118 protein-coding genes, 2 tRNA genes, 1 other RNA gene and 1 pseudogene are annotated in these 111,779 nt (G+C 58.1%); 69 read left to right on the top strand and 53 right to left on the bottom strand.

Annotated elements, in window-relative coordinates; translation table 11 throughout:
- From DYE40_RS09965 to DYE40_RS09980, 4 genes are all read right to left on the bottom strand, one after another.
- A partial coding sequence (locus tag DYE40_RS09965; protein ID WP_115308981.1) for an ATP-binding protein occupies positions 1–790 on the bottom strand: 790 nt, incomplete at its 3' end.
- Positions 787–1,719: a hypothetical protein gene (locus DYE40_RS12960; protein ID WP_244731579.1), complete on the bottom strand. Its 933-nt coding sequence runs from the start codon at positions 1,717–1,719 to the stop codon at positions 787–789. The genes DYE40_RS09965 and DYE40_RS12960, both read right to left, overlap by 4 nt.
- Entirely contained in the window at positions 1,716–2,003 is a 288-nt protein-coding gene (locus tag DYE40_RS09975; RefSeq protein WP_115307181.1) for a helix-turn-helix domain-containing protein, read from the bottom strand. Before DYE40_RS09975 ends, DYE40_RS12960 begins: the two co-directional genes overlap by 4 nt.
- A 64-nt stretch (positions 2,004–2,067) precedes the next feature.
- Positions 2,068–2,223: a helix-turn-helix domain-containing protein gene (locus tag DYE40_RS09980; protein ID WP_115308982.1), complete on the bottom strand. Its 156-nt coding sequence runs from the start codon at positions 2,221–2,223 to the stop codon at positions 2,068–2,070.
- 167 nt (positions 2,224–2,390) lie between these two features.
- Between DYE40_RS09980 and DYE40_RS09985 the strand changes: the two genes are divergently transcribed.
- Positions 2,391–2,579, top strand: coding sequence for a hypothetical protein (locus DYE40_RS09985; RefSeq protein WP_115307179.1), 189 nt, complete (start codon positions 2,391–2,393; stop codon positions 2,577–2,579).
- On the opposite strand, the gene DYE40_RS12365 is transcribed toward DYE40_RS09985, so the two are convergent.
- A complete protein-coding gene (locus DYE40_RS12365; protein WP_147286531.1) occupies positions 2,537–2,719 on the bottom strand; it encodes a hypothetical protein in 183 nt (60 codons plus the stop codon). The two genes, DYE40_RS09985 and DYE40_RS12365, sit on opposite strands and share 43 nt — an antisense overlap.
- A gap of 1 nt (position 2,720) precedes the next feature.
- Positions 2,721–2,942, bottom strand: a complete 222-nt coding sequence (locus DYE40_RS09990) for a transcriptional regulator (protein WP_115307178.1) — start codon at positions 2,940–2,942, stop codon at positions 2,721–2,723.
- A gap of 112 nt (positions 2,943–3,054) precedes the next feature.
- Here DYE40_RS09990 and DYE40_RS12965 point away from each other — a divergent pair, with 112 nt between their 5' ends.
- The 9 genes from DYE40_RS12965 (at position 3,055) to DYE40_RS10040 (ending at position 8,374) form a co-directional block, all read left to right on the top strand.
- On the top strand, positions 3,055–3,717 hold the full coding sequence (locus tag DYE40_RS12965) for a LexA family transcriptional regulator (protein WP_244731581.1): 663 nt from the start codon (positions 3,055–3,057) through the stop codon (positions 3,715–3,717).
- A 51-nt stretch (positions 3,718–3,768) separates the two neighbouring features.
- Entirely contained in the window at positions 3,769–4,689 is a 921-nt protein-coding gene (locus tag DYE40_RS10005; protein ID WP_147286530.1) for a hypothetical protein, read from the top strand.
- A 309-nt stretch (positions 4,690–4,998) separates the two neighbouring features.
- The gene (locus tag DYE40_RS10010; RefSeq protein WP_115307176.1) at positions 4,999–5,184 is read left to right on the top strand and encodes a ribbon-helix-helix domain-containing protein; all 186 of its coding nucleotides are present in this window, start codon (positions 4,999–5,001) and stop codon (positions 5,182–5,184) included.
- Positions 5,185–5,469: 285 nt separating this feature from the next.
- Complete coding sequence (locus DYE40_RS10015; RefSeq protein ID WP_115307175.1) at positions 5,470–5,652, top strand: ribbon-helix-helix domain-containing protein; 183 nt, start codon at positions 5,470–5,472, stop codon at positions 5,650–5,652.
- Between the two features lie 90 nt (positions 5,653–5,742).
- Positions 5,743–6,495, top strand: coding sequence for a hypothetical protein (locus DYE40_RS10020; protein ID WP_115307174.1), 753 nt, complete (start codon positions 5,743–5,745; stop codon positions 6,493–6,495).
- Entirely contained in the window at positions 6,492–6,980 is a 489-nt protein-coding gene (locus DYE40_RS10025) for a type II toxin-antitoxin system VapC family toxin (protein ID WP_115307173.1), read from the top strand. The genes DYE40_RS10020 and DYE40_RS10025 overlap by 4 nt, the downstream gene beginning before the upstream one ends.
- A gap of 270 nt (positions 6,981–7,250) precedes the next feature.
- The gene (locus DYE40_RS10030; RefSeq protein WP_115308913.1) at positions 7,251–7,643 is read left to right on the top strand and encodes a hypothetical protein; all 393 of its coding nucleotides are present in this window, start codon (positions 7,251–7,253) and stop codon (positions 7,641–7,643) included.
- Positions 7,640–7,873 carry a hypothetical protein gene (locus DYE40_RS10035; protein ID WP_115307171.1) on the top strand — a complete coding sequence of 78 codons (234 nt, stop codon included), beginning with the start codon at positions 7,640–7,642 and terminating at the stop codon, positions 7,871–7,873. The genes DYE40_RS10030 and DYE40_RS10035 overlap by 4 nt, the downstream gene beginning before the upstream one ends.
- A 231-nt stretch (positions 7,874–8,104) precedes the next feature.
- On the top strand, positions 8,105–8,374 hold the full coding sequence (locus DYE40_RS10040; protein WP_147286627.1) for a hypothetical protein: 270 nt from the start codon (positions 8,105–8,107) through the stop codon (positions 8,372–8,374).
- Between the two features lie 291 nt (positions 8,375–8,665).
- Here DYE40_RS10040 and DYE40_RS10045 read toward each other — a convergent pair.
- Both DYE40_RS10045 and DYE40_RS10050 read right to left on the bottom strand, forming a co-directional pair.
- Positions 8,666–9,230, bottom strand: a pseudogene (locus tag DYE40_RS10045) (KilA-N domain-containing protein); the annotation flags it as partial.
- A gap of 302 nt (positions 9,231–9,532) precedes the next feature.
- Positions 9,533–9,823 carry a hypothetical protein gene (locus DYE40_RS10050; RefSeq protein WP_115308984.1) on the bottom strand — a complete coding sequence of 97 codons (291 nt, stop codon included), beginning with the start codon at positions 9,821–9,823 and terminating at the stop codon, positions 9,533–9,535.
- Positions 9,824–9,897: 74 nt separating this feature from the next.
- On the opposite strand from DYE40_RS10050, the gene DYE40_RS12670 reads away from it, so the two are divergent.
- Complete coding sequence (locus DYE40_RS12670) at positions 9,898–10,059, top strand: hypothetical protein (RefSeq protein WP_172461263.1); 162 nt, start codon at positions 9,898–9,900, stop codon at positions 10,057–10,059.
- Positions 10,056–10,925, top strand: coding sequence for a phage recombination protein Bet (gene bet, locus DYE40_RS10055; RefSeq protein WP_115308910.1), 870 nt, complete (start codon positions 10,056–10,058; stop codon positions 10,923–10,925). Before DYE40_RS12670 ends, bet begins: the two co-directional genes overlap by 4 nt.
- Positions 10,926–11,055: 130 nt before the next feature.
- On the opposite strand, the gene DYE40_RS10060 is transcribed toward bet, so the two are convergent.
- A complete protein-coding gene (locus DYE40_RS10060; RefSeq protein WP_115308985.1) occupies positions 11,056–11,838 on the bottom strand; it encodes a KilA-N domain-containing protein in 783 nt (260 codons plus the stop codon).
- 256 nt (positions 11,839–12,094) lie between these two features.
- On the opposite strand from DYE40_RS10060, the gene DYE40_RS10065 reads away from it, so the two are divergent.
- From DYE40_RS10065 to DYE40_RS10090, 7 genes are all read left to right on the top strand, one after another.
- Positions 12,095–12,709 (top strand): lambda exonuclease family protein, encoded by a 615-nt coding sequence (locus tag DYE40_RS10065; RefSeq protein ID WP_115308909.1) that lies wholly within the window; start codon positions 12,095–12,097, stop codon positions 12,707–12,709.
- A 76-nt stretch (positions 12,710–12,785) separates the two neighbouring features.
- The gene (locus tag DYE40_RS10070; protein ID WP_115308908.1) at positions 12,786–13,508 is read left to right on the top strand and encodes a hypothetical protein; all 723 of its coding nucleotides are present in this window, start codon (positions 12,786–12,788) and stop codon (positions 13,506–13,508) included.
- A complete protein-coding gene (locus tag DYE40_RS10075; protein WP_115308907.1) occupies positions 13,474–13,719 on the top strand; it encodes a flagellar protein required for flagellar formation in 246 nt (81 codons plus the stop codon). Before DYE40_RS10070 ends, DYE40_RS10075 begins: the two co-directional genes overlap by 35 nt.
- A 3-nt stretch (positions 13,720–13,722) precedes the next feature.
- Positions 13,723–14,082, top strand: a complete 360-nt coding sequence (locus DYE40_RS10080; protein WP_115308906.1) for a hypothetical protein — start codon at positions 13,723–13,725, stop codon at positions 14,080–14,082.
- 16 nt (positions 14,083–14,098) lie between these two features.
- Entirely contained in the window at positions 14,099–14,275 is a 177-nt protein-coding gene (locus tag DYE40_RS12675; protein ID WP_172461249.1) for a hypothetical protein, read from the top strand.
- Positions 14,272–14,490 (top strand): hypothetical protein, encoded by a 219-nt coding sequence (locus DYE40_RS10085; protein ID WP_115308905.1) that lies wholly within the window; start codon positions 14,272–14,274, stop codon positions 14,488–14,490. The genes DYE40_RS12675 and DYE40_RS10085 overlap by 4 nt, the downstream gene beginning before the upstream one ends.
- Positions 14,487–14,678, top strand: coding sequence for a helix-turn-helix transcriptional regulator (locus DYE40_RS10090; protein ID WP_115308904.1), 192 nt, complete (start codon positions 14,487–14,489; stop codon positions 14,676–14,678). Before DYE40_RS10085 ends, DYE40_RS10090 begins: the two co-directional genes overlap by 4 nt.
- Before the next feature lie 92 nt (positions 14,679–14,770).
- Here the strand turns inward: DYE40_RS10090 and DYE40_RS10095 are convergent.
- Positions 14,771–14,846 (bottom strand) — tRNA-Thr (locus tag DYE40_RS10095).
- A 593-nt stretch (positions 14,847–15,439) separates the two neighbouring features.
- Between DYE40_RS10095 and earP the strand changes: the two genes are divergently transcribed.
- From earP to xth, 9 genes are all read left to right on the top strand, one after another.
- Positions 15,440–16,579: an elongation factor P maturation arginine rhamnosyltransferase EarP gene (earP, locus tag DYE40_RS10100; RefSeq protein ID WP_425311293.1), complete on the top strand. Its 1,140-nt coding sequence runs from the start codon at positions 15,440–15,442 to the stop codon at positions 16,577–16,579.
- A 43-nt stretch (positions 16,580–16,622) separates the two neighbouring features.
- On the top strand, positions 16,623–17,183 hold the full coding sequence (efp, locus tag DYE40_RS10105; protein WP_115308987.1) for an elongation factor P: 561 nt from the start codon (positions 16,623–16,625) through the stop codon (positions 17,181–17,183).
- A gap of 182 nt (positions 17,184–17,365) precedes the next feature.
- On the top strand, positions 17,366–20,134 hold the full coding sequence (secA, locus tag DYE40_RS10110) for a preprotein translocase subunit SecA (protein ID WP_115308988.1): 2,769 nt from the start codon (positions 17,366–17,368) through the stop codon (positions 20,132–20,134).
- A gap of 167 nt (positions 20,135–20,301) precedes the next feature.
- Positions 20,302–22,188, top strand: a complete 1,887-nt coding sequence (locus tag DYE40_RS10115) for a tetratricopeptide repeat protein (RefSeq protein ID WP_115308989.1) — start codon at positions 20,302–20,304, stop codon at positions 22,186–22,188.
- 113 nt (positions 22,189–22,301) lie between these two features.
- Positions 22,302–22,625: a hypothetical protein gene (locus tag DYE40_RS10120; RefSeq protein WP_115308990.1), complete on the top strand. Its 324-nt coding sequence runs from the start codon at positions 22,302–22,304 to the stop codon at positions 22,623–22,625.
- Between the two features lie 6 nt (positions 22,626–22,631).
- Positions 22,632–24,878, top strand: a complete 2,247-nt coding sequence (locus tag DYE40_RS10125; RefSeq protein ID WP_115308991.1) for a DNA internalization-related competence protein ComEC/Rec2 — start codon at positions 22,632–22,634, stop codon at positions 24,876–24,878.
- A 132-nt stretch (positions 24,879–25,010) separates the two neighbouring features.
- On the top strand, positions 25,011–26,462 hold the full coding sequence (locus DYE40_RS10130; protein ID WP_115308992.1) for an NAD-dependent succinate-semialdehyde dehydrogenase: 1,452 nt from the start codon (positions 25,011–25,013) through the stop codon (positions 26,460–26,462).
- 113 nt (positions 26,463–26,575) lie between these two features.
- A complete protein-coding gene (locus DYE40_RS10135) occupies positions 26,576–26,998 on the top strand; it encodes an ArsR/SmtB family transcription factor (protein WP_244733249.1) in 423 nt (140 codons plus the stop codon).
- The gene (gene xth, locus DYE40_RS10140) at positions 26,995–27,765 is read left to right on the top strand and encodes an exodeoxyribonuclease III (protein WP_115308993.1); all 771 of its coding nucleotides are present in this window, start codon (positions 26,995–26,997) and stop codon (positions 27,763–27,765) included. The genes DYE40_RS10135 and xth overlap by 4 nt, the downstream gene beginning before the upstream one ends.
- Before the next feature lie 48 nt (positions 27,766–27,813).
- Here the strand turns inward: xth and mobB are convergent, their stop codons facing one another.
- Positions 27,814–28,329 (bottom strand): molybdopterin-guanine dinucleotide biosynthesis protein B, encoded by a 516-nt coding sequence (gene mobB, locus DYE40_RS10145; protein ID WP_115308994.1) that lies wholly within the window; start codon positions 28,327–28,329, stop codon positions 27,814–27,816.
- Between the two features lie 130 nt (positions 28,330–28,459).
- Between mobB and DYE40_RS10150 the strand changes: the two genes are divergently transcribed.
- Together DYE40_RS10150 and DYE40_RS10155 are read left to right on the top strand one after the other, a co-directional pair.
- Positions 28,460–29,791, top strand: a complete 1,332-nt coding sequence (locus DYE40_RS10150; protein ID WP_115308995.1) for a phosphatase PAP2/dual specificity phosphatase family protein — start codon at positions 28,460–28,462, stop codon at positions 29,789–29,791.
- Between the two features lie 21 nt (positions 29,792–29,812).
- A complete protein-coding gene (locus tag DYE40_RS10155; protein ID WP_115308996.1) occupies positions 29,813–30,193 on the top strand; it encodes a hypothetical protein in 381 nt (126 codons plus the stop codon).
- A 508-nt stretch (positions 30,194–30,701) separates the two neighbouring features.
- Here the strand turns inward: DYE40_RS10155 and DYE40_RS10160 are convergent.
- Positions 30,702–31,724, bottom strand: a complete 1,023-nt coding sequence (locus tag DYE40_RS10160; protein ID WP_115308997.1) for an ABC transporter permease — start codon at positions 31,722–31,724, stop codon at positions 30,702–30,704.
- 380 nt (positions 31,725–32,104) lie between these two features.
- On the opposite strand from DYE40_RS10160, the gene DYE40_RS10170 reads away from it, so the two are divergent.
- Positions 32,105–32,380 (top strand): type B 50S ribosomal protein L31, encoded by a 276-nt coding sequence (locus DYE40_RS10170; protein ID WP_115308999.1) that lies wholly within the window; start codon positions 32,105–32,107, stop codon positions 32,378–32,380.
- Positions 32,380–32,505, top strand: coding sequence for a type B 50S ribosomal protein L36 (ykgO, locus tag DYE40_RS10175; protein WP_007342718.1), 126 nt, complete (start codon positions 32,380–32,382; stop codon positions 32,503–32,505). The genes DYE40_RS10170 and ykgO overlap by 1 nt, the downstream gene beginning before the upstream one ends.
- Before the next feature lie 47 nt (positions 32,506–32,552).
- Here ykgO and DYE40_RS10180 read toward each other — a convergent pair whose 3' ends face one another.
- Positions 32,553–33,146: a pseudouridine synthase gene (locus DYE40_RS10180; RefSeq protein WP_115309278.1), complete on the bottom strand. Its 594-nt coding sequence runs from the start codon at positions 33,144–33,146 to the stop codon at positions 32,553–32,555.
- Between the two features lie 227 nt (positions 33,147–33,373).
- On the opposite strand from DYE40_RS10180, the gene icd reads away from it, so the two are divergent.
- The 7 genes from icd to DYE40_RS10215 all read left to right on the top strand — a co-directional run bounded on the left by icd (position 33,374) and on the right by DYE40_RS10215 (position 39,607).
- On the top strand, positions 33,374–34,612 hold the full coding sequence (icd, locus tag DYE40_RS10185) for an NADP-dependent isocitrate dehydrogenase (RefSeq protein ID WP_115309000.1): 1,239 nt from the start codon (positions 33,374–33,376) through the stop codon (positions 34,610–34,612).
- Positions 34,613–34,754: 142 nt separating this feature from the next.
- Positions 34,755–35,117: a transfer-messenger RNA gene (gene ssrA, locus DYE40_RS10190) on the top strand.
- 298 nt (positions 35,118–35,415) lie between these two features.
- The gene (locus tag DYE40_RS10195; protein WP_115309001.1) at positions 35,416–36,597 is read left to right on the top strand and encodes a tyrosine-type recombinase/integrase; all 1,182 of its coding nucleotides are present in this window, start codon (positions 35,416–35,418) and stop codon (positions 36,595–36,597) included.
- A 183-nt stretch (positions 36,598–36,780) separates the two neighbouring features.
- Entirely contained in the window at positions 36,781–37,860 is a 1,080-nt protein-coding gene (locus DYE40_RS10200; RefSeq protein ID WP_115309002.1) for an ATP-binding protein, read from the top strand.
- 263 nt (positions 37,861–38,123) lie between these two features.
- On the top strand, positions 38,124–38,405 hold the full coding sequence (locus DYE40_RS10205; RefSeq protein WP_115309003.1) for a hypothetical protein: 282 nt from the start codon (positions 38,124–38,126) through the stop codon (positions 38,403–38,405).
- A gap of 606 nt (positions 38,406–39,011) precedes the next feature.
- A complete protein-coding gene (locus DYE40_RS10210; RefSeq protein WP_115309004.1) occupies positions 39,012–39,311 on the top strand; it encodes a type II toxin-antitoxin system RelE/ParE family toxin in 300 nt (99 codons plus the stop codon).
- Entirely contained in the window at positions 39,308–39,607 is a 300-nt protein-coding gene (locus tag DYE40_RS10215) for an addiction module antidote protein (protein WP_115309005.1), read from the top strand. The genes DYE40_RS10210 and DYE40_RS10215 overlap by 4 nt, the downstream gene beginning before the upstream one ends.
- Positions 39,608–39,710: 103 nt before the next feature.
- Here the strand turns inward: DYE40_RS10215 and DYE40_RS10220 are convergent, their stop codons facing one another.
- The 10 genes from DYE40_RS10220 to DYE40_RS10265 all read right to left on the bottom strand — a co-directional run bounded on the left by DYE40_RS10220 (position 39,711) and on the right by DYE40_RS10265 (position 51,675).
- Complete coding sequence (locus DYE40_RS10220; protein WP_115307381.1) at positions 39,711–40,364, bottom strand: IS1595 family transposase; 654 nt, start codon at positions 40,362–40,364, stop codon at positions 39,711–39,713.
- A 551-nt stretch (positions 40,365–40,915) separates the two neighbouring features.
- Positions 40,916–41,953 (bottom strand): lysozyme inhibitor LprI family protein, encoded by a 1,038-nt coding sequence (locus DYE40_RS10225; protein ID WP_115309006.1) that lies wholly within the window; start codon positions 41,951–41,953, stop codon positions 40,916–40,918.
- Positions 41,954–42,116: 163 nt separating this feature from the next.
- A complete protein-coding gene (locus DYE40_RS10230) occupies positions 42,117–43,448 on the bottom strand; it encodes a sodium/glutamate symporter (protein WP_115309007.1) in 1,332 nt (443 codons plus the stop codon).
- Positions 43,449–43,624: 176 nt separating this feature from the next.
- Positions 43,625–44,827 (bottom strand): heme biosynthesis HemY N-terminal domain-containing protein, encoded by a 1,203-nt coding sequence (locus DYE40_RS10235; protein ID WP_115309008.1) that lies wholly within the window; start codon positions 44,825–44,827, stop codon positions 43,625–43,627.
- Entirely contained in the window at positions 44,824–46,359 is a 1,536-nt protein-coding gene (locus DYE40_RS10240; protein ID WP_115309009.1) for a uroporphyrinogen-III C-methyltransferase, read from the bottom strand. The genes DYE40_RS10235 and DYE40_RS10240 overlap by 4 nt, the downstream gene beginning before the upstream one ends.
- A complete protein-coding gene (locus DYE40_RS10245) occupies positions 46,356–47,078 on the bottom strand; it encodes a uroporphyrinogen-III synthase (RefSeq protein WP_115309010.1) in 723 nt (240 codons plus the stop codon). Before DYE40_RS10245 ends, DYE40_RS10240 begins: the two co-directional genes overlap by 4 nt.
- 129 nt (positions 47,079–47,207) lie before the next feature.
- Positions 47,208–48,593: a Re/Si-specific NAD(P)(+) transhydrogenase subunit beta gene (gene pntB / locus DYE40_RS10250; protein ID WP_115309011.1), complete on the bottom strand. Its 1,386-nt coding sequence runs from the start codon at positions 48,591–48,593 to the stop codon at positions 47,208–47,210.
- 92 nt (positions 48,594–48,685) lie between these two features.
- Positions 48,686–49,312 carry a hypothetical protein gene (locus tag DYE40_RS10255; RefSeq protein WP_115309012.1) on the bottom strand — a complete coding sequence of 209 codons (627 nt, stop codon included), beginning with the start codon at positions 49,310–49,312 and terminating at the stop codon, positions 48,686–48,688.
- Positions 49,313–49,406: 94 nt separating this feature from the next.
- Entirely contained in the window at positions 49,407–50,057 is a 651-nt protein-coding gene (locus DYE40_RS10260) for a tellurite resistance TerB family protein (RefSeq protein ID WP_115309013.1), read from the bottom strand.
- Positions 50,058–50,133: 76 nt separating this feature from the next.
- Positions 50,134–51,675, bottom strand: coding sequence for a Re/Si-specific NAD(P)(+) transhydrogenase subunit alpha (locus tag DYE40_RS10265; protein WP_115309014.1), 1,542 nt, complete (start codon positions 51,673–51,675; stop codon positions 50,134–50,136).
- A gap of 278 nt (positions 51,676–51,953) precedes the next feature.
- On the opposite strand from DYE40_RS10265, the gene gloA reads away from it, so the two are divergent.
- Together gloA and DYE40_RS10275 are read left to right on the top strand one after the other, a co-directional pair.
- Complete coding sequence (gloA, locus tag DYE40_RS10270; protein WP_115309015.1) at positions 51,954–52,361, top strand: lactoylglutathione lyase; 408 nt, start codon at positions 51,954–51,956, stop codon at positions 52,359–52,361.
- A 117-nt stretch (positions 52,362–52,478) separates the two neighbouring features.
- Positions 52,479–52,766: a hypothetical protein gene (locus DYE40_RS10275; RefSeq protein WP_115309016.1), complete on the top strand. Its 288-nt coding sequence runs from the start codon at positions 52,479–52,481 to the stop codon at positions 52,764–52,766.
- Between the two features lie 358 nt (positions 52,767–53,124).
- On the opposite strand, the gene DYE40_RS10280 is transcribed toward DYE40_RS10275, so the two are convergent.
- The 14 genes from DYE40_RS10280 to DYE40_RS10345 all read right to left on the bottom strand — a co-directional run bounded on the left by DYE40_RS10280 (position 53,125) and on the right by DYE40_RS10345 (position 64,577).
- Positions 53,125–53,553 (bottom strand): TOBE domain-containing protein, encoded by a 429-nt coding sequence (locus tag DYE40_RS10280; RefSeq protein ID WP_115309017.1) that lies wholly within the window; start codon positions 53,551–53,553, stop codon positions 53,125–53,127.
- Positions 53,554–53,992: 439 nt separating this feature from the next.
- Complete coding sequence (gene mobA, locus DYE40_RS10285; protein WP_115309018.1) at positions 53,993–54,601, bottom strand: molybdenum cofactor guanylyltransferase; 609 nt, start codon at positions 54,599–54,601, stop codon at positions 53,993–53,995.
- 201 nt (positions 54,602–54,802) lie between these two features.
- The gene (locus DYE40_RS10290; protein ID WP_115309019.1) at positions 54,803–55,255 is read right to left on the bottom strand and encodes a methyltransferase family protein; all 453 of its coding nucleotides are present in this window, start codon (positions 55,253–55,255) and stop codon (positions 54,803–54,805) included.
- A gap of 115 nt (positions 55,256–55,370) precedes the next feature.
- Positions 55,371–55,892: a molybdenum cofactor biosynthesis protein B gene (gene moaB / locus DYE40_RS10295; RefSeq protein ID WP_115309020.1), complete on the bottom strand. Its 522-nt coding sequence runs from the start codon at positions 55,890–55,892 to the stop codon at positions 55,371–55,373.
- Between the two features lie 3 nt (positions 55,893–55,895).
- Positions 55,896–56,882 (bottom strand): GTP 3',8-cyclase MoaA, encoded by a 987-nt coding sequence (moaA, locus tag DYE40_RS10300; RefSeq protein ID WP_115309021.1) that lies wholly within the window; start codon positions 56,880–56,882, stop codon positions 55,896–55,898.
- 189 nt (positions 56,883–57,071) lie between these two features.
- Positions 57,072–57,422 (bottom strand): DUF1801 domain-containing protein, encoded by a 351-nt coding sequence (locus DYE40_RS10305; protein ID WP_115309022.1) that lies wholly within the window; start codon positions 57,420–57,422, stop codon positions 57,072–57,074.
- Positions 57,423–57,571: 149 nt separating this feature from the next.
- Positions 57,572–58,270, bottom strand: coding sequence for an aspartate/glutamate racemase family protein (locus DYE40_RS10310; RefSeq protein WP_115309279.1), 699 nt, complete (start codon positions 58,268–58,270; stop codon positions 57,572–57,574).
- Positions 58,271–58,648: 378 nt separating this feature from the next.
- The gene (locus DYE40_RS10315; protein WP_115309023.1) at positions 58,649–58,903 is read right to left on the bottom strand and encodes a hypothetical protein; all 255 of its coding nucleotides are present in this window, start codon (positions 58,901–58,903) and stop codon (positions 58,649–58,651) included.
- Between the two features lie 3 nt (positions 58,904–58,906).
- Positions 58,907–59,161 (bottom strand): hypothetical protein, encoded by a 255-nt coding sequence (locus DYE40_RS10320; RefSeq protein ID WP_115309024.1) that lies wholly within the window; start codon positions 59,159–59,161, stop codon positions 58,907–58,909.
- Between the two features lie 3 nt (positions 59,162–59,164).
- The gene (locus DYE40_RS10325) at positions 59,165–59,410 is read right to left on the bottom strand and encodes a hypothetical protein (protein WP_115309025.1); all 246 of its coding nucleotides are present in this window, start codon (positions 59,408–59,410) and stop codon (positions 59,165–59,167) included.
- On the bottom strand, positions 59,377–60,120 hold the full coding sequence (locus DYE40_RS10330; protein ID WP_172461273.1) for an alpha/beta fold hydrolase: 744 nt from the start codon (positions 60,118–60,120) through the stop codon (positions 59,377–59,379). Before DYE40_RS10330 ends, DYE40_RS10325 begins: the two co-directional genes overlap by 34 nt.
- A 326-nt stretch (positions 60,121–60,446) precedes the next feature.
- A complete protein-coding gene (locus tag DYE40_RS10335; protein WP_115309027.1) occupies positions 60,447–61,676 on the bottom strand; it encodes a molybdopterin molybdotransferase MoeA in 1,230 nt (409 codons plus the stop codon).
- Between the two features lie 122 nt (positions 61,677–61,798).
- Positions 61,799–63,172: a NarK family nitrate/nitrite MFS transporter gene (locus DYE40_RS10340; protein WP_115309028.1), complete on the bottom strand. Its 1,374-nt coding sequence runs from the start codon at positions 63,170–63,172 to the stop codon at positions 61,799–61,801.
- Positions 63,173–63,329: 157 nt separating this feature from the next.
- A complete protein-coding gene (locus DYE40_RS10345) occupies positions 63,330–64,577 on the bottom strand; it encodes an MFS transporter (RefSeq protein WP_115309029.1) in 1,248 nt (415 codons plus the stop codon).
- Positions 64,578–64,938: 361 nt separating this feature from the next.
- Here DYE40_RS10345 and moaC point away from each other — a divergent pair, with 361 nt between their 5' ends.
- From moaC to DYE40_RS12370, 14 genes are all read left to right on the top strand, one after another.
- Positions 64,939–65,412, top strand: a complete 474-nt coding sequence (gene moaC, locus DYE40_RS10350; protein ID WP_115309030.1) for a cyclic pyranopterin monophosphate synthase MoaC — start codon at positions 64,939–64,941, stop codon at positions 65,410–65,412.
- A complete protein-coding gene (moaD, locus tag DYE40_RS10355; protein WP_115309031.1) occupies positions 65,396–65,650 on the top strand; it encodes a molybdopterin converting factor subunit 1 in 255 nt (84 codons plus the stop codon). The genes moaC and moaD overlap by 17 nt, the downstream gene beginning before the upstream one ends.
- A gap of 2 nt (positions 65,651–65,652) precedes the next feature.
- Positions 65,653–66,087: a molybdenum cofactor biosynthesis protein MoaE gene (locus tag DYE40_RS10360; RefSeq protein ID WP_115309032.1), complete on the top strand. Its 435-nt coding sequence runs from the start codon at positions 65,653–65,655 to the stop codon at positions 66,085–66,087.
- 110 nt (positions 66,088–66,197) lie between these two features.
- Positions 66,198–66,623: a DUF7716 domain-containing protein gene (locus DYE40_RS10365; protein ID WP_115309033.1), complete on the top strand. Its 426-nt coding sequence runs from the start codon at positions 66,198–66,200 to the stop codon at positions 66,621–66,623.
- Positions 66,624–66,756: 133 nt separating this feature from the next.
- Positions 66,757–67,284: a PqiC family protein gene (locus DYE40_RS10370; protein ID WP_115309034.1), complete on the top strand. Its 528-nt coding sequence runs from the start codon at positions 66,757–66,759 to the stop codon at positions 67,282–67,284.
- 15 nt (positions 67,285–67,299) lie between these two features.
- Positions 67,300–68,637 carry a DUF3482 domain-containing protein gene (locus tag DYE40_RS10375; RefSeq protein WP_115309035.1) on the top strand — a complete coding sequence of 446 codons (1,338 nt, stop codon included), beginning with the start codon at positions 67,300–67,302 and terminating at the stop codon, positions 68,635–68,637.
- Positions 68,638–68,708: 71 nt separating this feature from the next.
- Positions 68,709–70,544 (top strand): excinuclease ABC subunit UvrC, encoded by a 1,836-nt coding sequence (gene uvrC / locus DYE40_RS10380; RefSeq protein ID WP_115309280.1) that lies wholly within the window; start codon positions 68,709–68,711, stop codon positions 70,542–70,544.
- A gap of 258 nt (positions 70,545–70,802) precedes the next feature.
- Positions 70,803–72,662, top strand: coding sequence for a dihydroxy-acid dehydratase (ilvD, locus tag DYE40_RS10385; protein ID WP_115309036.1), 1,860 nt, complete (start codon positions 70,803–70,805; stop codon positions 72,660–72,662).
- 193 nt (positions 72,663–72,855) lie between these two features.
- On the top strand, positions 72,856–74,070 hold the full coding sequence (locus DYE40_RS10390) for a pyridoxal phosphate-dependent aminotransferase (RefSeq protein WP_115309037.1): 1,215 nt from the start codon (positions 72,856–72,858) through the stop codon (positions 74,068–74,070).
- A 137-nt stretch (positions 74,071–74,207) separates the two neighbouring features.
- The gene (locus tag DYE40_RS10395; RefSeq protein ID WP_115309038.1) at positions 74,208–76,409 is read left to right on the top strand and encodes a TonB-dependent hemoglobin/transferrin/lactoferrin family receptor; all 2,202 of its coding nucleotides are present in this window, start codon (positions 74,208–74,210) and stop codon (positions 76,407–76,409) included.
- 140 nt (positions 76,410–76,549) lie between these two features.
- Positions 76,550–77,317, top strand: a complete 768-nt coding sequence (locus tag DYE40_RS10400; RefSeq protein WP_115309281.1) for a heme/hemin ABC transporter substrate-binding protein — start codon at positions 76,550–76,552, stop codon at positions 77,315–77,317.
- Positions 77,318–77,545: 228 nt separating this feature from the next.
- Positions 77,546–78,484 carry a FecCD family ABC transporter permease gene (locus tag DYE40_RS10405; RefSeq protein ID WP_115309039.1) on the top strand — a complete coding sequence of 313 codons (939 nt, stop codon included), beginning with the start codon at positions 77,546–77,548 and terminating at the stop codon, positions 78,482–78,484.
- Between the two features lie 18 nt (positions 78,485–78,502).
- Positions 78,503–79,234 carry an ABC transporter ATP-binding protein gene (locus DYE40_RS10410; protein ID WP_115309040.1) on the top strand — a complete coding sequence of 244 codons (732 nt, stop codon included), beginning with the start codon at positions 78,503–78,505 and terminating at the stop codon, positions 79,232–79,234.
- Between the two features lie 107 nt (positions 79,235–79,341).
- Positions 79,342–79,782 (top strand): hypothetical protein, encoded by a 441-nt coding sequence (locus tag DYE40_RS12370; RefSeq protein ID WP_147286630.1) that lies wholly within the window; start codon positions 79,342–79,344, stop codon positions 79,780–79,782.
- Between the two features lie 218 nt (positions 79,783–80,000).
- On the opposite strand, the gene coaBC is transcribed toward DYE40_RS12370, so the two are convergent.
- Positions 80,001–81,188: a bifunctional phosphopantothenoylcysteine decarboxylase/phosphopantothenate--cysteine ligase CoaBC gene (gene coaBC / locus DYE40_RS10415; protein ID WP_115309041.1), complete on the bottom strand. Its 1,188-nt coding sequence runs from the start codon at positions 81,186–81,188 to the stop codon at positions 80,001–80,003.
- A 60-nt stretch (positions 81,189–81,248) separates the two neighbouring features.
- On the opposite strand from coaBC, the gene DYE40_RS10420 reads away from it, so the two are divergent.
- The 4 genes from DYE40_RS10420 to DYE40_RS10435 all read left to right on the top strand — a co-directional run bounded on the left by DYE40_RS10420 (position 81,249) and on the right by DYE40_RS10435 (position 86,818).
- Positions 81,249–81,977, top strand: a complete 729-nt coding sequence (locus DYE40_RS10420) for an SDR family NAD(P)-dependent oxidoreductase (protein ID WP_115309042.1) — start codon at positions 81,249–81,251, stop codon at positions 81,975–81,977.
- Between the two features lie 136 nt (positions 81,978–82,113).
- Complete coding sequence (gene gyrA / locus DYE40_RS10425) at positions 82,114–84,876, top strand: DNA gyrase subunit A (RefSeq protein WP_115309043.1); 2,763 nt, start codon at positions 82,114–82,116, stop codon at positions 84,874–84,876.
- 295 nt (positions 84,877–85,171) lie between these two features.
- A complete protein-coding gene (locus tag DYE40_RS10430; protein ID WP_115309044.1) occupies positions 85,172–85,750 on the top strand; it encodes a DUF4240 domain-containing protein in 579 nt (192 codons plus the stop codon).
- A 288-nt stretch (positions 85,751–86,038) separates the two neighbouring features.
- On the top strand, positions 86,039–86,818 hold the full coding sequence (locus DYE40_RS10435) for a TrmH family RNA methyltransferase (protein WP_115309045.1): 780 nt from the start codon (positions 86,039–86,041) through the stop codon (positions 86,816–86,818).
- 383 nt (positions 86,819–87,201) lie between these two features.
- On the opposite strand, the gene DYE40_RS10440 is transcribed toward DYE40_RS10435, so the two are convergent.
- The 4 genes from DYE40_RS10440 to DYE40_RS10455 form a co-directional block, all read right to left on the bottom strand.
- Positions 87,202–87,287, bottom strand: a tRNA-Leu gene (locus tag DYE40_RS10440).
- A gap of 12 nt (positions 87,288–87,299) precedes the next feature.
- Positions 87,300–87,641: a preprotein translocase subunit SecG gene (secG, locus tag DYE40_RS10445; RefSeq protein ID WP_115309046.1), complete on the bottom strand. Its 342-nt coding sequence runs from the start codon at positions 87,639–87,641 to the stop codon at positions 87,300–87,302.
- Between the two features lie 4 nt (positions 87,642–87,645).
- Complete coding sequence (gene tpiA, locus DYE40_RS10450; protein WP_115309047.1) at positions 87,646–88,401, bottom strand: triose-phosphate isomerase; 756 nt, start codon at positions 88,399–88,401, stop codon at positions 87,646–87,648.
- 123 nt (positions 88,402–88,524) lie between these two features.
- Positions 88,525–89,394, bottom strand: coding sequence for a lipid A biosynthesis lauroyl acyltransferase (locus tag DYE40_RS10455; protein WP_115309048.1), 870 nt, complete (start codon positions 89,392–89,394; stop codon positions 88,525–88,527).
- 99 nt (positions 89,395–89,493) lie between these two features.
- Between DYE40_RS10455 and rbfA the strand changes: the two genes are divergently transcribed.
- From rbfA to DYE40_RS10480, 5 genes are all read left to right on the top strand, one after another.
- Positions 89,494–89,865 carry a 30S ribosome-binding factor RbfA gene (rbfA, locus tag DYE40_RS10460; protein ID WP_115309049.1) on the top strand — a complete coding sequence of 124 codons (372 nt, stop codon included), beginning with the start codon at positions 89,494–89,496 and terminating at the stop codon, positions 89,863–89,865.
- Positions 89,866–89,869: 4 nt separating this feature from the next.
- The gene (locus DYE40_RS10465) at positions 89,870–90,400 is read left to right on the top strand and encodes a hypothetical protein (protein WP_115309050.1); all 531 of its coding nucleotides are present in this window, start codon (positions 89,870–89,872) and stop codon (positions 90,398–90,400) included.
- 178 nt (positions 90,401–90,578) lie between these two features.
- On the top strand, positions 90,579–91,055 hold the full coding sequence (locus tag DYE40_RS10470) for a hypothetical protein (protein ID WP_115309051.1): 477 nt from the start codon (positions 90,579–90,581) through the stop codon (positions 91,053–91,055).
- On the top strand, positions 91,052–91,969 hold the full coding sequence (gene truB / locus DYE40_RS10475; RefSeq protein ID WP_115309052.1) for a tRNA pseudouridine(55) synthase TruB: 918 nt from the start codon (positions 91,052–91,054) through the stop codon (positions 91,967–91,969). The genes DYE40_RS10470 and truB overlap by 4 nt, the downstream gene beginning before the upstream one ends.
- 134 nt (positions 91,970–92,103) lie before the next feature.
- Entirely contained in the window at positions 92,104–92,760 is a 657-nt protein-coding gene (locus DYE40_RS10480; RefSeq protein ID WP_115309053.1) for a TetR/AcrR family transcriptional regulator, read from the top strand.
- A 128-nt stretch (positions 92,761–92,888) separates the two neighbouring features.
- Here the strand turns inward: DYE40_RS10480 and DYE40_RS10485 are convergent, their stop codons facing one another.
- The gene (locus DYE40_RS10485) at positions 92,889–93,728 is read right to left on the bottom strand and encodes a DUF4198 domain-containing protein (protein WP_115309282.1); all 840 of its coding nucleotides are present in this window, start codon (positions 93,726–93,728) and stop codon (positions 92,889–92,891) included.
- 438 nt (positions 93,729–94,166) lie between these two features.
- Between DYE40_RS10485 and DYE40_RS10490 the strand changes: the two genes are divergently transcribed.
- Both DYE40_RS10490 and DYE40_RS10495 read left to right on the top strand, forming a co-directional pair.
- Positions 94,167–94,598 (top strand): PACE efflux transporter, encoded by a 432-nt coding sequence (locus DYE40_RS10490; protein WP_115309054.1) that lies wholly within the window; start codon positions 94,167–94,169, stop codon positions 94,596–94,598.
- A 710-nt stretch (positions 94,599–95,308) separates the two neighbouring features.
- Positions 95,309–95,971 (top strand): hypothetical protein, encoded by a 663-nt coding sequence (locus tag DYE40_RS10495; RefSeq protein ID WP_115309055.1) that lies wholly within the window; start codon positions 95,309–95,311, stop codon positions 95,969–95,971.
- 355 nt (positions 95,972–96,326) lie between these two features.
- Here DYE40_RS10495 and DYE40_RS10500 read toward each other — a convergent pair whose 3' ends face one another.
- From DYE40_RS10500 to xseA, 8 genes are all read right to left on the bottom strand, one after another.
- Positions 96,327–96,515, bottom strand: coding sequence for a hypothetical protein (locus DYE40_RS10500; protein WP_115309056.1), 189 nt, complete (start codon positions 96,513–96,515; stop codon positions 96,327–96,329).
- A gap of 76 nt (positions 96,516–96,591) precedes the next feature.
- A complete protein-coding gene (locus DYE40_RS10505; protein ID WP_115309057.1) occupies positions 96,592–96,867 on the bottom strand; it encodes a hypothetical protein in 276 nt (91 codons plus the stop codon).
- A gap of 84 nt (positions 96,868–96,951) precedes the next feature.
- On the bottom strand, positions 96,952–97,119 hold the full coding sequence (locus DYE40_RS12680; protein ID WP_172461261.1) for a hypothetical protein: 168 nt from the start codon (positions 97,117–97,119) through the stop codon (positions 96,952–96,954).
- Between the two features lie 208 nt (positions 97,120–97,327).
- Entirely contained in the window at positions 97,328–97,654 is a 327-nt protein-coding gene (locus DYE40_RS12970; protein ID WP_245944108.1) for a hypothetical protein, read from the bottom strand.
- A complete protein-coding gene (locus DYE40_RS13155; RefSeq protein WP_280529785.1) occupies positions 97,641–97,775 on the bottom strand; it encodes a hypothetical protein in 135 nt (44 codons plus the stop codon). The genes DYE40_RS12970 and DYE40_RS13155 overlap by 14 nt, the downstream gene beginning before the upstream one ends.
- A 56-nt stretch (positions 97,776–97,831) precedes the next feature.
- Positions 97,832–98,140 carry a hypothetical protein gene (locus tag DYE40_RS10520; protein ID WP_115309059.1) on the bottom strand — a complete coding sequence of 103 codons (309 nt, stop codon included), beginning with the start codon at positions 98,138–98,140 and terminating at the stop codon, positions 97,832–97,834.
- A 185-nt stretch (positions 98,141–98,325) separates the two neighbouring features.
- Positions 98,326–101,124 carry a DNA polymerase I gene (polA, locus tag DYE40_RS10525; protein WP_115309060.1) on the bottom strand — a complete coding sequence of 933 codons (2,799 nt, stop codon included), beginning with the start codon at positions 101,122–101,124 and terminating at the stop codon, positions 98,326–98,328.
- A gap of 73 nt (positions 101,125–101,197) precedes the next feature.
- Entirely contained in the window at positions 101,198–102,550 is a 1,353-nt protein-coding gene (xseA, locus tag DYE40_RS10530) for an exodeoxyribonuclease VII large subunit (RefSeq protein WP_115309061.1), read from the bottom strand.
- A gap of 213 nt (positions 102,551–102,763) precedes the next feature.
- Between xseA and DYE40_RS12380 the strand changes: the two genes are divergently transcribed.
- The 3 genes from DYE40_RS12380 to DYE40_RS10540 all read left to right on the top strand — a co-directional run bounded on the left by DYE40_RS12380 (position 102,764) and on the right by DYE40_RS10540 (position 110,378).
- Complete coding sequence (locus DYE40_RS12380; RefSeq protein ID WP_147286632.1) at positions 102,764–102,976, top strand: hypothetical protein; 213 nt, start codon at positions 102,764–102,766, stop codon at positions 102,974–102,976.
- Positions 102,977–102,999: 23 nt separating this feature from the next.
- Complete coding sequence (locus DYE40_RS10535; RefSeq protein WP_115309062.1) at positions 103,000–104,601, top strand: NAD(P)-binding protein; 1,602 nt, start codon at positions 103,000–103,002, stop codon at positions 104,599–104,601.
- A gap of 548 nt (positions 104,602–105,149) precedes the next feature.
- The gene (locus DYE40_RS10540; protein ID WP_115309063.1) at positions 105,150–110,378 is read left to right on the top strand and encodes a RecQ family ATP-dependent DNA helicase; all 5,229 of its coding nucleotides are present in this window, start codon (positions 105,150–105,152) and stop codon (positions 110,376–110,378) included.
- Between the two features lie 462 nt (positions 110,379–110,840).
- On the opposite strand, the gene DYE40_RS10545 is transcribed toward DYE40_RS10540, so the two are convergent.
- A complete protein-coding gene (locus DYE40_RS10545) occupies positions 110,841–110,987 on the bottom strand; it encodes a hypothetical protein (RefSeq protein ID WP_244731312.1) in 147 nt (48 codons plus the stop codon).
- Positions 110,988–111,049: 62 nt separating this feature from the next.
- A complete protein-coding gene (locus DYE40_RS10550) occupies positions 111,050–111,640 on the bottom strand; it encodes a tyrosine-protein phosphatase (RefSeq protein ID WP_115309064.1) in 591 nt (196 codons plus the stop codon).
- Positions 111,641–111,779: the final 139 nt, after the last annotated feature.

Genomic DNA, 111,779 nt, shown 5'->3' on the forward strand with positions numbered 1-111,779 from the left:
GAAGACCAGCACTTCGCCGCCGTCCTCTTTCACACGAATCGGCAATCCGTGCGCCGACTGCTTCGCGCAGGCCGTTAAAATCGAGATTGGAAATCAGGATGGTCGGGCGGCAGTTCTGATAGCGTTCGTTGAACACGTCGAACAGGGCGCGGCTTTCGGCATCCGTGCCGCTTTGCACGCCCACCTCGTCGATCACCAGCAAATCATAGCCGCCGAATGCCGCGATAATCTGCGATTCGGTGTAGGCACTGCCGTAGCTTTTGGCTTCGCGTACCGTGCGGTTGAGTTCCGACACGCTGGCAAACCGCGCCATACCGCCGCAATTGCGGATAACGTGGCGGGCAACGGCGCAGGCAAGGTGGGTTTTTCCCGTTCCCCGGGATTGCCCAGCAGGGGCGAGATTGCGGCCGCTGTGGCCTTGTGAAAACTCGTGCGCATAGGCTTTGATGCGCTCGATGTTGTAGCGTTGCGGCCGGTTGTCCGCATCCACGCAGTAGCCTGCGACGGTGCGTTCGGCAAAGCGTTTGGGGATGCGTGCCATGCCGATACGCTGCTCGATGATCCTGCGCTGCTGCTCCGCCTGCCTTGCCGCAAGAGCCGCCTCTTCGGCCTGCCTGCGCTGCTGCTCCGCCTCTTTCGCACACTCGGGACAGCCCTGCGTGTAGCGGCGGTAAACGCGCTCGGTGTAGTCCGTGCCGTGCCTGTCGCAATGCTTTTGCGTTTCGCTGAGCGGGGTCAGCATGGCGGCCAGCGTATGGCTGCTTTTCATCATTTCGCCGACGGATTTCACAACACGTCCTTCGCTAAAAACGCCCCGCCGACGGTGTGGATGGGCGTGTCTTTGACGGAGTTTCCACGCACGGCCGGATTGCGGTGTTCGTGCAGCCACTGTGCACAAAAACCCACCCAGCCGCGTTCGCAACACAGCGTCAATGCCTGTTCCAGCGACAAACCCGCACGGTTTGCCTCCCGCTCCAAGCCATCCAGCGCGGTTTTCGTCAGCGTGGCCGAACGCTTGTCCCTGCGCACCGCCAGATAATCCCGCGCCAAATCCCCGTCTATGCCCCGATCGGCCAAGAGGTTCAGCGCATCCAGCTCACGCCGTGCGGCGGAAGGTTGGCGTTTGGCAGGCTTGGCAGGTCTCGGCGGTGCGGCAGGTTTTTCAGACGGCCTGTCTGCAAGACTTTCCGAAGGTCGGTTGGCAGACACACAACGCGCCTCGCGCGTAATATTTCTGTTGTAATCTACTGCTGTAGTCTTCTGGTAGTCTTCTGTTCTTATATACGAATGTTGATTTTGCATTTCGTCGGCTGTTGATTCCTCACTTCCCGAATGTTGCTTTTGCATTTCGGGGCTGTTGCTTTTGCATTTCGGGGCTGTTGATTCCCCACTTCCCGAATGTTGCAGCATCAGCGCATCAAAAGCGTCCAAATCCAATCGGTAGTAAATCCGGTGTTCGATACGTTTTTCCGTTTCAACCAACACCCCCCGCTCGCGCAGCTTGGCGCGCGCGGTGCGCTGCTCCTGCACGCTCAATCCCGTTTCCATTTCAATCTCTTCGGCGGTGCGGTAAATGCCCAAATCGCTCTCGCCTTTGTCGTTCCAGTAGAAGAAATGGGAAAACAGAATCGACGCATTCACGCCGCCCAGCGGCTTGGCAAGCTGCGGGAAATAGGCAATCGGCCTGCCGTGCAGCTTCAACATTTCAGACGGCCTCATAGCCCGCTCCTTCCGTTTTCCAGCGTCAGATGGTAAACATTCGTCAGATTTTGGCCGTGTCCGATTTTCCGTTTTTCAATCCGTAAAAAACCGTATTCCTCCAGCCAGCGGATATGGTTGATTACCGCCCTGCTCGAACACTCCGCCGCCTCGGCCACGGAAGCATAGGAAGGCCGGCATTCCCCCCTGTCATTGGCCTGATCGGCCAGCTTCAGCAACACCAGCTTGCGGATGGCATTGCCCACTTTCAGGCTCATGGCTTTCGCCGTTAAAGACATACTCATGCTTCAACTCCCATCGAATAGCGCACATAACGCGCCCCGTTGTTTTCTTCGCCCGCGCGGGCAATCACCACCCGCGCCCTTCCAATTCGGTAATCCGCGCGGCAAGCTGCGTAATGCCAAACTTCGCATAGGCTTCAAAACTCGTAACCGAGCCGCCCGCCTGCAAATATTCCAACAAACGCGCACACTGGCTGTTGCGCTTCAAAGGTTTCAAGGGCATAATTTCCTCCTCAATTTCATTGAGTGAAGTGATATAGTTCTTTCGTTCCCCCGACCCGTTCGGGGGCTTTTTTTGCCGTCTGTCCGTGCCGTCAAGCGTCTGTCCGCTTTGTCATTCATCCGTGTAGAATCGAAGTTCCACCAACAACCCTCCACGGAGAATTTGAAATGAATGAATCTGCTTACAATCAGGCCGTAGAAATCGCCAAAGCAGCCATACAGGCCAAGCCCGACATGTTTCTGAAAGGCTCGCAGCCCGTCTTCATCAAGCAAAGCGCGCAAACCATCGCCGACTTTATCGAACAAACCGCGCTTCACTTGGAAGCAGTGCGCGAACGCTTGGAAAAAGAGCGGTAATCCTCCAGCCACAGCAAAGCGTTTTCCAGCGACAAAAGCACATCAAACGGCGCAGCCTTGCTTTGGCGCGCCTTCTTCCACGCCAGCTTCTCCAAACGCTTGCGCTCTTTCTTTTTCAGCTTCAACCGCTTCGTCTCCATCTCACACCTCCTTCAATTCAGGCCAAATCTCGTGCCAGTCGTCAGGCCGCAGGTCTTTGCGCGAAACCAGCCCGCCCGTCGCCTGCTCGATTTTCGGGCAATATTTCGGCGGCATTTTTCTGTGTCCGTTTTTGACTTGCCATAAAAACGCGGGACTGACTCCCACTTTTTTTGACAACTCGGAGGCGGAAACTCCGCCGCTCAAATAATCAATTAATTTCATATAGCATTGCTTCTTATTTAATGCGAGATAGTATAGCAAAGATACGACAAGAATAGTAGCCTTGTTATTTTTAGCAATGCTTAAAATTGTTAAAAATGACAAGGAGACAAAAATGAATAGATTAGAACGGGTTAAAACCCTTATTGAAGAAAACTATAACGGTAATCAGACAGAATTTGCCCGCGCCATCGGCAAAGCGGCGGCACAGGTAAATCAATGGGTAAACGGATACCGCAATATCGGCGACGGTGCGGCAGCCAATATAGAAACCGCCCTAGACCTTCCGCGCGGCTGGCTCGACGGCGAAGCGGGGCACGCCTACCGCAGCGACACCCCCGTTGTCCGTGCGGGCTGGCTTTCCGTCCCCCGTCTGGCCGCCACCGGCGAAATGGGCGCGGGCATCGAAGCCGACGATCCCGATGCCGTGATTGATTTTGTCGTTGTTGCCCGCGCCTGGGCCAAACAGCAATTCGGCGGCAGCCTCGACAGCCTGCGCGTCATCAACGCCAAAGGCGACAGCATGGAAGACACCATCTCCGACGGCGACATCGTTTTTGCCGACAGCTCCGTCTGCTGCTACGAAGGCGACGGCATCTACGTCATCGCCACCGCCTCCGGCCTGCGCATCAAACGCCTGCAAGCACTCATCGGCGGCGGCCTCAACATCATTTCCGACAACAAAGCCTACCCCGTGGAAACCATCCCCCCCGAAAGCCTCGAACACATCCGCATCTGCGGCCGCGTCAAAGGCCGCTGGACGCTGGGTACGTTTTGAGCCGGCGAACAAACCCGTTAAAGTTTCTTTGGCTTAATCAGGAGAATTAATATGGCTGCATCAACCGCCGCAAACGAACATATTTACCAACTTCCCGCTTCACTTTATTTCCGCACAGATCGTCCGGTGCAAATCGGAGAATTGGTTACGTCTTTGCAGTCTTTGGAAAAAATAACTGCCAGAATGCCCAAGCTGCTGGGAACAATCGCAAATGTTCAGGTATTGCGCACCGAGCTGTTGGTAAACGAAATTCAGGCCGGCAGCATTTGGGAAGATTTCATCGTTTCCGTCGTATTCGGCAATGAAGAGGAGATGATAAAATTCAGCAAATATATGAACGGAGTTTTAAGGGAGCATCCTGTGGAAATTGGCAGCATACTAATCGGGGGGATGCTGGTTTTTGGCATTTATAAAGCGATTGCGTGGGCAAAGGGCGATTCGTCAAAAGATGCCAACCACATTGAAATAAAAAACAATACTATTATTCAGATTGGCGCGGAAACGGTTGAAAAGTCCCCGGAGCAATTTGTTGAAATAATCAAATCAACCGTGGGAGCGCACAAAAGCATAGCCAAAGAGGCTGTAAACGTGATTGCACCTGCCAAGAAAGAAAAAGGAAGCAGCATAAGTTTTGGAGGGAAAAACGAAGACTTGCCGACACTTGATGCGGGCTTAATCGAATCCGTACCCGGCTCGTTGAATATTGATCCGGAATCGTCATCGCGCGATTTCTACGATATTGATTTAAACATACGCAAATTAAACCGCGACGGCGATACAGGCTGGGAGGCACTTATGCCGCCGCATATTACCAGACGCTTGAAATTAACATTTGCAGATGGAATTTCCCATGAAGACATTGACGGGAAGTTCGAGTTTCGCGCCGATGTAAAAGTCTTCTACAAGCCGCAAGGGCGGAGCAGGACACTTACTCCGTATGAAATTATGCTGATTTCATTGGTTGAAAACTAAGCTCCCTGCTTTAGCCACAAAAAAGCCACGGAAAATCCGTGGTTTTTTTGCAAAAGTGCTTGCATATTATTCTAATGTGTATTAGAATTATCCCTGTTGTGAAGAGCAACAAAGGAAAAGCCCCCAAACCTGATAATTCGGGGGCGTTACACAGGAAGGATTACCCGATGAGTACCTTCATCAAAGTAATTTTTCTGGTGTTATTCTTGCTGATGTGGCAATCAGCTTGGTAACGTAGTACCAGACAGGGGGAGTTGCCGCTCCTCCTGCTTCCGCCTAATATACAAAACCTTTGCTGGAAAATCAATCATGGAAACGAAAAAATACGACCAAGCCGCCTACAACCGCAAAAGCCGCGAGAAACACGGCATACGCCAGAAGTCTTTTGCGCTCGACCCCGACACCATAGCCCTACTGGAGCGGCTGGCGGCAGAACGCGGCGAAACCCAAACCGCCGTATTCAAAGCAGCCTTGAATAAATTGGCAGAAGGTTGAGCCGCCGCAAAAGCGAAAAGCCCCGTAAATACGGGGCTTTCACGCAGAAAGTGCTTGCTTAAATTAGTAAGCTAGGCTATAATACATCCCATCGGTTGAACAAGAACCGATAGGACAAACGCCCAACCTGCAATCCTGCTTTAAGGGCACTTTCAGGAGAATGAAAAATGAAATGGCTCATTTTTATTCTTCTCATGGTTTTATCGGCTAACGCCTATTAACCTTTGAGAAGCGGCGGGGTGGTAACGACACCCTGCCGTTACTCAAAATCTTAAAGGAATCATCATGGCACTGTCAAGACACGAAATCCAAAAGAAATCCGACCAAAAGCGCGGTGTAAAAAACAAAGCCTTCAAAATGAAGCTGGAAGACATCGCGCTAATCGAGGAAACCGCCCAAAGGCTGGGCATCAGCCAAATCGACCTGGTTGTCCGCGCCGTGCGCGAATACGCCGAACGCAAGCCCTAGCCCGCAGGCCGCCTGAAAGTAAAAACAGTTGCGCCGGCATTTAAAAACAGGATAATTTCAGTAACTTTTTCATTTTTTTCAGGAGGCCGCATGAAGCCAAACATCGAAAGCGGGGTAATCGCCCTAAGCGTTTCAATGCCCGACGCAACACAGCGGCTTACCCCTGAAACCACCCCCGCCGCCGCAGTAGGCAAGCTGTTTGCCCAAATGGTGGAACTGCTCAAAAGCAAAGACATTGCGCCGCAGGAAATACTGTTTGCAGGCGTAACAGAGGGCTGCACGCAGCTTGCAGTCAGGGTGCCCGCAGGCAAAGAAACCGCGATTGCAGCCGCCTTAATGTCCAAAAGCGAAACAGATTTGGCCGGTATCAAAAAAACCCTTTCGCATTACGGCCTGTGCGCCAAAATACACACAGCGGACGGATTTGTCCGCAGCCTGATTCCCGAAACCAAGCCCGAAACCTACGAATACGAAGTCTTCCAAGAAGAAACATTCAGGGGCAAAGTCATCAACATCGGCGGCAAAGACGAAACCGTTCCCATGAAGCTGCTCACCGAAAACGGCGAAGTCAGCCTTACCATCGACAGCACCGACCTTGCCCGCCGTATCGGCGCACACCTGTTTGACTACATCGAATGCACCGGCAGCGGCCTGCTGAAACTCGATGCCCACAGCCTCAAATGGCAGCCCGTGGGCGGCAGATTCAAAATACACAGCTTTGAAGTCTTACCCGAAGCCGATTATGACGCATTTTTAGCAAAATTCCGCCTGATTGATTCCGAGTGGGGGCGCACCGCCGACCCAATCCAGAAAATCGAAGCCATAAGGAGCGGCAGCTTATGATCGTGCTGGACAACAACGCCTTGGTTTTCCTTTACCGCCCCGAGGGCGGGCAGGAAGACCACAGCATCAGGATGAAGCACCTGTTTGAATGCCAAAAAGAACAAGGCGGCATTTTCGGCATACCCGCCCCCGTGCTATCCGAGTTTCTCATCGGCGAACCAAGCCCCGCCAAACGGCAGGAATTTTTGCAACTGTTTGGCGCGAAAAGCCGGATTTTCAAAATACTGCCTTTCGATATGAAAAGCGCGGCCGTCTGCGCCATCATCTCCGACAGGCTCAAAAACCTGCCAAACGAAGAAAGCAAAGAACCGCGCCAAAAAATCAAAATCGACCGTCAGATTATCGCAATCGCCCTAAGCAACAGCGCACAGTCCGTTATCTCCCACGATAAAAACCTACTGAACACAGCAGCCAGGCTGGACTTGAAAGCCATGTCGGTTGAAGACATAGAACTGCCGCCCGAAATGCAGCCGGGCTTGTTTTAAATACCAAAAAGCCACACCCTGCTTTTTGGTATAAATCGCAGATACCGCAGGCCGTCTGAAAACAGGCGGCCTTTTGCCATCCGCCCAATCCCCGCCCCCCGCCCTTGCCCCGCCGCAAGGGCGGTTTTTTTGCGCCTGCCGAAAACTTTGTTATCAATAAAATCAATGCTATATTAACTCTGCTACATTAAATCTTATCTTTGCTATTGATGTATTCGCTAGCTTTGCTATACTACACCCATCAAAACAACCCACCCAAGGAAGCCCGTCATGAACACCGCAGACATCCAAAGCCGCGCCGACGGCTACCACCTTGCCCTGGAAGCCGCCTACTACCGCGCCCTTGATTTGGCCGAAGCCGCAGAAGACGAAGAAGAAAGAGCCAACGAAGCCGCGTATCAGCAGGCGCAATGGCACAGCCGCCACAGCCTGCCCGAACTGCTGGCCGCATGGGTGGAAGCCGACGACCTCTGCCAAGAAGACTACGAAAGCTGCGGCCAAAGCGATTTTGAAGCCTTCAACAAAGAAACCTTGGAGCTGATGGGCGGGCCGCCACTCGCCCTGCCCCTGCCGATACCCACATGGGCGGAGTATTGCGCCCTCAAAGCCGCCCCCCTCATGCGCGGCAGCGACCCCCGAATCCAAACAAGGAAAGCAGCATGAACATCAGCGACGAACGAATCCGCTTCCTCATCGCCCGCCCCTATGCCCAAAGAGCCGCCGCCGCCGAGCTGGCCGCCCACATGAGCGCAGGCCAAACCATCGACACCCTCTACCGCAAAGTCAGCACCGCCGCATGGAACGAAATCATGCAGGTGCTGGAACAACAGGCCGCCGAACAAATCGCCGAGCAAATCGACGAATACCAATGGGAACAAAACCACCCCGCATAACCCGAACAAACAAACCCCGACAATGCCGCGCCGTCAGTCGGACAGTGGGCGCGGCACGGCAAGTTCCGCCGCAGCAAACCCCGACCACGCGCGGCCTGCCTACCTCACAAGCAATCCTTGGCAGGCGCGGCGCGGGCGGTACGAAGAAACCGCCGTTTCAGACGGCCTCCCCGCGAACAGGTGCGGGGAGGCGGCCTGAAAAAACAAAGGAAAAAGGAAAAAGGAAAAAACATGAGCCTCGAAAAAATCACAGCATGGGCGGTATTCGCCGCCACCCTCGCCCTCTTGGCCATATCCGGCGGCTGCGAACACCCCGCCGTGCAAAGCATAGAGCGGCAGGAAATCAAGCCCGCCGTCTTTGCCCCCGACCCCGCAAAAGAAAACTACCTGCGCATGGCAGAAGAATTTGCCGCCGCCCAAGCGCGGCAGAAACAGCGCGAAGCCCAAACAGAGCAGGCCGACAAAAGCACCATACGGCCGCCCTACGAACCCGTTATGTAGCAAAAAAGCCGCCTGAAAACAGACGGCCGCACAGGGAAAAACCATGTTCACATCACAAACCGCGCACCGCAGACCCGTTTACCCTGGCCAAAGCCCGCTGCACCGTATCCAGCCAAAAATGCGGCTCCTGCGCCAGCGAAAAAGCACGGCCGGAAAAACGGCTGCCCACACCGCGCAGCGCATCGGAAAGCGGATAGAGAAACTCCGAGCAGTCCGCCAAATACTTGGCGCACACCCCGATAGCATGGATTTCATCGGCGGAAAACTGCTTTTCAGACGGCCTTTCAATCTTTTCCAGCACCTCGCCCGTCAAAGCATTGTCCAAAGTGAGCGCATGGACGTAGCGCACCGCATCGGGCAGAGATTCGCGCGGGATGTCTTCGATGGCCTCCACGCCGAAACGCTGATGCACCATATTGTAGGCCGTGGAGTAGTCCACCCGCCGCAGCCCCACCAAAGCGGACACCGCCTGCCGCAGCGCGGTACGTTCGTCGGATGTCGTGCGGGATTCGGCTTTCAGACGGCCTCCAAGAATCTGCTCGATTTGCTCGTCGCACCACACCGCAAAACGCGGGTCAAGCCAGCGGGCGAAGTGAATGGCGAGTTTCGGATGCAGCCATGTGCCGCGTGTGCTGCCCCCATTTTTTACAACAACTAATTGATTTTCTTCCACTAAGATTTTTGTCTTACTGGAAAGATGTTCTGCAAGTGCAGAGATATATTGTTGAGTTTGTTCGGTTTTTAAATAATCACGCGGCTGTTTGCCAAAATGTGCAGCAATTTGAGTAGCGTTGAGAAAACCGTTGTTGTTGAAAGAAACGGATACAGAGTTGAAAGAAAGGTTTTGAATAGACATTGCAATGTCTCCTAGTGAAAAGTTTTAGGAAAAATGCCCATTTGGGCGGGGGTGTCCTAACAAACTCACTAGCAGCTCGTCCGAGACCTTACGGTTACTCGCACCCCCATAACTTTCAGGCAGCCTGAAATACCAAGCAACCTTTATGGGGAGTGATGCACAAAATTGCAGCAATAAAAAACCGTGTTTGGCGACACGGAAGCCGCTGCTAGTTAAATTGTTTGTTAGGAGACTGCATTATTCCCCGCCCAATTTAAAAAAGCAACAAAAAAATCCGCACAAGACGGATTTGGTTGAAGAAGTTAATGAATTTTCATATTTATAACATCCTCAATAGGATAAATTTCCAAGAATTTTTGGACTTTTTCCAAAAGCTGCCCATGTGCTGCAATTTCAGGATATTTATCAACATAAGAGCATAACTCCGCAATAACCGTTTCAGCAGCCCGTTTTGCGACCTCTATTTGTTGATTATATTCTTCTATATTTTCAGTATGTTGCTTTTTAAGTGTTTTTATAAAAAGAAGTGTAGCAAAGCCCAGCTTGGCAAATTCATCAACCCGAATGCTTACCGTAATTAATTTTTCATCCATTGTAAATCTCCCAGTAAAAGAGATTTTGATGATACCTGTCCACCCAACCCGAATCAACCCGAAAGGAGCCCGCCATGCCCGCCTACTACCTGCGCCGCAACGGCAAAGAATGGGAAATCGGCGAAATCCGCTACACAGCCGCCGCCGACCGCCGCACCCGCCGCGTCATCAGCCTGCACAAAACCCAAGCCCAAGCGCAACAACGCTACGACCAACTCACAGGAGCAACAAAATGAGCATCGCCAACACCCAAGCCCTCGCCCTAGCCAAACAATTCGGCATACAAGGCGACCCCGCAGAACTCGTGCAAACCCTCAAAGCCACCGCCTTCAAAGGCAACGCCACCGACGCACAGTTCAACGCCCTCTTGATTGTCGCCACCCAATACAGCCTCAACCCCTTTACCAAAGAAATCTACGCCTTTCCCGACAAAAGCAACGGCATCACCCCCGTTGTCGGCGTAGACGGCTGGGCGCGCATCATCAACAGCAACAGCCAGTTTGACGGCATGGACTTCCAACAAGACAACGAAAGCTGCACCTGCCGCATCTACCGCAAAGACCGCAGCCACCCCATTGTCGTAACCGAATACCTCGACGAATGCCGCCGCAACACCCAGCCCTGGCAAAGCCACCCCAAACGCATGCTGCGCCACAAAGCCATGATACAGGCCGCCCGCCTCGCCTTCGGCTTCACCGGCATCTACGACGAAGACGAAGCCGAACGCATCAAAGACGCCAAAGACGGCATCCGCCCCGAAGCCGCCAGCCCCTTTGCCGGCGAACGCCAACACCCCCGCCGCGCCGAAATCACCGCCGCCGGCGAAGCCGCGGCCAACCAAGGCATAGAAGCCTACCGCGCATGGTTTGGCGGCATCGGCAAAGAAGAGCGGCACATCCTCGGCGCAGACGAACACAACCGCCTCAAAGCCATCGCCGACAACACCATCCAAGCCGAACCGGCCGCCGACCCCCGCCCCACACTCGACGCGCAGCAGTTTGACGAATTGGCCGGCCGCATCATCACCGGCGAAGCCGACTACACCGAAGCGCAGGCCTACGCCCTCACCGCCGAACAACAGGAACGCCTCGACAAACTGTGAAATTCAAACGGCCGCAAACGCAGGGTGTGCCGCCCAAGCGGCGCACGCGGCCTATGCCGCAAAACCGCGCCCCCAAACAAAAAAGCCGCCTGAAAACAGACGGCCATACAAGGAAAAACCCATGTTCACATCACAAACCGCGCACCGCAGACCCGTTTACCCGAGCCAAAGCCCGCTGCACCGTATCCAGCCAAAAGTGCGGCTCCTGCGCCAGCGAAAAAGCACGGCCGGAAAAACGGCTGCCCAAGCCGCGCAGCGAATCGGACAGCGGATAGAGAAACGCCGAGCAGTCGGCCAAATACTTGGCGCACACCCCGATCGCATGGATTTCATCGGCGGAAAACTGCTTTTCAGACGGCCTGTCAATCTTTTCCAACACCTCGCCCGTCAACGCATTATCCAGCGTCAGCGCGTGAACGTAGCGCACCGCATCAGGCAGGGTTTCGCGCGGCAAATCCTCGATTTTCTCCACGCCGAAACGCTGATGCACCATATTGTAGGCGGTGGAATAGTCCACCCGCCGCAGCCCCACCAGCGCGGACACCGCCTGCCGCAGCGCGGTACGTTCGTCGGAAGTAGTGCGGGATTCGGTTTTCAGACGGCCTGTAACCACCGCGTCGAAAGTGCGGATAACCAGCAGGAAGAATTTGGCGGAAATCCAAGTGGCGTAGGCGTAAACCAGTTCCTTACACACAAACGTGCCGAGACCTTGTTTTGATTGAATTATTTTACCTTCCGACTGCAATTCCTCATTTTTGAGGAAATCAATTAAATCAACAGTTTGAGCATTTCTAAGCCAGTTTGCAGGCTGAAAGCGTTTCTCGCCACCGCTGGCTTTATGCAGGTCGTTCAGATTGTAGAGGTTGTTGGAAGTTTGGCGAATTGCCACATTGGAAATACAGATTGAGTTCATTTGAACACCTTTTTGTTTAGGAATTAAAGAAATACCCAAAATGGGCGGGGGTTGTCCTACGCCAAAAAGTGCGCCGAGCCGTTACCGGTACTCGCAACCCCCAAAACAGTTTTGAAAAACCCGCCGCAAATGGAAAAGGCGTGTTTAGGGGAATGATGCAAAAGTAAATCCGACAACTGGTCGGCACAGCTTTTTGGTTAGGAACCCGCATCATACCCCACCCATTTACCCAAAATCAACCCGAAAGGAGCCCACCATGCAGCAGCACACCCCCGAATGGCACGCCGCCCGCCTCGGCAAACTCACCGCCAGCCGCATCCACGAAGCCACCACCAAATCCGCCCGCAGCTGCAGCGGCTACCTGGCCGCCCGCGAAAACTACAAAGCCGAACTGATTTGCGAACGCCTCACCGGCCGGCCCTACGGCGGCCTCAACACCCCCGCCATGCAGCACGGCACCGACACCGAGCCGCAAGCCCGCGCCGCCTACATGCTCGAAACCGGCAACGACGTAGCCGAAACCGGCTTCATCCCACACCCGGGCATCGCCATGAGCGGAGCCAGCCCCGACGGCCTGATTGGCGCAGACGGCCTGATTGAAATCAAATGTCCCAACACCGCCACCCACATAGATTTTTTACGCAGCGGCCGCCCCAAGCCCCAGTATTTGGCGCAAATGCAATGGCAAATGGCCTGCACCGGCCGGCAATGGTGCGACTTCGTCAGCTACGACCCCCGCCTGCCCGAGACCCTCGCCATCCGCATCAAACGCATAGAGCGCGATAACGACACCATCGCCCGCCTCGAAGCCGAAGCCGAGAAATTCCTAAACGAAACCGCAGCCGAAACCGAATACCTGCAAAACCTATAACCCCAATACAGCGCACGCGCCCACAAAAAAAGGCCGTCCGCATACCCCTTTACCAACCGCCAAAACAGGAGAACCCATGATTTCCACCTACGGCGCAAGCCGCGAACAGGCTGAACGCTTCGTTACCCTGTACCGCGCCAAAGCCCCCATCCGTGCCGCCGCCCACGAAGCCGGCATCAGCATCATCCAAGCCACCATGATTGCGCAGGCCTCCGGCATCCTGCGCCTCACCGAAGGCTTCATCGTCAACAGCAGAGGCGCGGAAATCGGCCGCATTGGAGAAAGCCTGTTTGCCCGCCACCTGCCCGAAGCCGTCAACACCAACCTATCGGTGCAATTCAACAATCCCGCCTACGACTTCATCCTCAACGGCGCGAAAATCGACGTAAAAAGCTCGGCAGGCTTCAACCGCACCCGCGACAAAGACAACATGCTCCTCTACCGCTTCCGCTGCCCCAACAAATTCGAAACCGACCTCTTCGTCTTCTTCGTCAAGCCCGAGGCCGAAGCCGATGAAACCGACGAAGACAGCTACACCCATTGCTTCATCATCCCCAGCCTCTTCCTGCTCAACCACAAACAGGTAGAAGTAAGCCGGAAAACCATCTTGGAAAAGCGCGGCGCGTGGTCGGAATTTCTGTTCCCCGTATCCGAACTGCGGGACAACATACTCATGCTTACCGCAAGCCCGCAACATCTCGCTGTGCCACCCGAACTGCGCGAAGCCGCCGAAGCCAACCAAGCCCTGAAAGACGAAACCAATCATGCAAAATCAAAGCGTAACCTCCCAACTGCGTGAAGAACTCTTCACCACCCTGCGCGGCCTCAAAGACGGCAGCGTCAACATCGAAACCGCCCACGCCGTCAGCAAAATCAGCAGCAACATCATCAGCACAGTCGTAGTCGAAATCCAGGCCGCCCAAACCGTCGGCGCAGACAAAATCAGCTCCATCAACGGACTGGATGCCCGACAGATACGCGGCGGCGTGGTTCACAAACTGAAAGGATAAAACATGACCCGCCAATACCGATTCGGCGACCGCGTACGCCACCCGCAACACGGCGAAGGCTTTGTTACCGCCGTCTACCCCGACGAAACCGAAGTCTGCTTTGAAGTCTACTTCGCCAACGACACCCTCGGCACATACACCGCAGCCGAACTGCACCCCGTCCCCCATCCCGACACCGAGAGGCTGAATTGGCTGACAAAAAACGACAGCGCCCTAACCGAAAGACTCTGCGACGAAGACGGCAGCCGCCTCGACACCCCGTTTGCCGTCATCCAAAAGCAGCAGGAACACTTTGAAGTATTGGCCGCAGCGGCAGACATCCGCCAAGCCATCGACACCGCTATGCGCCAAAAGGCCGTCTGAAACGAAAGGAATCAACATGACACCCGAACAAACCGAGCAAGAACGCACCGCATTTGAGCGCGTTTTCAACATGGAAGACTACCCACTGATTGACCTGTCAATGGATGGAGAAGACTACGTTTCATCCTTTACCCGCGCCCTGTTTAGAGGCTGGCTCGCCCGCGCCGAACAGAGCACAGGAGACAGCGCATGAACCCCATCCGCCAACGCGAAGAAGTCCGCCAAATGCGCGAACAAGCCGAACGCAGCGCAGAGCTTGCCGAGCGCATCCTAGAAAACGCCCTGCGCCAAAAAGCCGCAGCCGCAGCCTGCGAACAAAAAGCCCTGCGCTGCCTAATCATCAACACCGCCCTAGCCGCCCTGGTTATCGGCCTGTGGCTGGGCATGGCAATAGGAGATTTGACATGATCGAGCACCTAAATGCAGAACAGACGGCCGAACTACTCGGCATTGCCAAAAGCACCTTCTTGCGCAAATACGCCGTCCGTCCCGACTTCCCCGACCGCATCCGCATTTCGCGAAAAATCATGTTTTGGAAACGTGATGAAGTTGAAGCATGGCGCAACCGCCACCGAGAACAACGCCCAAAAATATGAAAACAGCCGCCTATATTTAGGCGGCTGCTTATTCGACATTGCACCAGCTTTGCACCATATAACTGATAACTTACTGAATACAAATAAATACTTGGTGCCGGCGGCAGGATTCGAACTCGCGACCCCCTGATTACAAGTCAGGTGCTCTACCAACTGAGCTACACCGGCTGAAAGAAGCGTGCATTATGCTTCCTTTTTCCCATAGCTGCAAGCGGTTTTGATAGAAAATCTATCAAGAATGCTTCATTTTGCTGTTTTTCCTAACCAAATATCTCAAAACTGTCCGACATCCGATTCCTGTTGCTCCGCATCGCAGGCATCGGCCGACACGGCTTACGGTTTCCGCCGCGCTTTGCCCGTTCCGGCAAGCCGGAAAAACGTATTCTCCGATTGTATTTTCAGACGGCCTCCCAGATTCCGGCAGACAGCCGGACGGCAAACCCGCAATAAAACAAGGCTTCGCGCAGTTGCCCACAAAAGCTGTGGATAAGTTTGTGGATTTTTTGTGGGCGGCCGCATATTTTGCCATACATTCGCGGTCTGTTTTACTTTGATGAAAAAACAGGCAATTATATAAATTCATAAAAATCAAATTGTTAAATAATCACATATCTTGTCAAGAGGCAGATTGGGAATTTCCGTACGGCACGCGGGCATTTTGCCCTACGTGTGGATAAAAGGATATTTTTCCTTCCGTTTGCGCTTGACAAAACAGCGCAAGAGCGTAAAACCCCAAGCCGATTGGACTTTACGGACTCCCACTGATGCCCCCCCGCCCCTCCTGCCATATTTTCTGCACGGTGATCGACAATTTCGGCGACATCGGCATCAGCTGGCGTTTGGCACGTATTCTGCAAAACGAATGCGGCTGGAACATTACTTTATGGCTGGACGACGAAGCGGCTCTGCGCTCCCTCTGCCCCGATCTGCCCGCCCTGCCCTGCCGTTACCGTGGCACGGATTTGCGGCTGTGGCACGAAGGGGAAGAAACAGCGCAATGGAACGAAACCGCCGACATTGTGATCGAAACTTTCGGCTGCAATCTGCCCGAATCCGTCAAAAAAAGCATAGGAAAACAGAAAGCATTATGGCTGAACTGGGAATACCTCAGCGCAGAGGAATGGGCGGCAGCCATGCACGGCAAGCCCTCGCCGCAGGCCGACGGCACGGAAAAATTCTTCTGGCTGATGGGTTTCGACGAACGCAGCGGCGGACTTTTACGCGAAAAAAATTATGAAGCACTCTGCCGCTGCGAACCGCAGCTTTTCCGACGGCAGCTCGGTTTGGCGGAAAAAACCGCGCCCGAATGGCTGCTGTTCGGCTACCGCAGCGAAATATGGGTAGACTGGCTGTACACATGGCAGGCGGCGGGCGAGCCGATGACCCTGCTTCTGGCCGGCGGACAGGTTACCGACAGCCTGAAACAGTCCGGCATCATTCCGCAACACAGCCTCAAATGCGACGGCGATGTTTTTCAGACGGCCTGTATCAGACTCGTCCGCCTGCCTTTCGTGCCGCAACACGATTTCGACCGCCTGCTGCATCTTTCAGACGGCCTCATCGTACGCGGCGAAGACAGCTTCGTGCGTGCCCAGTTTGCCGGCAAACCGTTTTTCTGGCACATCTACCCGCAGGACGAAATGGCGCATTTGGCCAAACTGGCGGCATTCTGGCAGCAGGTTTATCCGCTTTTCCCACCCGAAGCCGCCGCCGCCCACCGCGCATTGTCGGAAGAAATCAACGGCAAAGACCGTTTACCGGATGAAAAACGGCTGGCATACTGGCTTGCGTTGGGCAACCGCCTGCCCGCATGGAGCCGCGCCGCACAAATCTGGCAGCAGAAACTCTTTTCGCAGGAAACGGCGGCGGAAAAACTGGCAAACTTCGTCAAACACCGCTAGAATGCCGCGCTTTTATTTTCTAATTCACAGATTGGACAACAACATGAAAACCGCACAAGAACTGCGCGCAGGCAACGTATTTATGGTCGGCAACGATCCGATGGTGGTACAGAAAACCGAATACATCAAAGGCGGCCGCTCTTCGGCCAAAGTCAGCATGAAGCTGAAAAACCTGCTTACCGGCGCGGCTACCGAAACCATTTACAAGGCCGACGACAAATTCGACGTGGTGGTCTTGGCGCGAAAAAACTGTACATACAGCTATTTTGCCGACCCGATGTATGTGTTTATGGACGACGAATTCAACCAATACGAAATCGAAGCCGAAAACATCGGCGATTCGCTCAAATTCATCGTTGACGGCATGGAAGACGTGTGCGAAGTAACTTTCTACGAAGGCAACCCGATTTCGGTAGAGCTGCCCACCATCATCGTGCGCGAAGTCGAATATACCGAGCCTGCGGTAAAAGGCGATACCTCGGGCAAAGTAATGAAAACCGCGCGCCTGGTTGGCGGTACCGAAATCCAAGTCATGTCCTACATCGAAAACGGCGACAAAGTCGAAATCGACACCCGCACCGGCGAATTCCGCAAACGTGCCTGAATCACTTGCGAAAAAGATCAAACAGGCCGTCTGAAAATTTTTCAGACGGCCTTTTCCTTACACTTCGCCGGCATCCTCTCCCTCCGCTTTATCCCGCCTGATTATCGGTTTTCAGACGGCCTGTGTTAAAATGCGCGGTTATTGCCTTTGAAAAACCTACAAGGTTCAGGAATTTTCTTACCATGCTCACTCAATTAGCCAAAAAAGTCTTCGGCAGCCGCAATGACCGCCTGCTGAAACAGTATCGGAAAACCGTTGCGAAAATCAACGCGCTGGAAACGCAGATGCAGGAATTGGACGATGCCGCCTTGCAGGCGAAAACGGCCGAATTCAAGCAGCGTATCGCCGAAGGTGCGGATCTGGACAGCATCCTGCCCGAAGCGTTCGCCGTCTGCCGCGAGGCTTCGCGCCGCGTGCTGGGTATGCGCCATTTCGATGTACAGCTGATCGGCGGCATGGTGCTGCACTACGGGAAAATCGCCGAAATGCGTACGGGTGAAGGTAAAACGCTGGTGGCAACGCTGCCGGTCTACCTGAACGCACTCTCCGGCAAAGGCGTACACGTGGTAACCGTCAACGACTATCTGGCACAGCGCGATGCCGCCACTATGGAGCCGCTGTACAATTTCCTCGGCCTGCAAGTGGGCGTGATCATCAGCGATTTGGATCCCTACCAGCGGCAGAATGCCTATGCTGCAGACATTACCTACGGCACAAACAACGAATTCGGTTTCGACTACCTGCGCGACAATATGGTTACCTCGCAGGAGCAGAAAGTACAGCGCGATCTCAACTTCGCCGTAGTGGACGAAGTGGACTCCATCCTGATTGACGAAGCACGTACGCCGCTGATTATTTCGGGACAGGCCGACGACAACGTCAGCCTGTACCAAATCATGAACCAGGTTCCCGCACAGCTCTTCCGCCAGGAAAGCGAAGAAGGCGAAGGCGATTACTGGGTGGACGAAAAAAACCACAGCGTGATTTTGAGCGAAGCCGGACACGAACACGCAGAAGCCGTGTTGAACCGCATGGGTCTTTTGGAAGAAGGCGATTCGCTCTATTCCGTGTCCAATATCGCCCTGATGCACCACCTGATGGCCTCGCTGCGGGCGTACTCCCTGTTTCACAAAGACCAGCACTATGTGATTCAGGACGGCGAAATCGTAATCGTCGACGAATTTACCGGCCGCCTGATGTCCGGCCGCCGCTGGTCCGACGGCCTGCATCAGGCGGTGGAGGCCAAAGAAGGCGTGGAAATCAAACGCGAAAACCAAACACTGGCCTCCATTACCTTCCAAAACTACTTCCGCCTGTATACCAAACTATCAGGCATGACCGGCACCGCCGATACCGAAGCATTCGAGTTCCAAAGCATCTACAACTTGGAAACCGTCATCATCCCCACCAACCGCCCCGTCCAACGCAAAGACTACAACGACCAGATTTTCCGTTCGTCGGAAGAAAAATACGAAGCCGTCGTCAAAGACATCATCGAATGTTACAAACGCGGCCAGCCGGTGCTGGTCGGCACCACCAGCATCGAAAACTCCGAACTGGTTTCCACCCTGCTCGACCGCGAAGGCATCCCGCACAACGTACTGAATGCCAAAGAACACCAGCGCGAAGCCCTGATTGTGGCGCAGGCCGGCAAAATCGGCGCGATTACCGTCGCCACCAATATGGCCGGACGCGGTACCGACATCGTCCTCGGCGGCAACGTCAAACACCAGTCCGAAGCCGTCCTTGCCGACGAAAGCCTCAGCGAAGGAGAAAAAGCCGCCCGCATCGCCAAGCTGGAAAACGGCTGGCAGGAAGAACACGACAAAGTTATGGAAGCCGGCGGCCTGCACATCATCGGTACCGAACGCCACGAAAGCCGCCGCATCGACAACCAGCTCCGGGGACGCGCAGGCCGCCAGGGCGACCCAGGTTCCAGCCGTTTCTATCTTTCCTTTGAAGACCCGCTGCTGCGCCTTTTCGCTCTGGACCGCGCCGCCGCCATCCTCAACCGCCTTGCACCCGAACGCGGCGTGGCCATCGAAGCCGGTATGCTTACCCGCCAAATCGAAGGAGCGCAACGCAAAGTCGAAGGCCGCAACTTCGATATGCGCAAACAGGTTTTGGAATACGACGACGTAGCCAACGACCAGCGCAAAGTTATCTATTTCCAACGCAACGACATCCTGTCTTCGCAAGAAATCTCCGCAATGGCCCAAGAGTTTCTCGAAGAAACCATCGCCTCGGTAGTGGATACGCATATGCCGCCCGAAAGCATGGAAGAACAATGGGATCTGCCCACGCTCGAAGCACGGCTTGCCGCCGATTTCCGCATCCGTGCCGACATCCGCGGCTGGCTCAAAGACGACAACACCCTCGACAACCAAGACGTGAAAGAACGCCTGATTGCGCAGGCCTCGCAGGAATACGCCGGCAAAACCGAACTTGTCGGCCGCGAAGAAATGCAGGGTTTCGAGCGCAACGTCATGCTGCAGGTAATCGACGGTCAATGGCGCGACCACCTCGCCGCGATGGACTACCTGCGCCAGGGCATCCATCTGCGCGGTTATGCCCAGAAAAACCCCAAGCAGGAATACAAGCGCGAAGCCTTTGAAATGTTCCAAAACCTGTGGAACGGCATCAAATACCAAATCGCCTCCTTCCTCAGCTCCGTCCAAATCCAAATGGACGAAAATATTGCCGAAGAAAGCGAACCCGCCGAACTCTCCGATCTGCACGCCCATGCCGTCCACGCCGACGCGCCCGATATGGAAGAAATCCTGTCGCAGTCGCGCACCGATTTGGTGGCCGGAGCCTTCGATCCGAACGCAGATCAGGAAGACTACTCGCCCGAAGCACTCGCCGGACGCGGCATCGTCGTCCACCGCAACGAACCCTGCCCCTGCGGCAGCGGCCTGAAATACAAACAGTGCCACGGCAAACTTGCCTGACCCGTTTCACGCCGTAAACCGCGCCTTTTGACAGAACGCCCGTTCGCCGCCGAAGGCGCGGTTTTTTACCGCCGCAGCTTCCCCCGCTGTGTTAGAGTTGCTTTCCCCGTCTCCTTACAGGCCGTCTGAAAACCCTTTCCCGGCGGCCGATTGCACAAGGAAAAAATATGCCTGCCGGAAAACCCAAACTTACTGCTGCCGCCTGCGCCCTGATCCTGCTGTCCGTCCCCGTGCTGCACGCTGCGGGCAAAATCAAACAGCCTGTCGCCAAAGTCGCCCGCGTCGGCCATATCCGTATGGACGAAGCCGAAACCGCCCGCCGCGAAGCCGTCGTCCGCCATACCAACGACACCTTTACCCTGTTCAGCGCGGAACTTGCCCTGCAAAAAGGCGATCCCGGCACGGCATTGGGCACCTACATCGCCATGCTCGAACGCACCCGCGATCCCGAAGTGGCCGAACGCGCCATCGACATGGCCGTCGGCCTCGGTGCCTACCAATATGCCGAACAGGTTTACCAAAGCTGGCTCAAAATCGAACCCGCCCCCGGCCCCGCGCTGCAACGCATTACCTGGATGCGCGACATGGTGCGCGGCAACTATGCCAACGCCCGCGACGGCTTTGATGCCGCCCTCGCAGGTGCAGACGAGAGCCAGCGCAGCCGCATCTTCCTCCTCGTTGCCCAAATCGCCGCGCAAAACCCCGAAGTGGCGAAAATCATGGAAGACACCGTCCACAAACACGCCGCCGCCCATCAGGACAAACCCGATGCCGTCATCGCCGACGCCATCCTCAGCGCACTCAACGACAAACCCGATGCCGCCGTACGCGCCCTGCAACGCCTTGCGCAACTGGACAGCGAAATCCTGCCGCCCACCTACATCACCATGCGCCTCATCGGCCAGCGCAAGCCGGACACCATCAACCGCTTCTTCGCCGAAACCGACACCGAAAAGCTCTCCCCCGTCTGGCAGGAGCTGCAAATCGAAGCCCTGATTTACGCCGGCAAAAAAGAAGAGGCCGGCCGCCTGCTGCAACACCTGATCGACAAACGCCCCAGCGCCGACCTCTACATCCAGGCCGCCCTGCTTTCCTCCAACCGTAAAGCCCCCCTCGAAGAAACCGTAGGCTACCTGACCAAAGCCTACCAAACCGGCACACAGGAGCAGCAGAGCCGCGCCGCCGTCATCGCCGTTTTGCGCAACGCCGACAACAAAAACTTCGCCGCCGCCCGCAAATGGGTGGCAAAAATCCACGCCGCCGACTATGCCTTCGACAAAGCCGTCCTGACCGCCTCGCTCGATGCCGAAGAACACAAATGGCAGCAGGCAGCCGCCGAAGTGCGCCGCGCCCGCAAAATGACCGCCAAACAGGGACGCTTCTTCGACACCACCCACCTCGACCGCATCGAAACCCTCACCGCCGCACGCCTTCCCGCCCCGCAGCAGGCACTCGCCGCCCTTAACCGCCTCTACGAACGCGCCGTACGGCAAAAAGCCGATGCCGAAACCCTCGCCACCATCCTTTACCAGCGCGCCCTCGTATACAGCGACCGCCTGCACCAGCCCGAAAAAGCCGTTGCCGACCTGCGCCGCTGCCTCGAACTCGTCCCCGGCAACCCCAACACCCAAAACGCCCTCGGCTACACCCTCATCACGCTGTCCAAGCCGCAAATCAACGAAGGCTTCGTCCTTATCAGCGCGGCCTTCGAGCAAATGCCCGAAGATCCCGCCGTCAACGACAGCATGGGCTGGGCCTACTTCCTCAAAGGCGATGCCGAAGCCGCCCTGCCCTACCTGCAATACGCCTTCAAAGAACAGCCCGAAGCAGAAGTTGCCGCCCACCTGGGCGAAGTCCTGTGGACGCTGGGCAGGAAAGACGAAGCCAGCGCAATCCTCAAACAAGGGCAAAGCATCGACAGCGGCCACCGTGTCCTGCAAAACACCCTGCACCGCCTCGGCCTGACTCCGGCCAAACCCGCTGCCGAAACTGCCAAAGGCAAAGGCAAAGCCGAGCCTGTCCAGCAGGCCGCCAAGAAGAAAAAGGCCGTCTGAAAGCGCAGCTTCAACAAAGTTAAAACGCGGTTCCGGCGCAGCCGCCATCCTGTAACCCCAAAATGTTTTTTCAGACGGCCTGTCCGCATTCACCATCACCTCCGAAGCCGACTATGGGCATCCACCTTATCCCCCGCAAACGCAACGGCTGCCGTCTGTACGGTTTTCCGTATGGCAGCAGCCGTTTTGCCGCACGGGAAAATACGCCGCCCGAATACCGTTCCTGCCCTGCCCGCCGCCATCCCGCCCGGGCCGCAGGGCAAAAGCTGCGGCACAACGGCAGGCAGATTTCTTCCAAATACCCCATGCTGCCCCGCATCCCGCACCCGACCGCAGCAGGCTTCCCATCTGCGGCCGCAGTCCGCGCCGCCACCCGGCCTGCCGGCGGCACTTTCCGCCGCCGGAAACACGGCGGCCTGTCCGAATCGGAAGGCTGAGCCGCCATGCCGTTTTACCTGCTGCCCGCCTTTGCCTCCGGAGTCGTCCTCTCCTTCGCCCTGCCCGCCGTGCCGCCGCCCGCCCTTTGGACGGCGGCTTTCTGCTGCACGGCAGCGGTGTTTTGGCGGCACAGAAAAAGCGGGCTGTGGGCGGCCGTATTCCTTGCCGGCGCGTTGTGGGGCGTGTGGCGCACCGAAACCGCACTCGCACAACGCTGGCCGTCTGAAAAACAGGGCAGCACGGTTGCCATGACCGTACACGTGGCCGGACTGCCGCAGGACGACGGGCGGCGCGTACGCTTCCGGGCCGACGCGCTGGCCGCCGACGGACAACGCTACCGCATACAGCTTGCCGATTTCCGCCGCCGCGACTGGCCGGCAGGCAGCACCTGGCGGCTGAACGTGCGCCTGCGCTCCCCCGTAGGCGAAAGCAACCTGCGCGGCTTCAACCGCGAAGCGTGGGCATTGGCCAACAGCATCGACGCTTTGGGCACGGCGGGCGCGGAACGGCAGGTTGCGGCATGGCCGGGCGGTTTTACCAACGCTTTTTCAGACGGCCTGCTGCGTCTGCGCGAAAAAATCAGCGCAAACTGGCGGCATCTGCCACCCGAAACCGCCGACGGCGCGGCACTGATGCGCGCCCTGTCCGTGGGCGAACAGGACGCGCTGCGCGACGAATGGTGGCAGGCCTTCCGTCCGCTGGGGCTGAACCATCTCGTCAGCGTTTCCGGCCTGCACGTTACGATGGTTGCGCTGATGGCGGCATGGCTCGCCAAGCCGCTGCTGCTGCGGCTGCCTTTTACCCCGCGCCGCCCGAAAGCATGGCTGGCGGCAGCAGGTGCGGCGGCGGCTCTGTTTTACACCGGACTGGCCGGTTTCGCCGTGCCCACCGTGCGCTCGCTGCTGATGATTGTCGCCGTGTCGGCGGCATGGCTCGCCGGCGGCACGGCCTCCGCATGGCGCGGCTGGTGGTTTGCGCTCGCGCTGGTGCTGCTGTCCGATCCCGCCGCAGCGCTCTCGGCGGGAAGCTGGCTGTCGTTTGGCCTTGTTGCCGCACTGCTGTGGGCAGACGCATGGCGCACCGGCCGCCGCAAACCTGCCGCTGCCGCCCTGCGCGGCCAATGGGCGGCAACGCTGGCCACCGTCCCCTCGGCGGGCAGCCTGTTTTCCGTCCTCCCTCCCGCCGCACCCGTAGCCAACGCGCCGGCCATTCTCTGGTTTTCGTGGATACTCGTCCCCCTCGCGCTGGCCGCCTCGCTGCTGCCCGTTTACCCGCTGCAATACGCGGCAGCATGGCTGGGCGGGCAAACCCTGCACGTTTTGTCGTGGGCGGCGCGTTATGCTCCCGAATGGGGTGTGGCCGCCGCCCCGCCGCTGCTGCTGCCGCTTGCCGCAGCCGCATGCGGCATCCTCCTGCTGCCGCGCGGCGCGGGGCTGCGGCCGTGGGCCGTGCTGGTGCTGGCCGGTTTTGTGTTTTACCGCCCCGCCCCGCCCGAAACAGGCCGTCTGAAAACCACAGTCCTCGATGTCGGGCAAGGGCTGTCGGTGTATTTTCAGACGGCCTCCCACAGCCTGCTGTTCGACACAGGCACAGAAGGCGCGGCACAGATGCAGACCCTGCCCGCCCTGCGCGGCGCAGGCCTGCGGCGGCCGGACATACTGGTTTTGTCCCACCACGATACCGACCACGACGGCGGCGCGGCCCTCCTTACCGCCGCCCTCTCCCCCCGCGCCGTACTGGCCGGCCAGCCGGAGTTTTACCCGCAGGCGCGAAGCTGCCGCGCCGAACAGGCATGGCAATGGGACGGCGTACGCTTCGAGTTTCTCGACACCGGCGCGGGCGGAGCGGGCGACAACGGGCTAAGCTGCGTGCTGCGCGTTGTCGCCGGAGGCACGGCCGTGCTGGTCGGCGGCGATTTGGACGCGCGCGGCGAAGCCGAACTCATCCGCCGCTACGGCGGCAGCCTCTACTCGCAGGTGCTGGTGCTCGGCCACCACGGCAGCCGCAGCGCATCCTCCGGCGCATTCCTCAACACCGTATCGCCGCAATACGCCGTGGCCTCCGCCGGCTTCGGCAACCCCTACGGCCACCCCGCCCGCGAAGTGCAAACCCGCCTCTCCGCCCACGGCATCCGCCTCCTGCGCACCGACCGCCAGGGCGCGTGGCAGTTTGACACCGGCGGCACCGACATCCGCGTCCGTCCCGCCGCACCCAAACGGTTTTACTGGCAGCAAAAACCGTTTGCCGACTGACAAACAGGCCGTCTGAAAACCCGAATATGCGGCTTTTCAGACGGCCTGTCATGCGCCGCGCCCCCGCACAGACAAGCGCGGCAATCGCGCGTATAGTGCCGCCTTATCCCACCTTTTTGAAAGGAAACCGCCATGCAGCTTGCCGATCCCGCCCTTTTGCAGACCCGCTGCCTGATAAACGGGCAATGGCGTGATGCCGACAGCGGCCGCACCCTGCCCGTTACCAATCCCGCCACCGGCGACACCGTCGCCCGCGTGCCCGACATGGGCGAAGCGGAAACCCTATCCGCCGTTGCCGCCGCCTGCGCCGCGCAGAAAGCATGGGCGGCACGCCCCGCCGCCGAACGCAGCCGCATCCTGCGCCGCTGGTTTGACCTGATTACCGAACAGCGCAGCAGCCTCGCCGCCATCCTCACCGCCGAACAGGGCAAGCCGCTGGCCGAAGCGGAAGGCGAGATTGCCTACGGCGCGTCGTATATCGAATGGTATGCCGAAGAAGCCAAAAGGATTTACGGCGACACCGTCCCCGCGCTCCGCACCGACCAGCGGATTACCGTCATCCGCCAGCCCGTCGGCGTGTGTGCGGCCGTTACCCCTTGGAATTTCCCCAACGCCATGATTACCCGCAAGGCCGCCCCCGCGCTGGCGGCAGGCTGCGCCTTTATCGTGCGCCCCGCCTCGAAAACGCCCCTCTCCGCGCTGGCTTTGGGCGAGCTGGCGCAGCGGGCGGGCATTCCCGCCGGCGTGTTCAACGTCATCACCGGCTCCTCCCGCGCCATCGGCGGCATACTCACCGGCGATGCGCGGGTGCGCAAATTCAGCTTTACCGGCTCCACAGAAGTGGGGCGCACCCTGATGGCGCAATGCGCCGCCACCGTGAAAAAAGTGTCGCTCGAACTGGGCGGCAACGCCCCTTTCATCGTTTTCGACGATGCCGACATCGACGCGGCGGTGCAGGGAGCGGTGGCCGCCAAATTCCGCAATGCCGGCCAAACCTGCGTCTGCGCCAACCGCTTTTATATACAAAGCGGCGTGTATGACGAATTTGCCGCCAAATTCGCCGCCGCCGCAGGCCGTCTGAAAACCGGCAACGGCACCCGCCCCGACACCGACATCGGCCCGCTGATCGATGCCGATGCTGCCGCCAACGTGCGCCGCCTGCTCGACGACGCAGCCGCCAAAGGCGGCCGTATCCTCTGCGGCGGCGTTTCAGACGGCCTCTTCCTCACGCCCGCCGTCATCGCGGATGCCAACGCGCAAATGGCCGTGTCCCGTGAAGAAATCTTCGGCCCTCTCGCCCCGCTGTTCCGCTTCGACAGCGAAGCAGAAGCCGTAGGGCTGGCCAACGACACCGAATACGGCCTGGCCGCCTATTTTTACAGCCGCGACATCGGCCGCATCACCCGCGTGGCCGAAGCACTCGAATACGGCATGGCCGCCGTCAACACCGGCATACTCTCCAACGCCGCCGCCCCCTTCGGCGGAATGAAGCAGTCGGGCATAGGCCGCGAAGGCTCGCGCTACGGCCTGGACGAATATCTGGAAATGAAATACATCCTGACCGCCGGCATAGAGGCCGTCTGAACAACACACGGCGCAAAAAGGCCGTCTGAAAACGCCGCCCCGCACAGCCAAAACCCGTTTTCAGACGGCCTGGCACATTGCGCCCGCCCCCAATCCTCCATAGAATGCCGCGCATGAACACAAACCTCCAACGTCTCAACCCCGCACGCGGCGGAAACGGCCCGATGCGCAACGCCGAACACGTGGCCGCCATGCTCAAACTGATGGCGCACCCCAGCCGCCTGATGCTGCTTTGCCTGCTCTCCGAAGGCCCCTGCAACGTCAGCGATATGGCACACGCGCTGGGCATCAGCCAAACCGCCCTGTCCAACCACCTCGCCAAGCTGCGCGAAGGCAAACTCATCGATTTCACCCGCTACCACCGCGTACTCGAATACCACATTGCCTCGTCCGAAGCCCAAACCATCCTCGAAGTATTGAGCGGCTTCTGCCTCAACCGCAGCCCGGCTGCGCCCGATGCCGCGCAATGCCCCCTTGCCGCCGCAAACGGAAAATCCGGCGGCACAACCCGCCGGAGCAAAACGGACAAACCATGAAAATCGCCTCTTGGAACGTCAATTCCCTCAACGTGCGCCTGGCGCAGGTACAAAACTGGCTCGCCGAACACCAGCCCGACATCCTGGCCTTGCAGGAACTCAAGCTCGACCAAGACAAATTTCCCGCCGCCGCCCTCGCCATGATGGGCTGGAAAAGCGTGTGGAGCGGCCAGAAAACCTACAACGGCGTGGCCATCCTCAGCCGCAGCGAACCGCAGGACGTACGCACCGGCCTGCCCGCCCTGCCCGACGATCCGCAGCGGCGCGTGATTGCCGCCACCATCGGCGGCGTGCGCGTCGTCAATGTCTACTGCGTCAACGGCGAAGCCCCCGACAGCCCGAAATTCCAATATAAAAGACAATGGTTTGCCGCGCTTACCGAATTGGTGCGCGACGAACTTTCCCGTCATGAAAAGCTCATCCTGCTCGGCGACTTCAACATCGCCCCCGCCGATGCCGACTGCTACGACCCGGAAAAATGGCGCGGCAAAATCCTCTGCACCGACGAAGAGCGCGGCTGGTTCCAAACCCTGATTGATTCGGGGCTGGCCGACAGCCTGCGCCGCATCCGCCCCGAAGGCCCGCTCCCTACCTGGTTCGACTATCGCGGCGCAATGTTCCAACGCGGACTCGGCCTGCGCATCGACCACATCCTGATTACCCCCGCGCTTGCCGCCGTATTGGAAGACGCGGCGGTGGATTTGGACGCACGTGCGCAGGAACGCCCCAGCGACCATGCTCCGGTGTGGGCGCAATTCGCTTTGTAAACGCAGGCCGTCTGAAAACAGGGATTGCGCCGTATCCGATCCTGTTTTTCAGACGGCCTTTTGCCCTTTCGCATCCGCATACCATTGCGCCACAAAACGCGCGATTTGCGCCGCATCGTTGAGATCCAACACCGGACAGGCGCATTCGAATGTACAGTCGGCCGCCACCGCCAGCACATAGCCGTCGGTTTCCGGCAGCGGCCTGCCCGAATCCCGGCGGTGCAGCAGGATTTTCGGCAGCGGCTCGTGCTTGAAGCCCTCCACCAGCACCAAATCCGCCAGCGCGGGATCAAACTGCCGCAGCAAATAGTCAAACGGCGCGGCCTCCTGCGGCGTTTCGGTCATCAACGCCCAACGGTTGCCGCAGGCCATCATAACCTGCGCCGCACCCGCCTGCGTCATACGGTGGCTGTCTTTGCCGGGGCGGTCGGTCTGCGCGTTGTGGTGGCTGTGCTTGACCACCGCCGCCCGCAGCCCCAGGGCGCGAAGCTGCGGCAGCAGTTTTTCCAGCAGCGTGGTTTTGCCGCTGCCGCTGTATCCGGTAATACCGATCACGGGAAGCATCGTCTTCTCCTCAGGTAAAAAAAATGCCGCCATTATAGCTGCGGCTCACCTGCCGCCCGCGCCAAACCGCAAAAGGCCGTCTGAAAACCCGTTTTCAGACGGCCGCCACACCCGAAAGCCGCTCCCCGCCATGAAACCCGCACTCAAACCCTCATTATTCAAGCTGCTGGCCGTCGGTGCGCTGTTTTACAGCAGCTACGGCCTGTCCAACTTCCTTGCCTCGCGCCGCGCCTCCGTACCCGAAATCGCCTTCGACTGGGAACGCGGCATCCCGTTTTGGGCGTGGACGGTCATCCCCTACTGGTCGCTCAACCTGATGTATGCCGCAGCGTTTTTCCTCTGCCGCGACACGCGGGAACAAAACCGCTACATCCTGCGGCTGGTTGCGGCGCAGCTTGCCGCAACGGCCTGCTTCCTGCTTTTCCCCCTGCATTTTTCATGGCCGAAGCCGCCCTACGGCGGAATTTCCGGCTGGCTGTTTGACGCGCTTTTGGCCTTCGACCTGCCGTATAACCAAGCCCCCTCGCTGCACATCGCGCTTGCCCTCATCGTCGGCGCGTTTTACTGGCGGCGTTTCCCCAAAATCCGCCTGCCGCTCGTTTTGTGGCAGAGCCTGATTGCCCTGTCGGTGCTGACCACCTACCAGCACCATTTCATCGACGTCCCCACCGGCGCGTTATTGGGCGTTTTGGTGCTGTGGGCTTTGCCGCAGCAGGGACGCAGCCCGTTCAGACGGCCTCCCGAACGGCACGGGCATACGGACAGAGGCCGTCTGAAACTGGCACGCCGCTATCTGGCGGGCGCATTTGCCGCCGCCCTGCCCGCCCTGGCCGGCGGCGCATGGCTGTGGCTGCTGTGGCTGTCCGCCGCCCTGCTGGCCGTGGCCTTTGCCTACTTCGCCGCCAATCCCGCCGTGTTCCAAAAACGGCCAGACGGCACACTGTCTCCCGCCGCCGCCGCCCTGTTGCTGCCCTATCTCGCCGCCGTGCGCCTGAACGCCGCTTTCTGGCTGCGCGGCAAAGCCCGCACCGCCCAAGTGCGCGACGGCCTGTTTATCGGCAGCATACTCGGCGCAAAAGGGTTTCCCGCCGTATTGGATTTGTGCGCCGAATACCCCTGCCGCCACACCGCCGCCGAATACCGCTCCCTGCCGCTGCCCGATTTGCTCCTGCCCTCCGCAGAAATCTTGGCGCAGGCCGCCGCACAGGCCGAACAGATGCGTCGCACGCACGGGCGCGTCTTGGTCTGCTGCGCGTTGGGCTACGGGCGCAGCGCGGCGGTGGTGCTGGCCTGGCTCACGGCCTACGGCGGCTGCAAAAACGCTGCCGAAGCCGCAGCCGTATTGCAGCAAGTGCGGCCGCAGGCCGTGTTGGCGCAGAAGGTAATCGCAGCGGCCGACGCAGCCGCAGGCCGTCTGAAAACACAGCCGCGCCATGCGCCATCCGGTTTTCAGACGGCCTGAATCCGCATAAGGAAACAAAATATGAACGACGACCAAACCCAAGCCCTCGTTACCGCCCGCCTGCTCTCTGCCGCCCGTCCCGCCGCCGCCGCCAACGTGCTGCTGGCCGCACTGGCCGCGCAATACGGCGGACCCGGGGCTGCCATACAGCTCGTATTGGCCGCCGCCCTGCTTTACTGCCACATCCGCCTTGCGTTTGACCGCCGCGTGTTTGAAGACTTCGCCTGCGGCCGCTACACGCCCGAAGCCTTCGATGCCGCCCTGCGGCAAACCGGCCTGCGCCGCAGCTTTCCGGAGCGTACCGCCATGCCGCAGCGCAGCGCGGGCGCACTGGCTCTGTGGCGCAAAAGCCTGTATCTGACGGCGGCACAGGCGGCGGTTTTGCTGATACAGGCCGTCTGAAAAACAGATGCGGCAAACAGTAGGGTGTGTGGCGCAGCCACGCACGCGTTCCCGCCAAAATAAACATCAGGCCGTCTGAAAACAGACACTGCAAAGCAGGGTGTGTCGCCCAAAAGCGACGCACGCGGTTTTTGCCGCCTCCGCCCATCCGCCACCTCCGCAACCTCTTACCGACCCGAAAACCGCGTGCGTTGCGGAACAACACACCCTACACAGCGGCAGAGGCCGTCTGAAAACGGATGCGGCAAACAGTAGGGTGTGTGGCGCAGCCACGCACGCGTTCCCGCCAAAATAAACATCAGGCCGTCTGAAAACAGACACCGCAAAGCAGGGGGTGCCGCCCAAAGGCGACGCACGCGGTTTTTACCACCACTACTCACATCCACCTCCGCAAACCCTTACCGGCCCGAGAACCGCGTGCGTTGCGGAGCAACACACCCTACACAGCGGCAGAGGCCGTCTGAAAGCCGCATTGCGGTTTTCAGACGGCCTCTCTCTTTTCCTGTGTTCAGATCCGCGAACGCACGTCAAACGCCTGCCGCAGCCCTTCGCCTATCATCACCAGCAGCAGCAGCATCACGGTCAGCGTGCCCACGGCGGACAGCCCGATCCACCATGCGTCGAGATTGTCTTTGCCCTGCGCGAGCAGCTCGCCCAAACCGGCCCGGGCCGCGGGTACGCCGAGGCCGAGGAAGTCGAGGCTGGTCAGCGCAAGCACCGCGCCGGAGATGCGGAAGGGCAGAAACGCCAGTACGGGCGTAAGGCTGTTGGGCAGGATGTGCCGCCACATAACCGCGCCGCTGCCCACACCCATCGCCCGCGCGGCCAAAACATAATCGGCACGGCGGTTTTTCAGAAATTCGGCGCGCATATAGTCCGACAGCCCCATCCAGCCGAACAGCGACAGCAGCGCCAGCAGCAGCAAAAGTCCGGGGTTGAAAAACGACGACAGGATAATCAGCAGATACAGCTCGGGCATTCCGCTCCATATTTCGATCAGGCGTTGCAAAACCAGATCGGTTCTGCCGCCGTAATAGCCCTGCACCGCGCCGGCGGCAATGCCGATGACGGTGGTAACGGCGGTGAGCGCGAGGGCAAACAGCAGCGAATCGCGGAAACCGTATACCAGCCGCGCCAGCACGTCGCGGCCGCGGTCGTCGGTGCCCAGCAGATGCTTTGACGAGGGCGCGGCCGGGTCGGGTGCGGTGTCGGAGTCGTCCAGCGTGCCTGCGGCGTACGGGTTGGGCGGATATACGGCACGGCTGCCTTCGGAAGTGATGTTCCGCCGCACCAGCGGGTCGAGATAGTCGGCGGGCGTGTCGAAATCGCCGCCGAAATCACGGTCGTGATAAGTGGCCAGAAGCGGAAAATAATGCGCACCGCGATACTGTATCCACAACGGTTTGTCGTTGCTCCACAGCGGCGCGGCCAGCGCGGCGGCAAAAAGAAAGGCAAGCAGCAGAAAGCTGAAATAGCCGCGTTTGTGGCGTTTGAACGCCTGCCACGCGCTGCGGGCGGGAGTGTTTGGCATATCGGGTTTCGTCGGTTGGTCGGTATCGGGAGGCCGTCTGAAAAACGGATTGCCGGTTTTCAGACGGCCTGTTGCTCGGGCAGGCAGGCAGCGGCTTTCAGACGGACTGCAAAAGAATTTTGCCAAACGGCGCAAAAGGCTGCCGCCGATTCGTCGGACAAAGCCATGCCCGATACGGAATGCCGTACGCAGTTCGGCCTGTCGGAATGGTACGGGAAAGCCCTGATGCGCCCTTTGCTTTCCTTTCCCATATCGCAACAGGCCGCGAAAGATAGCAGCTTTCCGACAGCCCCGCCACGCGCAACGCAAAAAACGCTTGCCACAGCGTTTCGCCCTGTTTAAAATGTTACAACATAACAAACAAAGGAGCGTTATCCGATATGAAAGCAGGCATCCATCCCGAAAACTACCGCACCGTGCTGTTTTTCGACAGCGGCGCGGACGAAGGCTGGCTCATCCGCTCGTGCGCCGACACACACGGAAAAACCATGGTGTGGCGCGACGGCAACGAGTATCCCGTCTTCATGCTCGACACCTCGTCGGCTTCCCATCCCGTGTACACCGGCAAACGCCGCGAATTTTCCACCGAAGGCCGCGCCAGCCGCTTCCAACAGCGTTACGGCAGCCTGTTCGACACACTGAGAAAGGACAAATAATGCAGGTATTATCTTCACTGAAAACAGCCAAAACCCGCCACCGCGACTGCCAAATCGTCCGCCGGCGCGGCAAGGTTTATGTAATCTGCAAAAGCAACCCGCGCTTCAAAGCACGCCAGCGTTGATGCCGGCGCATTGCGTTCACAAGACAGAGGCCGTCTGAAAACCGTTTTCAGACGGCCTCTTTCCCGTTTTTGCCCGCCGCCCACGGCAAATGCGGCGCAAACCGCCATTCGCCCGGCCGCAGGGCGCAGTCAAACAGATTCAGACGGCCTATACCCACCCGCACCAGCCGCAAACAGGGATAGCCCGCCTTTGCCGTCATCCGCCGCACCTGACGGTTTTTCCCTTCCGAAATTCTGATTTCCAGCCAGAAATCCGGCACCGTTTTGCGCACCCGCACCGGCGGCACGCGCGGCCACAGCCTCTCCGTCTCTGCCGCAGACAAAAGACGGATTTGCGCCGGAGCCGCCGTAAAGTCCCCCAAATCCATCGGCCTGCCCAGCGCGGCCAGTTTTTCCCCTTCCGGACTGCCTTCAAGCTGCGCCCAATAGGTTTTTTCCAGCTTGAACTTCGGATGCGCAATCCGCGCCTGCAAACGCCCGTCATCGGTCAGCAGCAGCAGCCCCTCGCTGTCGGTATCCAGCCGCCCTGCCGGATAAAAACCCGGAGCGGCGATAAAGTCTTTCAAACTGCGGTGTTTGTCATGCGCACCAAACTGGCTGACCACGCCGCAGGGCTTGTTGAACACAATCAGATTATCCATTTTTTCCACGAAAAGCGTTTTCAGACGGCCTATTGTACCCGCCGCACCCGTTCCGATGTGGACGGCATCCGGCATTGCAGCGGCATTTACGGCCGACATCTCCCCACGGATAATGTCAACAGCTACTGGCAAAAATTTACCAAATCCCGCATAATCGCGCCGCCGCACGCCGGTTGCCAAACCGCCGTGCCTTTTACAAGAAAACGACCATCTTTACAGGAGACACCATGAGTCATATCAGAGTACCTGCCGCCGGCGCGAAAATCGTTCCCGGACAAGCCGTTCCCAACAACCCCGTCATCCCCTTTATCGAAGGCGACGGCATCGGCGCGGACATCACGCCGGTAATGAAAGACGTAATCGACGCAGCCGTGGAAAAAGCCTACGGCGGCACGAAAAAAATCCATTGGATGGAAGTCTATGCCGGCGAAAAAGCCACCAAAATCTACGGCGAAAACGTTTGGCTGCCCGAAGAAACCCTGGCCGCACTCAAAGAATACGCCGTCTCCATCAAAGGCCCGATGACCACACCCGTCGGCGGCGGCATCCGCTCGCTCAACGTCGCCCTGCGCCAAGACCTCGACCTCTACCAATGCGTGCGCCCCGTGCGCTACTTCAACGGCGTACCCTCCCCGCTCAAAGACCCGGGCAAAACCGATATGGTCATCTTCCGCGAAAACACCGAAGACATCTACGCCGGCATCGAATGGGAAGCCCAAAGCGACGAAGCCAAAAAAATCATCTCCTTCCTGCAAAACGAAATGGGCGTAAGCAAAATCCGCTTCCCCGAAACCTCCGGCATCGGCATCAAACCCGTATCCAAAGAAGGTACGCAACGCCTGGTACGCGCCGCCATCCGCTACGCCGTCGACAACGACAAACCCAGCGTAACCCTCGTACACAAAGGCAACATCATGAAGTTTACCGAAGGCGGCTTCCGCGACTGGGGCTACCAGGTAGCCAAAGAAGAATTCGGCGCACAGCCTATCGACGGCGGCCCGTGGTGTTCGTTCAAAAATCCCAAAACCGGCCGCGAAATCATCATAAAAGATGCGATTGCCGACGCTTTCCTGCAACAAATCCTGCTGCGTCCCGCCGAATACAGCGTTATCGCCACCCTGAATCTGAACGGCGACTACATCTCCGACGCACTGGCTGCCCAAGTCGGCGGCATCGGCATCGCCCCGGGTGCCAATATTTCCGACCAATACGCCGTCTTTGAGGCTACCCACGGCACCGCACCCAAATATGCCGGACAAGACAAAGTAAATCCCGGTTCGCTGATCCTGTCCGCCGAAATGATGCTGCGCCATCTCGGCTGGACGGAAGCTGCGGATTTGGTCATCAAATCCATGGAAAAAGCCATCGGCGACAAACAGGTAACATACGACTTCGCCCGCCTGATGGACGGAGCAAACGAAATCTCCTGCTCTGCCTTCGGCAAAGCCATGATCGAAAGAATGTAACCGCCCGGCAAACAAACAGCTTACACAGCTTACAGATGCCGTCTGAAAACCCTGTTTCCCGGATTTCGGACGGCATCTTGCAATCTTCGCGGCAACACATGGAAATTTCCGCCGAATCCTGTATAATCCGCCTTTCCTATCTGGGGGCGATCTTGGTTTCGACGGGGGTTGCGAAGCAGATGCGGGCATACCGGGGTCTCAGATTTCCCGTAAAACACTGAACGAAAATAGTCGCAAACGACGAATCTTACGCACTGGCCGCTTAAGGCCTGCCGTTGCAGCAGCTTGTCAGTGGGCTGCGCGGGGTAACCCGCAGCAACGTCATTTCACATTGACTGGTTTTCCGTCGGGTTACTTGGCGGAAAATAAGATTTAAGGTAACTGGCTTCCTGCGAGCCCGTCTGTCGGCGCAAAGGGAGCGAGATTCCAAGTAGGCAAGACTAAGTATGTAGAACGCTTTGTAGAGGACTTTCGGACGGGGGTTCAATTCCCCCCGCCTCCACCAAACTCACTATTCCAGAGTATGCAGGAATAACAAAAACCGCTAATCAGACAAGGATTTAGCGGTTTTTCATTGCCTGCCGTGCGCTGGAATATTCCCCAGTATCCGCGATTTATGGGGTAACATTTGGGGTAACATCCCTGCAAAACCCCGCAAAAACACCCCGAAAACGCCCCCGATTTTGTCCGTTTTTTTGTAGAAAATTACCCCATAAAATTCAAAAATGCTTGTAGAGCATTGCTCTACAAGAAGTTATTTGCCAATTCAAGTTACCCCAAAATTTTGAAAATGTTACCCCAAAATGCCGAAAACCACCGCCCCGCTTACTGATAGCCAATGCAAACGCCTTGCCATTCCCGAAAGCGGCACGGCGCAGCTTGCCGACGGCGGCGGGCTGTATCTGCAAGCGGGACGCGGCGGCAAGTCTTGGCGGCTGCGCTATTACTTCAACGGGCGGCGGGATGAAATGCGGCTTGGCATGTATCCCGCTGTAAGCCTACGGGAGGCGCGGGCGAAGCGTGAAGAGGTGCGCCGCTTGATTGGGCAGGGCATAGACCCGAAACGACACGCGCAGGCAGAGGGTAATCAGGCATCAGGCAGCTTTGAAGACACCGCCCGCCGCTGGCACGCCGACCAATGCGCAAAGCCTGACAAGTGGACGGCCGGCCATGCAAGGCGCGTTTTGCGCAGCTTGGAAATCCACGTTTTCCCCGCCATCGGGGCGCAGCCCGTAGACGCGATCGAGCCGCTGCGGGTATTGGAGACGCTGCAAAGGCTGGAAGCGGCGGGCAAGAACGACACCGCCCGCAAGGTGCTGGACGTAGTAAATCAGGTTTTCGGCTATGCGGTGCGGCTGCGGCTGATTCCGTCCAATCCCGCCGCAGATCTGCGGACGGAGATGGCAGAGACGCAACAGCGGAACTTTGCCCATCTGTCCGACACGGCGGATCTGCGGGAGATGCTGCGCGGCTTCGATACCTACACGGGCAGCCCGCAGGTGCGGACGCTGCTGCAGCTTTCCCCGCTGGTGTTTGCAAGGCCGTCCGAATTGCGTTTGATGAAATGGGCAGAGCTGGATTTGCCCGCCGCGATTTGGGAGAAGAGCGGGCAGGATATGAAAAACGGGCTGGATTTTGTCGTGCCTTTGAGCAGGCAGGCCGTGAGCCTGATTGAAGCCCTGCGGCCTTTTACAGGACATCATGATTTTGTGTTTGCCCGCAACGGCAGGGCGTTAAGCGAGGGGGCGATTAGAAAGGCTCTGGAACGCATGGGATACAAGGGCAGGCAGACGGCGCACGGCTTCCGCCATATTGCCAGCACGCGCCTGAATGAAATGGGCTTTAACCGCGATTGGATAGAACGCCAACTTGCCCACAAAGACCCGAACCAAACCCGCGCCGCCTACAACAAGGCGCAATATCTGCCGCAGCGGGCGCAGATGGTGCAAGCATGGGCGGATTATTTGGACGACCTGAAAAAATAGTGTTTCCAGCCACACAGACGCACGCAGGCGGCGTTTCTGCCGCTTGCCAATACCCTGCCGCACCAGTAAGGCAAAACGCGCAGAAATCGCCGTTTTTGCGGTTTATGCAGCTTTATCCATCTCTTGCATAATTATTCATTTTGCGGATAATGCCGCATACCACAGCACACGGCAGCGCACAAAATGAAAGACCCTTTGTACTACCACCGCCCCGAATATGCCGCCAAGCTGGTAAACAGCCTGAAAGACGGTATTACCCACGCTTTTACCCTGTTTGCTCCGCGCCGCATGGGCAAGACTCAATTCCTGCTACAAGACGCATCCCCCGAAGCGCAGCGGCAAGGCTTTAACGTTTTCTATTTTTCCTTTATGGACACCGCCGACCCCGCCGCCGATTTTCAGACGGCCTTATGCGGTTTTGCCCGCAGCATCCGCGCAGGCGGCAAAGCGGCGGACTTTATCGGCAGTATCAGCAAACTGGAAGCATTGGGCTTTGGTATCGAGCGGGAGGCCGCCGCCGAAACCCCGCCGCGCCTGTCCGAGCTAATCGGCCTTGCCGCCGCCGACAACCGCCCCAGCCTGCTGCTGCTGGACGAGATACAGGAACTTGCCCGCGCCAAAGATACCGGCAACCTGATTAAATCCTTTCGTACAGGCTTGGACATCCACAAAGACCGCATCAAAACCATCTTCACGGGAAGCAGCACCAACGGGCTGCGGGCAATGTTTAACGACAACAAAGCCCCCTTTTTCCATTTCGCCCACGCGCTGGATTTTCCGCTTTTGGGGCGGGAATTTACCGATTTTCTGGCAGACATCTACGCGCAAAGGACGGGCGGCAGTATCGACCGCGCCGCCCTGTATGCCCTGTTTGGACGACTGCACCACACGCCCATGTATCTGCGGGCGATTATCCAAGACATGATATTAAATCCAACATTAAGCCTTGAAGAAGCCGCAGCGCAGCGCATGGCCGACATAGGCGGCGGGCAGGCACAGGCGGGGCAATGGGAGAAAATGAAGCCGCTGGAACGCGCGATCATCCGCGATATTGCCGCAGGCGGCGCAAGCATCTACGGCGCGGCATCCCGCCGCCGTTATGCCGCCCTGCTTGGATTGGACAACATCGCCGCAAGCAGCGTGCAAAGCGCAGTCAAGCGCATGGAGCGGCGGGAATGGATAAGCAGGGACGCGCAAGGCCGCCTGATAGTCGGCAGCCCCCTGCTGCAAACTTGGATTGTTGAAAATATCGAGGTCGTCTGAAAATGGAAGACAAACCCTTACACCTGTCTGATTTGCCCGATTTGCGCGACTGGCTTTTTTCCCCCATCCGAAACCCGCAGAAATGCGGCTTTTTCTATGCGCGTCTGCATCCCTTGTTTTGCCTTTCCAATGGAAAACGGGGGCGGAGGGCTTTATGCCCGCCGGTTTCGTTATGCCGGTCTGTCAATCCGCCCTTTGTTTTCCGCCCCCGCGTTTGACAGCGCGAAAGCGGTTATTTAAACCATAACGGAAAGAGCAAAATCATGAAATCTTCAAACCAACCCCAAACATCCCCCGCACAAGACACAATCGCCATCCCCCGCGATTTGTATTTCAGCGTGATGGACGCGCTTTGCCGTCTTGGCAAATTCGCAGGCCATGCCTACACCATCGCCGAAAACCTCAAAGCAGCCGAAAACAACGGCGGCAAAGGCGCATGGCGCAACATCGTCATGCTTGCCGACCTTGCAGAGGAAGCGGACGGCGTATGCGGCGAAAAGCTGGCAGACACCATCTGTCTGGAAGCCGAGAAGCAGGGCAAATAATCCCCATTGCCGCCCCGCAGCGCGTGATACAGCGCGTTTTGCAGGGCGGGCAATACCTACCCAGCCAAACACCAGCAAATGCGCAGAAAACGCAGATTTGCCGCCTTTGCACCAATGTTTCCAAACAGGAAACGGTAAACCGCCATCGTTTCATGAAAAAAACGCTATACGCGCGAGAAAAATGCGTTTTTGGTGGGTAGGTGGGTATGCGGCTCTGAAAGCCCCGCCAATCGGGCATCTTTGCATACCCACAACAAATCTTAATGTGGGTATGATGTGGGTATGGTGGGTATGATTTTTAAATCAAGCACTTGGAAGCACCCCATACCCACCTACCCACTACATACCCAGTAAATTCCTGTAAGTGGGTATGCGTTTTTTATATAAAAATCATCAAGTAACAATGTAAATTCCCACCTACCCACATAAAATCGCGTTTTGTATTATATATACGCTTTGTTTTTCCCCTGCCCGCCGCCCCGAAAAAACAGCAAAGGCCGTCCAAACCATTGAAATACATGGTTTCAGACGGCCTTTTGACCTGAAAAACCGCAACATATCGCAAAAGTGTTTGACAATGTAGCCTTACAGCTACACAATACCCCCATGAGATACATCATCGAAACAACAGCGCATTTTGACGAATGGTTTGACGGCCTGCGCGATTTGCGGGCAAAAGCCAAAGTTATTACGCGCCTGGAACGGATTGAAGCGGGCAATCTTGGCGACCATAAAGCCATAGGCGGCGGCCTTTCCGAAATCCGCATAAACGAAGGCAAAGGCTACCGCCTGTATTACACCATACGCGGCAATACCGTTATTTTCATGCTGGCAGGGGGCAACAAATCCACCCAACAGGCCGATATTGCCCGCGCCCGCCAACTCAAAGAGGACTTGAACCCATGACAAAAACCATCCCATTCGATCCTGCCCGCTACCTGAAAAACGAAGAGGAAATAGCCGTTTATTTGGAAGTGGCCGCCGAAGAGGCGGCAGAGGCCGGAGACAACAGCATTTTGCTGCGAGCCATCAATACCGCCGCCAAAGCGCGGGGCATGATGGAAATAGCCAAACAGGCGGGCGTTTCCCGCGAAAGCCTGTACAAATCGCTAGCCCCCAATGCCAAACCCCGCTTTGATACCATTGTCAAAGTATTGGACGCGCTTGGCGTGCAAATCAAAATCAGCGCAAAAACCGCCTAGCCTATCCCGCCACCCGCAACACAAACGCCCGTTTTCAGGCAAAGCGAAAACACCCCTACCAAGCGTTTATGTGGTAACTTTTAGGGGCTGTACTAGATAAGCCCTAAATTTCACACCACCGACGCAGCACTTTAAGCTGCTCGGACGGTGTACCAAAGTTAAAACGAAACTCACATTCTTTCAAGAAAAGAGGGAAAGATTTACGGTCAATTCCGTTATATTTTCGCAGAACCCGTTTTGCCTGATTCCAAAAATTCTCAATGCCGTTGATATGGTTTTGTCTGTCGGCAAACAGCTTGCTGTGGTTGATGCGGTGGTGGGTAAAACCACTTACATCCAACACGTCATAGCTGCTTAAACAATCGGTATAAACAATGCTGTCAGGCATGATTTTTCTTGTGATAACAGGAAGTAAGGTTTCTATTTTGGCATTCTTAACAACCACGGTATAAACCTTCCCACCCCGTTTAAGAATACCAAATACCGCCACTTTTCCCGCTGCTCCGCGCCCCCGTTTGCCTTTACGATGCCCACCGAAATAGCTTTCATCTAATTCGACAGCGCCATCAAAAACAGCGTCAGCTTCCAATGAAAGATAGTAGCTGATGACTTCACGAATTTTGCGGTAAAACAGTGCTGCTGAATTGGGGTGGATGCCCAATAAATCGGCAGCAGAACGGGCGGTAACTTCGAGTACAAAAAATTGAAGGAGTTTTTTTTGGATACTCTTTTTTAGTTTACAATGGGTTATCTTCATTTTTGCAGTCTATCATGACTGCTTATCTAGTACAGCCCCAACTTTTAAGGTAACATTTGCAAATTGAGAAAAATTAAAATTATTTAAATCAATGCATTAGAAGAAAAGTACCGTAGACCCCGCATCCACCAAACTCACTATTCCAGAGTATGCAGGAATAACAAAAACCGCTAATCAGACAAGGATTTAGCGGTTTTTCATTGCCTGCCGTGCGCTGGAATATTTCTTTACATTAATACTGCCCTCTTTTTCTGTCCATTTTCTATGCTGGATTTTAATTAAGAAACTGTCCTAATTATTTAGAAAAACTTCTATTTTTATACTATGAGCCTAGAAAAAGGAAGGAGATTTGGCTGTGAAATATATTTCGTTATATTGACAATATTGTGATTGACGATACCGTTTGGGAAAAGAAAAAATATTGCCGTTTGATAGATTACAGATTCATACAGAAATAACAAAACCGCTAAATTCCAGAATAAGTTGGCGGTTTTGTTATTTTTAGCATAACTTACCTTATTTTTCAAATAGTTAAGATAAACTGACTGCTCTTATTCCGCCTCTCCGAATCCGCGCAAATAACCGATCCGCTCACGGGTTTGCTGTGCATCACATTGCAGACGCAGGTATTCGGCACGTGCTGAATCCTCTGCTTTGGAGGCAGCACGGCGGCAGGCAGCTGTTTTACGGCCTATCCATTCGCGCTGCTCGTCTTGCAGACCCTGTTGTACGGTGGGATCAAGACTGCGCCAGACGGAGTTGATTTCGCGTTCGGAGGCCTGTTGGTCGTTTCTGACGGAATCAAGTTCCGTTTCGGATACAGAAGATTTGGGCGGCTCTTCCTCACGCGGCAAAGGAGCAAGATTGGGGGCGGGAGCATTATTGTTCTGCGCTGCGGACGAAGCTGTGTTTTCTTCCGGAACGGAAGCAGCTTCTTCAATAATTTCGATTTGACCGCCGTTTTTTGCCTGTTTCAGCGCATCTTCGATGGAAACGGCTTTGCCCCCGATGAGCAGCAGGCTTTTTACGCCGTACGGCAGCAGTGTTCCGGACAGGGCGTTGGCGGCTGCATCGAGGCCGTTTTCGGAGTATTGGATCTCAAAACCGCCGTTTTCGCTTTTCACCGGCGTGTATTTCAGAGCTTGGGAGAATGTACCGTTGTTGTTGTAACTCAGGCTGCTGCCGAGAATGCGTTCGGAGATGACTTTGTCGAGAGGCTTGTCACCGTAAATCAAAGGCGCGTTGGTTTGGGCGGTTTTAAGCGTTGATTGCGGAACGGTAACCGTCAATTCGGCCTGACAATAAGGTTTGGTGCTGCTGTTGTCCTGCCGGGGGTTGTTAAGGAGGACGGTAAGATCGGAGGAGGCCGCAATCACTTTGTCGGCATCGACAAACTGGCGGATGTCGTTATCCGCAAAGGTTCTGGCCTGCCTTTTAACGGCTTGTTGCAGGCTGTTTTGAATATTTTGCAAAACTGCCGGATCGGCACAGGAGAGTTCGGCCGGTTTGGGATCTTCCTTTTTGCCGCAGGCAGCCAAAAAACAAACGATGGCGGCAGCACTAAGGACGGAAAAACGTTTGGCGGTCATGGGATTCCTTTGCAGACTGTGTCGGATATTGGTTGCAGACGGCCTGTTTTGATATTTTAAACAAAGATGAAACAGGGAGGCCGTCTGAAAAAGACGCGCCATCATAGCAAAAGCACCCGCACAGGTTAAGCCGCTGCGGGTGCTTTTGCTTAGGGTTTACAGTTTACTGTTTCAGGAAATCGACGAAGCCGGACAGAATCAGAGCATTGATAATGTCCACGAAGAACGCGCCTACCATCGGCACAATCAGGAAGGCTTTGTGCGAAGAGCCGAAACTTTGGGTAATAGACTGCATATTGGCCACCGCCGTAGGCGTTGCGCCGAGACCGAAACCGCAGTGTCCTGCCGCAAGCACAGATGCGTCGTAGTCGCGTCCCATCAGTACGTAAGTAACATAGGTTGCGTAGAGAATCATAACGACGGTTTGTACGGCGAGAATGACCACCATCGGGCCGGCCAAGCCGGCAAGCTGCCACAGTTTCAAGTCGAGCAGGGCAATGGCGAGAAACAACGACAGCGATGCGTTGCCGAATACGTCGACGGCACGGTCGAACATATTCATTTTAAAGCCCAACGTCAGCACGTTGCGCAGGATGACACCGGCAAACAATGCCCATACAAACTGCGGCATACCGACAATCGCCAGCAAGACGCGTGTACCAATACGGGCAACTGCGCCGTTTGCACCTTCTGTAAACGGCGTGAGGGCACTGACCATATACGGACGGAATACGTCGTACATGATGGCGGATACGGCCAGACAGGCGGCGAACATGGCCAGAGTTTCGATGGCGGAATTGGCGGTAATCAGACGGGTTTGTTCGGCATGTTCGAATACATCGTCTGTGCTTTTATCGGGGTCGTCATCGGACATATTCACGCTGATTTTTTCCTGCTCTTCTTCACTCAGCGGCTTGCGTCCCATTTTGTTGATAAGGCGGCGGGCAACCGGGCCGCCGATAATGCCGCCGGATACCAGGCCGAAGGTGGCTGCGGCCATACCGAGCGCGGTCGCGCCGACAAAGCCGTATTCTTTTTCAAAAATGCTGCCCCACGCACCGGCCGTACCGTGTCCGCCGGTCAGCGTAATCGAGCCGGCAATCAGACCAATCAGCGGATCTATGCCCATCATGGAGGCCAGTCCGACCCCGACGGTGTTTTGTACCAGAATAAATGCGCCCACCACCACGGTAAACACTATCAGCGGCATACCGCCGGCTTTGAGTCGGGAAAAGTCGGCACTCAAACCGATGGAAGTGAAGAAAACCAGCATGAATGCGGTTTGCAGCGATTTGTCGAACTGGAAGCTGACATGGAATACCATGTGCAGGACGGTCAATACCAAAGCGGCCAAGAGGCCGCCGGCTACAGGCTCGGGAATGTTGAAATCACGCAGAAATTTGATTTTTTTCACCATCAGTTTGCCGAACAGCAGAACGATGGTGGCGGCGATCAGGGTGTAGTAACCGTTGAACACCCATTCGGTAGTTTGCATGAAGCAGCTCCAATCTTTTGTGTTGTGTAAAATAAAAAATGCCGGGACGCGATATTAGGGCAAGCGTTCGGTTTTGTCAAAACTGTGTAAGAAAGTGCAAATCGCCCCGCAATATCAAAGGCCGTCTGAAAAAACGTTCGACTTTTCAGACGGCCTGCTGTGTTTTTTGTACGCCGTTATGCGTCCGTATCCTGATGCGCCAAAGCCAAAGCCTGCAAACGCTGGTTTTCCGCACCGGCGGCATTGCCGGTTTGGTCGAACACTTTGGCCAGCGCAAGACGTGCCTGCGGTGTGTCGCGTTCGGCAATCCCTGCTTCCAGATAACCCTGTGCTTTGCCCCAAAGCTGCTTGCCGTAGGCCAAAAGGCCGAGGCTGACGAGTAGGTCGGCATCTTTCGGACGTTCTTGCAGCCAGCCTTCTGCAGCATCTACGGCTTTCCGCTGCGCTTTGTCGTCAAGATAGACTACGCTTTGTACGAAAGGCGGCAGCAGGGCTGCCTGTCCGTTTTGCGGATAGTATTTCCCTACCCATGCGGCGGCAGCTTCATACAAGCCGAGATTTTCGTATTTTTCGGCCACGGCCGCACAAAGCACACCTGATTTCAGCGTGTCGGGAATCCGTTTCAAAACACGTTTGAGGCCGTCTGAATCCGTTGCTCCGGCCAACAGGCGGCGGTAGGCCCAGTCGCGGTATTGTGCGGCTTCGTTTTCGTTGGCCGCATGCTGTTTTTCCAGTTCGGCGGTTTTGTCGAGAACGGCTTCCGTATCGCCGTGGTCGAAAGCATAGCGCAACTGCAAACGCAGCAGGCGGGTCAGGCGCGGGCTGATTTTCGCGGCGGCATCGAGGTTGGCCTCGGCAGCGGGATAATCGCGGCGGTTGAGCGCGTCTTCGGCCAGCAGCAGATAGCGGGAAAGCTGGCGTTCGGCAGGCAGTTCGGAGATTTCTTCCAAATAGCGGCCGCGCAGCCCGGCATCGTTCATACGGTCGGCAGCGTGGGCGGCAATCATCAGGGCAAGAGCGCGGATTTCGCCTGCCTCTTTGTTTTTCAACACTTTCGCCGCTTCCTGCTCGGCTTTTTGGTAGCGGCCTTCAAAATAGGCCAGACCGGCCGCATTGAGGCTGCTGCCGGCTTTGCGGCTTCTGCGGGCGGTGCCGAAGCGTTGCAAACGGGCAGGAATGCCCGCCAGTCCGCCGAAAAACTGCACCAATATATAGAAAAGGACGACGACCAGAATCAGTGCGGGAACAAACAGCTTCAAATCCACCCGCGCCAGCGTGGCACCAATCTGAAAATAAACGTTGCCGCTGAACATGGTGGAGGCAACGGACAGACCGACGGCTGCGGCGAACAGAATCAGTATCCAAACCAGTGCCTTCATGCCGCACCGCCTTTCGCCTTGGCCGGCTCGGAGGCTTTGCGTTCGGCAGGCTTGCCGTCCGCCTTGCCGCTCTCGGCAGCTTTGGCTTTCGTTTCACCGGATTTGGCCGCTTCCGGCTCTTTGGCCTGTTCAGTTTGCTGTGCTTTGGGTGCGTCTTGTGTTTTTGCCGCAGACGCAGCCTGTTCCTCCGCTGCGGGCGGGGTTTGAACGGCGGGCACGGAAGCTGCGGTTTCAGACGGCATCACAACCGGAGCCGATGCCTGTGCCGGTGCGGAAGCAGGGGCTTCGGCGGATACGGCCGGTTTCGCGTCGGGCAGCGTAACGGTTTGCGTACCGCGCACGGTATCCTGATATTGGCGCACGGCGGCGAGGCTGGCTTTCAGTGCGTCGTTGGAAACCAGGCGCATATCCAGCGATTTGAGTTCGGACAATTCTTTGAGCCAGGCCTGTGTTGCTGGCGAGCCGGTATCGAAATACCGCCGCACCGCCGCTTCGGCCGCATTCAGATCGCTCAAATACACTTCGCTGTTGTGCTGCATCAGGGCGGTGCGGGCATCAATCAGACGCAGACGCAGGTTTTCGCGCACGAAATACGCCTGTTCGGGCGCAAGCAGCATGGCATCGCTGTTGTCGAGTTTGCGCACTTCCACCAGCGAACCCAGCCCGCGGACGGTTTTGCTCCATGAACGCTGCCACCACGAGGCGTTCGGATCATCCTGCGGCCCGGTTTCTTCCGCACCGGGCTGCAAGGTGCTTTCCAGCACCAGCGGCATACCGGCTACGGCGGTTTCCAACCTGTCCAAACGCAGAGAAGTGCCGGTAACATCGAGATACGGGCGGTTTTTCAATGCGGCCAAATCGCTGCTTACCGCCTGCTTGATGGGCAGCAGGTCGGCCTGCTCGAAGCGGTTCAGACGGCCTTCGATGTTTTCCAAAACAGTAACGGCCACCGGCACGTTGCCCGAAAGCAGTAGCTGCTGCGAAGCCATATTCAGCGTGGCTTCGGTTTCGTCCACCAGCCAGTCGGAGCGGCTGCGCAGCAGTTCGCGGTAGGCCTCGGCGGCGTTGTCGATCTGCTGTTTGTTTGCTCGCTGGCCTTCGGAAAGCTGCATCAGGGCGGCGGCCAGCTCGTTTTGGCGGCGGCCTGTCTCCTGCAATATTCTCGCATTTTCGCTCTCGCCCACTGCGGCTTGGTCGATTTTCTGGTTAAACGCCATTTCCTGCGTTTTCAACACGTTTTGTCCCTGTACGAACAAGAATCCGCCCGTACCCAAAGCCAAAAGCGAAAGCACCAGCGCACCGGCGGCAAGGCCTTTCCCGCCCGACTGGCTGATAATGACTGGTGCCGGCGCGGCCTGTGTTTCGGCGGCTTTCGGCTCGGAGGGTGCGGCAGCTTTCGTACTTTCTTTTTCCGACGCAGACACGTTTTCAGACGGCCTGTCTGTGTTCAGGCCGTCTGAAACGGCGGGAATCGGTTTTTCGCTGGGTTCGTTGCCGTTTTCTACGGCTTTATCGGTTTCTTGTCCGCTCATCGGCTCTGCTCCGTGTAACGTTGTAAGAGGTCGGCGGCAAGTTTTCCTACTACTGCCACCCGTTTCGCGCCCGCCGCATACAAGGCATCGGCCACGCGCTGATGATTTGTGAAGTATAGCAAGGATTGCAGCATTTGCGTAAACGCCGGCCCGGCCTGGGCGAACAGGCCGCGCACCGCTTCGGCGGAGGCAATCCATGCCGCATCTGGCCTGGCGGCGGCCACAGCCTGCCAGTCTATGCTTTGCGGCCGTCTGAAATACACTTCGGCGGCGTGTACGGCAAAACCGTGCTGCCGCAGCGCGTCCGCCAGAAATTCGCGCCCGCCGTGTCCGCGCACAATCAGAATGTCCGCCCCGCGCGGCAGGGTGTTCCATACCGCCATCCGCAGCACCGCTTCGCTGTCGTTGCCGCTGTCGGGCGACAACACGGGATGCGGGCAATACGCCTGCAAGGCCTGCCTGCTGCCCTGCCCCACGGTAATCTGCGCTTTGCGGCCGTCTGAAAAATCCAGATATGGCGCGGCGGCGGCAACGGCGGACGGGCTGACCCAAAACACGGCACAGGCCGTCTGAAAATGCTGCGGCAGCGCGGCCAATGCGGCGGAATCGCTTTCGATGGAGAACGGGCTGGCGGCCACACCCCGCCATCCTGCATCGGCGCAAATACGCATATCGGCAGCGGCCTGCCCGGGAGGACGGACGATAAGAAGGGTGTTCATAACAGATTGGAAAACCGGAAAACACAGAAACATCGCAGCAGGCAGCGGGAAACTTTCCACCCGCTGCCTGCCGGAACAACACGAATCCGATAGAAAAACAGTATTGCCGCACCTGTTTTTCAGACGGCCTTATTTTTTGAGTTCGGCCAGAATTTCATCTACCGTCTTTTTCGCATCGCCGAAGCACATAACGCTGTTTTCATTGAAAAACAGCGGATTCTGCACACCCGCATAGCCGGTGTTCATCGAACGTTTGAACACCACCACTTCTTTGGCTTTCCACACTTCCAACACCGGCATACCGGCAATCGGGCTGTTCGGATCGGTTTGCGCGGCTGGGTTGACCGTGTCGTTCGCACCGATAACCAGCACCACGTCGGTTTCCGGGAAATCGCCGTTGATTTCGTCCATTTCCAGCACGATGTCGTAGGGTACTTTCGCCTCGGCAAGCAGTACGTTCATGTGGCCGGGCAGACGGCCGGCGACGGGGTGGATGCCGAAGCGCACTTCGGTGCCGTTTTTACGCAGCAGTTCGGTAATTTCGGCTACAGGATATTGCGCCTGCGCCACCGCCATGCCGTAGCCCGGGGTGATGATGACGCTGTGCGCTTCTTTGAGCATTTCGGCCACTTGCGCGGGCGAAGCCTCGCGGTATTCGCCGATTTCGCCGCCGTCCGCAGCGGCTGTGCTGCCGTCCGTGCCGAAGCCGCCGGCAATTACCGAAATAAACGAGCGGTTCATCGCCTTGCACATGATGTAAGACAAAATCGCACCGCTGCTGCCGACCAGCGCACCGGTAACAATCAGCAAATCATTGGAGAGCATAAAGCCCGCCGCCGCCGCCGCCCAACCGGAATAGGAGTTGAGCATGGACACTACCACCGGCATATCCGCGCCGCCGATGGAGGCGACCAAATGCCAGCCGAAAGCCAGCGCAACCAGCGTCATCAGCATCAGGGCAAACCAGCTTCCGTCAACCGATACAAAAACCAGCATCAGCAGAAACGATACGGCAAGCGAAGCCAGATTCAATTTGTGTTTGTGCGGCAGTTGCAGCGGGGCGCTGCTGATTTTGCCGTTGAGCTTGCCGAAAGCCACAATCGATCCGGTAAACGTTACCGCCCCGATAAACACGCCCAAAAACACTTCGACCAAGTGTATGGTATGCATTTCAGACGGCACATTACCCGGCTCGATAAAGCTGTTGAAACCCACCAAAACAGCAGCCAGGCCGACAAAGCTGTGCAGCAGCGCAATCAGCTCGGGCATTTCGGTCATTTCCACTTTTTTTGCCTTGTAGATGCCGATGATGCCGCCGGCCAGCATGGCAAGAATGATCCAGCCGATTGCCTGCGTATTTTCGGCAAACACCGTTACAAACAGCGCAACCGCCATGCCGGTAATGCCGAAATAGCAGCCCTGTCTGGCGGTTTCCTGCTTGGAAAGCCCCGCCAGCGAGAAGATAAACAGGATGGCGGCAACAATATACGCTGCCGTTACAAAGCCTTGGGACATTTTTCGGTCTCCTGTGGTTGGTTTGGTAAAAAAATCGGGATTTCAGACGGCCTTTTCGCTGCGCGACCGCCCGAGAAAAGTTTTGCCGGTTTTCAGACGGCCTCTGCGCCCTGCCCCGCTCCGTCTGCCTCTGTGCCGCTGTGGAACGCGCGTGCCTGGCGTTCGGCCTGCCTGCCCAAGTCGTCAAGCATCAGGCCGACATATTCAGGGAAGATGTAGGCCGCACCGAGTTTGGCGCGGGCGGCTTCGGTGGCGGGCATCAGGCTGGGGATGGGGGTGGTTTGGTCGGTTTCGCCGTCCCATTCGATGATAAAGCGTTTCCCTTCGTAGCGGATGGGAACGACAGGGCATTCGCGGTTGCGGCGGATCAGGCACAGAGCCTGACGGGTAAACACGTCATACAGCCAGCCGTCGCCCAAATCGGTGGAAAACAACAGGAAGGCGGAGGGTTCGGCGGTCTCGAAACCGGTGGCGGTAACGTAGTCTTCGCCGCGTCGGACGTGTTCCGCAAGCGTATAACACTCTTCGGTAAGCGGGGTGCGGCCGTAGCGTTCGCCCGCAGCGTGGCAGGCCTGGGCGTGCGACCAGTTTTGGTAACCGGCCTCTTTGGCCGCAGTGCCGAGCAGCGCAGCCATCTGCCCGCCGTGCTTGGCCTGCTGTTTCTTGGCCTGCTTTTTGAGGTATTCGAGGGTGTCGCCGGTGGTGTGGATGTATTTCATTATGCCTCGTTGTTATTTTCGCGTTTTCGGTCTCGGAGGCCGTCTGAAAATGGTTTTATATTTTTCAGACGGCCTTACTGGCTGCCTCTGCGGTTCAGAAACCGGCCTGTCTTTCAAGCTGCTCGGCAAGCTGCGGATCGAGGCGGAAGGCTTCGGCCAGCTGCGAGAGGAAGACGATTTCTCTGCGCGAAAGCTCGCCGCAAACCATGCGGGCGGCCAGATAGGCTTCGGCTGCTGCTGCGGTATCGCCGCCGGCAAGGTCGGCAAGCTGGGCGGGAGTGGCGGGGCTGCGGGTTTCGGCCAGCAGCCATTGCTGCGTTTCCGGGTCGCTGCCGCCTTCCTGCGTGATGAGGGCGCGTTCGGCTTCATCGATGCTGCCGTCGGCTGCTGCTGCTGCAATCATGGTTTTGAGAACAAGCTGCCCGGTCTGCTCGGCCTGCGCGCCTTGCGGTTCGAAAGCGTTTTGCGTCAGAAGGGGAACGGCTTGCGGGCTTTGGGCGGATGCGGATTGGCTGCCGCCGCCCGCGCGGTTCTGCTGCCAGCTTTGGTAGGCATGGTAAGCAAGTGCACCGAGAGCGGCAGACGTGCCGGTCTGCACCAAAGTTTTGCGGGTTTTCTTGCCCAGCAGCATGGAGGCCAGCCCGGCCGCCGCCGCACCGCCGCCGACTTTGGCCAGCAGTTTTTTGTCGCCCGCACTTTGTTTGAGGCCGCCGAGTACTTGGTTAAGGAGGTTTTGAAAATTCATATGTGTCATCTTTCGTTTGGTGGTCATTCCGTCTGAAAAAGCGTTTCAGACGGCCTTTCGTTTTTTTCAGACGGCATCAGCCTTTTCTAAACATATTCAGCATACGCCTGGTTACAAAGAAACCGCCGAAAATGTTCACGCTAGCAATCAGCACGGCAACAAACGCCAGCAGCGACACAAAACCGTTGCCCTGCCCGATTTGCAGAAGCGCACCTACCACGATGATGCCCGAAATGGCGTTGGTTACCGACATCAGCGGCGTGTGCAGCGAATGGCTTACATTCCACACAACGTAATAACCGATGACGCAGGAGAGCACGAACACAATGAAGTGGTTGAGAAACGCCGCGGGAGCAACCGCACCCACCCACAACACCAGCACCGCGCCGACCACGGCGGGGGCGAGTTTTTTCCATGCCGGCACGGGCTTGGCTTCCGGCTTGGCGGCAGCGTTTTCAGACGGCCTCTGCGCCTGCTGCGGCGCAGCGGAAACCTGGATGGCGGGAGGCGGAAACGTGATTTCGCCGTCGCGCGTTACCGTCATATTGCGGATAACCGCATCTTCAAAATCCAGCGTGATTTCACCGTCTTTGTTCGGACTGAGCAGTTTGGTCAGATTGGCCAGATTGGTGGCATAAAGCTGGGAAGACTGCCCCGCCAGACGGTTGGCCATATCGGTGTAGCCGATGATTTGCACGCCGTTGTCGGTAACATACAGCCCGCCGGGTTTGGTCAGCTCGCAATTGCCGCCAGTGGCTGCGGCCAAATCCACAATCACAGAGCCGGGCTTCATGCTTGCAACCATTTCTTTGGTAATCAGCTTGGGTGCGGGTTTGCCGGGAACCGCAGCGGTGGTTATGATGATGTCCACTTCTTTGGCCTGCTCGGCAAACAGCTTCATTTCGGCAGCAATAAACTCATCGCTCATCACTTTGGCGTAGCCGTCGCCGCTGCCGCCCGCTTCTTGGGGAAAGTCGAGCTTGAGAAATTTGCCGCCCATCGATTCGATTTGTTCGGCCACTTCCAAACGTGTGTCAAACGCCTTCACGACTGCGCCCAGCGAATTGGCCGTACCGATGGCCGCCAAACCGGCCACGCCCGCGCCAATCACCAAAACCTGCGCCGGCGGCACTTTGCCCGCAGCCGTAATCTGCCCCGTAAAAAAACGTCCGAACGCATTGGCCGCTTCAATCACGGCGCGGTAGCCGCTGATATTGGCCATCGAAGAGAGCGCGTCAAGCGACTGCGCCCGCGAAATACGCGGCACCATATCCATTGCCAGCACATTGACTTTTTTATCGGCCAGCTTCTGCACGAGTTCGGGATTCTGCGCCGGCCATAAGAAGCTCACCAGCGTCTGCCCCTCTTTCAAGCGGCGCATTTCGTTGCCGTTTGGCGCGTTTACTTTGTAAACCAGCGGGCATTTCCACACATCGGCGGCCGTGCCGGTTTGCGCACCAGCCGCCTCGTAGGCAGCATCGTCCAAACTTGCCGCTTCGCCCGCACCTTGCTCGACGCATACTTCAAAGCCGAGCTTTTTCAGCTGGGACACAGTGGCGGGCGTGCAGGACACGCGGGTTTCGCCGGAGAGGGTTTCTTTCGGGATGCCGATCATCATCTTGAATGCTCCTTTACGGGGGACGTTTTGAATGCAATATCGCGCGGCATTGGCGGGCAACACCGTTAAAATTTGTCTGCCTTATAACCGAAACACTTTACACTAGCAACTGTTTTTCCCCGAAGCACCGCTATCTTCCGCCTGCCAAACGGTTTTCCGCCGAAACGCCCGAGACCGGAAGAACAGAAGATGCGCCCTGCCCTTTGCAAAACTTTATCCCGCCGCAAGCCTGCCTTACAATACCGCCCCCGCAAACACTATAATTTAAGGAACACACCATGCGCCTCCTCCACACCATGCTGCGCGTCGGCAATCTTGAAAAATCGCTGGATTTCTACCAAAACGTACTGGGCATGACACTGCTGCGCAAAAAAGACTACCCCGAAGGCCGCTTTACCCTGGCCTTCGTCGGCTACGGCGGCGAAGCAGACCACACCGTGATCGAACTGACCCACAACTGGGACACCCCCGCCTACGACCTCGGCAATGCCTACGGCCACATCGCCATCGAAGTAGATGACGCGTACTCCGCCTGCGACAAAGTAAAACAGAAAGGCGGCAAAGTCGTCCGCGAAGCCGGACCGATGATGCACGGTACCACCGTCATCGCCTTCGCCGAAGACCCCGACGGCTACAAAATCGAGTTTATCCAGAAAAACAGCGGCGGCGATTCGGTGAAATACTAGTCTGCCCTCCGGAAGCGGCAGGCCGTCTGAAACGCTTTTTTTTGTACGGAGATATGGAAATTTTCGTTTTTTTAACGTAATCTCGCCTTATCTGCTTTTTTATTCCGTACGAATACCATGTCCGCATCCAACCACGCCGCCGCCTACACCGCCTTTAAAGACTTCTATCAGGAAGAACTCGACCGCAATCCGTTCTACCGCTACATGGTGCAAATGCTGCGCCGGCCGGACTGCCTGCCGCCCCACGTCCGCACAGAAGCCGTGGGCGAGCTGCACGACTTCGAGCACGAGTGTTTTCAAACGGCCTTTTTCCGCCTCAACATCCTCGCCGAAGGCCATGCGCACGAAATCGTCAAACCGAACGACTTTTTCTTCTTCCGCACTGCTTTTGAAACACAGGAATAAGCACACGGCGCGGCCAAATGGCGAGAGGCCGTCTGAAAAATAGATTTTCAGACGGCCTCGTTTTCTATTTTGCAAACTGCTATACAAATGCTTCGCCTCATAGCAACACACCCACCTTAACGGCACAGGCCGTCTGAAAAACAAACAAAAACACCCATCCCGCCGTCCGCACAACAAATAGGGTGTGTCGCACAGCGACGCACGCGCTCCCGCCGAAGAGGAAACAGGCCGTCTGAAAACCGTAAAACAGTTTTCAGACGGCCTGTTTCTCCTGTCCTATACAGACAAAAAAGCAGCCCGAATAGTGGGCTTCAATAACGCCAAACCTTCGGGCTGCTTTTTGTGTATCAGAAAGGTATTACGCAGGTACGCCCAAAATCACGCTGCCTGCTTTGAACAGGGCGGTGGCGGTTTGGCCGACGTGCAGGTCGAGGCCGTCGGAGCTTTCGATGGTGATGCCGGCGATGATGGACACTCCTCCGCCCAAGTCGATTTCCACCAGCGAATACACCGCCCCCCGGCTGATGTTGCTGATGGTGCCGGTGAGGCGGTTGCGGGCGGAGAGCTTGATGTGGGCGGCATCGGTGGCGATGATGACGCTGGTGGATTTGATCAGGGCGACAACAGGTTTGCCTTCTTTGAGTTCGAGATATTCGCGGCTGTCGCAGGTAATGGTGGCGGCGAGTTCCTGCCCGCCGGAGAGGGCAACAGTGATTTCGTCGTTGACAGCACCGTGCCTGATGGTTTTGACGGTACCGACAAGCTGGTTGCGTGCACTGGTTTTCATGGATTGCCCTTTATTATGTAATTAATTGTATTGTTTGAAAAAAATTTTCACAAACGCCATTTCGCGAAAACGGGCGCAATCTTAGCGGGAATGCGGTTTTTTGTAAATCATGCGGAAGGTTTAGGGAAGGGGAAAATTTTTCCGCCTCTGCCGCCGCCGTTCCCATACTGACTGGAATGACAGATATGTTGGAAACATGAATATTTTCAAATTATTTCCTTGCATCAGACAGGCTGCCGCATGGAAACGGCAGGGGTAGGAAAACGGCTTTCCAGCCGAAACCTTTGCAAAAGGCCGAATCTGCCCGAAATCCGTCATTCCCGCGCTGGCGGGAATCTTCTTTAATATTTTGAAATCATTTTAAAACAGTATGCCGCTTTATCACGGCAAAGATTCCCGCCAGCGCGGGAATGACGGAGAGGGAGGTTTGGCAAAGGTTTCAGACGGCCTGTTGCGCGCTCCATGCAGCCAGCGCGGCAGCGAATTCTGCGGGGGTGTTGAAATTGGCGTAGGGCTGCCACGCGGCGGGCATTGCGGTGTCGCGGGCTTGGATTTGCGCCACCCAGCGCATCACGCGGCGGCTGCCGCCATCGAGATAGGCGGCCAGGCCGTCTGAAAGTGAAGACGGCCAGTAGGCCAAAAGCGGATAGGCGGTTTCGGGCGAGCGCAGCATCAATACGGTTTCGCAATCGGGCGCGGCGGCGGCGTTCAGACGGCCTATCATGGCTTCGGGCCCAATCAGCGTGTCGCAGGTCATCACATACACGCCCGCCAAACCCTGCCGCCGCACCTGCCGTAATGCCGACAATACGGCAGAGAGCGGCCCTTGTTTTTCGGGCAACGCGTCGGCCAGGCGCACGGCGCGTTCGGGCAGCGGCAGGCTGTTGCCGCCGTCGGCCAGCCACAAGGGGCGGCTCGGGGCGGTGTGTGCGGCCAAATAATCAAGCAGCGTGCCGCCGTTTAGCGGTAACAGGGCTTTGGGGCTGCCCATACGGCTGCTTTGTCCGCCGCAAAGAATCAGGAGCGGGAGCGGGTTGGTGTCGTGCATGGTGTATGAGGCAGGCAGTTTGGGACGGAACCCAACAAGTTTTTGAAATATCGGCAATTTCTGTGATTCTGCCCAACCTGCCTGCCTTTTTTAATATTGGTTGGATATTTTCAGGCTGTCTTTTTTTTGGGGGCGGTAAGGCAGTCTGAAAACCGTTTCAGGCGGTATTTATCGTTTCAGGCTGCCACTCTAAACATATGCTTACAGCCAACGCCGCGTTTGGCAACAGTATGCGCGGTAGGCTTCGCCGAACCGGACGGACAGGATGCGCTCTTCAGGGATGATTTGGAAGCGGGTGATATAGGCGGCGAAAACGGCAACGCCTGCCCATGCGGCAGCCTGTGCCAACTGCAATGCCCATGCCGCCAGCAGCAGCACCATACCCAGATACATCGGGTTGCGGCTGAAGCGGTAGATGCCGTCTGAAACCACCAAACGGCTTTGTTCCGGCGTATGCGGATTGGCGGTGGTGCGGTGGCGGTGGAATGCGGCAACGCCTGCCAGCATTATTCCGAAAGCTGCCGCCGCAACAAGCACTGCCAGCCACGGCATCGCGGGCAGGTCGGCAGGCCGCCATGCCGCCAAAGCGTACATCAATACGGCACACAGCAGCATCACGGCAAGCGGCGGAATTTTCAGCTCCAATGCGTTCATGGTTTTCCTTTTTCAGACGGCTTTGGCGGTGTTGGTTGCAGGCAGGGCATTTCCGACCTATTGACTGCACGGATGACATGATAAGCCGTCTGAAAAGCAGCCTGAGAAACCTGCGCTATTTATCCCACGCGTTAAACACGCGGGTGAAGCCGCAGCTGTTGATGCGGGGGTCGAGCTGGGGGGCGATGACGTGTTCCCAGGCGGTGCGGCAGGCGCCGGGCGAGCCGGGCAGGCAGAATATCAGGGTGCGGTTGGCGATGCCGGCAACGGCGCGGGACTGGATGGTGGAAAGGCCGATTTCCTGCATGGAAACGGCGCGGAACACTTCGCCGAAGCCGGGAATGGTGCGGTCGAACAGGATTTCTACCGCATCGGGTGTGATATCGCGCTCAAACATGCCGGTGCCGCCGGTGATGAGCAGGACTTCGACGGCGGGGTCGGCGATGGCGGCGGATGCGGCGGCGCGGATGTCGTATTTTTCGTCGCGGCAGATTTGGCGGCCTTGCAGGATGTGGCCTGCGCTTTGCAGGGCGGCGGCAAGATAGTCGCCGCTTTTGTCGTCGGCGGCTTTGCGGGTGTCGCTGGCGGTGAGGATGCGGATGTTGAGGGGGCGGAATTCGGGTGCGGCTTTGTGCATGGTTTAGCCTCCGGTCATGGATAGGTTGGTAATGAGGCCGACTTTTTTGTCGTGCAGGTAGTGGTGTTCGGGCTTTTGGGCGACGGTTTGGTGCAGGTATTGGCGCAGGCCGTCTGCATCGGCGGCTTTCAGGTAGTCTCTGAGGTCGTAGGCGATGCCGCCGAAGAGGCACAGGTGCATTTTGCCTTGGGCGGTAACGCGCAGGCGGTTGCAGCTTTTGCAGAAGTCTTCGCTGTATGGGGCGATGAAGCCGATGCTGCCGGCGAAGTCGCGGTGGTAGTATTCGCGGGCGGGGCCGGCGTGGGGCTGGCGGGGGAGGAGCTGCCAGCCTTCGCGTTGCAGGCTGCGTTCGATGCGGGCGGCGGAAAGGTGCTGGCTGTTGAAAAAGCCGAGATTGTCGCCGGTTTGCATGAGTTCGATGAAGCGCAGGGTTACGGGGCGGGTTTTGATGTAGGCGAGTGCGTCGGGCAGGGTTTGTTCGGCGTAGCGGCGCAGCAGCAGGGTGTTGATTTTGATGCTGCCGAACCCGCTCTCAAGGATGGCTTCGAGATCGCGCAGGATGTTTTCGCATTCGCGCTTGCCGGTGATTTGGTAGAAGGTGTCGGGGTTGAAGCTGTCGATGCTGACGTTGAGTTTGTCGAGGCCGGCGGCGCGGTAGGCGGGGAAGATTCTGCCGAGGCGGAAGGCGTTGGTGGTGAGGGCGACGTTTTCGATGTGCGGGGCGGCTTTGCAGGCGGCAATGATGTCGGCCAGGTCGCGGCGCAGGGTGGGCTCGCCGCCGGTTACGCGGATTTTGCGCGTGCCGCATTGTGCAAAGGTGTTGGCCAGCGTTTCGATTTCGGCCAACGACATTTCGTCGGGCTTGGCTTTGCCTTGGTAGCCGTGGGGCAGGCAGTAGTTGCAGCGGTAGTTGCACAGGTCGGTTACGGACAGGCGCAGGTAGCTGAGACGGCGGTCGAAGGGGTCGGTAAGCGGGGCGGTGTTGTTCATGGCGTGTCTCGGAGTGCGTGGGGTGTGTTGTTTTTTGGGTATGTTTTCAGACGGCCTTTTGGGTTTTCAGGTAGCCGTGGCGGTGTGTGATTGGCGGCGGGTGTTGGGCTATAAGACAATCGGTGTGTTTTTGGCACTTCTTTTGCGCGTTCGTCTCAATCCAAGAAACCAAGCTGCCGGACAGGCATTTTATTCTGCCGCTTTTTGCGCCAATTGCAGGTAATCCGTCAAATGCTTGTTTTCTACGTCTTCAAGCGTATGTAATTTCAAATGGCGGCGGCCTTTGCCTTTTCCTTCCAACAAACCGTGCGGGTCTGCCATCTCGGCGCCACGGCCAAATTCCACAGTTACATGCTGTTTATAAACGAAAATGCCGCAAAACGGTTCGGGCGCGGCAAACAAAATACCGCCATATTTCACTTCTTCGCCTACTGTATCTGCCAGTTGTAATATTGTCGTGCGCACACTGTCGGCGATTTCATACAAAGCAGGATTGGCAATTTGCCAGTCATTCAGCAGATTTTGTACTTTTGGATTCATGGCCTCCTCCTGATTGGAATCCTGTATAAATTATGCAGCTTTTTTGTCGAAAATCGGGGAACGCGTGCGCCGCCGGCGGCACACCCTACGCAAATATCGGAAATTGGTTTTTCAGACGGCCTTTTGTTATTTTTCGCGCCGCAATTGCGCTATGCGGGCTGTGTCAAGGCCGCGTCCACTGCCGCAAGGGCGTGGATGGCGGTGCTGTCAAACACGGGCAGCGGGCTGGTTTCTTCGTTCGCAATCAGGCAGATTTCGGTGCAGCCGAGTATCACGCCCTGTGCGCCCGCGTCTTTCAGACGGCCTATCGCATTTTGGAAATACGCCGCCGATTCCGGCCGGATACGGTTCAGGCACAGTTCTTCAAAAATAATGCGGTGGATTTCGTCCTGCTCCGCGCTGTTTGGCACGATGGTTTGCACGCCTTGCGCGGCCATGCGTCCGGTGTAGAAGCCGTCGCTCATGGTAAAGCGCGTGCCGAGCAGGCCGACGGTGTCCAGGCCCTGCCGTTTGACCGCGTCGGCGGCGGCATCGACGATGTGCAGCAGCGGAATCTTGACGGCGGCTTCGATGGCGGGGGCAACTTTGTGCATGGTGTTGGTGGCCAAGAGCAGCAAATCCGCGCCTGCGGTTTCGAGTTTGGCCGCGCTCTTTGCCAGCACGCGGCCTGCCGCCGCCCAGTCGCCGCTTTTCTGCAAACGGACGATTTCTTCAAAATCAAGGCTGTGCATCACGATATCCGCGCTGCGGTTGCCGCCGAGCCTGCGGTTGGTTTCGCGGTTGATGGCCTGATAGTACAAAACGGTGCTTTCGGGACTCATGCCGCCGATGATGCCGATGGTTTTCATGGTTTTCCTTTTGCTTTGTGCCGTGTTTGCCGTGCGGGCGGGGATGGCGGCAGTTTTGGGTTTCAGACGGCCTTTTGCCGGTAAACAGATAGGTAGGTTGGGTTGCCAAACCCAACAGTTTTCACGTTTGCAAAGACTTGTCCGGCCAACCCGGTCTGCGGATTGGGTTTCAGACAGCCTTTGGTTTTTTGTAACTCGGGTTGCAAACCCAAGGGTTTTCAAGATGTTAAGGTTTTGTTGGGTCTCGACCCAACCTACGTATCTGAAACCTTTGGGATTGGGTTTCAGACGGCCTTTCGGGTTTTCATGTTGCTTTTTCAGGCAGCCTTTTTGTTTTCCGGAAACCGAGGAACGCGTGCGTCGCTTCGGCGACACACCCTACGCCAGCGGCGGAAACCGGTTTTTCAGACGGCCTGTCCGTTCCGTCATTCCCGCGCAGGCGGGAATCTTTTTTACGGCTTCTGTTTCGGCGGTTTTATCCGGCTTGGGTTGCGCTTCGGACAGGATTCCCGCCTGCGCGGGAATGACGGCGGTTGCGGGTTTCAGACGGCCTTTCGGGTTTTCATGTTGCTTTTTCAGGTAGCCTTTTTGTTTGCCGGAAATCGGGGGGCGCGTGCGTCGCTTTGGCGACACACCCTACGCCAGCGGCAGAAACCGGTTTTTCAGACGGCCTGTCCGTTCCGTCATTCCCGCGCAGGCGGGAATCTTTTTTACGGCTTCTGTTTCGGCGGTTTTATCCGGCTTGGGTTGCGCTTCGGACAGGATTCCCGCCTGCGCGGGAATGACGGCGGTTGCGGGTTTCAGACGGCCTTTCGGGTTTTCATGTTGCTTTTTCAGGTAGCCTTTTTGTTTGCCGGAAATCGGGGGGCGCGTGCGTCGCTTTGGCGACACACCCTACGCCAGCGGCAGAAACCGGTTTTTCAGACGGCCTGTCCGTTCCGTCATTCCCGCGCAGGCGGGAATCTTTTTTACGGCTTCTGTTTCGGCGGTTTTATCCGGCTTGGGTTGCGCTTCGGACAGGATTCCCGCCTGCGCGGGAATGACGGCAGTGGGGCTGCGGCGGATTTCAGGCCGATTTTTCAGACGGCCTTTGGTTTCAGGCTGCCTTACAGCTTGTAAAACACTTTCATCGCCGCCCATAAAATATCGGGCTGCTCTTTTATCACTTCGTGCGCGGCAAACGGCACGTTCATCAGATGCGCGGCGGGCAGGACTTGGCGCAAGCCGTTCAGGGCTTTGGCGGAGAGCAGGAAATCGTCTTCGCCGCGCACCGCCAGCACGGGGGCTTTGATGTTGGCGGTGTTTTCATTCGGGAATCCCGCCGCCGTGTCGTCCGTCCACAGGCGGCGCAGGTCGGCAACCAGCGCGTCCAAATCAGGGCGGGGATTAAGTTTTTGGTAGGCGGCGACCTGTTCGGACATCTGCTCATGCACGTCGGCAACGGTGAGGCTTGCCATCATTTCGCGCGGGGTGTCGCGGCTGTGCCATTGCGCGCCGACGGTCAGCACGGATTGCACACGGGCATCGGCGGCGGCGATGCGGTAGGCGGTTACGCCGCCGTCGCTGAATCCGAACAGGTGAAACTGGCGCAGCCCGACGGCTTCGATAATCTGCCGTGCGTCGTCGGCGGTTTGGGCGTAAGTCAGCGGCACGTCGCCGCGCGTGGAGCGTCCGTGTCCGCGCGTGTCGATGGCGAGGGTGCGGAAATGCGCTTGCAGGCGGGGCAGCAGCGGGGCGAAGTCCTCCGCCGAGCCGAGTCCGCCATGCAACAGGACGATGGCGGGCGCGTCGGCTTTGCCGCCGAGTTGGTAAAAGAGGTCGGCATTTTGGTAATGCAGGGTTGCGGTCATGGGGTTGCTCCTGTTCCTGTTTAGTGAGGAAGCGATGCCATTCGGCGCGGCGAAAGTGGATTGTACCAGTGCGGACAAAACGGCGGCAGCGGTTGTTTTGAGCAGGGTGCGGCGGGTGGCGGGCATGAGGTTTCCTTTGTTCTGAAAATCGGCTTACAGGTCAGGATTGCGGTTTTCAGTTGGTCTGGCATTGATGCCCGACAAGCAAACTCGCTGCGGCTTGCTTTGCCACACACACGGTTCGCCGGATTCTGCCAACCACGTGCTTGCCTGCGGCACCTACCCTATGGAGTCGTACCGCCCCCTCCTGCCCTGCCGCCGCAAATTTACAGAAACGCGCCGTCGAAGGGCTGCACGGTTACGCTTTCGCCTGCGTCCAACGGGCCGCTTTCGGCGGGCAGGACGAGATAGGCATTGGCGCGGGATACTTGCAGGATGCGGTGCGAATCCTGTTTGCCGCAGGGGCGCGCCAGCCATGTGCCGTCGGGCTGCTGTTCGATAATGCCGCGCTGGATGTCCATGCGGCTGTGGTTTTTCGTTACCGGCTCGCTCAGGGTGGCGGTGAATCGCAGCGGCTGCGGAATATCGGACGCGCCGCAGAGCTGCCAGAGGGCGGCTTTGAGGAAGATGTCGAAGCCGACAAAGCCGGATACGGGGTTGCCGGGCAGGCCGAAAAACCAGGTGTCCATCATGCGGCCGAACACGAAGGGTTTGCCGGGTTTGAGGCCGACTTTGTAGTGGTGGACGCTGCCGACGCGCTCGACGGCGGTGCGCATGAAGTCGTAGTCGCCGACGGATACGCCGCCGGTGGTAATCAGTACGTCGGCGGCGCGGATGACTTCGTCGAATACGTGCAACACGTCTTCAAGGTCGTCGCCGACTTGTTTGAAGTCGATGATTTCGACGGGCAGGCCGGACAGGCGGGCGGCGAGCATGGCGCGGTTGCTGTCGTAGATTTGGTCGGTGCGGCCGTTGTTGGGCTCGCCCGGCTCGCACAGTTCGTTGCCGCTGGATAAAAGGGCGACGCGGATTTTGCGCCGCACGGGCACTTCGGCATGGCCGAGGGCGGCCAAGAGCATGATGTCGGCTTCGCGCAGGATGCGGCCGGCGGTGAGGACGGTGTCGCCGGCGGCGATTTCTTCGCCTTTGCGGCGGATGTTCGCGCCTTCTGCCGCGTCTTTTTCCAGGCGGATGATGCCGTCTGAAAAGGCTACGTTTTCCTGCACGATGACGGTATTGCAGTCGTCGGGAACAACCGCCCCGGTCATGATGCGTACGCACGCGCCGTCCAGCAGACAGCCTGAAAACGCGCCGCCGGCCACGGATTCGCCCGCCACTACCCATTCGCTGCCTGCGGCGGATGCGGATTGCAGGGCGTAGCCGTCCATGGCGGAGATGTCGGCGGGCGGCAGGTTGACGGTTGATACGATGTCTTCGGCAAGGATGCGGCCGACGGCGGCAACGGCGGGGACGGTTTCGGTTTCGGGCAGACGGCAGCGGGCGGCGATTTTGTCGTGTATCAGGGTTTGCAGTTCTTGTACGCTGGTGAGTGCCATGGGGATTCCTTTGGTTTTGCGGTTGGTTGTGTGTGGGCTTTCCCGTCGGGATACGGCGGGAAAGAGGCCGTCTGAAAAGCCGCTTGGCAGGACGGGCCGGCGGTTTCAGACGGCCTTTGCCGTCAGCATTTGGCTTCGGCGTTTTTACGCAGATAGTACCACCAGTTGATCAGTGCGCACACGGCATACAGCACGATAAAGCTGTATAACGCGCCATTCACGCTGCCGGTCATTTCGATGGATGTGCCGTAGCTTTTGGGAATCAAAAAGCCGCCGTAGCCGGCAAAGGCGGCGGTGAAGCCGATAACGGCGGCGGCTTCGCGGATGGCGTCTTTCTGCGCGGTTTCGTGGTCGGTTTCGCCCGCGTCGGCACGTTTTTTGTGGTAGATGTTGAAGATGATGGGAATCTGCATAAAGGTGGAGCCGTTGCCCAGTCCGGCCAGCGCAAACAGCAGCATGAAGCAGGCGAAGAAGCCCCAGAAATTGCCGCCGTTGCCGGATGCGTCGGGCAGGAAGGCGAGTACGCCGAATACGCCGACAATCATGCCGGTAAAGACGACGTTGGTGATTTTCGCACCGCCGACCTTGTCGGACACCCAGCCGCCGAGCGGGCGCACGGCTGCGCCGATGAGCGGGCCTAAGAAGGCGTAGGAAAGGGGCATGCCGGGAAACAGGGTTTTGGTGAGCAGGGGAAAGCCTGCGGAAAAACCGAGAAATGAGCCGAAGCAGCCGAGATAGAGGATGCACATCAGCCAGTTGTGTTTGCGTTTGAAGATGCTGGCCTGGTCTTTGAAGCTGGCTTTCGCGCTGGCCAAATCGTTCATGCCGAACCAGGCGGCGATGGAGGAGGCGAGGATAAAGGGCACCCACACGAAGCCGGCGTTTTGCAGCCAGACTTGTTTGCCGCTGTCGGCCAGAATCTGCGGGTCGCCGCCGAGTGCGCCGAATACGCCTGCGGTAATCACTAGGGGGACGACAAACTGTACGGCGGATACGCCGAGGTTGCCCAAGCCGGCGTTCAAGCCCAGAGCCGTGCCTTTTTCAGCGCGGGGGAAGAAGAAGCTGATGTTGGCCATGCTGGACGAAAAATTACCGCCGCCGAAGCCGCACAGCAGGGCGAGGATAATCATGGTGCTGTAGCTGGTGGTGGGGTCCTGCACGGCAAAGCCGAGGCCGACGGCGGGCAGCAGCAGGCTGGCGGTGGAGATGGCCGTCCAGCGGCGGCCGCCGAAAATCGGCACCATAAAGGAATAGACGGCGCGCAGCGTGGAGCCGGACAGGGCGGGCACGGCGGCGAGCCAGAAGAGCTGGTTTTTGGTGAACTGGAAGCCGATGTTGGGCAGGTTCAGCGTGGCGACGCTCCACACCTGCCACATGGCGAAGGCGAGAAACAGCGCGGGGATGGAAATCCACAGGTTGCGCCGGGCGATTTTGCGGCCGGTGGTCTGCCAGAATTGGGGGTCTTCCGGCCGCCAGTCTTGGATGGGGTGGGACATAGGTTGCTCCTGGGGAAAAGGTTTTGAAATCAGATATTTTTGGCTTTCAGACGGCCTGTCGTGTTTCAGGCTGCCTTTGGTTTGCAGGCCGTCTGAAAAGTACGTCGGGCAGCCCGAAAAGCCGTTTGCAACAGTTTTTCAGGCTGCCTGTTCCATATTACTGCCCGCGGTTCGGTTTGAACGAAAAATGCATCCAAACCAGCGACACGCATACCGTGCCGTAAAGCAGCATAAAGGCGGTGGAGCGGATGCCGGTGTAGTCCAGCAGCACGCCGAACATAATCGGCAGCAGGAAGCCGCCCAAGCCGCCGGCCAGGCCGACCACGCCGGATACCGCGCCGATGTTGTCGGGATAATCGTTGGCCACGAATTTGAACACCGAAGCCTTGCCCACCGCCATGGCGATACCGGCGGTAAACATCAGAACGGTAAACAGGGTAACGTTCAGGCCGATATGGAAGTTCTGTACGCCTTTGGTGGTGTTGATTACGAAGTCGGTCTGCGGGTAGGACAGGATAAAGAAGCACACCCACAGCACCCACATCACATACCAGGTAACTTTATATGCGCCGAACTTGTCGGAAAGATAGCCGCCCAGAGCGCGCAGCACGCCGCCCGGCAGCGAGAAGCAGGCCGCCAGCAGCGCGGCAGTCTGCAAAGACATGCCGTATTCGCCGATGTAGTAGTGCGTCATCCACAGCGCGAGGCCGACGTAGCCGCCGAATACCACGGAATAATACTGGCTGTAACGCAGCACGCCCGGGTCTTTCATCAGCAAAAGCTGCTCTTTGAGGCTGACTTTGGAATCTACCAGGTGCTTCGGATCATGATAGCTGGTAAACCAAAACAGGATGGCGGTGCACAGCATAATCGCCGCATACACATTGGGCACGATTTTCCACGCACCGGCCGCCACCATTGCGGCGGGAGCCATTTTAATCAGCACCGGAGCCAGCAGCTTGTTGACCGCGCTGCCCGCGTTGCCCGCGCCGAACACGCCCATCGCCAAGCCCTGCTGCTCTTTGGGAAACCAGCGGGCGACATAGGGCGTACCCACCGAAAACGAGCCGCCCGCCAAGCCCATAATCAGGCCGATGGCCAAAAAATGCCAGTAGGCGGTGGCATACTGCATCAGATAGATAAACGGCACGCTCACCAGCATCAGCACAAACAGCACGATGCGGCCGCCGTATTTGTCGGTAAGAATGCCCAGCGGCACGCGTATCAGCGAGCCGGACAACACGGGGATGGCGGTAAGGATGCCGAACTGCGCCTCGGTAAGTCCGAGCTGTTTCTGAATCGGTACACCCACTACGGCAAACATCAGCCAGATCATAAAGCAGACGGTAAACGACACCGTGCTGGACACCAGCACCGAATAACGTTTGTAGTTTTCGGATTTCATTTCCGATTTCCTTTGTTGCGGTTAAATATAAACAGATTGTGTACCAATCTACCGGCCGTTCCGCATACCGTTTTGCACGGAATATTGCGCCATACGGAACAGCTGCACCGCCATTCTATGCCTGCCCCGTGAAAAAATCAGTTGCCCTAATGCGGAAGCCGCACTAGCCGAAAGGAGTAGCCGGCCTACCTATTTCGTATCTGATTTATACTCTCATTTTCCCAAGCCGCATACGCCTGACGCGAAAGGCCGTCTGAAAACGGATTTCCCGTTTTCAGACGGCCTGTTGCCGCACACTTGCCAGCACGGCATAAAGCCTGCATGATGCGCCACTTTTTCCATCCGCCGCGAAAGGAAACCCATGTCCCTCACCCATCTTGACGAACAAGGCAAAAGCCGCATGGTCGATGTCGGCGATAAAGCCGTAACCCGCCGCGTGGCCGTAGCAGGCGGCCGCGTCGTATTCCCGCCCGAAGTTTACACGCAGATTCAGGCGGCAAACGGCCAAACCGCCAAAGGCGCGATTACCGAAGTCGCCCGCGTCGCCGGCATCATGGCCGCCAAAAACACCGCCGCGCTGATACCGATGTGCCACCCGATGATGCTGGAGCGCTGCAAGTTGGAACTCGAATACGACGACGCATCATACAGCCTGAACATCAGTGCCGAAGTGGCCGTTACCCACAAAACCGGCGTGGAAATGGAAGCCCTCACCGCCGTAACCGTAGCCGCACTTACCGTGTACGACATGACCAAAGCACTCAGCCACGACATCGAAATCCAAGACGTGCGCCTGTTGCACAAAACCGGAGGCAAACATGACTTCAGCCGCTGAAATCCAAATTTTATACTTCGCCGCCCTGCGCGAAGCGGCAGGCAAAGACAGCGAAACCGTTGCCCTGGACAACAGCGACACCGCCGCCGCCGTATATTCCCGTCTTGCCGCGCAATACGGCTTTACCCTGCCGCAAGAGCGTTTGCGCTGCGCCGTCAACCACCAATTCGCCGCATGGGACACCACACTCGAAGCAGGCGACACACTGGCCTTTATCCCGCCCGTAGCCGGAGGCTGAAAATGTTTGACCTTACCGAATCCCCCATCGATGCCGCCGCCCTGCGCGAGCGCCTGCTCGGCAACGAAAACTGCGGCGCGTTCAACTGCTTCGAAGGCTGGGTGCGCCGCAAAAACGAAGGCAGCCGCGTCGATTATCTGGTGTACAGCGTTTACCGCGAACTGGCACTCAACGCGGGCAACGAAGTCATCGCCGAAGCCAAACGCCGCTTTGCCATCGCCGATGCCGTGTGCGTGCACCGCCACGGCCGCCTCGAAGTGGGCGACATGGCCGTGTGGGTGGGCGTGGCCGCCGGACACCGCGACGCAGGCTTCGCCGCCTGCCGCTTCATCATCGACACCGTCAAAGCCCAAGTACCGATTTGGAAGGAAGAGTTTTACACCGGCCAAAACCAAAGCGCGTGGCTCGCCAACCCCGAATCGCACGGTGCGGGATAAGCCCGCGCCATATCCGTATTCCGTATCGGGAGGCCGTCTGAAAACGCATCCGGCCAAGCCGCAAACGCTTGGCCGGTTTTCAGACGGCCTCCTCCCAAAGGCACAGGCAAATGTGCCAATCCTTGCAAATAATCTTTGGAGACAGTTTTATGAATCCGTTTGCCATCCAGACCAAATATCGTTTATTTGATTTAATAGATTTTGTTGTGGATGCAACTAAGAAAAATATCTCAGACGGCAGGGATTACTTCGAATATCGTGATATTTTTATAGAGAACATATCTATTGACCTAGCCGATGACCCATATTGTTTTGTAGATGAACCATTGGATGACGATTTGATTGATGAAGATGAAAATCCGGAAGGATATTCTGATTTTGTGATAAGCAATAAACTTAAACTCCTTTACTATGGGCAACAATTTGTTTCCGTAATAGAAAATTCACTATTGCAAAAAAATGAAGCAAGCATAGGGGAAATTGTACAAAATCTTAAATTTTATTCTAAGCATGACACTTATATGGATATGAAATGACAATCCAAGCTGCCATAGCAGCAAGCCGCAGCCTGCATCATGTAACGCGCTGCTCCAAAACAGCCTGAAAGCCTTCGGGCTGCCTTTTATCCCTCGTGTATAATGCCCGCCGTTTTGACCGAAACCCCGCAATATGAACAAAGTCCTTCTGTCTGCCGCCTTTCTCGCGCTTGCCGCCTGCGCCTCCCAGCCCGTTTCCTACTTTACCCTGCCCGACAGCCGTTTCCAAATGCCCGAACACACACAGGGCAAAAGCGAAATCGCCGTACGCGTCGTCCTTGCCGCGCCGCTGGATAAGGGCGGCCTGACCTACCAGACCGACGCGCTGCAACTGAACCACGCCCGCAGCCATCTGTGGGCGCAGCCGCTCGAACAGGCCGCAGCCGCCCGTTTTGCCAACGAATTCAACCGCGCAGGTTCGGCGCGGCATTATTTCGTTCCGTCCCACCAAAGCAGCGCGGCGCAGTCGCTTACCGTCTATCTGGAAGCCTTCCAGGGCACCTACCGCGGCAGCACGCTGGTCGAAGGCTATGTCCGCCGCGCCGACGGCAGCCGCCGCTTCCGTGCCGAAACGCCGCAGCAGGGCGACGGCTACGAAGCCATGCTGCAATCGCTCTCGCAGGGACTTTCCTCTGCTGCGGAGCAAGTGTCCGGAAAATAAACCACGCCCCGCGCCATGTCCGAATCCACCGCACTCAGCCTCGCCGTCGTCGGCCACACCAACACCGGCAAAACCTCGCTCATGCGCACCCTGCTGCGCGATGCCGCTTTCGGCGACGTGCAAAACGCCCCCTCCACCACCCGCCACGTCGAACGTTCCGCCGTAAACGACGGCGCGGACACCCTCGTCCTCCTCCACGACACGCCCGGCCTCGAAGACGCGGGCGGCGTGCTCGACTGGCTGGAAACGCACACCTCCGTCCGCAGCGACGGCATCGAACGCCTGCAACAATTCCTCACCTCCCCCGCCGCCGCCGCAGAATTCAACCAGGAAGCGAAAGTCCTGCGCCAGCTCCTGCACAGCGATGCCGCCCTTTACGTCATCGACGCACGCGAGCCGGTGCTGGAAAAATACAAAGACGAACTGACCGTCTTGTCTTGGTGTGCCAAACCGGTGATGCCCGTGTTCAACTTCACCGCAGGGCAGGATCTGTCTGCGTGGATCGCCATGCTCGCGCGGCGCAACCTGCACGTTTGCAGCAGCTTCGACACCGTTGCCTTCGATTTCGACGGCGAAATCCGCCTGTGGCAAAACCTTGCCACCATGCTGTCCGACGGCAGCATCCTCGACAGGCTGACCGCCGCCCGCAGCCGCGAATGGCAGCGGCTCGGCAGCGAAGCCAAAGACGCGGTCGCCCTCTTCCTTATCGAAGCCGCCGCCTGCCGCCGCGAAGCAGGAGAAAACGAAGACACCGCGCCGCTGACGGAAGAAATGCAGCAGGCCGTACGCGCCCTTGAACAGCGTCTGCACCAAAAACTCCTGCACCTCTACCGCTTCTACACCGACGGCGTGGAAAGCGCGCAATGGGTGCTGCACACGCAAAACCAAGACCCCTTCGACAGCGGCACGCTGAAAGAATACGGCATCCGCACCGGTACGGGCGCGGCAGCGGGCGCACTCATCGGCCTCGGCTTCGACCTCGCCACCCTCGGCGGATCGCTCGGCATGGGCACCGCCATCGGCAGCCTGATCGGCGGCGTACTGCCCAATGTGAACGATTTGTCCGACAAAATCAGCGGCAGGCAGATTCTGACCGCCGCGCCCGAAACCCTTACCCTGCTCGCCGCCCGCGCCCTCGACCTGCTCGCCGCCCTGCAAACGCGCGGCCACGCGGCGCAAAGCCCCGTCCGCCTGCAAAGCGGCCGCACTCCGTGGCCGCCGTCCAAGCTGCCGCCCGAGCTGCAAAAAGCCCGCGGCCGCCCGCGCTGGTCGCCGCTCAACCCGCAGGGCGCGGACACCGCCGACGGCGAAAGCAAAACCGCCGCCGCCCAAGCCCTGGCCGCACGCCTGTAATGCCGGCGCAGGCCGTCTGAAAACACAGCCGCCGCACCGCCACACCCGTCCCGCCCACCGCCCACCCGATGATGCAGCCCGATTTCGATATTCCGACCTTCCTCAAAAACCTGCCGCTGCTGCCCGGCGTATACCGCTTTTTCGACAAAGCGGGCAATGTGCTGTACGTCGGCAAAGCAGTCAATCTCAAACGGCGCGTGTCGGGCTATTTCCAGAAAAACGACCATTCGCCGCGCATCGCGCTGATGGTGAAGCAGATACACCACATCGTAACCACCGTTACCCGCTCCGAAGCCGAAGCGTTAATCCTCGAAAACAACTTCATCAAATCCCTCGCTCCCAAATACAACATCCTGTTTCGCGACGACAAAAGCTATCCCTACCTCATGCTCAGCGGCCACACCTTCCCCCGCATGGCCTACTATCGCGGCACGCTCAAAAAGCCCAACCAATACTTCGGCCCCTATCCCAACAGCAGCGCCGTACGCGACAGCATCCAGATTCTGCAAAAAGTATTCATGCTGCGCACCTGCGAAGACAGCGTGTTCGCCAACCGCGACCGCCCCTGCCTGCTCTACCAAATCAAACGCTGCACCGCGCCCTGCGCCGGCTACATCAGCGAAGAAGACTACCGCGACAGCGTGCACCGGGCCGCCGCTTTTCTCAACGGCAAAACCGCCGAACTCACACAAACGCTGCAACAAAAAATGCACGATGCCGCCGAAAATCTCGAATTCGAACAGGCCGCCCGTTACCGCGACCAAATCCAAGCCCTCGGCATCATACAGAGCAGCCAGTTTATCGACAGCAAAAATCCCGACAACCCCAACGACATCGACCTGCTCGCGCTGGCCGTTTCAGACGGCCTCGTCTGCGTACACTGGGTGAGCATACGCGGCGGGCGGCACGTCGGCGACAAAAGTTTTTTCCCCGACCTCAAAAACGACCCCGACCCGCAAGGCCAAGACTACGCCGAAGCCTTTGTCGCCCAACATTATCTCGGCAAAGCCAAGCCCGACATCATCATCAGCAATTTCCCCATACCCGCCGCCCTGCGCGAAGCATTGGACGGCGAACACGGCCGCCAAATCCAATTCGTCGAAAAAACCAAAGGCGAGCGCAAAGTATGGCTCGGCATGGCCGAACAAAACGCCCGCATCGCCATCGGACAACGCCGTCTGCAACACACCGGCCAGCAGCAGCGCACCGGCGAACTGGCCAAAATCCTCAACATGGATTCAGACGGCCTCAACCGCCTCGAATGCTTCGACATCAGCCACACCCAAGGCGAAGCCACCGTCGCATCCTGCGTCGTGTACGACGAACACAACATCCAACCCGCACAATACCGCCGCTACAACATCACCACCGCCAAAGCCGGCGACGACTACGCCGCCATGCGCGAAGTACTCACCCGCCGCTACGGCAAAATGCGGCAGGCCGAAGCCGCAGGCGAAGCCGTCAAATGGCCCGACGCAGTACTCATCGACGGCGGCAAAGGCCAAATCGGCGTAGCCGTATCCGTGTGGCAGGAACTCGGCCTGTCCATCCCCTTGGTCGGCATCGCCAAAGGCCCCGAACGCAAAGCCGGCATGGAAGAACTCATCCTGCCCTTCACCGGCGAAACCTTCCGCCTGCCGCCCAACAGCCCCGCACTGCACCTGCTGCAAACCGTGCGCGACGAATCGCACCGCTTTGCCATCACCGGCCACCGCAAAAAACGCGACAAAGCCCGCATCACCTCCACGCTGGGCGAAATCCCCGGCGTAGGCAGCAAACGCCGCCAAGCCCTGCTCACCCGCTTCGGCGGTCTGCGCGGCCTCGCCGCCGCCAGCAAAGAAGACCTCGCCCAAGTCGAAGGCATCAGCAAAGCCCTGGCCGAGAAAATTTACGAACACCTGCATTGAGGCCGTCTGAAAACGGCATACCGTCAGTTTGCGCCGCGCACGCTTTTCCGGCACAACCCGGCCGCGCCATATACACGGAGGCCGTCTGAAAACGGCCAAACCCGCTTTTCAGACGGCCTCCCCCGCTGCTTTCCCGCCCTGCCCCGCTGGTATAGAATGCCGCACCTTTCAGGCCGTCTGAAAACAGGTTTTCACTTCGTTGGAGCTGCGCTTTCAGACGGCCTCTCATTACACCAACAATCAAAGGACACACCAACCATGCCCGACTACCGCTCCAAAACCTCCACCCACGGCCGCAATATGGCCGGTGCGCGCGCCCTGTGGCGTGCCACCGGCGTAATGGAAACCGACTTCGGCAAGCCCATCATCGCCATTGCCAATTCCTTTACCCAATTCGTACCCGGCCATGTGCATCTGCACAATATGGGCCAGCTCGTTGCCCGCGAGATTGAAAAAGCAGGCGCGATTGCCAAAGAGTTCAACACCATCGCCGTGGACGACGGCATCGCCATGGGACACAGCGGCATGCTTTACTCGCTGCCCAGCCGCGATCTGATTGCCGACTCCATCGAATACATGGTCAACGCCCATTGCGCCGACGCGCTGGTGTGTATTTCCAACTGCGACAAAATCACCCCCGGAATGCTGATTGCCTCGATGCGCCTGAACATTCCCACGATTTTCGTCTCCGGCGGCCCGATGGAAGCAGGCAGGGTCTTGGGCATTGCCAACATCCAGCCCGAGCGGCGTTTGGACTTGGTGGACGCGATGATTGATGCGGCCGACGACAAAGTTTCCGACGCCGCCGTCGACGAAATCGAACAAAACGCCTGCCCCACCTGCGGCTCGTGTTCGGGCATGTTTACCGCCAACTCGATGAACTGCCTCACCGAAGCACTCGGCCTGTCGCTGCCCGGCAACGGCTCCTATCTGGCCACCCACGCCGGCCGCAAAGAGCTGTTTCTCGAAGCCGGCCGCATGATTGTCGAAATTACCAAACGCTATTACGAGCAAAACGACGAATCCGTTTTACCGCGCAGCATCGCCACCAAAAAAGCCTTTGAAAACGCCATGACCATGGACATCGCCATGGGCGGCTCCACCAACACCATCCTGCACCTTTTGGCCGTTGCCCACGAAGCCGGCGTTGATTTCAAAATGGCCGACATCGACCGTCTCAGCCGCCAAGTGCCCTGTATTTGCAAAACCGCGCCCAACAACCACGACTACTATATGGAAGACGTACACCGCGCCGGCGGCATCTTCGCCATCCTCAAAGAGCTGGACAAAGCAGGCAAACTGCACACCGACGTGTACACCATCCACGCCCCCACGCTCAAAGACGCGATTGAAAAATGGGACGTTACCAATCCCGAAAACACCCGCGCCATCGAGCGTTTCAAAGCCGCGCCCGGCGGCGTGCGCACCACGCAGGCCTTTTCGCAAAACCGTATGTGGAAAACATTGGACTTGGACAGGGAAAAAGGCTGTATCCGCAGCGTCGAACACGCCTATTCGCAAGACGGCGGCCTGGCCGTACTCTTCGGCAACATCGCCGAGCGCGGCTGCGTGGTCAAAACCGCCGGCGTGGACGACAGCATTCTCAAATTCAGCGGCCGCGCCCGCGTGTTTGAAAGCCAAGACTCCGCCGTCGAAAGCATTCTGGCCAACCAAATCGCAGCCGGCGACATCGTCATCATCCGCTACGAAGGTCCCAAAGGCGGCCCCGGTATGCAGGAAATGCTGTATCCCACCAGCTATCTCAAATCCAAAGGCTTGGGCAAAGAATGCGCACTCCTAACCGACGGCCGCTTCTCCGGCGGCACATCGGGCTTGAGTATCGGCCACGTTTCCCCCGAAGCGGCCGAAGGCGGCGCAATCGGCCTGGTGCGCGAGTTTGACACCGTCGAAATCGACATCCCCAACCGCAGCATCAACCTGAAAATCTCCGACGAAGAACTCGCCCGCCGCCGTGCCGAAATGGAAGCCAAAGGCAGCGGGGCATGGAAGCCGGAAAACCGCGAACGTTATGTTTCCGCCGCCCTGCGCGCCTACGGCGCCATGGCCACCTCCGCCGACAAAGGCGCGGTGCGCGACGTATCGCAGATTGAGCGGTAACCCGTTTTCAGACGGCAGCAAAACATTTCGAGGCCGTCTGAAAACACGCTTTTGGCGCAGGCGGGCAACCCCGCCCGCCGAACAGAAAGGCCGTCTGAAAACACGCCAAACAGGTTTTCAGACGGCCTTTGCCATTGCCCCGCAAACAGGGTACATTTACGCCCCGAATACATCTTTTTACGGAACACACCCCATGGAACAATTCGCCAAATCCTCCAAACTCGACCACGTCTGCTACGACATACGCGGCCCCGTCCACAAAAAAGCCCTCCAACTCGAAGAGGAAGGCCACAAAATCCTAAAACTCAACATCGGCAACCCCGCCCCCTTCGGCTTCGACGCGCCCGACGAGATTTTGGTGGACGTAATCCGCAACCTGCCCACCGCGCAGGGCTATTGCGACTCGAAAGGGCTGTATTCCGCCCGCAAAGCCATCGTCCACTATTACCAAACCAAAGGCCTGCGCGACGTAACCGTAAACGACGTATATATCGGCAACGGCGTATCCGAGCTGATTACCCTGTCGATGCAGGCACTGCTCGACAACGGCGACGAAATCCTCGTTCCCGCGCCCGACTATCCCTTGTGGACGGCCGCCGCCACACTCGCAGGCGGCACGGTGCGCCACTATCTCTGCGACGAAGAAAACGGCTGGTTTCCCGACCTCGCCGACATCGAAGCCAAAATCACGCCGCAAACCAAAGCCATCGTCGTCATCAACCCCAACAACCCCACCGGCGCGGTATACAGCAGGGAAATCCTGCTCGAAATCGCCGAACTCGCCCGCCGCTACGGCCTGATGGTGTTTTCCGACGAAATCTACGACAAAATCCTCTACGACGGCGCACAACACCACCACATCGCCGCCCTCGCCCCCGACCTGCTCACCGTTACCTTCAACGGCCTCTCCAAAGCCTACCGCGTGGCCGGCTTCCGCATGGGCTGGATGCTGCTCAACGGCCCCAAACACCACGCCAAAGGCTATATCGAAGGCCTCGACATGCTCGCCTCGATGCGCCTGTGCGCCAACACCCCCATGCAGCACGCCATTCAGACGGCCCTGGGCGGCTACCAGAGCATCAACGAATTTATCCTGCCCGGCGGGCGGCTTTTGGAACAGCGCAACAAAGCCTACGAAATGCTGACGCAGATTCCCGGCGTAAGCTGCGTCAAACCGATGGGCGCGATGTATATGTTCCCGAAAATCGACACCGAAATGTACCGCATCAAAGACGATATGGAATTTGTTTATGACCTTCTGGTGCAGGAAAAAGTCCTGCTGGTACACGGCACAGGCTTCAACTGGATACGCCCCGACCACTTCCGCATCGTTACCCTGCCCCATGTCTACCAGATTGAAGAAGCAATGGAAAAATTCGAACGCTTCCTGAAAAACCGCCGCCGCTAAATGCCGGCACACCGCACAAAGGCCGTCTGAAAACCAAGTTTCAGACGGCCTTTATTATTTTTCATTATTACTTGCACGTTTTAACATTTGGCGTTATAAATACAAACCATTTTTAATCCTTTAACGAGTTTGTAAAGATGAAACCCAAAATTCTTGCCTGCGCCGTTGCCGCACTCTTTTCCCCCGCCCTGTATGCCGCCGATGCCGCCGAATCCGACGCATTGGAAACCGTGGTCGTAACCGCCGACCGCAACGCGCAAACCCTCGACAAAGCCGCGCCGAACGTATCCGTTATCGGCCGCCAAACCCTCAACCGCGCCGCAGCGTCCAATATCGACGACATCGTCCTCTACGAGCCGGGCGTGGAAGCCCCGTCCGACAACAACCGGCGCGGCCATGCCGGTGTCAGCATACGCGGCATCGGCGGCAACCGCATCCTCATGATGGTGGACGGAGTCCGCATCCCAGAAGCCTACGAAGGCGGCGGCACCAACGGCGCCATCTCCGGCCGCGACATGGTCGAACCCGACACCCTCAAACAAACCGACATCGTCAAAGGCCCCTACTCCGCGCTCTACGGCAGCGACGCGCTCGGCGGCGTGGTCAATATGGTTACCTACTCGCCGCGCGACTTCGTCGATGCCGACAAACGCGGCCACTTCGGCCTCAAATACGGCTGGCGCAGCCGCGACAACAGCCACGGAGCCACCGCCTCCTTCGCCGGTTTCCACGAAAACGCCGAAGGCCTGCTGATGATTACCCGCAGGCAGGGGCACGAAACCGAAAACATGGGCGCAAACGAAAGCTACACCACCGCGCGCACCGCCTCCAACCCGCAGAAAAACAAAGCCTACAACATCCTGGCCAAAGGCAGCGTCGGTAATGCCAACCACCGCTTCGAAACCCTATACGAGCTTTTCCGCCGCAAAAACGACACCGTTCTTGCCAACGGCCTGGGCAGCTCCGTGCGCGGTCCCGTTACCACCGCCACCACCCTCAACGAAGCCTACGACCGCATCCGCCGCGAGCGCATCGCCGCAGGCTACCGCTACACCGGCGAAGGCCGTCTGAAAGAAGCCGACATCAGCCTGTACCGCCAGAAAATGAAAAGCGACGACGACGCCATCACCTCCTCCGTCTCCACCAGGGGCGGCCGCACCACCGCCGACAGCACCCGCTATTCCGACTACGGCTTCGAGCAGACCATACGCGGCATCACCTCGCGCGGCGTATGGGATCTCCAAACCGGCGCAATCCGCCACACCATCGTAGCCGGCGCGGAATACAAACACACCGAAACCGCCCGCCCGCGCGACAGCCTCACCGTCGACAACCTCACCGGCGCCACCAGCAAAATCTACGCCGGCAGCACCTTCCCCAACAAAACCTTCCCCGACAGCCGCCGCAAAACCTTCAGCCTCTATGCCCAAGACAGCCTCACCTTCGGCAACGGCATCATCCTGACCCCCGCGCTGCGTTACGAAAAAGACAAGCTCGACACCAAAGTCGACGAAGCCTACCGCAACGCCAACCCCAATTCCGCCAATATGCCCAAATTCAGCGACTCCGCCCTTACGCCCAGCCTGCGCCTGAGCGTGCCTGTGGGCAGCCGCTTCACCGGCTTTGCCACCTACTCGCAGGGCTTCCGCACCCCGCCCTTCGACAGCGCGACCATGGCCTTCGCCAACACCACCTACGGCTACGCCGTCGTGCCCAACCCCAACCTCAAATCCGAACGCTCCAACAGCTTCGAGCTGGGCATGAAGTTTAAAAACGAACGCGCCAAAGCGCAGCTCACCGCGTTCTACAACCGCTACAAAAACTTCATCGGCCAAACCCACATCGGCACCGCCATCATCGGCGGCCGCCCCATCCTGCAATACCAATACCAAAACCTCGACCGCGTGCGCACCTACGGCCTCGAAGCCGCCGCCGCCTACAAAATCGGCGGCGGCTGGCAGGCAAATGCAAGCGTTGCCTGGATGCGCGGCAAACAGGCCGACGGCCGCCCGCTCGACTCCGCCTACCCCCTCAACGGCGTAATCGGCATCGACTACGCGCAGGAAAAATGGGGCGCGGGTACGAAACTGCGCTGGGCGACAAAACAAAACCGCACCAGCTCGAGCACCATATTCCAAACCCCCGGCTACGGCGTATGGGACACAGGCGTATGGTACAAACCCGTGAAAAACGTCGAACTGAGCGCGAACATCTACAACATCGGCGACAAAAAATACTGGCAGCACGCCGACGTGGCCGGACTCCAATCCTCCGCCCTCAACGACACCTACACCGACAGCGGCCGCAACTTCGCCATCGGCGCACATATCAAATTCTAAAACCACGCGGGGCGGATACCGTTTTCAGACGGCCTCCGCCCCAATTCAGGCCGTGCCGCCCGCCGGCACATCTTCCATACCGCGCAAGCGGATTGACGAAAGAAAAACCCGTGAATACCAAGCTCCCCGCCCTCGCCCTGATGCTCGCCCTCGCCCTCGCCCTCCAAGCCCACGCGCAACGCATCGTCGTACTGACCCCCGACGTGGCCGACGTAGTCGTCGAACTCGGCGCGCTCGACGAAATCGTCGGCAAAGACCAAACCGTGCAAAACCCCGCACTCAAAGGCAAACCCAGCATCGGCATCCACCGCCGCCTCACCGTCGAACCCATAGCCGCCGTCAAGCCCGACATCGCCATCGGCTCGTGGATGGCGCAGCCCGAAAGCATCTTCGAACACCTGAAAAAAGCCGGCATCAACGCGGTAAACGTCGCCCCCGACGACAGCATCGAAGCCTATCCGCAAAGCATACGCCGCATCGGCGGGCTCATCGGCAGACAAGCCCAAGCCGACAAAGCCGCCGCCCAATGGCAGGCAGGCATGAAGCAGCAGCCCGCCAACGGCAAACGCTATCTGTTCAGCTACGACGGCCGCATCGTATCGGGCAAAAACACCGCCGCCGACGAAATCATCCGCCGCGCGGGCGGCAGCAACGCCGCCTCGATGATAGACGGCCTCAAACCGATGACCCGCGAAGCATGGACGGCCGCCAAGCCCGACATCATCATCATCGCCGACCACAACACCGCCATGATCGGCAGCGTGAAAGAATTTGCCGCCCGCCCCGAAATCGCCGCCACCCCCGCCGCCAAAAACGGCAAAATCTACCTGTGGAAAGCCAACGATATGTTCCGCTACGGCCTGGACACACCGCAAATCGTGCGCAAGCTGAACGCGCTGGGCAAATAAAACGCACAGGCCGTCTGAAAACACCGCTTCGGCCCAGCCAAAGCCGTTTCCCCGTTTTCAGACGGCCTGCCAACGGTAGGGTGTGTCGCCCAAAGCGACGCACGCATTCCCCGCCACGCAGCAAATCCGCGCCTGTCCGCAAAACAAAAACGCGTGTACGCCGCAGGGCAACACCCGTACAAATCCAAGAGGCCGTCTGAAAACCTCCACCAAGCGAAACCCCTCACCATGAAACCCATCCCCCTCATCATCGGCATCATCTTCACCGCCGCCGCCGTCTGGTTCTGCTGCGGCATCGGTTTCGGCGGCTGGGACTGGCCGCACAATATGGACGAAACCGCCCGCCAAATCCGCCTGCCGCGTATTTACACCGCGCTCTTGGTCGGCGCGGGTCTGGCCGCATCGGGCGCGGCCTTGCAGGCCTTGTTTGAAAACCCGCTGGCCGACCCGAGCCTGATCGGATCGTCGGGCGGCGCGGCTTTGGGTGTGATTTCCGTGATCGCGCTGGGCGGCGGCGCAGTGAGCGTGCCGGTGGCCGCGTTCTGCGGCGCGTTGGGCGTGTGCCTGCTGATTCTGGCCGCACACCGGCTGGTGGGCGGCGGCACGCCCGGGCTGCTGGTGTTGGGCTTCGTATTGAGCGCGTTTGCCGGCGCGGCAGTCAGCATGATTCTGTTTCTTTCCGACGACATGACCCTGCGCAGCGCGAGCAACTGGCTGGCCGGCAGCCTGTCGGAAGCCGGCTTTTCCTCGCCGCTTCTGGCCTTGGGCAGTATGCTGCCGGGCTTTGTCCTGCTCCTCTCGGCCGGACGGCGGCTGGATGTGCTGATGACGGGCGAAGACACCGCCGTCAGCATGGGCGTATCGGTCGGCCGCGTGCGCGTGCAAACCGTGGTCGGTGCGGCCTTGATGACCGGCGGCGCGGTGTCGCTGGCGGGCATCATCGGCTTTCTCGGCATGATGATCCCCAACGTATTGGCGCAGGCCGTGGGCGGCGGCCGCAGCCGCCTCACCGCGCTTTCGGCCTGGGCCGGCGCGGTGTTTTTAATGCTGGTAGACGGCATCTCGCGCTGGCTCACCTACCCCGTAGATCTGCCCGCAGGCATCGTCATCGCCCTGCTCGGCGGCCCATTCTTCCTGTATCTGTTCCTCCGCTCCGCGCAACGCTGAATTTCAGACGGCCACATCATGACCACGCACACCTTCCAAGTCCGCAAGCTCCACGTCGCCGTAAAAGGCAAAACCCTGCTGTCCGTTGACGCGCTCGACTTTCCCGCCGCCAGCATGACCGCCGTCATCGGCCCCAACGGCGCGGGCAAATCCACCCTGCTGCGCGCCCTGATCGGCCAAACCGGCCAAGGCGAAATCCTGCTCCACGGCGCACCCGCCGCGCCGCAGGTGCGGCAAGGCAAAGCCGCCTGGGTCGGCCAGCACGGCCGCTACAATATGCCCATGAGCGTGCGCGGCTACATCGGCCTGGCCGCCTACGCCAAAAAAGGCCGTCTGAACCACGAACAGGCCGACGCGCTGCTGGCCTATTTCGATCTCGCCGCACTCGCCGGCAAACGCATCGGCAGGCTTTCCGGCGGCGAACAGCAACGCGCCAACATCATCCGCGCCCTATTGCAGGACGCGCCCGTCCTGCTGCTCGACGAGCCGTGCAACCACCTCGACATCCGCCACCAGCACCGCCTGATGCAGCACCTGTCCGGCCGCAAAGCCGACACCTCCGCCGTGATGGTGCTGCACGATCTCAACCTCGCCGCGCGTTATGCCGACCACGTCATCCTGATGGACAAAGGAAAAGTCGTCGAAACCGGCAGCCCCGAAGCCGTGATGCGGCCCGAGCTTTTGGAACAGGTTTACGGCTGGCCGATACGCCGCTGCGAAGACAAAGACGGCTTTTATTTCAGAAGCTGACCCGTCCGGCCGCAAGGCAGACAGGCCGTCTGAAAGCACGGCTTTGCCGCAGCCGCAACCGCCCGCTCCCGCCGCCCCGTTTTTCAGACGGCCTGCCCAAAAGTAGGGTGTGTCGCCCAAAGCGACGCACGCGTTTCCCGCCACGCAGCAAATCCCTCCTGGCAGCAAACCACAACCACACCCGCCGCAAGCCATACATCCCGCACCAACACCAAAGGCCGTCTGAAAACGCAGCGTATGCTTTTTCAGACGGCCTTTCCAAAAGTAGGGTGTGTCGCCCAAAGCGACGCACGCGTTCCCCGCCACGCAGCAAATCCCTCCTGGCAGTAAACCACAACCGCATCCGCCGCAAAGCCATACATCCCGCAAACACCAAAGGCCGTCTGAAAACGCAGCGTATGCTTTTCAGACGGCCTGCCCCAAAAGTAGGGTGTGCCGCCCAAAGCGACGCACGCGTTTCCCGCCACACAGCAAATCCCGCCCAGCAGCAAGCCACAACCGCATCCGCCGCAAAGCCATACATCCCGCAAACACCAAAGGCCGTCTGAAAACGCAGCATATGCTTTTCAGACGGCCTGTCCCAAAAGTAGGGTGTCGCCCAAAGCGACGCACGCGTTCCCCGCCACAGCAAATCCCCGCCTTGCAGCAAACCACAACCACACCCGCCGCAAAGCCATACATTCCGCACAAACACCAAAGGCCGTCTGAAAACGCAGCATATGCTTTTTCAGACGGCCTCTATACATCTGGCGGCGCGGGTCTCCGCCTATCTCCCGTCCAGCAGCTCCGCGATTTTTGCCGCCACCGCCGCCGCCGCACGGTCTTTGCCGCCGGCAGGCAGCACGGTTTCCCCGCCTTCCCCGATCAGGGTAATTTGGGTATCGCGCCCGCCCATCGCCACGGAAACGTCGTTGGCCGCAATCAGCGGAATGTTTTTTTTCAAACGCTTGGCGCGGGCGTATTCCAAAACATTGCGACTTTCGGCGGCAAAGCCGACGCAGAAAGGCGGATTCGGCAGGGCGGCGGCGGCGGCGAGAATGTCGGGGTTTTCTTCGAGTTCGATAACGGGCGGTGCGCCGCCGCCGTCTTTTTTCAGCTTGTGTGCGGCGGCGTTTTTCACTTTGTAGTCGGCCACGGCGGCCACGGCGATGAACACGTCGCTTGCCGCCGCGCGTGCCATCACTTCGCGGTACATCGCTGCGGCACTCGGCGCGTAAACGGTTTCATACAGTCCGGCAGGCAGGGCGGCCTGCATCTGCCCGTATACGAGCGACACCTGCGCTCCGGCGGCGCGGCAGGCGCGGGCGAGTGCCGCGCCCATGGTGCCGCTGGACAGATTGGTAATGCCGCGCACGGGGTCTATGGGTTCGAAGGTGGCTCCGGCGGTAATCAGCACCTTGCGGCCGCGCAGGCTTTTTTCCGTCCACAAATCGGGCAGCAGATCGGCAAGGGCGGCAGCTTCGGCCATCCGCCCCTCGCCGCTTTCGCCGCAGGCCAGATCGCCCGATTCCGGCGGGAAAACGGTGATGCCGTCGGCAACAAGCTGCGCGATGTTTCTTTGGTTGGCGGGATTGCGCCACATCTGCACGTTCATCGCCGGCGCAACCGCCAGCGGGCAGTTGCGGGCGGCGGCCAGCACGGCGGGCAGGTTGTCGGCAATGCCGCACGCGATTTTGGCGATGATGTCGGCACTGGCGGGAGCGATAAGGAAAACGTCGGCGGCACGGCCGAGGTTGATGTGCGCCATGCCGTTGCCCGCGCCGCCTTCGTGCGTGTCGCTCAAAACGGGATTGCCGCTGAGTGCCTGAAAGGTAAGCGGGGAAACAAATTCCGTGGCGGCGCGGCTCATCGCCACGCTGACTTCGTGTCCCTGTTTTTTCAACAGGCGCACAAGTTCGCAGGATTTGTAGGCGGCAATGCCGCCGCTGATGCCGAGCAGGATGTGTTTGGACATGGCGGGATTCCGTTGCGGGTAAAATGGCGCGCATTGTAACGCATCGGGAAAGGACGTTTTATGCGCAAACTGATCATCACCGGACATACGCGCGGGCTGGGTGCCGCACTGGCGCAGCTTTATCTGCGGCAGGGACGGCAGGTATTGGGCTTGGCACGGGGCGGGGCCGCTTGGAGGCCGTCTGAAAACCTGCGGCAGGTAAAGATAGACTTGTCCGACGGCGCAGCCCTGTCCGCGCTGCTTTCAGACGGCCTGCTGCGGGATTTTCTGGCAGGCGCGGAAGACATCCTGCTCATCAACAATGCGGCGGCGGTATCGCCCAATGCGCTTTTGGGGCGGCAGAGGCCGTCTGAAATTCTTGCCTCCGTGTCCCTGAATATTGCCGCGCCGCTGCTGCTGGCAAACGCAGTACTGGCGGCGCGGCCGGCGGGCGTGCCGCTCGACATCCTGCACATCGGCAGCGGCGCGGGGCGCAAAAGCTACGCCGGCTGGAGCGTATATGGTGCCACCAAAGCCGCGCTCGACCACCACGCCCGCTGCATGGCGGCGGAAGGCCATGCCAAGCTGCGCGCCGTCTGCCTTGCCCCGGGCATAGTGGACACGGATATGCAGGCACAAATCCGCGCATCCGACGCGGCAGCCTTTCCCCTGCATGCGCACTTCGTATCGCTGAAAAACCAAAACAGCCTGCAAACCGCACAAGAAACAGCGGCAAAGATTGCGGCCTACATCGAATCGCCCCACTTCGGCAAAGATGCGGCAGCGGACATACGGGATATTTGTCCGTAAGCCGCACCCCCATTTCCGCCCGCCATCCGCAAAGCGGCAGGCCGTCTGAAAACGCGGCATCCGGCTTTTCAGACGGCCTGCAAGCCTTTTGTGTTAAAATCACGCCTTATTTTTGTTCCCGCAAGCCACTCCCACCATGACCGACGATACCATCCGCCACGACCACAAATTCGCCCTCGAAACCCTGCCCGTCAGCCTTGAAGACGAGATGCGCAAAAGCTATCTCGATTATGCGATGAGCGTGATTGTCGGCCGCGCCCTGCCCGATGTGCGCGACGGATTGAAGCCCGTACACCGCCGCGTGCTCTACGCCATGCACGAGCTGAAAAACAACTGGAACGCGGCCTACAAAAAATCGGCGCGCATCGTCGGCGACGTAATCGGTAAATACCATCCGCACGGTGATTCTGCGGTATACGACACCATCGTGCGTATGGCGCAGCCCTTTTCCATGCGCTACGTTTTAATCGACGGACAGGGCAACTTCGGCTCGGTGGACGGCGACGGCGCGGCTGCCATGCGTTACACCGAAATCCGCATGGCCAAAATCGCCCACGAAATGCTGGCCGACATCGAAGAAGAAACCGTCAACTTCGGCCCCAACTACGACGGCAGCGAACACGAGCCGCTGGTTCTGCCTACCCGCTTTCCCGCACTCCTGGTCAACGGCTCGTCCGGCATCGCCGTGGGCATGGCCACCAATATTCCGCCGCACAACCTCACCGACACCATCAACGCCTGTCTGCGCCTCTTGGATGCGCCGGACACCGAAATCGACGAACTCATCGACATCCTGCAAGCCCCCGACTTCCCCACCGGTGCCACGATTTACGGCCTCTCCGGCGTGCGCGAAGGCTACAAAACCGGACGCGGCCGCGTGGTGATGCGCGGCAAAACCCATATCGAACCAATCGGCAAAAACGGCGAGCGCGAAACCATCATCATCGATGAAATTCCCTATCAGGTAAACAAAGCCAAGCTGGTGGAAAAAATCGGCGAACTGGTGCGCGAAAAAACGCTGGAAGGCGTGTCCGACTTGCGCGACGAGTCAGACAAATCCGGCATGCGCGTCGTCATCGAATTGAAGCGCAACGAAAACGCCGAAGTGGTGCTCAACCAGCTCTACAAACTCACCCAGCTTCAAGACAGCTTCGGCATCAATATGGTGGCACTGGTCGACGGCCAGCCGCGCCTGCTCAATCTGAAGCAGATTTTGGCCGAATTTCTGCGCCACCGCCGCGAAGTCGTTACCCGCCGCACCCTGTTCCGCCTGAAAAAAGCCCGCCACGAAGGCCACATTGCCGAGGGCAAGGCGGTTGCGTTGTCGAATATCGACGAAATGATCCGCCTGATTAAAGAATCCGCCGACGCGCCCGAAGCCAAAGAAAAACTGCTTGCCCGTGCATGGCGCAGCAGCCTGGTGGAAGACATGCTCGGCCGTACCGATCTCGACTTGCGCATGGCACGTCCCGAAGGCCTGAGTACCAAACTCGGCCTGCAAAGCGACGGCTACTATCTGAGCGAAATCCAAGCCGACGCAATTTTGCGTATGAGCCTGCGCAACCTCACCGGCCTCGATCAGGAAGAAATCGTAGGCGACTACAAAAACATCATGGCCAAAATCATTGATTTTCTGGATATTCTCGCCAAGCCCGAACGCATCACACAAATCATCCGCGAAGAATTGGAAGAAACCAAAGCCAATTTCGGCGACGGGCGCAAGAGCGAAATCAACCCGTTTGGCGGCGACATTGCCGACGAAGACCTGATTCCGCAACGCGAAATGGTGGTAACGCTCACCCACGGCGGCTACATCAAAACCCAGCCGACCACCGATTACCAAGCCCAGCGGCGCGGCGGACGCGGCAAACAGGCGGCCGCCACTAAAGACGAAGACTTTATCGAAAGCCTGTTTGTCGCCAACACCCACGATTACCTGATGTGCTTCACCAATCTCGGCAAATGCCACTGGATTAAAGTGTACAAGCTGCCCGAAGGCGGCCGCAACAGCCGTGGCCGGCCGATTAACAACGTTATCCAATTGGAAGAAAACGAAAAAGTCAGCGCAATCTTGGCCGTGCGCGAATTCCCCGAAGACCAATACGTCTTCTTCGCCACCGCGCAGGGCATGGTGAAAAAAGTGCAGCTTTCCGCATTTAAAAACGTGCGCAGCCAAGGCATCAAAGCCATCGCGCTCAAAGATGGCGACTGCCTGGTCGGCGTGGCGCAAACCGGCGGCGCAGACGACATCATGCTGTTTTCCAATCTCGGCAAAGCCATCCGCTTTAACGAATATTGGGAAAAAACCGGCAGCGACGAAGCCGAAGATGCCGATGGCGAAAACGATCACGACGTTTCAGACAGCCCATCCGACGACGAAAACGAAGAGGGCGGCGACACCGCCGTTATCAGCGGCAAACACGGCGTGCGCCCGAGCGGACGCGGCAGCGGCGGCCTGCGCGGTATGCGTCTGCCCGCCGGCGGCCGCATCGTCAGCCTGATTACCTTTGCGCCGGAACGTGCCGGAGACGAAACCCTGCAAGTGCTTACCGCCACCGCCAACGGCTACGGCAAACGCACCCCGATTGCCGATTACAGCCGCAAAAACAAAGGCGGACAAGGCAATATTGCCATCAATACCGGCGAGCGCAACGGCGATTTGGTGGCCGCAACCCTGGTGAGCGAAAGCGACGATTTGATGCTGATTACCAGCGGCGGCGTACTCATCCGTACCAAAGTCGGACAAATCCGCGAAACCGGCCGCGCCGCGCAAGGCGTGCGCCTGATTAATCTCGACGAGGGCGAACAGCTCGTCAGCCTCGAGCGCGTGGCCGAAGAGCCGGAAGACATCTCTATCGAGGACGAAACCGGTGCAGCGGAAAACGGTACGGAAGAATAAAAACTCAACCGAAAGGCCGTCTGAAAACCCGTTTTCAGACGGCCTGAACCTTAACTTCCCGCAACATAGCCCGTTTATGTATCTTTCCATGCACCGGCCTATTCAAAAGCAAGCAGATACAGACCAGCTGTCTGATTTTTACACACCGCAACCCGGGCAGCCTGAAAACGGCGGCTACTTGGCGGTTTGCCGAAAGGGCGAGATACCATTTGAGCCATACGACCCCGATGGATATTCCGATAACGAAGACTGATATTCAGGCAGCCCTGACCATCCAAGCACAAAGAGCAAAAAGATGAATGTATTTCACTCCGTATCCGAACTGATGGACGAAGCCCGCTTTTGGCAAATCATCAACCAATCGCTTGCCGAAGCCGAAGCCGCACACGAATACGGCGATGAGCAGCAAGACGCGCAAGTTGCCGCACTGACCGATGCGCTTATGGCATTGGACCGGCAGGAAATCGCCGCTTTTGAAAACCGCTTTTACCAGCTGCATTGGTTTTCTTACCGCCAAGATTTGTGGTGCGCGGCGTATTTGATGTGCGGCGGCTGCTCGGACGATGGCTTTGATTATTTCCGCTATTGGCTGGTATCGCGCGGCGAAGCGGTTTTTCAGACTGCCTTAGCCAAGCCCGATAGCTTGGCGGATTATCCGTTTGTAACCGCAGACAATGATTACTATGAATTTGAAGCCATTGCTGCCGTGGCAAACGATGTGTTTGCAGAAAAATTTGGCGGCGAGTTGTACGAATACACCGCCTTCCGTACCGAAATTCCTCAAATGGAATTTGAATGGAGCGATGAAGACCCCGAAAGCATGAAACGCATTTGCCCGAAACTGTTTGCAAAATTTAAAGAACAATGCTTTTAAATGGACTTTCAGGCTGCCTTTGGCAATTAAGGCAGCCTGAAATCACAAAATGTCCTTTATCATCCAAGCCATTTCGCGCCATTTCAGACCCGCTCACGCAATCATCCATACGTGGCAGACGACGCATCGTGCCGACCAACCCTGTTGGAACAATGCAGGTGGCCGCAGCGGACGACAGGCCGTCTGAAACCCTTGCCAACAGCTCCACAACCGCATTATGCCTTCTGCAAAGCGGCATTAGCCCCAACCGGCCTCCCCTATTTTCAGACGGCCTCCCGTCCTACCGCCATGAAACAAATCATCTCGCCCCACAACAGCCAACTCAAACACCTCGCCAAACTCGGCACATCCGCCAAATACCGCCGCGAATGCCGCCAGACCGTTCTCGAAGGCACACATCTGCTTGACGCGCTGCTGCAAACCGGCACACAGCCGCAACAGGTTTACCTCGCACAAAGCTGTTTGGACAAACCCGAAATACAGAATCTGCTTTCACGGATACCGCCGGCACACACCACCGCCGTCGAAGACCGCCTGCTCGCCAAAGCCTCCGCCCTTGCCGACGGCGGCAGCATCCTCAGCCTGACCGGCATCCCGGAAACCGCCGCCCCGCCGCAAAGCGGCGACTGCGTAGTGCTCGAACACATCCAAGACCCGGGCAACATCGGCACCATCCTACGCAGCGCGGCGGCGGCAGGCATATACCAAATTATTGCAGACACAGGCTGCGCCGATCTCTGGTCGCCGAAAGTGCTCCGTTCCGCCATGGGCGCACACTTTCTGCTGCGCCTCTATCCCGCCGCCGACCTGAAAGCATGGCGGCAAAGCTACGAATCCCCCCTATTCGCCACCACCCTTGCCGAAAACAGCATCAGCCTCTACCGTATCAACCTGCGCCAACCGTGCGCCTGGCTGTTCGGCAACGAAGGCGGAGGCATTACTCCTGCCGCCGGAAACGCCGCAACGCATACGGTCAAAATCCCCATGTCCGGCGCAACCGAATCCCTCAATGTCGCCATGGCCGCCACCGTATGCCTGTTTGAACAAATGAGACAACGGCTGGGGTAAAACGCAGGAGCCAACCTGCATCATTCGTCAAACGGCATACCATTCCATCCGTATATATATATATATATATAGCGGAATAAAACAGATAAAGATACAAAACAGCAAGACGCAGACAATATGGCAAGACGTAGCAACGCCGTAGATTTTTTATTTTGTCCCACCACCTGTCCGCACCTGCCCATCCAAAAGCGGGCCGTATTGTCCAAACAGGCTGAAACTGGTGCATAGCGGCCATTTCCAAACACTTCCAAGCCCTTTTCTTTTACTGCTTTACTGAAAGGCCGTCTGAAACAGCGTTTCAGACGGCCTTATTATCTGCGGATAGGCAAACAGGCTGGTACGGACAAAAAAACAGCCCGAAAAATCGGGCTGTTTTTTCATGTTGGTGCCGACAGCGAGACTTGAACTCGCACGATCTAGGATCACTACCCCCTCAAGATAGCGTGTCTACCAATTTCACCATGTCGGCAGAAAGACTGCTTTATTTTTTCACTTCACCGGAACTGTCAGACCCGGCAGGCTGTGTTTTTGTTTGGCTGCTTTGCTGTACGTTGCTGAAATCCAGCTTATGTTTGCCAGAATGGCTGTATATATAAGTGAGAGCCAGGCAGCTCGCGAAAAACACCGCCGCTACAATATAAGTGCTGCGACTAAGGAAGTTTCCGCTACCGGCAGAACCGAATACGCCTTGCGCACTACCGCTGCCGCTGGCAAACGAAGCACCTGCATCCGCACCTTTTCCGTGCTGCATGAGAACGAGCAGGATAATGGCTAATCCGGCAAAACCGTTCAAAATCATAATCAGGGTTTTAAATGCTTCCATAAATTCAGGCTTGTTCTGCAGATCGGATAATGGCGGAAAATTTTTCGCAGGAAAGTGAAGCTCCGCCTACGAGTGCGCCGTCAACATACGATACGGACAATATTTCCGCAGCGTTTGTTTCGTTCACGCTTCCGCCATAAAGAATGCGGATATTAGCACCTTGATTGCCGTATGACAAGACTTCGTTGTAAATAAAGCGGTGCATTTGTGCAATTTGTTCTTTATTTGCTACTTTTCCCGTACCGATTGCCCAAACCGGCTCGTAGGCGACGGCGAAAGTATCGCTTGCCAAGCCTTTCAACACCGACAATTGGCGGGCGACTGTATTTTCCTCATTGCCGCTTTCGCGCTCTTGCAGGTTTTCGCCGACGCACAGCAGCGGGATGAGTCCGGCATCAAGGACGTTTTGGATTTTCTGTCTGCGTATTTCGTTGTTTTCACTAAAATACATACTGCGCTCGGAGTGTCCGACCAAAACCATTTCTACGCCTGTGTCTTTCAGCATTCCGGCGGAGACTTCGCCGGTGTATGCGCCGGTGCCGGGGAAGCGGCTGACATCTTGGGCGCAGGTAAGGATGCGGTTGTACGGGGCGTTTTGCACGGCGTTGCGCACCTGTTGCAGATAAACGGCGGGCGGGGCGATGCCGATGCAGACGTTTTCCTGCGGCGGCAAGGCACAGATTGCGGACAGCAGTGTGGCGTTTTCTTGCAGGCAGCCGTTCATTTTCCAGTTGCCGACCACCCATTTTTTATTCCACATAGTCTTTCAAACTTTCTGATTTCAAGCGGGGCGCGATTGTACCCGAATTATCGGAGGCCGTCTGAAAACGCATCTTGCTGCGTGCCGGTATGTCTGCAACGGTTTTATGCATCGGGACGGCTGTCAGTAAAACCCGGCTTCGCCTTCGGGGCGGGTTTTAAAGCGTTTGTGCAGCCAGTAATACTGCTCGGGCTGTTCGCGCACGCGCTCTTCGATAAAATCGTTCATGCGCTGTGCGTCGTCCGTCGGATTGCCGGTGGGGAAATTTTCCCATGCCGGATAGAAACGCAGTTCCACCGTGCCGTCGGCGTGCCGCGTCGGGATGGCGGGGATGACTTTTGCGCCGGTTAGTGCGGCAATGCGGCTCAAGCCGGCGATGGTGGCCGTCTGTATACCGAAGAAGCGGACAAATACCGAATCTTTGCGCCCGAAATCCTGGTCGGGCAGATAGAGAAACGGGGCATGGCTTTTTTTAAGCTGTTTGATGATGGCGCGCAGGCCTTCGGTGCGTCCGATAAGGAAAACGTTGCCGTAACGGTGCCGGCCTTTGAGGATTTGCGCGTCGAGTGCGGCGTTTTTCTGGTGGGAATACATGCTGATCAGCGGCACGTCTTGGTTGAGTGCGTACACGGCCAGTTCGAATGCGGTGAAATGCGGATAGAGCAGGATGACTTTTTCTCCTGCCGATAGTGCTTCGTCGAGATAATGTTTGTCGCGGCAGCGCACCAGCTTTTTCAGACGGCCTGCATTGCCGTACCAATACAGGCCGTATTCCGCCACGAGAATGCCCATGTGTTTGAAATGTGCTTTGAGTACCGCTTCGCGCTTGTCCGCGCTCCATTCTGGAAAACATTTTTGCAGATTGGTGCGGCCGATGCGGCGGCGCGGCGCAACCAGCCAGTAGGCTGCCAAGCCCAGCATACGGCCTGTTTTCTGAATCATGGAAAACGGCAGAAGCTGTATCAGATACAGGAAGGCAAACAGAATCTTCATACGGGTTTTCAGACGGCCTGGCAACGCAAAGCGGGCATTATACGGCAATTGGGCTATAATGCGCCCCGACTTGCCACCCGCTTTTCCGAGGACTACCAAATGAACAAAAACCGCAGGGGCTGCGCCCGCCAAGACCGCGTCAGAGAGCAAATCATGCGCGAGCTGGCCGAGCTTGTGCGCACCGGTCTGAAAGACCCGCGCGCGGGCTTCATCACCATCAACGAAGTGGAGGTAACGCGCGATTACAGCCACGCCACCGTGTTTTACACCGTACTCGACGATGCAACCCGTGCCGTTACCGAAGAAGCCCTGGAACACGCCAAAGGCCATCTGCGCAGCGAATTGGCCAAACGCATCAAGCTGTTCAAAACGCCCGAGCTGCATTTCAAATACGACCAGTCGCTCGAACGCGGCATGAGCATTTCCGGCCTGATAGACCAAGTGGCTGCCGAAAAACCTGTGGAAGACTAAACCGATGGCACACCTTATCCTGCACCCGCTCGAAGGGCTGGAAGTTGCCGGCAGAGGCCGTTTGGATTTCGGCTGCCGTAAAGAAGCCGCGCTCTCGCTGCTGGGCGAGCCGTGCAGCAGCAACGACCACGCCTTTTATTACGAAACGCTAGACTGCCATGTGTATTTCGACGCACAGGGCATAGTTGATTTTTTCGACATACCCGAAGGCCCTTTCCTGCAAAGCGGCAACAGCGTGGAAATCTACGGGCAGGACCCGTTCTCCCTGCATGCGGACGGCCTCTACACCCTTTTGGCGCGGCACAACGGCACGGCGAAAATCACCGGCGACGCGCCCTATTCCTACCGCTTCTGCGGCATCAACACCGCCATCTGGCGCGAAACCTACGAAGACGAAATCCGCCAGATGATGGCCGAATACCCGCACGAAGCCGAGCTGCTCGCCCTCGAGCTGCCCAAAGGCAACAACTATTGGAGCATAGGCATAGGCTCGGCCGACTGTTACAGCAAAAAGCCCAAACGCTGCCTGCCCTAAACGCCGCAAAGGCCGTCTGAAAATGCGTTTTTTATTTTAAAACCCGCTTTTCAGACGGCCTCAATACGGCGGAAACCCCTGTAAAACAAGCGTACGGGGCTTGCGCAGCGCAAACTGCAAACAGGCCGTCTGAAAACCGTTTTTCCTTTTTCAGACGGCCTCACAACAAGAAAACGCCATGCCGATTCATCTGATTGCCAGCATCTGCCTCATTCTTTACTGCGTTTTTTACGCGGCAAACCTGCGCCGCGCCCGCACCGCAGCCATCCTTCCCGCAGGCTGCAGCGGCTTGGCGTTTTCCGTGGAAAAAAGCGGCTGGTATTCCGTTTGGCTGCACGCTCCTTCCGCACCCGCCGCCGCGCCGCCGTTCGCGCTGGCCGACACCGCAGGCAGCAGAAAAAACCTGCTGTCCGCCCTATTCCACGCTTCCTTTGCCCGCAGCGGCGGCAGGGAAACCCTGCTGTATTACGGCCGTCTGAAAAAAGGCGCGTACCGCTTTGAAAGCGGCAGCGCGTATCCCGCCCGTTTTCTGATCAAGAAAACCGTGCCCGAATGGCCGCTTGCCATCCCCGCAGCCGTCATCCTGCTGCCGTCCGCATGGTGGCTGCTGCCGCTGCTTCCCGCCCTCTTTCTCCTGTTCCGACCCAAGCCATGACTGCCAAACCTGCCAAACGCCCGGTACACGGCGTACTCCTGCTCGACAAACCCGCCGGCCTGTCCAGCAACACCACCTTGCAGAAAGCCCGCCGCCTCTACCGTGCCGAAAAGGCGGGGCACACCGGCGTACTCGACCCGCTGGCCACAGGGCTTTTGCCCGTGTGCTTCGGCGAGGCGGCCAAATTCGCCCAATACCTGCTCGATGCCGACAAAGCCTACACTGCCACGCTCAAATTCGGCGAGGCCAGCAGCACCGGCGATGCCGAAGGCGAAATCGTCGCCACCGGCCGCGCCGACATTGCCGAAGCCGAATTTCAGACGGCCTGCGCCGCGCTGACAGGCTCCATCCGCCAGGTGCCGCCGATGTTTTCCGCGCTCAAACACGAAGGCAAGCCGCTTTACGAATACGCCCGCAAAGGCATTGTGATCGAACGCAAGCCGCGCGACATCACGGTTTATTCGATTGAAACCGAACGCTTTGCCGCGCCCGAAGCCGTCATCCGCGTGCGTTGCAGCAAAGGCACCTACATCCGCACCCTCTGCGAAGACATCGCCAAGCAGCTCGGCACGTTCGCCCACCTCACCGCCTTGCGCCGCACCGCAACCGCCGGTTTCACCCTTGCCCAAAGCCACACGCTCGAAGATTTGGCCGCACTCGGCGAAGCGGAACGCGACGCGCTGCTGCTGCCCTGCGACGTGCTGGTACGCCACCTGCCCGAACTGGTTTTGGACGGCCGCGCCGCCGAAATGCTGCGCTGCGGCCAATGTCCGCAGTTTGCGGGCAGTGTCCGCGCCGACAGCCCCCTGCGTGTTTACAGCCAAAGCGGCCGCTTTATCGGCCTGGCCCGCTATCGGGAAAACGAAGGCCGTTTGCAGGCACTGCGGCTGATGAGTACCGCACAAACCGAGTAAACGCAGACACACGGCAGGCCGTCTGAAAAGCACGTTCAGACGGCCTCAAACACTTAAAATCGCGAGACAACACAGAAAAGACACAAGGCCGCAGATTTTTTTATTTTGCGCTGTTTAAAAACAAAGGAACAAGCATGGCCAAAGAAACCCGGGGCAACACCTACAACCGCATACTCGATGCCGCGCTCAAGCTCTTCAACGAAGAAAGCGAACGCGCCACCACCACCAACCACATCGCCGCCCATCTCGGCATCAGCCCGGGCAACCTCTACTACCACTTCCGCAACAAAGACGAAATCATCCTCCAACTCCACCACCGTTACAGCGGCAGCATGATGGCCTGGATACGCGAAGCCGACGCACCGCAAAGCCTCGCCGACGTAGCCGCCTACCTCAACGGCATCTTCGACATCATGTGGGACTACCGCTTCCTGTTCAGCGACACCAACGCCCTGCTCTCGCGCAATGCCGAACTTTTGGGCGACTACAACGAATTTACCCGCGCCAAAGCCTCCCCCCTCGTCCTGCACTATCTCGAACACCTGGCCGCCATCGGCATTTTGCGCGCCGACAAGGAAGACCTGCAAAACCTCGCCCTCAATATGTGGATTATCACCAAATACTGGTTCGACCTGCACGGCTCCGTCCGCCGCAGCGGCAAGCCCGCCGCAGACACCAAACACCTCGGCGTACTGCGCAACCTCAGCCTGCTCAAACCCTATATCGGCCCGGAACACCGCTCCGCCTTCGCCGCCATCTGCGCCGGACTCAAAGGGGAAGCGGGCAAATAAACGGATGCGGATAAACGATGTGCGGCAAAACCCAGCCCATCCGCGCATTTTCCGCCAAACACACAAGAGGCCGTCTGAAAAACATTTTCAGACGGCCTCTTGTCATTTCCTGCACGCTTGCTACGCGCTTAATGGTGGTGATGGTGGTGGTGGTGCGCTTCGGTGTTGGCACGTTCGCTGCCGATCGGAATAATCAGCGTGGAATAGGCAGCCGATTCGCCGCAGACTTTGCTGTCGCCAAACGGGGTTTTGTGTACCACTTTCACTTTCCACAGCCCTTCGGCCAGCGGCAGGATATTGACTTTGCCCTGCTTGTCGGTTTTGCCGGAAAAGGCCTGCGGCTCGCGGTGGTCGTGGGCGGCTTCGATGTCGCGCGCAACAATGGTGTCGGCGGTGGCGGTAACCGTTGCGCCGGCCAGAGGCTCGCCCTGATACAGAATCTGCACCGGAAACAGCGCGCCCTCTTTGGCGGCATTCGGATTGTCCAGCGGCACGATTTCAAGGGTTTGCCCGATGGGGCGGCTGATGGCGGCCTGATCAACCGCGCCGTCGACAATCACAATGCTCTTGCCGAACATCCGGCTCTGTTCGCAATACACCGCCTCCGGCCGTTCGGACAGGCTTTTCTGCGCCCATTTGCCCGCCGCGTCTTTCGACCAGAAAGTCGGCTTGTACATCGCGCCGACAATATAGCTGCCTTTTTTCAGACGGCCTGCGGTGTATTGGTAGTTTTCCCCCTGCCGCTTCATCGCCGTGGTGGTCCCTTTCGGCGTGGTCAGCGTCAGCGGCACGAAAATATGTTCGCGGTCGGCGGGGATTTTTTCGGCATGGGGGAAATTGTGGCTGTATGCCAGCTCGGCGTTCAAAACGTCGGCGGAAGACAGCTCGGCGGGCGCGTTCACCCAAACTTCATGCGCCTGCGCAAAGGCGGCGGTACACAGCAGCGCGGCAAGGAGGGATTTTTTCATTTTTTCTTCCTGAATAAAGTAATCGGACACAACACAATACGGCAAACAGAGCAACAAAATGTCTGCTTGTTTTGTTATGGTATTACATTTGTAAAAACAGGACAAGACGGGAGGAAAATGCCGATGGATAAGATGCGGCAGCAAAACGGTTTTTGATTGCAAGGCCTTTCAGACGGCATATCAAAAGCGTGAGGCCGTCTGAAAATAAAAAATATTTTCAGACGGCCTTTCTTTCAGCAACCGCAGCAGACAGACACACCTTACCGTACTGCACAAACCCATGACGGTTCAAAATCATGCCCCACAAAACGCCTTTGGTGTTCCGCAGCCTGATTTGCCGGCCATCCCGCCGCAGCCCGCCCTCCCGCGCCGCTACGGCTGTTTTTCCGCCACGGCCGGTGGTATGATGGCTGCGTTTCAGACTACTTTACTGTTTTTATGGGCATTTACGAACGTATTTTCCATTCCGTTCTGTATGAAATTTCATCGGTAGCTTTTGCCGCGCTGGTGCTGCTGGCGTTTACCGACCACCGCATAGGCGCGGTTTCGGGGGCTATGTTGGCGGTGATTACCGCCAGTATGCTGTGGAATTTCGTGTTCAATATCCTGTTTGACCGCATCGTCAAAGGCCGGCGCGAACTGCGCGGCCCGCGCATCCGACTGGTACATACCCTGCTGTTTGAAGGCGGCCTGGTGCTGCTGACCACGCCGATACTTGCCTACATGCTCGATTTGACGCTGGTGCAGGCCTTTGTTACCGACATCGGCATCACCCTCGCCGTGATGGCCTATACCTATGTGTTCAACTGGGCATACGACCACACCCGCCTGCTGTTTGTACGCCATCACGGGCAGCCCGCCGCCCGCTGATTCCGCCGTCTGCATCCCCGAACCGCACAAAAACCTGCCTGAAATCCGCTTGCTGCGCGTGATTTCAGGCAGGTTGTGTTTTCCGGCTCTGTGCCGCAGACGGCCTCTTGCTTGCACGCTAACGTCCTATGTAGGGTGTGTGGCACAGCCACGCACGCGGTTTGAAGGTTTCAGACGGCCTCTGCATTCGAATGGTTCAAACGCGTGCACCGCAGGGACGGCACACCCTACTTTAACAGCAAAAGCCGTCTGCAAACGGACTTTGCGGATTACGGTTCGACGGAAACGGTTGCCGGAAGTTTCGTCAGTGCACAAATGCGGTTTCGGAAAACCAAAAGGCCGTCTGAAAACCGTATTTTCAGACGGCCTCTTGCTTGCACGCTAACGTCCTATGTAGGGTGTGTGGCACAGCCACGCACGCGGTTTGAAGGTTTCAGACGGCCTCTGCATTCGAATGGTTCAAACGCGTGCGTGGCTGTGCCACACACCCTACGGCGGGCGAAAACAGAGAAAAGGCCGTCTGAAAAACGCAAACAGAATGTCGGACGATAATGGGAGGGGCCTTGCAAAACGTCATGCAAGAATCTGTTTTATCCAGCTCTCTTGAGCCTTGTTCCAATAGGTCTGCGACTTATCCTGACCTTACCTGGTGCAAACCATTAAAATACCGCTTTCAGGCTGCCTGCTTGCCAACCGAATGGAAAAACCGCATGACCATTTACCGCTACCGCCATCCCCCCGTTACCGTTGCCTTTGTCTGCTTTGCCTGCCGCATCAAAACCACGCGCAGCAAATGTGCCCGCGTGAACGAGCCTGCCGTGCTGTGTCCGCAATGCCGCCGCCCCTGCGACAATATTGGCGACCGCCGCCCCGTGCCGCCGCGCCGAAGCGGGCAGGCATGGCAGAAAATGGAACGCGACTACCGATCTCTGCAACAGCGCATTTTGGCCGCGTACCAGCAATGGCGGCGCGAAGCGCGCAGGGCGGCTCTTTCGCATTGGCAATTGGCGCAAAAATTGAATTTGCCCGATATTGTGGCGCGTGATGAATTTTGGTTGGAAAAGTTGGACGCGCTGCCCGATGTGCCGTATGCGGCAAAGATGCCGTATCTGCGGGACTGGCTGGGCGCAGCCGCCGGCAATACGGCATGGCACAGCCATTTGGGGCAGGCCTATCCGCATGAATTGCAAGAGTTGGCAGACAAGCCGTTTAACAAAGGGCGGCAGGCGCAGATTGACGAGCGCGTTGCCCGCCATAACCGTCTGCATTTGCACGATTGGTTTGGGGAGTTGGTCGAGGCCTGCACGGTTTACCACGGCGAGCATTGGTATGACCGCGAGGTACACGAATGGGTGCGGGATTTGTGGGAGTGATGGGCAAACAATGGGGCGGCATCGGATAAGCCGCCCGCCGCAGGCATGGTTTTTATTCTGCCTCTTCTTGTTCCAGCATTTTTTTGGCCTCTTCTGCTTGTTTCGTCAATTCTTTTGACACCTTCAAAATATCCGCATTGCCAAGCCAAAATCTTTATAGTTTGATGCTGATTTTCAGGCTGCTTTTCTATCTGCCTTACGCCAATTCTTCATGCACCATTTCGCGCACCGCGCCCGCATCATCTATCAATTCAATGCCAATCGCATCTATGCCGTCGCGCTGCAATTGTTCAAACGGAATCGTCCCGCCGTTCGCCAGCCTGACACGGCCGCTTTCATCGCAGAAATCATCACGTTATTCTTCGTAATCAATGTTGTAAAACACGCTGACACGGATTTGGTACAGCCGGCCGTCCAAGTCTTGCAGCGGGCGGTTATCGATTTGCGCCGGACTGTATTCGTCGCACAGCATGGCGTTGTAGCCGTGTAATGCGCCGTCAAACAGCACGGCTTCGCTGCCGCTGGCGGGATCGACGGCAAGCATTTTGGCGGGTGCCTGCTCGGTGGCAAGCAGGCAATCTACACTTGCGGTCTTTCCGTTTGTTTATTTTCGGCTTCGATCATATCGGTTTATTGCCTTTAAACACTGAAAAATTCTCCAATTTTGCCCCTTTGCTCAAAATATGTCTTATGGCAGATTTCAAGGTGGCAAATTCATTGATTTCTTCTATTTCATAATCTTCAGCCTGGTCTAACTTATCCAGCCGTACAGAAGAGTAATAAGTTAAAAAACGGTTGTTATTGTTTTTTATGGCAAATAGTTGGTGATGTTCTTTGCCGTCTTTGCAAATAATTTCTTCATAACCTTTGGTTTGTAAATTTTTCAGAATCATCATTTAGTCTTGAACCATATCTATGTGCATTTGGCAAACCAAGCTGTGCCTGCCTTGATGCTGTCTGAAAAGCTGCCTGAAAAAGGTTTAGTCGGTTGCGCTGGCAGCAAGGGCGGCGGCGTGTCCGGCGGCGGGATCGCCGTATGGCTGGGCTTGCCATACGCCGAATTGGAAAACAACGCCTGCGCGGGCCAGTTTGGCGCGGAGGGCGGTTTGTCGGTGGGGCTGGTAAAGGCAGGCTTCGGTGTGGGGCATTTGGGATTTTGGCTTTGCGGCAGCCTGCACATTCGCTTTCAGGCAGCCTGAAAGCCATTCGGTTTCATACTGCCCGCTTTGTGCCGGCGCATTGTCCTGCGTTTTCCGGCATAGGCTTGGGGGCGACGCCACGATGATGTATTCGATAGAATCGGTTTGATGGGGTGTTTCCGTAACGGGAGGCCGTCTGAAAAACAGGAAAAACGTTTCAGACGGCCTGTTCGGGCTTTTTCGCAAACAAAACCACACGGTTGCCGTAATGGTGTTTGCCGTTGATGAGAATTTGGCAGGCCGTGCCGAGCAGATGCCATGCGGTGCCTATTTTGACGGTAATGCTTACGCCGTTTTCTTCATATTCCAACCACAGCCCCGCTACAGAAGAGAGCTTGGCCGACGCCATCGCCACTTCGCGCCCATGCACTTTCCTGCCGTTGATGTATATCGTTTCGCCGCTTTTTTCAAAATTCCAAAAATTATGCACCTCAATCTCGATGCCCCGATATGCGGTTTTCCATGTTTTTTCAAATGTTTTCATGTGTGTGCCTATTTAAATGCCGTTTGTATGCGGCTTCCGTCAGTTTCAATGTCTCTGCAAGGTCGTTGTCCGTGTGGTCGCTCAGGCGGCGGGCGGGACGGATTTCTGTGTCGTGGTTCATATCGTTCTATACAGAGGCCGTCTGAAAACTGCTTGGGCAGGATACGGCTGCCTGCTTCACACTTCGGCATACAGCAAGACAAACGCCGCCGTTGCCACCAGCAGCATAGACAGCGAAAACAGGTATTCCGCCAAGCGCACCAGGCGTGCGTAGTAACGCTGTTCGTCATTTTTCTGCGCCAGATAGCCAATCACCACCACCAGCAAAAAGCCGATAGACGAAAACAAAAACAAGTCGTCTGAAATCATTTCGCTGAATTTTATGGATTGCTTGGCGGCCAAAATGCCGACAATAGCCAAGCCCATGCCGGCAATGGTGCTGCTGGTGGAAATCAGCGTGTTCAGCGATTGGGGGTTTTGTGCCATGGGTATTCCTTATTTCAATATCGGCAGCAGGCCGGAGGGCTGGCTAATCCGGCGGCTCTGAGCCAAGCCGTGCGTGCTTTTTTGTCGGGTTGGGCAACCCAAACCGTGTTTGCTTTTCAGGTAGCCTTTGGGGCATGAGTGTACGCACTAACAACGGGGCTGCGTTTAAAAACAGATAACGTCCGTCAATGCGCCTCTTCCCAATTTCCCCCCACGCCCACTTCCGCCACCAGCGGTACGTCCAGCGCATTTCCGGCTGCGGCGGCCATGATTTCGGGCAGCTTCTGCTTCACCAAATCCAGCTCGTTTGCGGGCACTTCCAACACCAGCTCGTCGTGCACCTGCATGATGAGTTTGCTTTTGAGGCCGTCTGAAACGAGCCAGCGGCTGACGGCGGTCATGGCGCGTTTGATGAGGTCGGAGGCCGTGCCCTGCATGGGGGCGTTGATGGCGGCGCGTTCTGCGCCGGCGCGGGCGTTGGCGTTTTTGGCGCGGATGTCGGGCAGATAGAGGCGGCGGCCGAACAGGGTTTCGACGTAGCCTTGGGCGGCGGCCTGTTCTTTGGTGCGCTGCATGTAGTCGGCCACGCCGGGATAGCGGGCGAAATAGCGGTCGATGAAGTTTTTGGCCGAGAGGTTGTCGATGCCCAGCGATTTGGCGAGGCCGTACTGCCCCATGCCGTAAATCAGGCCGAAGTTGATGGTTTTGGCGTAGCGGCGCTGTTCGGCGCTGACGCTTTCGGGCGGTACGCCGAACACTTCGGCGGCGGTGCGGCGGTGGATGTCTTCGCCGTTTTTAAAGGCTTCGAGCAGGGTTTTGTCGCCGGAGAGGTGCGCCATGATGCGCAATTCGATTTGGGAATAGTCGGCCGATACGATGAAGCTGCCTGCGGGCGCGGTGAAGGCGCGGCGCACGCGGCGGCCTTCTTCGGTGCGGATGGGGATGTTTTGCAGGTTGGGGTTGTTGCTGGCGAGGCGGCCGGTGATGGCGACGGCTTGGGCGTAGTTGGTGTGTACGCGGCCGCTTTTGGGGCTGACCATTTCGGGCAGCTTGTCGGTGTAGGTGGATTTGAGTTTGGCCAGGCTGCGGTTTTGCAGGATGATGTTCGGCAGCGGGTAGTCGGGCGCGAGTTGTTCGAGCACGGCTTCGTTGGTGGACACGCCGCCCGAGGCGGTTTTTTTCAGGCCTTTGGTGGGAATGCCCATTTTGTCGAACAGGATTTCCTGCAACTGTTTGGGCGAGTTGAGGTTGAACGGCTGTCCGGCGGTTTCGTAGGCCTGTTTTTCCAGTTCGAGCAGGCGGCGGCCGAGTTCGTGGCTTTGGCGGGCGAGTTCGTTTTTGTCGATTAACACGCCGTTGCGCTCCATCTCAAACAATACCTGCGCCACGGGCAGCTCCATTTGTTCATACATTTCAAGCTGTTTGGCATCCATCTGCTGTTTCAGCCAGCTTTCGATACGCAGGGCGAAATCGGCATCTTGGGCGGCGTATTCGGCTGCCTGTTCCAACGCCACGTCGGCAAACGAAATCTGCTTCGCGCCTTTGCCGCACAAGGATTCGTAGGTAATCGCAGGCAGGCCTAGCCAGCGTTCGGACAATTCGTCCAAACCGTGTCCCAAATGGCTTTCGACGATATACGAGGCCAGCATCGCGTCGCCGGCAATGCCGTTGAGGGCGATGCCGTAGTTGGCGAAAACGTGTTGGTCGTATTTGAGGTTTTGTCCGATTTTGTGCAGCGCGGGGCTTTCGAGATAGGGTTTCAGACGGCCTAACACGCTGTCCGAACCAAGCTGTTCCGGCGCGGCGGCGGGGCTGTGGCCGAGCGGGATATACACGGCTTCGCCGGCGGCAAAGGCAATGCTGATGCCCACGAGCTGCGCGTCCAGCGGGTTGAGGCCGGTGGTTTCGGTGTCGAGGCCGATGCGTTCGGCTTTGGATAATTTGTCCAACACTTCGGCAAACTGTGCTTCGGTGGTAACGGCGCGGTAATCGAGCGCGGCGGGCGCGGGGGCGGTGCCGATATTTTCAGGCAAGCGGTTTTCAGGTAGCCCCTGCTCGGCCAAAGCGGCCTGTTCGCCGACGTATTCCGCGCCGAACAAATCGCCGCTGCCTTCGTGCAGATGCGACTCAGCTTCTTTGAGCCAGGTGCGGAAATTCAGGCGTTTGAATTCCACCGCCAACTGCGCCCATTTGGGCGTGGTGCGGCGCAGGCTTTCGAGGCCGTCTGAAAGGTCGGCGTGCAGATCGACATCGGTTTTAATCGTTACCAAGTCATACGAAAGCGGCAGCATGGGCAGCGCGGCTTGCAGGTTTTCGCCCACTTTGCCCTTGATTTCGGCCGCGTGCGCCATCACGCCTTGCAGCGTGCCGTATTGTTCCAGCCATTTCACGGCGGTTTTGGGGCCGCATTTTTCCACGCCCGGCACGTTGTCCACTTTGTCGCCCATCAGCGCGAGATAGTCGCGGATCTGGTCGGGGCGCACGCCGAATTTTTCTTTCACGCCGCCGCAGTCCAGCGTTTCGCCCTTCATGGTGTTTACCAGCGTAACCTTGTCCGACACCAGCTGCGCCATGTCTTTGTCGCCCGTGGACACCACCACGCTCCAGCCCGCCGCTTCGCCCTGCACCGCCAGCGTGCCGATTACGTCGTCGGCCTCGACTTCGGGCACAACCAGCACCGGCCAGCCCGCCAGCCGCACCAGTTCGGGCAGCATCTGCGCCTGCGGCCGCAATTCGTCGGGCATGGGCGGGCGCGTGGCTTTGTAGTCGGGAAACATCTTGTGGCGGAAATTGTCGCCCTTGGCATCGAACACCACCGCGCAATATTCGTGCACATAATCGGCACGCAGGCGGCGCAGCATGTTCAGCACGCCGTACACCGCCCCCGTGGGCGTGCCGTCGGGCGCGGTGAGCGGCGCCATCGCGTGAAAGGCGCGGTAGAGATAGGAAGAACCGTCGACAAGAAGGAGTGTGGGCTGGGTCATGGTAAGGCCGTCTGAAAACAAGAAAATGGGGGATTATAAACCTTAGGGCGCGGCGGCACGCCGCAGGCGGGGTTTACGGCGAATCAAACAAATCCTGCTGCGCCGTGCCGCCGCTGACGCGCACATCGGCCGCGCCCTCGGCAAAGGTAATGTGCAGCCGCTGCCCCTGTTTGAGCTGGGCGGCATCGCGCACCACCTGCCCCCGGCTGTTTTTCACTACCGAAAAACCGCGTGCCAGAATGTGCTGCGGCGACACGGCTTCGAGCAGGGCGGCCTGTTTTTCCAAACGCTGCTTTTTCGCCGCCAGAAGCAGGCTTGTGCCGCGCGTCAAGGCCGTCTGAACAGCATTCAGACGGCCTGCCGCCGCCGCCAAGTCCGGACGGCCGTGCCGCAGCAGCAGGCTTTGGCGCGACAGCCTTTCCCCGTGCAGGCGCAGGACGGTGCGGGCGGCGGCAGACAGGCGGGCGGCGCATTCCTCCGTGCGGGTACGCTGCGCATCGAGCTTGCGGCGCGGGTGGCACAGCCTGCGGGCGCACCAGTCGGTACGCTGCGCCGCATCCTGGTAACGGTGCAGCACGGCGGCTTGCAGACGGCCGTGCGCCTGAATAATGCGGTGCAGCAGCGCGGCGCGGTCGGGCGCGGCCAGTTCGGCGGCGGCTGTGGGCGTGGGCGCGCGCAGGTCGGCGGCAAAGTCGGTAAGGGTGAAATCGGTTTCGTGCCCCACCCCGCTGACCACGGGAATACGGCAGGCAGCCACGGCGCGGACAACGGCTTCTTCGTTAAACGACCACAAATCTTCGATACTGCCGCCGCCACGGCAGACAATCAGCACATCGCACTCGCCGCGCTCCGAAGCCGCGCCGACGGCACGGGCAAGCTGCGCCGCGCTGTCCGCGCCCTGCACGGCGGCGGGATAGAGGATGACGGGAATGTCGGGGGCGCGGCGTTTGAGCGTGGCGCACACATCGCGCAGGGCGGCGGCGGCCGGGCTGGTTACAATGCCGATGCGCTGCGGGTCGGCGGGCAGCACCCTTTTGCGTTCGGCGGCAAACAAGCCTTCGGCCTGCAAAGCGGCTTTGAGCTTTTCGTAGGCCTCGTAAAGCCGCCCCAAGCCTTTGAGGCGCACTTCGTTCACCGTAATCTGAAACTCGCCCCGCGCTTCGTAAATGGAAATGCGGCCGCACACTTCGATATGGTCGCCCTCTTTGAGCGCGGCAAACCGCTGCGCCACACCTTTGAACATGGCGCAGCGCACTTGGGCGCGGCTGTCTTTGAGCGAAAAATAATAATGCCCGCTGGCGGCGCGGGTCAGATTGGACACCTCGCCGCCCACCCACAGGCCGGAGAGGTGTTCTTCCAGCAGGTTGCGGGCAGCGGCATTGAGTTCGGAAACGGTGAGTGCGGCGGCGGAAAACAAGTCGGACATGGCTGTCGGGCGGGGACAAAAGCCGCGGATTATACGGGAAACCGCCGCTGCGGACGGCTGAGGCCGGACAAAATAAAAAATCTGCCGCCTCCGCCAAGCCTTAGTCCGGCAAGGGAGCGGCCTAAGGCATTGGAAAAACCATGCAGGACAAATCCGTCCCATACGCCGTGCCGCCTGCGGCCTTGTATCTTTCCGATTTTGTTCCGCTATATAATGCGCCGCCTTCCCGCACGGAGGCCGTCTGAAAACCGTTTTCAGACGGCCTCATCCTTTTCCCGCCTGCCGCGCCGCAATATGCAACGCACCCCGCCCCCCGCGCACGGCACGCAAAACAGCCTTTGCCGCAGCGGTCGCAGGCTCTGTCCGCCGGCGGCATTGAGGCCGTCTGAAAACACAAAAGCCGTTTTTCAGACGGCCTCTGCTTAAAAACAAAACACACCCGTTCCGCCATGCCCCTTACCCGCCGACAATTCCTCGCCTCCTCCGCCGTCATGGCCGCCGCTTCCGCCGCCTCGTGGCGGCTTTGGCGGCCGCAGCTTCCCCCCGTTACCGTCAGCCGCCCCGGCCTGCCGCTGGGACACGCCCTGCGCGACGGTGGCCTCCCCGCCCGCCCCTCCCGCACCGTCCGCTGCGACACCCTGATACTCGGCAGCGGCGCAGCCGCCCTCTCCGCCCTCTGGTATCTCGTCCGCCACGGCAAACGCGACATCCTGCTGGCCGAAGGCTTGGAGCGCAACGGCAACAACGCCGGCTTCTACCATACGGGACTCGCCGCCCCCACAGGCGCGCACTACCTCGCCCTGCCCTCCCAGGAAAGCACATATGTGCGCCAAATGCTTGCCGACCTGGGGATTATGGCAAACGGCGTATTCAACGAAACCGACCTGGTTCACGCCCCGCAGGAACGCCTGCTCTACCGGGGAAAATGGCAGGAACACCTGCTGCCGCAAAACGATGCCGACAGCCGCCGCTTTTTCGCCCTCACAGGCCGTCTGAAAACCGCCTACGGCAGCGACGGCCGCAAAATCTTCGCCATTCCCGTCGCCCTCTCCTCGCAAGACGGAAACTGGCGGCGGCTCGACACCCTCACCTTCGCCCGCTGGCTGCAAAACGAAGGCTACCGCTCCCCCACCCTGCTCTGGTATCTCGACTACTGCTGCCGCGACGACTACGGGCGCGGCATAGCCGACGTGTCCGCCTTTGCCGGCCTGCATTATTTCTGCGCACGCGGCCAACACGCCGACACCGTGCTTACCTGGCCCGACGGCCTCGCCCACCTCTCCGAAGCCCTGCGCCGCCATTGCGGCCTGCGCCCGCTTGCCGCCCCGCCGCAAGGCAGCGAATGGCATTTCGACACCCCCGCCTCGTGGGATGCGTCCGCCGTCAAAATCGAAAAGCGCGGCGGCCGCGTGTCCGTCCTGCTGCGCCACAACGCCAACGGCGATACCGTTCTGGCCGACGCACGGCAGGTCATCTGCGCCATCCCGCCGGAAGTCGCGGCGCACATCGTTGCCGACGCGGCGCAATACGGCCTGAGGCCGTCTGAAACCGCCCCGTGGCTGGTGGGCAACTTCATCCTCAACCGTTTTCCGAAAGAACGCGGGGAAAGCGGGCCCGCATGGGACAACGTCGTCTTCGGCAGCCCCCACCTCGGCTACGTCGCCGCCGGCAACCAACTCATCCGCACCGCCAAGCCGCCGCGCACCGTCTTCACCTCCTACACCGCCCCCAACCACGACACCGAACGCAACATCCGCCGCCACCTGCTCGAAGCCGGCAGCGGCGACCTGCTGCACTACGCCGCCCACGACCTGCTGCAAGCCTACGGCAGCGGCTTCTGGCGCAGCGTCGAAGCCGTGTTCCTCACCGTACGCGGCCACGGCATGGCGGTTCCCCGCCCCGGCTACCTCACCGACCCCGCCCTGCTGCGCCTGCGGCAAAACCGCCCCCCGCTCGTCTTCGCCCACAGCGGCATGAGCGGCTACTCCGTATTCGAAGAAGCCGCCTACTGGGGCGTGGAAGCCGCCCGCCAAACCATAGAGGCCGTCTGAAAACCCATATACAGCCTTTCAGACGGCCTCTCGGCTTGATATGGCGTAAAACGCGTGCGTCGCTTAGGCGACACACCCTACGATAAACCTAAAACGAAACTCTGCCTAAAACCGCGTTTTCAGACGGCCTGCGTAGGGTGTGTGGCGCAGCCACGCACACGGCTTGGGATTTTCAGACGGCCTCTTGCCTTGCTATGGCACAAAACGCGTGCGTCGCTTTGGCGACACACCCTACGATAAACCCAAAACGAAACTCTGCCGAAAACCGCGTTTTCAGACGGCCTGTGTAGGGTGTGTGGCGCAGCCACGCACGCGGCTTGGTAGTTTTCAGACGACCTCTGCATTTGATATGTCGCAGAACGCGTGCGTCGCTTAGGCGACACACCCTACGGTGAGAAATCAGGCGCGAACACCGCTTGGGCAATATTGCACGAGCGAAAACAGACAAACAGGCCGTCTGAAAACGGGCTTGCGCTTCTTGCCGTGCAGGCTGTCTTTTTCGCCGCTTAGTGCTATATTCCTGCCTCTTATCCGAACTGCCGCCTGCCATGACCCCACCCGTTCCCGCCGTTTTGATTGTTGATTTGGAAGTCGATCCGAAAACCCAAACCGTATTTAAAATCGGCGCATACCGTCCCGATTTGGAGCGTGGTTATGAAAAAGCGGTGCGCACTGCGGCCGGCCTGCGTGCCGCTTTGGCGGAAATGGCGCATCTGGCCGACGGCGCACGCCTGCTGATGGGACACAACATCCTCGAACACGACCTGCCCTATCTGCGCAAGGCCGCGCCCGATACTCCCTGGCTGAATCTGCCCGTGATCGACACGCTGCGCCTCTCGCCGCTGGCGTTTCCGCAAAATCCCTACCACCGCCTGATCAAAAACCACAAAATCATTTCCTCCGCACTCAATTCCCCCGAAGCCGACTGCCGCGCCTGCTGGCGGCTTTTTCAAGACCAATGCGCCGCGTTCGGCAAGCTGGCGGCTGGGCGGCCGGAGGAATTTGCCGTTTATTGCAGCCTGTACGGTGCGCTGCCTTATGCGGAAAACGGAGTGATTGTGCTGCCCGAGGGCTGCGGCACGGCCGTGCGCAACGCAGAAAAAGACACCCGACGGCTGATTGACGGTATTTGGGCAATGATGCAGGACGACAGCGAAGCAGGCCGTCTGAAAGTCTGCCAAACCCGTTTCAAAAAGCTGATGAAGGAAGACATCTTCCGGCCGGAGCTGCACACGCCGCTGGCCTACGCGCTGTCATGGCTGCGCGTGTCGGGCGGCAATTCGGTGCTTGCGCCGTGGGTGCGCTACCAATTCCCCGATACGGCGCGGCTGATTGCCGAATTCCGCGACCGCGACTGCGGCGATACCCGCTGCCGCTACTGCGCCAACACGCTCAATCCCGAGAAACAGCTTTACCGTTTTTTCGGTCTGCCCGCATTCCGCGACGTGAAAGGCATAAACGGCGGACAGGAAGCCATCGTCCGTGCGGGAATGCAGGGGCGGCACGTTTTGGCGGTGCTGCCCACGGGCGGCGGCAAATCGCTGTGCTACCAGCTTCCCGCGATCAACCGCTACTACCGCAACGGCGGACTGACGGTGGTGGTGTCGCCTTTGCAGTCGCTGATGAAGGATCAGGCCGACGGCATGGAGCGGCGCGGCATTTCCGGCGCAGCCATGCTCAACGGAATGCTGCCGCTTGCCGTACGCGCCGACGTGCTGGACAAAACGGCTTTGGGCGATGTCGGCATTTTGTTTGTCGCACCCGAGCAGTTCCGCAACAACAGCTTTATCCGGGCCATCGCCCACCGCCAAATCAACGGCTGGGTGTTCGACGAGGCACACTGCCTGTCAAAATGGGGGCACGACTTCCGCCCCGACTACCTCTATGCCGCCAAATTCATTGCCAAACGCAGGGAGGAAAACGGCGAAACCGCACCGGTAAGCTGTTTCACCGCCACCGCCAAGCCCGATGTTTTACAGGACATTACGCAGCATTTTCGCGAAGAATTGGGCATAGAATTCAAGCAATTTATCGGCGGCAACGAGCGCGACAACCTGTTTTACGAAGTATTGGAAGTTTCAGACGGCCTCAAAAGCCGCCATATAGACGAACTGCTGCACCGCGAATTGGATCATCAGGCAGGCGGCGCGGTGGTGTTTGTGGCACGCAAAAAAAGTGCCGAAGAATATGCCGCATATCTGGAACAGCAGGGCTGGGCATGCAAACATTTCCACGCAGGCCTGCAACAAAACGCTAAAGCCGAAATACAGGATGCGTTTGTCAACGGCAGCCTGCGCGTGATTGTGGCCACCAACGCTTTCGGCATGGGCGTGGACAAGCCCGATGTGCGGCTGGTGGTACACGCCGAAATCACCGGCTCGCTGGAAAACTATCTGCAAGAGGCAGGCCGTGCGGGGCGCGACCGGAAAGATGCGAAATGCGTGCTGCTGTTTGACCGCAACGATGTGGACGTGCAGTTCAGAATCAGCCGCTTGTCCCAAATCGAGCCGCGCGATTTGAAATCGGTGTACGGCAAGCTCAAGAAGCTCCATGCCGCCAACGCCGGCAAAACCGGCAACGACGACCTGGTCGTAACCGGCGGCGAAATCCTGCATGACACCGAAGCATACATGAGCTTCGACAGCGGCGAGCGGCAGGCCGACACCAAAGTCAAAACCGTGCTGGCGTGGCTCGAACGCGCCGGTATGCTGGAACGCAGCGAAAACCAAACCCGCATTTTTCCCGCACGCTCCGGCCGTCTGAATCTGACGCAGGCAGTGGAAAAAATCCAAAAAGCCAATCTGCCGCAGCGCAAACGCGAACTCTACCAAACCATCGCCGAAATCGTGTTCGCCGCGCCAGACGACGCGCCTTTAAGCACCGACGATCTGGCCAAAGCCACCGCGTGCAGCTTTACCGAGCTGCTCAGCCATCTGCACGATCTGGAAAAATTGGGCATTTTGAGCAACGATACCAAAATGACCGTCAACCTGCGCACCGATAATGTCGCCTCGTCTGCCAAGCGTCTGACGCAGGCTCTCGCACAGGAAGAAAAACTCTGGCAGATTCTGCACGAAGAAATCCCCGCAGCCGACAGCGGCGACTGGCAAAACTTCTCGCTGACCGCCGCCTGCCACCAAATGCACGAAGCGGGTTTCGATCAACTGCTGCCCGCCGACATCAAGCTGATGATGGAGTCGCTCGCCGACGACAAAGCGGCGGCCGACACATTGGGCAGCAGCGGCAGTTTCAACATCCGCAACATCGGCAACAACATCCTGAAAGTGCGTTTCAAAAACCGCAGCGAAAGCTGGGAAGACCTGCAAAACCACGCCGAACTGCGCCGCAGAATCTGCCGGTGCATCCTGCCGTTTCTGACTGCCAAAACCGATTTGCGCGCCAAAGACGTGGTGGTGGAAACCGGCATCGGCGAAATGGTGCGGCATATCGGCGGCGACTTGGAGCTGTCGGCGCAGATTCCCGAAGCGCGGCGCGAAATCCTGCTCAACCGCGCCCTGCTGTTTATGCACAAGCTCGGCATCTTCAAAATCAACCACGGCATGACCATCCTGCGCCACGCCATGACCATCCGTCTGGACAAAAAAGCACTGGAAGAAAAACGCCGCTATCTGAAAAGCGACTACCGCCCGCTGGAAGTGTTTTACGGCGAAAAACGCTTCCAAATCCATGTGATGCAGGAATATGCTCTGCGCGCGCTCAAAAATATCGACACCGGCTTGGAACTGGTGCGCGACTATTTCCAAACCCAAGAAGCCCAATTCAAAGAAAAATGGTTCAAAGACCGTCTGAACGAGCTGCAAGAACCCGTTTCCCGCGCCACCTACGCACAGATTGCCGACAGCCTCAACAAGCAGCAGCAGGCCGCCGTTACCGATAAAAACGACAGCAACCGTCTGGTACTGGCCGGCCCCGGTTCGGGTAAAACGCGCGTCATCGTCCACCGCGTCGCCTACCTGCTCAAAGTCTGCCACGCCGACCCCGCCTCGATTATCGTCCTCACCTTCAACCGCCTGGCCGCGCAGGAAATCAAACGCCGCCTGTTCGCGCTGGCCGGCCGCATTGCCGCCGCCGTTACCGTGCTGACTTACGACGGCATGGCCATGCGGCTGTTGGGCGTGCGCTTCGACGACAAAACGCAGGACGACGGTACAGACCGTTTCAAACAATGGTGCACCCAAGCCGCCGCCGTGCTTTCAGACGGCCTCCAAGCCGAAGAAGCTGCCGACGATGCCCGCAGCCGCATCATGGCGGGCTTCCGCTACATTCTGGTAGACGAATACCAAGACATCAGCGAAGAACAATACAGGCTGGTATCCGCGCTGGCCGGCCGCCAATCGGAAGGAGACGACAAGCTGACGATTCTGGCTGTGGGCGACGACGACCAAAACATCTACGCTTTCCGCCACACCAGCAACGAATACATCCACCGCTTCCAACACGACTACGGCGTGGCACAGCCCGACTTCCTCACCTTCAACTACCGCAGCACCCGCCACATTGTCGCCGCCGCCAACTGCCTGATTCAGAGCATACCAGGCCGTCTGAAAGCACAACACCCGATAGCCGTAAACCCGGAACGGCAGACGCAGCCCGACGGCGGCACATGGGCGGAAAAAGACCCGGAACGGCAGGGGCGCGTGCGCGTAATCAGGCTGCCCGCCGCAGGCAGCCGCAAACAGCGTGCCAACATACAGGCGCAGGCGGCGTTGGCAGAACTCGAACGGCTGCGGCGCATCGGCGGCTTCGGCTACGGCGATGCCGCCGTACTGGCACGCGGCCACGACATCCTCAAACCGGTGCAGGCATGGTGCGAGCAAAACAGCATTCCCTATTTCCTGTCTAAAGAGCGGAAAAGCGGCATCCGCCTCAAGCGCAGCCGTGAATTTGTACGCCTGACCGACGAGTTGTCCAAAGAAAGCGCACCCGTGGCAGCAGAACGCTTCATCGAAATCGTCCGCAGGCAAAACGTGTCGGCAAAATGGCAGACGGCATTCGACCTGATGGCACAGGACTTCTGCCGCGAATATCCCGCCGATGGCGGACACCCCGGCTTTTCGGTTCCGTTTTTGAAAAACTGGCTCTACGAATATGTCGGCAACGATACCGACAGCCCCTCGGACGGCCTGTTTCTCGGCACGGCACACTCGGCAAAAGGCTTGGAGTTCAAACACGTTTTCATTTTGGACGGCGGCTGGGACAAGGCAGGCGACGACGAGCAGCGTCTGTATTACGTGGCGATGACCCGCGCCGTCGAAACCCTGACGCTGTTTCAAAACACGCCCCGCCACTTGTGGATAGAAAAACTCTCGCACGGCTCGGTCGAAACCGTAAACCGGAATTACGCGCCGCTGCCGCAATTGGACACCGAATACCGCATATTGTCGGCATTGGGCGAATTGGATGTGGGCTTTATCGCTCGGGACGAATGCTGCACGGACGGCCCGCCTTCGTATGGCAAGATCCGCCACAAGCTGGAAGCCGCCGCCCGTTTGCAGCCCGGCCAAGAATTGGCAATACGCCGCAGCTGCGGACGTTATCAGTTTCTGGCTGGCGATACCGTTGTCGCCCAAACCGCCAAGAAAACCGCCCTGCCCGAGCTGGAAGGAGACGGCATCAACCGCGCCCGAGCCTTTGCCGCCGCATTTGCCGTACGCTACCGCGACGAAGGAGAAGAAATTTTCCGACAGAAAATTCCCGAAAAGGTGGACAAATGGCCGATAGTCATCCCGATGCTGGTTATCCCGCCGCAAACCTAAACCCCGCCCTGCGGCCGCAAAGGCCGCATTCGGAATGCTTCGGCGAAAGCCCGTTTTCAGACGGCCTCTGCATTTAATATGTCGTAAAACGCGTGCGTCGCTTTGGCGATACACCCTACTCGCGGGTACTGCGTGAGCGGCACGCCTATGGCGGTCTAAATATACAAACAGATATACAAACAGGCCGTCTGAAAAACGGGTTTCGGAAGAAACTGCGTTTTCAGACGGCCTCTTGCTTGGTTTGACGCTAACGGCCTGTGTAGGGTGTGCGGCACAGCCACGCACGCGGCTTGGGTTTTCAGACGGCCTCTCGGCTTGCTATGGCACAAAACGCGTGCGTCGCTTTGGCGACACACCCTACGGTGCAAATCGGGCGGGTACTCTGCTTGGACGGTACGCCATACGGCGGAGAATCGGGACGTGCGCTGCGTGGGCGGCAAGCCTGCGGCGGGTTTGCCGTTTTTATTCCGCGTAGTCGGCATTCAGGATGGTGATGCCGCTCTGTCCAAAGGCAAGTGTGGTTTTGAGGCTGTCGAGGGCGGCGCAGATGCGGCGGGTAACGGCTTCCGCTTCTTCCATGTGCCGTTCGGTCATGCCTGCGGGCGGCATGGTGTGTCTTTCTTGGTGTGAGGCCGTCTGAAAAGTGTTTTTCAGACGGCCTTTGCTGTGCTTTACTGCTGCTGTGCTTTGAGTTTTGCCAGCTCTTCTTTTACTTGGCGCACTTTGTCTTCGGTGAAGAGTTTGCCGAGGTTGCGCCAGATGCTGTGGTGGCCGTAGGGGCCTTGCTGCATTTCGCGTTTGGCTTCTTCTATCGGCCAGTCTTGGTAAACGATTCGGTACATGGCGGCGATGAGGCCGGTGCGGTCTGCGCCGTGGTAGCAGTGGATGAGGACGGGGCCGTGCTGGCGGCGTTGTTCGATGAGGTGGAGGGTTTGGGCGATGTGCTTGGGCGTGATGCGCCAGGTCAGCAGGGGGCGGTTGAACAGCTCGGCTCCGCTGCCGGCCAGCTCGGTGTGGTTGTCGTCGCGGTCGAAATAGCGCAGGTTGACGACGCTTTTGATGCCCAGATGCTTGATGTGCGGCGCGTCGGCGCGGGTAAGCTGCTCGCTGCGGTAGAGTTTGTCGTCGATTTGGTAGAGGTTGGCATCTTCCTTCACGGGGCTTGCCCAGCGGTAAACGGGTTCGGAGGCGGCCGCGCCGTTTTGCGCGTGGGCGGCGAGGGGAAGAAGGGCGGCTAGGATGAGGGCTCTCTTGCGGGACATGGGTTTTCCTTTTGTTTGAAATGGCGCGGTATGTGCCGTTATCGGCTCTGCGTGGCGGTTTGCCGACGCTTGCGGCGGGTATTTTTAGCGGAAATGCCGCCGCAAGGCTGATTGCCGGCACGCCTTAGGGTATCATTGC

It is taken from the genome of Kingella potus, assembly GCF_900451175.1.
Taxonomy (GTDB): Bacteria; Pseudomonadota; Gammaproteobacteria; order Burkholderiales; family Neisseriaceae; genus Neisseria; species Neisseria potus.

Coding starts and splice junctions, on each gene's coding strand:
- DYE40_RS10395 (WP_115309038.1), top strand. CDS start 74,208: ATGAAACCCAAAATTCTTGCCTGCGCCGTTGCCGCACTCTTTTCCCCC.
- DYE40_RS10260 (WP_115309013.1), bottom strand. CDS start 50,057: ATGAATTTTCAAAACCTCCTTAACCAAGTACTCGGCGGCCTCAAACAA.
- DYE40_RS12960 (WP_244731579.1), bottom strand. CDS start 1,719: ATGAGGCCGTCTGAAATGTTGAAGCTGCACGGCAGGCCGATTGCCTAT.
- rbfA (WP_115309049.1), top strand. CDS start 89,494: ATGAACAAAAACCGCAGGGGCTGCGCCCGCCAAGACCGCGTCAGAGAG.
- DYE40_RS10505 (WP_115309057.1), bottom strand. CDS start 96,867: ATGATGATTCTGAAAAATTTACAAACCAAAGGTTATGAAGAAATTATT.
- DYE40_RS10115 (WP_115308989.1), top strand. CDS start 20,302: ATGCCTGCCGGAAAACCCAAACTTACTGCTGCCGCCTGCGCCCTGATC.
- DYE40_RS13155 (WP_280529785.1), bottom strand. CDS start 97,775: ATGAACCACGACACAGAAATCCGTCCCGCCCGCCGCCTGAGCGACCAC.
- DYE40_RS10550 (WP_115309064.1), bottom strand. CDS start 111,640: ATGTCCCGCAAGAGAGCCCTCATCCTAGCCGCCCTTCTTCCCCTCGCC.
- DYE40_RS10375 (WP_115309035.1), top strand. CDS start 67,300: ATGTCCGAATCCACCGCACTCAGCCTCGCCGTCGTCGGCCACACCAAC.
- moaA (WP_115309021.1), bottom strand. CDS start 56,882: ATGAACAACACCGCCCCGCTTACCGACCCCTTCGACCGCCGTCTCAGC.
- DYE40_RS10070 (WP_115308908.1), top strand. CDS start 12,786: ATGATTTCCACCTACGGCGCAAGCCGCGAACAGGCTGAACGCTTCGTT.
- moaC (WP_115309030.1), top strand. CDS start 64,939: ATGTCCCTCACCCATCTTGACGAACAAGGCAAAAGCCGCATGGTCGAT.
- DYE40_RS10340 (WP_115309028.1), bottom strand. CDS start 63,172: ATGTCCCACCCCATCCAAGACTGGCGGCCGGAAGACCCCCAATTCTGG.
- DYE40_RS10010 (WP_115307176.1), top strand. CDS start 4,999: ATGGAAACGAAAAAATACGACCAAGCCGCCTACAACCGCAAAAGCCGC.
- DYE40_RS10265 (WP_115309014.1), bottom strand. CDS start 51,675: ATGATGATCGGCATCCCGAAAGAAACCCTCTCCGGCGAAACCCGCGTG.
- DYE40_RS10225 (WP_115309006.1), bottom strand. CDS start 41,953: ATGACCGCCAAACGTTTTTCCGTCCTTAGTGCTGCCGCCATCGTTTGT.
- DYE40_RS10205 (WP_115309003.1), top strand. CDS start 38,124: ATGAAATCTTCAAACCAACCCCAAACATCCCCCGCACAAGACACAATC.
- DYE40_RS10090 (WP_115308904.1), top strand. CDS start 14,487: ATGATCGAGCACCTAAATGCAGAACAGACGGCCGAACTACTCGGCATT.
- DYE40_RS10075 (WP_115308907.1), top strand. CDS start 13,474: ATGCAAAATCAAAGCGTAACCTCCCAACTGCGTGAAGAACTCTTCACC.
- DYE40_RS10235 (WP_115309008.1), bottom strand. CDS start 44,827: ATGAAGGCACTGGTTTGGATACTGATTCTGTTCGCCGCAGCCGTCGGT.
- DYE40_RS10210 (WP_115309004.1), top strand. CDS start 39,012: ATGAGATACATCATCGAAACAACAGCGCATTTTGACGAATGGTTTGAC.
- DYE40_RS10245 (WP_115309010.1), bottom strand. CDS start 47,078: ATGAACACCCTTCTTATCGTCCGTCCTCCCGGGCAGGCCGCTGCCGAT.
- coaBC (WP_115309041.1), bottom strand. CDS start 81,188: ATGTCCAAACACATCCTGCTCGGCATCAGCGGCGGCATTGCCGCCTAC.
- DYE40_RS10180 (WP_115309278.1), bottom strand. CDS start 33,146: ATGGATAATCTGATTGTGTTCAACAAGCCCTGCGGCGTGGTCAGCCAG.
- DYE40_RS10280 (WP_115309017.1), bottom strand. CDS start 53,553: ATGAAAACCAGTGCACGCAACCAGCTTGTCGGTACCGTCAAAACCATC.
- DYE40_RS10220 (WP_115307381.1), bottom strand. CDS start 40,364: ATGAAGATAACCCATTGTAAACTAAAAAAGAGTATCCAAAAAAAACTC.
- DYE40_RS10470 (WP_115309051.1), top strand. CDS start 90,579: ATGCCGATTCATCTGATTGCCAGCATCTGCCTCATTCTTTACTGCGTT.
- DYE40_RS10305 (WP_115309022.1), bottom strand. CDS start 57,422: ATGAATCCAAAAGTACAAAATCTGCTGAATGACTGGCAAATTGCCAAT.
- DYE40_RS09990 (WP_115307178.1), bottom strand. CDS start 2,942: ATGAAATTAATTGATTATTTGAGCGGCGGAGTTTCCGCCTCCGAGTTG.
- DYE40_RS12965 (WP_244731581.1), top strand. CDS start 3,055: ATGAATAGATTAGAACGGGTTAAAACCCTTATTGAAGAAAACTATAAC.
- DYE40_RS10035 (WP_115307171.1), top strand. CDS start 7,640: ATGAACATCAGCGACGAACGAATCCGCTTCCTCATCGCCCGCCCCTAT.
- DYE40_RS10290 (WP_115309019.1), bottom strand. CDS start 55,255: ATGAACGCATTGGAGCTGAAAATTCCGCCGCTTGCCGTGATGCTGCTG.
- DYE40_RS10390 (WP_115309037.1), top strand. CDS start 72,856: ATGGAACAATTCGCCAAATCCTCCAAACTCGACCACGTCTGCTACGAC.
- DYE40_RS10215 (WP_115309005.1), top strand. CDS start 39,308: ATGACAAAAACCATCCCATTCGATCCTGCCCGCTACCTGAAAAACGAA.
- DYE40_RS10500 (WP_115309056.1), bottom strand. CDS start 96,515: ATGCTTGCCGTCGATCCCGCCAGCGGCAGCGAAGCCGTGCTGTTTGAC.
- DYE40_RS10065 (WP_115308909.1), top strand. CDS start 12,095: ATGCAGCAGCACACCCCCGAATGGCACGCCGCCCGCCTCGGCAAACTC.
- ilvD (WP_115309036.1), top strand. CDS start 70,803: ATGCCCGACTACCGCTCCAAAACCTCCACCCACGGCCGCAATATGGCC.
- DYE40_RS10540 (WP_115309063.1), top strand. CDS start 105,150: ATGACCCCACCCGTTCCCGCCGTTTTGATTGTTGATTTGGAAGTCGAT.
- DYE40_RS10330 (WP_172461273.1), bottom strand. CDS start 60,120: ATGACCGCAACCCTGCATTACCAAAATGCCGACCTCTTTTACCAACTC.
- DYE40_RS10435 (WP_115309045.1), top strand. CDS start 86,039: ATGAAACAAATCATCTCGCCCCACAACAGCCAACTCAAACACCTCGCC.
- DYE40_RS10125 (WP_115308991.1), top strand. CDS start 22,632: ATGCCGTTTTACCTGCTGCCCGCCTTTGCCTCCGGAGTCGTCCTCTCC.
- DYE40_RS10430 (WP_115309044.1), top strand. CDS start 85,172: ATGAATGTATTTCACTCCGTATCCGAACTGATGGACGAAGCCCGCTTT.
- DYE40_RS12680 (WP_172461261.1), bottom strand. CDS start 97,119: ATGCCCCACACCGAAGCCTGCCTTTACCAGCCCCACCGACAAACCGCC.
- DYE40_RS10325 (WP_115309025.1), bottom strand. CDS start 59,410: ATGGGCGGCGATGAAAGTGTTTTACAAGCTGTAAGGCAGCCTGAAACC.
- DYE40_RS10050 (WP_115308984.1), bottom strand. CDS start 9,823: ATGGATGAAAAATTAATTACGGTAAGCATTCGGGTTGATGAATTTGCC.
- uvrC (WP_115309280.1), top strand. CDS start 68,709: ATGCAGCCCGATTTCGATATTCCGACCTTCCTCAAAAACCTGCCGCTG.
- DYE40_RS12970 (WP_245944108.1), bottom strand. CDS start 97,654: ATGAAAACATTTGAAAAAACATGGAAAACCGCATATCGGGGCATCGAG.
- icd (WP_115309000.1), top strand. CDS start 33,374: ATGAGTCATATCAGAGTACCTGCCGCCGGCGCGAAAATCGTTCCCGGA.
- DYE40_RS10275 (WP_115309016.1), top strand. CDS start 52,479: ATGTCCGCATCCAACCACGCCGCCGCCTACACCGCCTTTAAAGACTTC.
- DYE40_RS10370 (WP_115309034.1), top strand. CDS start 66,757: ATGAACAAAGTCCTTCTGTCTGCCGCCTTTCTCGCGCTTGCCGCCTGC.
- xseA (WP_115309061.1), bottom strand. CDS start 102,550: ATGTCCGACTTGTTTTCCGCCGCCGCACTCACCGTTTCCGAACTCAAT.
- DYE40_RS10030 (WP_115308913.1), top strand. CDS start 7,251: ATGAACACCGCAGACATCCAAAGCCGCGCCGACGGCTACCACCTTGCC.
- ykgO (WP_007342718.1), top strand. CDS start 32,380: ATGCAGGTATTATCTTCACTGAAAACAGCCAAAACCCGCCACCGCGAC.
- pntB (WP_115309011.1), bottom strand. CDS start 48,593: ATGTCCCAAGGCTTTGTAACGGCAGCGTATATTGTTGCCGCCATCCTG.
- DYE40_RS10545 (WP_244731312.1), bottom strand. CDS start 110,987: ATGCCGCCCGCAGGCATGACCGAACGGCACATGGAAGAAGCGGAAGCC.
- mobA (WP_115309018.1), bottom strand. CDS start 54,601: ATGCACGACACCAACCCGCTCCCGCTCCTGATTCTTTGCGGCGGACAA.
- DYE40_RS10135 (WP_244733249.1), top strand. CDS start 26,576: ATGAACACAAACCTCCAACGTCTCAACCCCGCACGCGGCGGAAACGGC.
- bet (WP_115308910.1), top strand. CDS start 10,056: ATGAGCATCGCCAACACCCAAGCCCTCGCCCTAGCCAAACAATTCGGC.
- DYE40_RS10080 (WP_115308906.1), top strand. CDS start 13,723: ATGACCCGCCAATACCGATTCGGCGACCGCGTACGCCACCCGCAACAC.
- polA (WP_115309060.1), bottom strand. CDS start 101,124: ATGACCCAGCCCACACTCCTTCTTGTCGACGGTTCTTCCTATCTCTAC.
- DYE40_RS10120 (WP_115308990.1), top strand. CDS start 22,302: ATGGGCATCCACCTTATCCCCCGCAAACGCAACGGCTGCCGTCTGTAC.
- DYE40_RS10410 (WP_115309040.1), top strand. CDS start 78,503: ATGACCACGCACACCTTCCAAGTCCGCAAGCTCCACGTCGCCGTAAAA.
- DYE40_RS10200 (WP_115309002.1), top strand. CDS start 36,781: ATGAAAGACCCTTTGTACTACCACCGCCCCGAATATGCCGCCAAGCTG.
- DYE40_RS10400 (WP_115309281.1), top strand. CDS start 76,550: ATGCTCGCCCTCGCCCTCGCCCTCCAAGCCCACGCGCAACGCATCGTC.
- DYE40_RS10130 (WP_115308992.1), top strand. CDS start 25,011: ATGCAGCTTGCCGATCCCGCCCTTTTGCAGACCCGCTGCCTGATAAAC.
- DYE40_RS10240 (WP_115309009.1), bottom strand. CDS start 46,359: ATGAGCGGACAAGAAACCGATAAAGCCGTAGAAAACGGCAACGAACCC.
- DYE40_RS10255 (WP_115309012.1), bottom strand. CDS start 49,312: ATGAAATACATCCACACCACCGGCGACACCCTCGAATACCTCAAAAAG.
- DYE40_RS10310 (WP_115309279.1), bottom strand. CDS start 58,270: ATGAAAACCATCGGCATCATCGGCGGCATGAGTCCCGAAAGCACCGTT.
- DYE40_RS10535 (WP_115309062.1), top strand. CDS start 103,000: ATGCCCCTTACCCGCCGACAATTCCTCGCCTCCTCCGCCGTCATGGCC.
- DYE40_RS12365 (WP_147286531.1), bottom strand. CDS start 2,719: ATGGAGACGAAGCGGTTGAAGCTGAAAAAGAAAGAGCGCAAGCGTTTG.
- moaD (WP_115309031.1), top strand. CDS start 65,396: ATGACTTCAGCCGCTGAAATCCAAATTTTATACTTCGCCGCCCTGCGC.
- DYE40_RS10490 (WP_115309054.1), top strand. CDS start 94,167: ATGGGCATTTACGAACGTATTTTCCATTCCGTTCTGTATGAAATTTCA.
- DYE40_RS09975 (WP_115307181.1), bottom strand. CDS start 2,003: ATGAGTATGTCTTTAACGGCGAAAGCCATGAGCCTGAAAGTGGGCAAT.
- efp (WP_115308987.1), top strand. CDS start 16,623: ATGAAAACCGCACAAGAACTGCGCGCAGGCAACGTATTTATGGTCGGC.
- tpiA (WP_115309047.1), bottom strand. CDS start 88,401: ATGTGGAATAAAAAATGGGTGGTCGGCAACTGGAAAATGAACGGCTGC.
- DYE40_RS10230 (WP_115309007.1), bottom strand. CDS start 43,448: ATGCAAACTACCGAATGGGTGTTCAACGGTTACTACACCCTGATCGCC.
- xth (WP_115308993.1), top strand. CDS start 26,995: ATGAAAATCGCCTCTTGGAACGTCAATTCCCTCAACGTGCGCCTGGCG.
- secA (WP_115308988.1), top strand. CDS start 17,366: ATGCTCACTCAATTAGCCAAAAAAGTCTTCGGCAGCCGCAATGACCGC.
- DYE40_RS10005 (WP_147286530.1), top strand. CDS start 3,769: ATGGCTGCATCAACCGCCGCAAACGAACATATTTACCAACTTCCCGCT.
- DYE40_RS10365 (WP_115309033.1), top strand. CDS start 66,198: ATGTGCCAATCCTTGCAAATAATCTTTGGAGACAGTTTTATGAATCCG.
- DYE40_RS10015 (WP_115307175.1), top strand. CDS start 5,470: ATGGCACTGTCAAGACACGAAATCCAAAAGAAATCCGACCAAAAGCGC.
- DYE40_RS10345 (WP_115309029.1), bottom strand. CDS start 64,577: ATGAAATCCGAAAACTACAAACGTTATTCGGTGCTGGTGTCCAGCACG.
- DYE40_RS12380 (WP_147286632.1), top strand. CDS start 102,764: ATGCGCCGCCTTCCCGCACGGAGGCCGTCTGAAAACCGTTTTCAGACG.
- DYE40_RS12675 (WP_172461249.1), top strand. CDS start 14,099: ATGACACCCGAACAAACCGAGCAAGAACGCACCGCATTTGAGCGCGTT.
- DYE40_RS09985 (WP_115307179.1), top strand. CDS start 2,391: ATGAATGAATCTGCTTACAATCAGGCCGTAGAAATCGCCAAAGCAGCC.
- DYE40_RS10040 (WP_147286627.1), top strand. CDS start 8,105: ATGAGCCTCGAAAAAATCACAGCATGGGCGGTATTCGCCGCCACCCTC.
- DYE40_RS10085 (WP_115308905.1), top strand. CDS start 14,272: ATGAACCCCATCCGCCAACGCGAAGAAGTCCGCCAAATGCGCGAACAA.
- DYE40_RS10455 (WP_115309048.1), bottom strand. CDS start 89,394: ATGAAGATTCTGTTTGCCTTCCTGTATCTGATACAGCTTCTGCCGTTT.
- DYE40_RS10465 (WP_115309050.1), top strand. CDS start 89,870: ATGGCACACCTTATCCTGCACCCGCTCGAAGGGCTGGAAGTTGCCGGC.
- DYE40_RS10160 (WP_115308997.1), bottom strand. CDS start 31,724: ATGCCAAACACTCCCGCCCGCAGCGCGTGGCAGGCGTTCAAACGCCAC.
- DYE40_RS10195 (WP_115309001.1), top strand. CDS start 35,416: ATGCCGAAAACCACCGCCCCGCTTACTGATAGCCAATGCAAACGCCTT.
- DYE40_RS10020 (WP_115307174.1), top strand. CDS start 5,743: ATGAAGCCAAACATCGAAAGCGGGGTAATCGCCCTAAGCGTTTCAATG.
- secG (WP_115309046.1), bottom strand. CDS start 87,641: ATGGAAGCATTTAAAACCCTGATTATGATTTTGAACGGTTTTGCCGGA.
- DYE40_RS10360 (WP_115309032.1), top strand. CDS start 65,653: ATGTTTGACCTTACCGAATCCCCCATCGATGCCGCCGCCCTGCGCGAG.
- DYE40_RS10155 (WP_115308996.1), top strand. CDS start 29,813: ATGAACGACGACCAAACCCAAGCCCTCGTTACCGCCCGCCTGCTCTCT.
- truB (WP_115309052.1), top strand. CDS start 91,052: ATGACTGCCAAACCTGCCAAACGCCCGGTACACGGCGTACTCCTGCTC.
- DYE40_RS10150 (WP_115308995.1), top strand. CDS start 28,460: ATGAAACCCGCACTCAAACCCTCATTATTCAAGCTGCTGGCCGTCGGT.
- gyrA (WP_115309043.1), top strand. CDS start 82,114: ATGACCGACGATACCATCCGCCACGACCACAAATTCGCCCTCGAAACC.
- gloA (WP_115309015.1), top strand. CDS start 51,954: ATGCGCCTCCTCCACACCATGCTGCGCGTCGGCAATCTTGAAAAATCG.
- DYE40_RS10405 (WP_115309039.1), top strand. CDS start 77,546: ATGAAACCCATCCCCCTCATCATCGGCATCATCTTCACCGCCGCCGCC.
- moaB (WP_115309020.1), bottom strand. CDS start 55,892: ATGCACAAAGCCGCACCCGAATTCCGCCCCCTCAACATCCGCATCCTC.
- DYE40_RS10060 (WP_115308985.1), bottom strand. CDS start 11,838: ATGAACTCAATCTGTATTTCCAATGTGGCAATTCGCCAAACTTCCAAC.
- DYE40_RS10480 (WP_115309053.1), top strand. CDS start 92,104: ATGGCCAAAGAAACCCGGGGCAACACCTACAACCGCATACTCGATGCC.
- DYE40_RS10420 (WP_115309042.1), top strand. CDS start 81,249: ATGCGCAAACTGATCATCACCGGACATACGCGCGGGCTGGGTGCCGCA.
- DYE40_RS10495 (WP_115309055.1), top strand. CDS start 95,309: ATGACCATTTACCGCTACCGCCATCCCCCCGTTACCGTTGCCTTTGTC.
- mobB (WP_115308994.1), bottom strand. CDS start 28,329: ATGCTTCCCGTGATCGGTATTACCGGATACAGCGGCAGCGGCAAAACC.
- DYE40_RS12670 (WP_172461263.1), top strand. CDS start 9,898: ATGCCCGCCTACTACCTGCGCCGCAACGGCAAAGAATGGGAAATCGGC.
- DYE40_RS10520 (WP_115309059.1), bottom strand. CDS start 98,140: ATGGCACAAAACCCCCAATCGCTGAACACGCTGATTTCCACCAGCAGC.
- DYE40_RS10335 (WP_115309027.1), bottom strand. CDS start 61,676: ATGGCACTCACCAGCGTACAAGAACTGCAAACCCTGATACACGACAAA.
- DYE40_RS10170 (WP_115308999.1), top strand. CDS start 32,105: ATGAAAGCAGGCATCCATCCCGAAAACTACCGCACCGTGCTGTTTTTC.
- DYE40_RS10025 (WP_115307173.1), top strand. CDS start 6,492: ATGATCGTGCTGGACAACAACGCCTTGGTTTTCCTTTACCGCCCCGAG.
- DYE40_RS09980 (WP_115308982.1), bottom strand. CDS start 2,223: ATGCCCTTGAAACCTTTGAAGCGCAACAGCCAGTGTGCGCGTTTGTTG.
- DYE40_RS10485 (WP_115309282.1), bottom strand. CDS start 93,728: ATGAAAAAATCCCTCCTTGCCGCGCTGCTGTGTACCGCCGCCTTTGCG.